This is a genomic window from Variovorax sp. 10N432 (assembly GCF_056394465.1).
The window spans coordinates 1-111274 of the sequence record NZ_JBFTHX010000013.1 but is presented as its reverse complement, the minus strand read 5'-3'; the positions used below and the strand labels follow the sequence as shown (position 1 = coordinate 111274).

The following is a 111274-nucleotide window of genomic DNA, read 5'->3' as shown; positions in this document are numbered from 1 at the left end:
GGTCGCGCATGATCGCCGGCAAGGCGGTCGAGGCGATCAAGCTCTACATCGTGGCCAGTCCCCGCTACGTCCCCTATGTCGGCGGCTGGCTGGCGCGGCGATCGACGGGGCTCTCCGACCCTGGATTCCTCGGCTTCGGCGGCTATGTGTCGGGGCGGGAACTGATCGAGGTGTCGCAGTTCGATGTTCCGAAATCGCTGGAAGGTTCGCTCTTCACGGTGACCGCCCAGGAAGGCGGCCAGTACACGCTGGCCTCCCCGATGCTGTCCAAGCCCTTGAGCGGCACGGTCGGCGCGCCGCTGAAGGCGCAGACGGCGGCCGGGCCGATCGAGCTCACGATCAGCCGGCTGGCCGGCAAGCCGGGCGCCGAGTTCAACCTGCAGCGCCTCGGCACGCTGCCGACCGCGCTGGGGTTGCAGGCCGGGCTCGGGCTGAGCGAACGCGGCAAGTCCTCGGGCATCATCAACGTGACGCTGCAGGACAGCAATCCCGACCGGGCGGCACAGGTCCTGAATGCCGTGGGTGAGCAGTACGTGCTGCAGAACGTCGAGCGCAAGGCGGCCGAAGCGCGCAAGACGCTCGCCTTCCTGGATGTCCAACTGCCCCAGTACAAGCGCCAGATGGAAGCGGCCGAAGAAACCTACAACCGCTTCCGCAACCAGAAGGGGATGGTCTCCTTCACCGAGGAGGCGTCGTCGGTCCTTGCCCAGGCGGTCGACCGCCAGAGCAAATTGCTGGACGCCGAGCAGCGTCGGCGGGAACTCGAAGCGCGCTTCACCGCCAATCACCCGCTGGTGCAGACGCTGGATGGCCAGATCGCGGCGCTGCGCTCGGACATCGCCAACGTCCAGATCCGCATCAAGGGGCTGCCGGCCCTCCAACAGGAAGCGGTGCGCATGGAGCGCGACGTCAAGGTGAACACCGAGCTCTACCAATCCCTGCTCAACAACGCCATGCAGCTGCGGCTGGTCAAGGAGGGCAAGGTGGGCAACGTCCGGGTGCTCGACGAGGCGATCCCGCCGTCGTACCCGATCAAGCCGAACCGCAAGGTCATCGTCGCCTCGGCGCTGGCACTGGGCCTGTTCCTCGGCATCTGCGCCGCCTTCCTGCGAAACGCCTTCATCGAGCAGCGCCTGCGGGATCCGCACGAGGTCGAGGCCGACATCGGCCTGCCCGTGTTCTCGACCATTCCCATGAGCCCGGCGCAGGAGGCGATCGCGGCGCGGCGCCTGAGCGGCGCGACCGGGGTGCGCCTGCTGACGATCGAGAAGGCCGACGATCCGGCCGTCGAAAGCCTGCGCAGCCTGCGAACCGCCATGCAGTTCGCGATGCTCGAATCGCCCAACAACCGGGTGCTCATCACCGGACCGACGCCGGGCGTGGGCAAGAGCTTCGTCGCCGCCAATTTCGCCGCGCTGATGGCCGCTGCCGGCCGCCGCACGCTGTTGATCGACGCCGACCTGCGGCGCGGCCACACGCATCAGTACTTCGGCCTGCAGCGCCATGGAGGCCTGTCCGAGCTGATCGCCGGCAGCTTGACGATTCAGCAGACCGTGCACCGCCAGGTGGTGCCCAGCCTGGACTTCCTGGCGACCGGCCAGTTGCCGCCCAACCCCGCCGAGCTGCTGGTGTCGGACTCGTTCAAGTCGAACCTCGAACGCCTCTCCGAGCAGTACGACCTGGTGGTCATCGACGCGCCGCCGGTGCTGGTCGCCGCCGACACCAGCACGGTGGCGACGCACGTGGGCACCGTGCTGCTGGTGGCGCGCGCCAACCTGTCGACGATGGGCGAGCTGAAGGAGAGCACCCGACGCCTGGCCATGGGCGGCAAGGCGGCGACCGGCGTGCTGCTGAACGGCATGAACGTCAATCGCAGGACCTACGCCGCCTACAAGTACGGCCGCTACCGCTACACCAGCTACAACTACGAGAGCATCCTGCCCGAAGAGCAATAGCTCGCCCCCAGGTTGCCCGGCACTTCGTGTCCGGGCGCCTCGAGTCGCTGCCAGAGGCAGCGGCCCTTCGGAGCAGTCCAAGCCTGCGCAGGCAGGCTTGGAGCCGCGGCTCCTCAGCCCCCTACCGGGGGCAACACCAGCGGCCCGGCAAAGCCGGTTCCGCGGTGTTTCACCAGCTAGAGCCGGGCTTCGCCGGCTCTTTTTGTTGTGGGGATGCCGATGCAGGCTTCGAGGTCCCTCTCGAAACGGGCGAGCACGGCGTCGCGGTCGAAGTTGGCTTCGGCGAAGGCGCGGGCGCGCAGGCTCAGTTCGCGGCGCAGATCGGGCTGGTAGGCCAGCGTCAGCACCGCATCCGCGAAGGCGCGGGCGTCGTCCGGGGCCACGGCGATGCCGCATTGCGAAGCGACTTTGCCGAGTTCGGTTTCGGGCCTCGCGCCGGCGACCACCGGGCGGCCGCTGCTGAGCATGCCGGTGAGCTTGGACGGCATCACGAGGTCGGCAGCATCCGCGCGCTGCGGCAGCAGATGGATGTCGGCAAGGCCCAGCAGGTCGCCCAGGCGCTCGACCGGCTGGAGGTCGAGGAAGCGCACGTTCGCGAGCTTCTCGCAGCGCTGCATCAGGTCGGCGCGGCCGGCGCCGTTGCCGCAGAACACAAACTCGAGACCAGGCCGCCCCTGCAGCAGCTGCGCCATCTCGGCCAGCAGCTCGAGGCCCTGCTTGGCGCCCATGTTGCCCGAATAGAGCGCCACCACGGCATCGTGCGCGATGCCCAGCTCGGCGCGATAGGGGCTGGCCGCCCGCAGTGGCTGCACCGCCGACACGTCGGCCCAGTTCGGCAGCGAGACCAGCCGCTCGGCGTCGGTGCCCTTGCTGCTGGCGCGCTCCATCATGTGCGACGAGATGGTCGAGATGCGGTCGAAGCGCCGCATCAGGCCGCGCTCCGTCGCGGCCACGATCGAACGCACGCGGTCGCCCTTGAGCAGGCCGAGCTCGAACGCCGCGTCGACCTCGTAGTCCTGGATGTGCAGCCACGCTTTCGCCGAGCGCAGCCGGGCGAAGGCCAGCGCCGCCGGCGAGCAGAACAGCGGCGGCTCGGTCACCCACACGACGTCGGGTTTCCAGCGCCATTGGGCAAGCAGCGCGGGCAGGCTCGACAGCGCAAAGCTCGCCAGGTGGACCAGCCGCTTCAACCCGGTCACCTTGCGCGGCACCCACAGCGGCGTGCGAAAGACGGTGGCGCCGTGCCAGTCCTCGCGGGCGTAGCGCGATCCGCTGTAGCCCGGCCGGACCGACCAATGCGGGTAGTAGGGCGGGGCTGTCACGACGCGGACCTCATGCCCCCTGGCCGCGAGCCAGGCCACCATCTCGCCTGTGTATTTGCCGATCCCGGTCAGTTCGGGTGCGAAGTTGATTCCGTAGACGAGAAGTTTCATTGACCCTCGGGCAGCATGGCAGCCTTGGCAGGGCGCGGATCGGGCGGCGGCGCAGCGCTGCCCGACCCCGGCGCTCGTTCACTCACGATCCGGACCAGCCCTTGCGCCACCTGCTCGACCTGGAAGCGATCGCGGAACGACTGCCGGGCCGCGAGCCGCATGGCCGCGGCCTCGGCCGGCGTCAGCGCCAGCCAGCGCTGCAGCGTGTCGACCGTGCCGGCCAATGTGTCCGGGGCCACCAGGCCGGCGCCGTCCTGCACGATCTCGCGCCAGATGTTCACCTTGTCGCTGATCAGGACGGGCTTGCCACAGGCCAGCGCCTCGACCACGGCGATGCCGAAGTTCTCCTGGTGCGAGGGCAGGCAGAATGCGTCCGCCGAATGGAAAGCGCCCCATTTGAGGTCGCCCTGCAGCATGCCGGTCCAGGTGATCCGCCCTGCCACGCCGAGTTCGGCGGCGCGGTTCTGAAGTTGCGCCACCAGGCGCTCGTCGCCTGGCCCGGCCATCACAAGTCGAAGTCCCGGCGAATCGGCAGCGACACGGGCGAATGCGTCGACCAGCAGGTCGCCGCCCTTCTTTTCGTGGATGCGCCCGAGATACAGCAGCGAGCGCTGGCCCCGAAGCTCGGGAAAGCGGGCCAGGAAGGCCTCGCTCAGGCCGGCGGCATCCGAAGGCGGCTCGGAGGTGCCGTACGAGCCGACCACTTCCCGGGCACGGTAGAGCCAGAAGGACTGGCGGGCGAGCAGGCGTTCTTCCTCGCAGGTGAAGATCACTGCCGCCGCATCCCGCAGCACGCGGTACTCCGCCCAGGGCCAGTACAACCACTTTTTCAGGTGCTTGAGCGGATAGCGTCGCTTGAACCACGGATCGAGCATGCCGTGGGTGTAGACGAAATAGGGCGTGGGCGCCGAACGCAAGGCCCGCCAGGCCGCGAAGCTGGCGTATTGCCAAAGGCCGTTGACGATCACCGCGTCGTAGCGGCCGGCGTGGGCGCGCAGCCACGCGACCGCATCGGGGTTGTACTGGTAAGCGCCGCGCGAGGGGCCCAGCGGGTGGAGCGGCGCCGGGCACTCGCGAACCCAGGGTGCCGATGGATCGTCGAGCGACACCAGCTCGCTCTCGTGGCCGAGCGCGACCAGCGCCTCATGGATGCGCAGCACGCCCTCGATCGCTCCGCCGGCGCGAGGATCGACCTTGGGAATCAGATGGAGGAACTTCACGCGGATGGACGGCGAGGAGCAAAGAACTCGACCGTCGGATGCCGGAACACGAGCAGGCCGAAAGCCAGCATGAGTCCCAGCAGGCCGTGGGCCGTCAGCTGGCCGATGGCCGACCAGGTCAACAGCGCGAGCGTGACGACCGCCCACAGCAGGATCGGGTAGGCCGAGTGCAGGCGCCTCGACAGTCGCCAGGCCTTGCGGACACCCATGACGATGACGCCCACCTTGAAGACGGTGAACACGTAGCCGATCAGGCCGCCCTCGAGCAGGATCCGGCTGGCCTCGACTTCGGCCAGCGCGAAGGCGCCGGTGCTGCCGGTGCGCACATAGTTGGCCAGGTTGGAGCCCAGTCCGATGCCGTAGCCGATCCAGGAGAAGTTGTCGAACGCCACGGATTGGCCGATGAAGATGGTGAAGATGCGGCCCCAGAACGTCTCGACCTCGGCAGCCTCCTGGAACCGTTGCTCGGTGATGGCGATCGCACCGCGGAAGGCGTAGAGCAGAACGGCGAGCAGCAGGATCCCGGCAATGACGCCCACGATCGCCCCGGTCCTGGACTTGCTCCGCGCCAGCAAGAGCCGGCCGATGAAGTAGGCGACGATCACCAGGCCGGACAGGATGACGGCGGCGCGCGAGCCGCTCACCATGCTCGAGACCACGAAGGCGGCGAACAGCGCCGCCGCGAACAGCGTCTGGCGCCCGGGCCGCTTGCGCGCCCCGACGACCGCGAACACAAGCGGCGCCATCAGCGCCAGGTAGGTCGTGAAGCCGGCCGTGAAGCTGAAGGTGCCGGTGGTCCGCACGACGTCGGCGATCACCAGAAAGATGTCGGACTCATCGCCGTCGATCTGGTTGTTGATGCGTGCGCCCGGAGGAGAGAAATGCTGCAGCACGGCCAGCGGGGCCATCAGCAGCAAGCTCCAGGCCGCGACCCTCAACGCAGCCCGGTAGTCGGCTTCGTTCATCGTGGCGGCGGCGGCCACCCCGAACCAGATGTACAGCAGCCAGAAGCGCAGCCCGATCAGCAGCACTGTCGGCGAACTCTCGCCGACGACGAGCTGCAGCAAGCCCCAGGCGATGACCAGGCATGACCATGCGAGCAGTGCCTGGGTGATGCCCTTCTGCCGCCGCAGGGCGCCGTTGCGCAGGGCATAGCCGATCACGTAGATGGCCAGCAGGTCGCGCACCAGCAACATCGGCAAGGTGGCCGACGAGGCCACCCATTTGCGCACCGCGCCCTCCAGCACGACGATCAGGAACACCGCGATGAAGGCCTTGCCCGCACGGGTTATCGACGCCGGCCGCGCCGCTGCGTGCGAGAAGGAGGCGGTCGTACTCATTGAACAAATTCCTCGAACAACTCTCCGGCCCGCTGTCGATAGCTGGCCCACGAAAAGGCATCGCCGGACTGGCGCGCCATGGACCGGGCCGCATGCAACTGCTCGGGCCTTTGCGCCAGTTGCCGCAACTGTGCGTGCAACGACTCCACCCCCGGCTCGACGATCCAGCCACTGCCCGGAAAGGCCTCGATCATCGCCTTGGCGCCGGTGTTCGTCGAGACCACGGCGGGTGTGCCGCATGCCATGGCCTCGGCGACCACCATGCCGAACGAATCGAAGCGCGAGGGCAGCAGCAGGCAGTCGGCGCGCGCGAGAATCGAGAACAGCTCGCCCTGCGGCACGTTCGGCGTATGGCGGGCATGGGGCGTGGCCAGGACCGCGCGCAGCAACTCGGCGTCGGCGACGCCGCCGACGAACTCCAGGTCATAGGCGATGCCTTCGGCATGCAGCCGCCGGAAGCTGGCGACGATGCTGTCGATCGACTTGAGCCGGCTCAGCGCGCCGGCGAAGACGAAGCGCGGCGGGCCGTCATGGGCCTGCCAGCCGGGCAGGCCGAGCGGCCGCTCGGCGCCGAGCATCATGGGCCGGACCTTGTCGGCCGGCACGCCATTCGCGGTGTAGCTCTCCGCGGCAAGTGGCGAGCAGGTCAGAATCAGGTCGGCCAACCGGATCTCCTCGTCCTTGCGGCGATTGATCTCAGGCGTGTAGGGGGTCGCCGGCGTGCCCAGCAGCCGGGCCGCGGTCTGGTGGTGGAAGGCGGCCGCATCCAGCACGCAGCGCGCGCCGATCGCCTTGGCTGCCTGGAAGGTGTGGAAGGCCGCGTTTTCGTAGGCGACGACGACCTTGGGCCTGAATTGCCGGATTTGCCGCGCGGCCCAGTGGTCGAACCAATGGAACACGCGGTGGACCACGTCGGAACCCGGTATGCCGAGATTCACCCGGTTCGACATCCGCAGGGCCAGCTGGAAGCGCGCCGGATGGCGCCGCAGCGCGCGCGGGATGTCGACGGTGCGGACCTTCGAGCGGTAGCCGGCGGGCAGCCACCATGGCAGCGTTTCGCCTTCGGCCACCACCGGCACGCCGGACCAGAACGACTGCAGCAGCGAACGCTCGTACAGCGCCAGGGCGAGCTGGTGCGAATGCTGCAACCCGGGATGGGTGACCAGGACCGGGGTCATGGCCGCGGCTCGACGCCGTGCACGGGCGAATTCGCCGGACCGGCCGGATCGGCACGGCGTCCGATCCAGGCCTCGAAAGGCGGGAGCAGGGCGACCGGGTCGTAGCAGAGGTCGGCGGGGCGTGCGTTCAGGCGGATGACCGCCGGATTGCCGGTGGCGACCGCCAGCGGCGGCACGTCCTTGGCGACCACGGCGCCCGCGCCCACCACCGCACCGTAGCCGATCGTGACGCCCGGGAGGATGGTTGCACCGACGGCGATCCAGGCGTAGTCGTCGATGCGTACCGGTTTCTTGAAAGACCGCCAGCCCGGATCCCCGACATGATGGCTGGCCGTGAGGATCGTGACCCGGTCGTTGATGACGACGCGCGATCCGATGCGGACCTGGTCGAGGGCGACGATTTCCGTCGAGCCCGAGATGAAGCAGTGCTCGCCGACGCTCAGATGGGAGGCCGGGCCCTTGAGCGCGAAGCGGTCGAGGATCGACAGCGCGCCCACCTGGACCCCGCGGGCGCGGAAACTGCGCCGCGCCATGACGATCTTGAGCAGCGCGACGGAATGCAGGGCCCGCTTGGCCCAGACGATGCACCAGCGCCGCGATCCGAGCGCCGGGCGTTCGCGCAAGCTCCACAAGTAGCTGATATCGCTCACGAGGAAACCTCCGTGCTGCGCACTGCGGTGCGAGCCCCCTTCGGAGCGGCCGGGCGGGGGCTCATCGCGTGGCCTCGCTGCGCATCGCCCTGAGGGCGGCGACATGGGCATCGACGCAATGCGGCTCGTACCATTGGCGCGCCTGGCGGCCGACGGTGCGTGCGTCGACGTTTTCGAGCGCGGCGAAGCCGGGCAAGTAATTGAAGTTGGCGACCAGCCCGTCGTGCGGCCGGTAGTCTTCCCAGAGCAGGATCGGGCACAGGCCGTGGGCGCTGTAGGCGGCCAGCACGCCGCTCTTCGAGGCGTAGTCCAGGGGATACGAGAGGGCGCCATAGCTGGCGCCTGAGAGGGCTTGGCTGACCGCCTGCGCCGACAACTTGCCGTGCACGACGGCCTTCTCCTGGACCAGGCGCTGCGCCAGTTGGGCATCCTGCAGCGGCGGTCCGATGTCGTGAATGACCAGGCCCCTGCGGCGAGCGCAGTCGAACACTTCGCCACCGGCCCATTGATAGACGTTGGCGCGCACGCCGGGACCGCCGAAGACGACCAGGTGCGGCGCCCTGTCGGCGTCGATCGATGCCGGCTCGCCCACGTTCGAAAACACGGGCAGCACCCGATGCGGTGCGGCGCCGCGCCGCGCCAGCAGCCAGCGGCCGGACTCCTCCCGGTTGGTCAGCCAGAAATCCGAGAGATCGAGCAGTTCGCGGGCAATCCGCTTCTGCCAGGCGCCGAGCCAGAAGGCGGAACCCCAGGGCGGACTGGAGGCGTACAGCTCGTGGAACACCACGCCGAAGGCCTGGAAGCGGCTGCGCAGGCGGCGCACCTGCTCGACCAGCCAGAGCGGCACGCCGCGCTTGTGGTAGCCGTAGCCGCTGAAATGCAGCAGCAGGCAGTCGCCCGAAAGCGACGAGATATCGGTCGTGCGGGTCATCTCGAACGGCGGCGCCTGCAGCGACTGGCCGATCACGCTCGCATAGTCCCGCACGCCGCCGGAGCCCGGCGGAACGAGGGATAGAAAGGAGGCGCCCATGGTGGGAATGCAGCCGCTACGGGCCGCCTCAGGCGACCAGTGCTTCGCTGCAGAAATCTTCGTAGGCGTGCTCGATGCCGGCGCGCAAAGTCACCTCGGGCGTCCAGCCGAGCCCGCGGATGCGGGAGACGTCCAGCAGCTTTCGCGGCGCGCCGTCGGGCTTGCTGGTGTCGTAGTGGATGCGGCCCTGATAGCCCACCACCTCGCTCACCAGCTGCGCGAGCTCGGCGATCGACAGGTCTTCCCCGCTGCCGACGTTGAGGTGGCTGGTCATCACTTCGGTCTGGGCGGCATAGGTCTCGCGCGGCAGGTCCATCACGTGCACGCAGGCGCGCGCCATGTCGTCGACGTGGAGGAACTCCCGCTTCGGCGAGCCGGTACCCCAGATCACGACGCTCGGCGCGCCGTGGGTCTTCGCTTCGTGGAAGCGCCGGATCATCGCCGGCAGCACGTGGCTGTTCTCCGGGTGATAGTTGTCGCCCGGCCCGTAGAGATTGGTCGGCATCACGCTGCGGAAGTCGCAGCCGTACTGGCGGTTGTAGCTTTCGCAGAGCTTGATGCCGGCGATCTTGGCGACCGCATAGGGCTCATTGGTCGGTTCGAGCTTGCCGGTCAGCAGGGCGTCTTCCGACATCGGCTGCTGCGCGAGCCGCGGGTAGATGCAGCTGGAGCCGAGGAACAGCAGCCTGGCGACGCCGCTGCGCCACGATTCGTGGACCAGGTTGGCTTCGACCATCAGGTTCGAATAGATGAACTCGGCCGGATAGCTGTTGTTGGCGTGGATGCCGCCGACCTTCGCGGCCGCGACATAGACCTCCTCGGGGCGCTCTTCGGCGAAGAAGGCGCGCACCTGCGCCTGCTCGGTGAGGTCGAGCTCGTCGCGGCTGCGGGTGATGATCCGGGTGTAGCCCCGCGCTTCGAGGCATCGCACGATGGCGCTGCCGACCATGCCGCGATGTCCAGCGACGAAAATCCGCTTGTTCAACTCATTCATTGAAATCTCGTCAGGGCGCTGTTGGAAAATTCAGGCGAGCTTCTTCGCGTCGCCGATGTCGACCGACTCTACATCGGCGAACCGCACGATGTCGTCCTCGCCCAGGTAGCCGCCGGTCTGGACCTCGACCACTTCGAGGGCCATCTTGCCGGCGTTCTCCAGCCGATAGACCGCGCCGACGGGGATGTAGATCGACTCGTTCTCCTTGACCAGCACCGTCTTGTCGTCGCACACCACGCGCGCCGTCCCCTTGACCACCACCCAGTGCTCGGCGCGATGGTGGTGCATCCGCAGCGCCAGCCGCGCACCCGGCTTGACCGTCAGCCGCTTGACCGCGAAGCGCTCGCCGTCGTCGATGCTGTCGTAGGCGCCCCAGGGTCTTGGAATGCGGCGGTGCCGGGTGGCCTGGCTGTGGCCGTGGGTGGTCAGCAGCGCGACCACGTCCTTGACCTGCTCGGCGCAGTCGCGGTGCACGACCAGCAGCGCGTCCGGCGTGTCGACCACCAGCAGCTCCTTGGTGCCGAGCGCCACCACCGGGCGGCTCGGCGCGTGAATGAAAGTGTTGGTCGCGCCCATGGCGAAGCCCTGGCCGCTGATCCGGTTGCCGTTGGCATCGGTGTCGTGGAGGTCGGCCACTGCGTTCCAGCTGCCGACATCGCTCCACCGTCCCTGGAAAGGGACGACCGCGACCCGATCGCATTTCTCGAGCACCGCGTAGTCGATGCTCTGGCTGCGGCAGCGCCCGAAGGCCGCGCTGTCCATGCGCAAGAAGTCGCCGTCGGTTTCGATCGCGACGGTGGCCAGCCTGCAGCTTTCCAGGATGTCCGGGGCATGCGCCTGGAGCGCCGCGATCAGGACCTTGGCCTGGACCAGCAGGATGCCCGCATTCCACAGGTGGCCGCCTTCGAGCAGCATTTGCTCGGCGCGCTCCGCCGCCGGCTTCTCGATGAAGGCGGCGACCGCATGGCCGGCCTCGTTGCCCAGTGCGGCCTCCAGCGGCTGGCCTTGGCGGATGTACCCGTAGGCCGTGCTGGGGAACGACGGATCGACGCCGAAGGTCACGAGGTATCCGGCCTGCGCCGCCGGGATGCCCTTCTGGATGGTGGCGACGAAGCGATCGGCCTCCGGGATGTGATGATCGGCCGGCGCGAACAGCAGCAGTTCCTCGGGGTCGGCCAGCAGCGCGATGGCCGCCATCGCCGCGGCGGTGTTGCGGGCCACCGGCTCGAGCAGCTGCTTGCCGCTCACCAGTGCGGCGTCGATCGCCTCCTGCACCAGGAACCGGTGCTCCTCCGCGGCCACGCAGGTCACTTCGGGATTGAGCCGGCGCAGACGCTCGAGCGTCAGCAGCAACAGGCTCTTGTCGCCGATCAGCGGCGCGAACTGCTTGGGCAGCGTCTTGCGCGACAGCGGCCAGAGCCGGGTGCCGCTGCCGCCGCACAGGATGACCGGCTGGATGCGGGTCACCGTGAACCTTCCCCGCTGACGACGGCGCGCACGGTCCGGAACAGAATCTTGATGTCGAGCCACAGCGACCAGTTGGTGACGTATTCCACGTCGAGCTCGACCCGGCGCGCATAGGAGAGCCGGTTTCGGCCGCTGACCTGCCAGAGGCCGGTGATCCCGGGGCGCATCGCGCAGTAGTGCGTCCAGCCGCGGCCGTAGAGGCTGCGCTGGCGCTCCATGCAGGGGCGCGGGCCGACCAGGCTCATGTCACCCTTGAGCACGTTCCAGAACTGCGGCAGCTCGTCCAGGCTCAGCTTGCGGATGAGCGCGCCGATCGGCGTGATGCGGGGGTCCTTTTCCAGCTTCTGGAAGGTGTCCCACTCGGTGCGCGCCATGTCACTGCGGCTCAGGAACTCGTCCAGGACATGGTCCGAATTGCGCACCATCGAGCGGAACTTGTAGAAGCGGAAGCGCTGGCCGCGTTCGCCGAGTCGTGTTTGCCAGAAGTGCACCGGCCGGCCCATGCTGATCAGCACGCCCAGGGCCACCATGAGGTAGAGCGGTCCGAAGAGGGTGAAGAAGACCAGCGCCCCGACGATGTCGATGGCGCGCTTGACGACGCGCTGAGCGAGCGAAAGCCGGGGCGGGCTGGACTCCAGCGGCGGCGCGGACGGGCCCCCGCCGTCCGGGGGAAAGCGTCGGACCACGTTGCCGGTGGTTGTCGAGTCGGAACGAAACATCTGAAATTCCCCCGTAACGGGTACTGCCTCAACCTAGAGCGGGGCAGTGTAACGCTTTACTACTATCGGCAAGAATTTGAACATATGTCGCGGCCTTCGTGGTGTCAGCAAAAGCCTTACATAGTCCTCCAAAAGGCGTAGGCTGGTCCCTCTTCTTCGGGTCTCAACAAGAGACAGGGGCCGGCTCAGCGATTTCGAAGTCAGTGTAGTCCTTTTGTATAACAAATTGTTAACGTGGACGAACATCCTGGTGTTGTTTCTGCACACCATTCGCGCTTTTGCGGATTAATACCGATGGTTTCGTTTGTGAAACGCCCCCTGGCGCCCCGGGTTGCCTACTAAACCAGCCGATGAACGGTCGAGAATCGGCGACGGGCGTAATTCAGAAACGAAAAAGGGAGGCCGAAAGGCCTCCCTTGAATGAGATGCGTCAGAGAGGAGACCGGCTCTYGCCGGCGCTCCGCCGCCGCCTCAGTGCGTCGCGCCGGCGCCGCGTGCTGCGTCCTCGAAGGGCAGCGTCATCGATCCCAGGTCGCGGCGGGTCTCCACCAGCACCAGCGGACCCTCGTCGATCACGATCGCCGGCGGGCGCTCGCGGGGCACATGCTGGGGCTTGGGCTCGGCGGCAATCGCAGCCCGCACCTCGGCCACGCGTTCGGCGTCCGAGTTGACCCAGTGCAGACCCGAGCCTTCCGCCACCTGGGCCAGTTCGTCGAGCGGCAGCTCGAAGGGCTGGACCTTCGGCAGGGCCCGCGAGGAGGGCGCCTTGGCCTCGACCACGATCGGTGCCGCGGGCGGCGCGACCGGGCGCTCCGTGCGCACCGGCGCCGGCGGCAGGCTCGACCGCACGACGACTTCTTCCGCTTCGACAGGGGCAGTGGCCGCGGGCGCGGTCTCAGCCTCGCCGGCTTCCTCGCGCGGGCCGCGCTCGCGCCGGTCACGACCGTAGCGGTCGCGCGAACGGCCGCGGCGTTCTTCGCCGTCACGGCGCGGTGCCGCCTCGCCCTGGTCTTCGCTGCCCGGGGCGTCGGAGGCGCCGACCGCGCCCGCTTCGGGCATTGCCGAATCGGCGGTGCCCGCTGCTTCCGGCAGGCGCGCCGGCGCGTCGCTGCGCCGCTCGCGCCGGCCGTCGCCTCGCTCACCGCGCGGCGGGCGGTCTTCGCCACGCCCGCTGCGTGCGCCGCGCTCGTTCGGAGCGCCGTCCGGGCTGGCTTCGCCCTGGGCGTCGCGGGCCGTGTCGCCACTGCGTTCGCGGCCGCCGTCGCCGTTGCGCTCGCTGCGTTCACGGCGCTCGCCGCGTCCGCTGCGCGGTGCGCGTTCGGCCGGGACGGCTGTTTCGCTGCCCTCGCCGGCATTCGGCACGAGCGCCTGGACGTCGAATTGCACGTCGGCGGCTTCGGCCGGCAACTGGCGGGCTTCGCCGTCGCGGCGTTCGCCGCGGCCGCGGCGCTCGCCTTCGCGCGGGGCGCGGGCCTCGCGCGGTTCACGCGCCTCGCGGGGCTCCCTCGGTTCACGGACCTGGCTGTCGGTGCGGGCCTCGCCGCGGGTTTCGCGGCCTTCGCGGCGCTCGCCATCACGGCGCTCGCCGCCGCGGCCGCCGCGGCGTTCGCCGCCACGGCCTTCGCCACCGCGGGCCTCGCCATCCCGGCCGCCGCGGCCTTCACCACGGCCGCCACGGCGTTGCTCGCCGTCGCGCGCGGTGCGCGCGCCTTCGCCATCGCGTCCGCCGCGTCCATCGCGGCCTTCGCGGCGCGGCTTCGGCGCCTCGACCGGAATCACGGCCGGTGCCGGCGCCGGCGCGGCGGCCGGGGTGCCGCCGAACAGGCTCTTGATCCAGCCGAACAGGCCGGATTCGGCCGATTTCGCAGGCACCGCCACCGGTGCGGGGGCTGCGACGGGCGCCGGTGCCGCCACCGGCGGACGCACCGCTTCGGGCTTCGGCACCGCGACCGGCGCCGGCGCGTCGGGCAGCACGCCCTTGATCACCGGCGTCTGCTTGTTGGTCGGCTCTTGCGATCGGCGCGTGACCGAGGTCGGGTCCTCGATCTCGTCGGCCATCTTGTAGCTGGCCTCGATGTGGTCGAGGCGCGGGTCGTCGTGCTTCAGGCGCTCGAGCTTGTAGTTGGGCGTCTCGAGCGTCTTGTTGGGCACCATCAGCACGGTCACGCGCTGCTTGAGTTCGATCTTGGCGATCTCGGGACGCTTCTCGTTCAGCAGGAACGACGCCACCTCGACCGGCACCTGGACATGCACGGCGGCCGTGTTGTCCTTCATCGACTCTTCCTGAATGATGCGCAGGATCTGCAGCGCGCTCGATTCGGTGTCGCGGATGTGGCCCGAACCGCCGCAGCGCGGGCAGGGGATCGACGAGCCTTCGCTGAGCGCCGGCTTCAGGCGCTGGCGGCTCATTTCCATCAGGCCGAACTTGCTGATCGAGCCGAACTGGACGCGGGCGCGGTCTTGCCGCAGCGCGTCGCGCAGGCGGCTTTCGACCTCGCGACGGTTCTTCGACTCGTCCATGTCGATGAAGTCGATCACGATCAGGCCGCCGAGGTCGCGCAGGCGCATCTGGCGCGCCACTTCGTCGGCCGCTTCGAGGTTGGTGCGGGTCGCGGTCTCCTCGATGTCGCCGCCCTTGATGGCGCGGGCCGAGTTGACGTCGACCGAGACCAGCGCCTCGGTGTGGTCGATCACGATCGCGCCGCCGCTCGGCAGCTGCACCGTGCGGGCATAGGCCGATTCGATCTGGTGCTCGATCTGGAAGCGGCTGAACAGGGCGGCGTCGTCGCGGTAGCGCTTCACCCGGGCGGCATGCTCGGGCATCACGTGCGCCATGAACTGCTGCGCCTGGTCGTAGATGTCGTCGGTGTCGATGAGGATGTCGCCGATGTCGTGATTGAAATAGTCACGGATCGCGCGGATCACCAGCGAGGATTCCTGGTAGATCAGGAAGGCGCCCTTGGCGCCCTTGGCGGCGCCGTCGATGGCGCTCCAGAGCTTGAGCAGGTAGTTCAGGTCCCATTGCAGCTCGGGCGCCGAGCGGCCGATGCCGGCGGTGCGGGCGATGATGCTGGCGCCCTTCGGGTACTCCAGCTGGTCCATCGCCTCCTTGAGCTCGGCCCGGTCGTCGCCCTCGATGCGCCGGCTGACGCCGCCGCCGCGCGGGTTGTTCGGCATCAGCACGACATAGCGGCCGGCCAGCGAGATGAAGGTCGTCAGGGCCGCGCCCTTGTTGCCGCGCTCTTCCTTCTCGACCTGCACCACCAGTTCCTGGCCTTCGCGGATCGCGTCCTGGATCCGGGCCTGGCTGGCCGAGACGCCCTCGGCGAAGTACTGCTTGGAGATTTCCTTGAACGGCAGGAAGCCGTGGCGGTCTTCGCCGTAGTCGACGAAGCAGGCTTCCAGCGAAGGCTCGACGCGCGTGACGACGGCCTTGTAGATGTTGCCCTTGCGCTGTTCGCGCCCTTCGATCTCGATTTCGTAGTCGAGGAGCTTTTGCCCGTCGACGATAGCCAGGCGGCGCTCTTCAGGCTGCGTGGCGTTGATCAGCATCCGTTTCATGATGCGTTGTCCTTATGTCTGTTCGTATCGCTCTTACCGGTCCATGACGGACCTAACGATGCACGGACGACGCTCGCGAAACGAAGGAATTGCCGCTAAACCCAGGCTGCTGGGGCCGACCGCGCGAACGCGGCCAACCACACCGAGAGTCAACTCGATGTCAGACGGGGTGGGGGCGCGTGGATGAGCGCAAGCCGCATGAGGTGTCGATCTGCTATTGGTTTAATAGCAGCTGGCGCAGGGGTGGCGCGCGCTGGCGGAGATTCAATGGCTGACGCTGCCGGCTTTTGCCAGCGCAGGATCAGTTGAATCAGCAGCATCAACACAAGGGACTCGCTTCGATCCGCCGGCAGATTGGGGCCTGCCGGCTGGGTATTCCGTATCGGTGTTTCGTGGGCGTCGGCTTGACTCGGGGACCGGGCCCGCCGCCTTGCGCTCTTGCGCGTGGCCTGCGGACGCTGCCCCAAAGCGGCATCGACCTCACAGCGCTCCCTGCAGTGCTCTAAACTTCTGATTAATCAAGCACTTACAAGACCGCGCTGGTGAAAAACATTATAGGTGCGAAGCCGGGCCCCGCGGCGGCAGAAGTTCGCTTTCTGACGGTCGACGAGGATTCCGCCGGCCAAAGGCTGGACAACTACCTGTTCCGCCATCTCAAGGGCGTGCCCAAGACCCACGTCTACCGGATCATCCGATCCGGCGAGGTGCGCATCAACAAGGGACGTGCCCAGGCCGAGTCGCGGCTGGCCGCGGGCGACGTGCTGCGGCTGCCGCCGGTGCGGGTGTCGGCGCGCGCGGAGGAGGGCGCCACGCCGGCGGCGCCGGCGCGCGAATTCCCGCTGCTGCTCGAGGACGAGTCGCTGCTGGCGATCGACAAGCCGGCCGGGGTCGCGGTGCACGGCGGCAGCGGCGTCAGCTTCGGTGTGATCGAGCAGCTGCGGCGGGCCCGGCCGGCGGCGCGCTTCCTCGAACTGGTGCACCGGCTGGACCGCGAGACTTCCGGCATCCTGCTGGTGGCCAAGAAGCGCAGCGCCCTGACCGCGCTGCAGGACCAGTTCCGCGAGCGCGAGACCGGCAAGACCTACCTGGCGCTGGTCGAGGGTGCCTGGCCGGCCAACAAGAAGGTGCTCGACGCGCCGCTGGCCAAGTACCTGCTGCCCACTGCCGCGGGCGCCGCCGAGGGGGAGCGGCGGGTCCGGGTGGTCGCCAAGGACCACCCGGACGCGATGCGCGCGGTCACGCTGGTCAGGGTGCTCGCCCGTTTCCCGCTCGCCGGCGATGCCGCCGGCTTCTCCCTGCTGGCCGTGACCATCAAGACCGGCCGCACCCACCAGATCCGCGTCCATCTCGCCTCGGCCGGGCATCCGATCGCCGGCGATGACAAATACGGCGTCTTCGAGCGCAACCGGGCCTTGCAGAAGCTGGGCCTCAAGCGCATGTTCCTTCATGCGTGGCGGCTCCAGTTCACCCATCCCGCGAGCGCCGAGCGGGTCGCGCTGCAAGCCGACCTGCCGCCCGAACTGCATGCACTGATGCCGCCCGCCGCGCTCGATGCACTCGCCACCCATCCTTTCGTCCAAGCCCATGACTGACACCCGACCCCGCCGCTTCGACCTGATCGCCTTCGACTGGGACGGCACCCTGTACGACTCCACGCGGCTGATCGCCCGCTGCATCCAGGCCGCCGTGGTCGACGTCGGCGGCGCCAGGCCGAGCGAGAGCGATGCCGCCTGGGTGATCGGCCTCGGCCTGGCCGAGGCGCTGGCCCGCGCCGCGCCGGACGTGCCGAAGGAGAAATACGCCGAGCTGGGCCACCGCTACCGCTTCCACTTCCTGCAGCACCAGGACGATCTGGTGCTGTTCGACGGCGTGCTGGAGATGCTCGATGCCCTTCGTGCGCGCGGCCACAAGCTGGCGGTCGCCACCGGCAAGTCGCGCCGCGGGCTGGACGAAGCCCTGTCCACCGTCGCGCTGCGCGATCGCTTCGACGCCTCCCGCACCGCCGACGAGACCTTCGGCAAGCCGCACCCGCGCATGCTGCTCGAACTGATGGAGGAGCTGGAAACCCCGGCCGACCGCACGCTCATGATCGGCGACACCACGCACGATCTGCAACTGGCGATCAATGCCGGATGCGCCGGTGTCGGCGTCAGCTACGGCGCCCATGCACCGGACAGCTTCGACGCCCTGGCGCCGCTGCACGTGGCGCACTCGGTCGCCGGGCTCTCGCAATGGCTGGCCGCGAACGCCTGAGGCTGCCATGAGCGAGCCGATTCCCCTGTGCAACTCGGCCGATCTGGTCGAGGGCGGCCGGGCGGTGCCCTTCGACGTCGTGCACGGCGGCGAGACCTGCCGGGCCTTCGCGGTGCGCTTCGAAGGCGCGCCGCATGCCTACCTGAACCGCTGCAGCCACGTGGCGATGGAAATGGACTTCCAGCCCGACCGCTTCTTCGACGACTCGGGCCAGTGGCTGCTGTGCGCGACCCATGGCGCGGTGTACAAGCCGGACACCGGTGAATGCGCCGGCGGGCCCTGCCGCGGCGGCCTCGTGAAGATCGCACTGAGCGAGCGGGACGGCGTGGTGCACTGGCATACTGCCTGGAACCTTCAAGCAGCCTTCTGACATGACCGATTCCAACCGCACGGAGCCCGAGGGTTTCGAGCCCTTCGAGCGCACGGCGCCCCCACTTTCCGCAGACGGCACGAGAACCATGGCAAAGAACGATCCGACCTCATCGCCGGGCTGGGAGCGCGCGACGCTCGAGAAGCTGGCTTTTGCCGCGCTGCGCGAGCAGCGCGCCACCCGCCGCTGGAAGACTTTTGTCCGGCTGAGCTGGCTTGCGTTCTTCGTCTTCCTGCTCTGGTTCGCGATGTCGCGCGGCACGCCCGCATCCGCCAAGGCCACGCCGCACACCGCGGTGATCGAGATCAAGGGCGAGATCGCCGCCGGTGCCGATGCCAGCGCCGAATTCGTGGTCGCTGCGATGAAGACGGCCTTCGAGGACGACGGCGCCAAGGGCGTCGTGCTGCTGATCAATTCACCAGGCGGCAGCCCTGTGCAGGCCGGCATCATCAACGACGAGATCAAGCGGATGCGCGCCAAGTACAACAAGCCGGTCTATGCGGTGGTCGAGGAAACCTGCGCCTCGGCGGCCTACTACATCGCCGCCGCGACCGACAAGATCTTCGTCGACAAGGCCAGCATCGTGGGCAGCATCGGCGTGCTGATGGACGGCTTCGGCTTCACCGGCCTGATGGACAAGGTGGGCGTCGAGCGCCGGCTGCTCACGGCGGGCGAAAACAAGGGCTTCATGGACCCGTTCAGCCCGATGAACGACGCCCAGAAGGCGCACGCGCAGCAGATGCTCGACCAGATCCACAACCAGTTCATAGAGGTGGTCAAGAGCGGCCGCGGCGATCGGCTCAAGACCGACACGCCGGGGCTCTTCAGCGGCCTGTTCTGGAGCGGCCAGCAGTCGATCGAACTGGGCCTCGCCGATCAGCTCGGCAATGTCGACTTCGTCGCCCGCGACGTCATCAAGGCCGAGGAAGTGATCGACTACACGCGGCGCGACAACGTCGCCGAGAAATTGGCCAAGAAGTTCGGCGCGGCGCTGGCGGATGCATCGGTCCGGGCCCTGCACGCGGCGCCGGCCCTGCGCTGAGCCGGCCGCCGGTCAGGTCGGATCTGCGTGGCGCGCCGAAAGGGCCAGCGCCGTGGCGAAGGCCACCACCAGATAGAGCGCATGGGTCAGTGAACTGACCTGGGCCAGGAAGCCGATCACCGGCGGGCCCGCCATGAAGCCGAGATAGGCCAGCGCCGACACGCCCGCGATGCCGCGAGTGGGCTCCACGCCCGGGACCCGCGCCGAAGCCGCGAACAGGATCGGCACCACGTTGGCGAAGCCGACGCCGACGCCGGCGAAGCCGACCAGTGCGAGCCAGGGCCGGTCGGTCAGCAGCACCAGGGCCATCGACCCCGCGGCCAGCAATGCGCTGGCGCGCAGCAGCACGGGCGGCGCGAAGCGGGCGCGAAGCGCATCGCCGCCGAATCGGGCCAGCGCCATCGCCGCCGAGAAGCTGGCGTAGGCCAGCGCCGCCTGCTGCTGCGGGCTGCCGAGTTCCTGCTGCAGGTAGAGCACGCTCCAGTCGTAGATCGCACCCTCGGCGATCAGTCCCAGTGCCGCCAGCAGGCCCAGCAGCGCCAGCGCGCCGCGCGGCAGCCGGAAACCGTGATCGGCGCTGGCAGAGGCCGTGGCCTCGCGCGGGAGCATCGAGCGGGCCGCCACGACGACGGTCAAGGCCATTGCGCCGGACACGAGCAGCAGGTGGAACTGGGGGCGCAGGCCGGCCGCGAGCGCGGCGCCGCCGGTCACGGCGCCGACCATGCCGCCCAGGCTGAACATGCCGTGCATCCCGCTCATCAGCGGCTGGCCGCAGCGAAGCTCCAGCTGTGCGGCTTCGGCGTTGATCGCGACGTCGAACACGCTGGTGACGATGCCGAACACCGCCAGCAGCCCGAGCAGGGCGGTGAAGGTCGGCATCGCCAGCAGGCCGGCGAGCAGCAGGGCGTAGGTCGCGCCGCAGACGGCGGCGGTTCGGCGGGCGCCCGCGCGGCCGATCCAGCGGCTGGCCTGGGTCAGGCCGATCAGGGCGCCGACGCCGGCGGCCAGCATCGCCAGGCCGAGTTCCGCCTCGTCGACGCCGTAGTGGGCCTTCACGGTCGGGATGTGCACGCCCCAGGTCGCGAAGACGAAGCCCGAACAGAAGAATTGCGCCCGCGCAGCCCAGCGCATGCGGTTGGAAATTTCCATCTGCGAGCGGGCCTCAGCGGCCGATCGCGAACACCGCCGGCGCGCGGGCGTCGGCCGCCGTCGGCTTGGCGCGCCATCCCTTCACCGTGTCGCTGCGCACGCTGCTGGAGGCGAGCGTCAGTCCGCGTGCCACGGCCAGCCGGGTGTTGTGCTGCAGCGTCTGGGTCAGCGCCTGCAGCAGGGCGGCGTTGCGGTAGGGTGTCTCGATGAAGAGCTGGGTCTGGCCGGTTCGCAGCGCGAGCGATTCGAGTTCGCGGATCCGCTGGGTGCGCGCGTCGGCTTCCTGCGGGAGGTAGCCGACGAAGGCGAAGTTCTGGCCGTTGAGGCCGCTGGCCGCCAGGGCGAGCAGCAGGGAGACCGGTCCTGTGAGCGGAATCACGACGATGCCGAGCTCGTGCGCAGCCCGGGCCACCGACGAGCCGGGATCGGCCACCGCCGGCATGCCGGCCTCGCTGAGCAGTCCGACATCGTGGCCGGCGAGGGCGGGCGCGAGCAGGGGCCGGGCGTCGAACTGGCCCGCATGATCGCCCTTCTTGTGGACTTCGCGTGGCAACTCCGTGATCTGCTGCGCCTGCAATGGTGCCGCAAGCGGGCAGACGGCATCGATGCGCTTGAGGTAGGCGCGCGCCGACTTGGCGTTCTCGCAGATCCAGTGGGTGATGCCGGCGGCCGTCGCCAGCGTGCCGCGCGGCAGCGCGTCTTCGAGCGGTGCCTGTTCGTCGCAGCCGAAATCGAGCGGCGCCGGCACCAGGTAGAGCTTTCCCAGGGCCGGGGTGCTCACAGCAGGTCGACTCCGGCGGCGCGCAGCATGCGCGCGGTGCGGATCAGCGGCAGGCCGACCAGCGCGGTCGGGTCGTCGCTGTCGATCGCCTCCAGCAGCGCGATGCCAAGGCCCTCGCTCTTGGCGCTGCCGGCACAGTCGTATGGCTCCTCGGCGCGCAGGTAGCGCTCGATCGCGGCGTCTTCCAGATCGCGAAAGACCACCCGGACCGGCGCCAGGTCGCGCTCGGAGAAGCCGCTGGCGTGACAGACCACGGCGACTGCGGTCTGGAAGATGAGGGTCTGGCCGCGCATGCGCCGCAGCTGTTCGGTGGCGCGGGCGTGGTCGCCGGGCTTGCCCAGGGGCTCTCCCGCGAGGTCGGCGACCTGGTCGGAGCCGATCACGACGGCCTGCGGAAAGTGGCGGGCGACCGCATTCGCCTTCTCGAGCGCCAGCCGCTCGGCCAGCGCTCGCGGCGCTTCGCCCGGCAGCGGGGTTTCGTCCACTTCCGGCGCCTGGACGTCGAAGGGCAGCCGCAGGCGCGTCAGCAGTTCGCGCCGGTAGCGGGAGGTCGAGGCAAGGATCACTTGGCGTTGCATGGTCCCGATTGTGCGTGAGCGGTTTAGACTGGCGTCGATGAGCAAAGAATTTGTCCCCGGCCGGCTCGACGTCAACGGTTTTGCCGACGCAGCCGCGACCCTGTCCGGCAACGACCCCGTGTCGGGCTTCGAGCGCCTGAGCGCCGAACTCGCCGACCCTTCCGCCGACGCCACGGTCCGCTGGGTCGCGACCGGGCAGTCGCGCAGCGGCGCCGACGGCGCCCCGGTGCCGTGGCTGCACCTCGACGCCCAGGCGAGCGCGCCCCTGATCTGCCAGCGCTGCCTGGCGCCGGTCGAACTCGCGTTGAAGGTCGATCGCTGGTTCCGGTTCGCGCCCGACGAGGCCACCGCGGCGGCCGAGGACGAGGTGGCCGACGAGGATGTGCTGGTCGCCAGCCGCGATTTCGACCTCCATGCGCTGATCGAGGACGAACTGCTGATGGAAATCCCCGTCACGCCGCGGCACGAGGTGTGTCCGCAGCCGACCCGCCTGTCGGCCGCCGACCCGGACTTCGACGGCGCCGAAGCGGCCCGGCCCAACCCGTTCGCCGTGCTCGGCGCCCTGCGTTCGGACAAGTCCGACAAGGGCTGAGCACACGCTGGTGGCCCGGTACTGGCCTTGACGCCATCGATGGGCTATAATCATGGGCTTCGCGCGCGCCGTCTGATGCATCAGTAGTATCAGTATTAGTATGAGTTTGCGCGCACACCGCCAACCCACCCAACATTTCCAGGAGCCATCATGGCCGTCCAGCAAAACAAGAAGTCGCCGTCGAAGCGCGGCATGCACCGCTCGCACAACGCGCTGGGCGTGCCCGGCATCGCCGTCGAGCCGACCACTGGCGAGACGCATCTGCGCCACCACATCAGCCCGAACGGTTTCTACCGTGGCCGCAAGGTCCTCAAGACCAAGTCCGAAGCCTGATTCTTGCTCCCAGGCCATGGCCCGAGGCTACTTTTCCTGTAGCGTCGGGCCTTTGTTTTGATGGCTACGTCCTTAGCATCCGCTCCAGTGCCGCCCGTGATCACGATTGCCGTTGATTGCATGGGCGGAGACCATGGGCCGCGCGTTACGCTTGCGGCCTGCCGGGCGTTTCTCGAGCGCCACGCCGAGGCGTCGCTGCTGCTGGTCGGCGCGCCGGCTGCCCTGGCGGGCTTCTCGCATCCTCGTGCCACGGTCATCGGGGCCAGCGAAGTGGTCGGCATGGACGACCCGATCGAGGTCGCGCTGCGCAAGAAAAAAGACTCCTCGATGCGGGTCGCGATCCAGCAAGTCAAGGACGGCGCGGCGCAAGCTGCGGTTTCTGCCGGCAACACGGGCGCATTGATGGCGATCGCACGCTATCTGCTCAAGACGCTCGACGGCATCGACCGGCCGGCCATCGCCCCGCAGCTGCCCAACAGCAAGGGTGGCGCGACCACGGTGCTCGACCTCGGCGCCAATGTCGATTGCGACGCCGAGGATCTGCTGCAGTTCGCGGTGCTGGGCTCGGCGCTGGTGTCGGCGCTGACGGGCAACGAATCGCCCAGCGTCGGCCTGCTCAATGTCGGTGAAGAAGCCATCAAAGGCAGCGAAACCATCAAAAAAGCGAGCCAACTGCTTCGAAAAGCGGCCAATTCGCAAGATTTGAACTTCTACGGCAACGTCGAGGGCAACGACATCTTCAAGGGCACGACCGACATCGTGGTGTGCGACGGTTTCGTTGGCAATGTGACCCTGAAGGCCACCGAGGGCGTGGCTTCGATGATCGTGGACTTCCTGCGGATCGAGTACTCCAGCGGCATCTTCAGCAAGTTTGCTGCGATCGTTTCTTATCCCGTATTAAAAGCGCTCAAAAAGCGGCTTGACCATCGGCGTTACAACGGCGCCGCGTTGCTGGGCCTGCGCGGCCTTGTCTTCAAGAGCCATGGCTCCGCGGACGAAGTGGCCTTCGGCCACGCCCTCGATCGCGCTTATGATGCCGCTCGCAACAACCTGCTCGACCGTGTGCGGGCCCGCATCGCCCACGCCGCGCCACTGCTCGCACGGCAAGACTCGGCGGCGCCGGCCGACACGCCGGCGCTCCACGTCTGATGACCCCTTTTTCCCGCATCACAGGCACCGGCAGCTTCCTGCCGCCCCGCCGCGTGACCAATGACGACCTGGCCCAGGAACTCGCCGCCCGCGGCATCGAGACCTCCGACCAGTGGATCATCGAGCGCACCGGCATTCGCGCTCGCCATTTCGCAGCCCCCGACGTGTCCAGCAGCGACCTCGGCCTGGAAGCCGCGAAGCACGCGCTCGAGGCCGCCGGCCGCAGCGCCGCCGACATCGACCTGATCATCGTCGCCACTTCCACTCCCGACATGGTGTTCCCGTCGTCGGCGGCGATCCTCCAGCACAAGCTCGGCATCGCGGGCTGCGCCGCCTTCGACGTCCAGGCGGTGTGCAGCGGCTTCGTCTACGCGCTGACGGTGGCCGACGCGATGATCCGCACCGGCAGCGCGAAGTGCGCGCTGGTGGTCGGTGCCGAAGTGTTCTCGCGCATCCTCGATTTCAACGATCGCACGACCTGCGTGCTGTTCGGCGATGGCGCTGGTGCCGTGATTCTCGAAGCCAGCAACGAGCCGGGCATCCTGGCGAGCGACCTGCATGCCGATGGCAAGCACGTCGGCATCCTCTGTGTGCCCGGCCATGTGGCGGGCGGCGAGGTGCTGGGCAAGCCGCTTCTGCACATGGATGGGCAGGCCGTCTTCAAGCTGGCGGTGCGCGTGCTCGAGGAAGCGGCCCGCGCCACGCTGACCAAGGCCGGCAAGACCGAGGCCGACATCGACTGGCTGATTCCGCACCAGGCCAACATCCGCATCATGGAAGGCACGGCCAAGAAGCTGAAGCTGGCGCGCGACAAGCTGATCGTGACGGTCGACGAGCACGGCAACACCTCGGCCGCCTCGATACCGCTCGCGCTCGATGCCGCGGTGCGCTCGGGCAAGGTCAAGAAGGGTGACACGCTGATGCTCGAAGGCGTCGGCGGCGGCTTCACCTGGGGTGCGGTGCTGCTGACCTATTAAGCAATGGAGCGCGTGGCCCCCGGCGGGCCGCGGCGTCCAGGAGACACAACATCATGAAGTCCTTTGCATTCGTCTTTCCGGGTCAGGGTTCGCAGGCGGTCGGCATGCTCGACGCCTGGGGCGACCACCCGGCCGTGGCCGAAACGCTGCGCGAAGCCTCCGATGCGCTCGATGAAGACATCGCTCGCCTGATCCACGAAGGCCCCAAGGAAGCCCTGGCCCTGACCACCAACACCCAGCCCGTGATGCTGGTCGCCGCGATCGCCGCCTGGCGCGCCTGGCGCGCCGAAGGCGGCGCCGAGCCGTCGGTGGTCGCCGGCCATTCGCTGGGCGAATATTCGGCCCTGGTCGCCTCGGGTGCCCTGACGCTGGCGCAGGCGGCGCCGCTGGTGCGCTTCCGGGCCCAGGCGATGCAGCAGGCGGTGCCGGTCGGCGTCGGCGCGATGGCCGCCGTGCTGGGCATGGACGCCGCCAAGGTGCTGGCCGGTTGCGCCGAGGTCACGGCCTCGTTCGGGCCCGACAGCGCCGAGGTGGTGGAAGCGGTGAACTTCAACGACCCGATGCAGACCGTGATCGCGGGCAGCAAGGCGGCGGTCGACAAGGCCTGCGAAGTGCTGAAGGCCAACGGGGCCAAGCGGGCGCTGCCGCTGCCGGTCTCCGCGCCTTTCCATTCGAGCCTGATGAAGCCGGCGGCCGAGGCGCTGCGCGAGCGGCTGGCCTCGGTCCAGCTGGCGGCGCCCCGGATTCCGGTCGTCAACAACATCGATGTCGCGGTCGAGACCGATCCCGAGCGCATCCGCGCCGCCCTTGTCCGCCAGGCGGCGGGTCCGGTGCGCTGGGTCGAGACCGTGCAGGCCCTGGAGGCGCGCGGGGTCGAGGCCATCGTCGAGTGCGGCCCGGGCAAGGTGCTGACCGGCATGGCCAAGCGGATCGCGCCGGCCGTGGCCGCGGCCTCGCTCTACGATCCGGCGACGCTCGCCGAAACCAGGCAACTGCTCGGCGCTTGAGCGCCATCCCACAGGTTCAGTCATGAGTATTCCCAAATTCGAAGGCCAGGTCGCCCTGGTCACGGGTGCCACCCGCGGCATCGGCGCCGCCATCGCGCTCGAACTCGCCCAGCGCGGCGTGAAGGTCATCGGCACCGGCACCTCCGCGGAGGGCGCCGCCAAGATCACGGCCGCGCTCGCTGCGCATGACGGCCGGGGCTGCGTGCTGGATGTCAACGACGGCGCCGCGGTCGATGCCCTGGTCGACGAGATCGTCAAGGTGTACGGCGCGGTCCATGTGCTGGTCAACAACGCCGGCATCACGCGCGACACGCTCGCCATGCGCCTCAAGGACGCCGACTGGGACGCGGTGCTCGACACCAACCTGAAGGCTGTCTTCCGGCTGTCGCGCGCCGTGATCCGCCCGATGATGAAGCAGCGCTACGGCCGCATCATCAGCATCACCAGCGTGGTGGGCGCCTCCGGCAATGCGGGCCAGGCCAACTACGCGGCGGCGAAGGCCGGCGTGGCGGGCATGACGCGGGCGCTGGCGCGCGAGCTCGGCAGCCGCAGCATCACCGTCAACTGCGTGGCGCCGGGCTTCATCGAGACCGACATGACGGCCAGCCTGCCCGAGGCGCAGCAGCAGGCGCTGCTGGCCCAGATCCCCCTCGGTCATCTCGGCAAACCCGCCGATATCGCCCACGCGGTCGCCTACCTGGCGTCGCCGCAGGCCGCCTATGTCACGGGGCAGGAACTGCACGTGAACGGCGGCATGCACATGTAGCCCCAGGAACGCAAGCGCTTTCACCCACGGCCGTGCGGCAAATGCCACAATGCGGCCGGCTAAAATCAACCGATTACCTACAACCCTCAGAGGGAACCAAATGAGCGATATCGAAGCACGTGTCAAGAAAATCATTGCCGAACAACTCGGCGTTGAAGAGTCCCAGGTCACCAACGAGAAGGCTTTCGTGGCCGACCTCGGCGCGGACTCGCTCGACACGGTCGAACTCGTGATGGCGCTCGAAGACGAATTCGGCATCGAGATCCCCGACGAAGACGCCGAAAAGATCACGACGGTCCAGAATGCCGTCGACTACGCCACCAAGAATCAAAAGGCCTGACACGGCCGCGCTGAATCGCCGTCGCCCCGGTCCGCGGTTTCAACGCCTGCGCGCACCGGCCAGCGGCCTCAGCTTCCAGAAAGGTATGCCGGCATGACCAAACGCCGCGTCGTCGTGACCGGACTCGGTTGCCTCGCTCCTGTCGGAAATTCCGTCGCCGAGTCCTGGGCCAACCTGTTGGCCGGGAATTCGGGCATCGACACCATCACCAAGTTCGATGTGAGCGCCTTCTCCTGCAGGTTCGCAGGGGAGGTCAAGGGTTTCGACATCAAGGACTACATCCCCGAGAAAGAAGCGCGCCACATGGACCGCTTCATCCATCTCGGGCTCGCCGCCGCCATCCAGGCGGTGCAGGACAGCGGTTTGCCCACCGGCGACGCGCTGACCGAAGAAGATGCGGTGCGCATCGGCTGCAACATCGGCTCCGGGATCGGCGGCCTGCCGCTGATCGAGGACACGCACGCCGAACTGGTCAACCGCGGCCCGCGCCGCGTGTCGCCGTTCTTCGTGCCGGCGTCGATCATCAACATGATCTCGGGCCATGTTTCCATCAAGTATGGATTCAAGGGTCCGAACATCGCGGTGGTGACGGCCTGTACCACCGGCCTGCATGCGATCGGCACTTCGGCCCGCATGATCGAATACGGCGACGCCGACGTGATGATCGCCGGCGGCGCCGAATCGACCGTCTCGCCGCTGGGCCTGGGCGGCTTCTGCGCCGCTCGCGCCGTGTCGACGCGCAACGACGACCCCAAGACCGCCTCGCGGCCCTGGGACAAGGACCGCGACGGCTTCGTGCTCGGCGAGGGTGCCGGCGTGGTCGTGCTCGAGGAGTACGAACGGGCCAAGGCGCGCGGCGCCAAGATCTACGCCGAGGTCTCCGGCTTCGGCATGAGCGGCGATGCCTTCCACATGACGGCGCCCAACGTCGACGGCCCGCGCCGCTCGATGCAGATGGCGCTGGCCAATGCGGGCGTCAATGCCGACGAGGTGCAGTACGTCAATGCGCACGGCACGTCGACGCCGCTGGGCGACCTGAACGAGACCAACGCGATCAAGAACGCCTTCGGCGATCACGCCCGCAAGCTGGTCGTGAACTCGACCAAGTCGATGACCGGCCACCTGCTGGGCGGTGCCGGCGGCATCGAGTCGGTGTTCACGATCCTCGCGCTGCATCACCAGAAGAGCCCGCCGACGATCAACATCTTCCATCAGGATCCGGAGTGCGATCTCGACTACTGCGCCAACGAGGCGCGCGACATGAAGATCGACGTCGCGGTCAAGAACAACTTCGGTTTCGGCGGCACCAACGGCACGCTGGTGTTCAAGCGCGTTTGATACTTTCCAACCCATGCACAGCGCCCCGTCGGTGAACTATCCGGTGGGGCGTTCGCGCTATGCGCGACGCCTTCTGGTCTCGCTCTGGGCGCTCGGCGTCGCCAGCGCCACGCTCGCGTCCCTGCAGGCCGACGGTTTCGACTGGCGCCAGGCGATGCTGGCGCTGAGCGCCGTCGTGGCCGGCGCGGCCGCCTGGACCGGCCTGCTGCAGAGCTCGGCGCCTGGCGAACTGGCTTTCGATGGCCGGCACTGGTCGATGTCGGGCGGCGTCCCGCTGCGCTCGGCCCGCGCCAGCGTGACCCTCGACCTGCAATCCTTGCTGCTGGTGCGCCTGGAAGCGCCTGCCCGGTCGCGGCGCTGGGTCTGGGTCGACCGCCAGGCCTTGCCCGAGCGCTGGCTGGATCTGCGGCGCGCCCTCCATGCACGCGTGGCACCGGCCGATGCGAGCCCGGCGCCGGCGCCGGTGCATCATCCCCGCGTATGACAGTGTCCCCGCCTCCCGTGCCGCCCGGCACCGGTCCGACCGATGCGCCCGCCGGGGCTCAAAGCCCGGGCGAGGTCGATTTCCAGCTGGTTCAGCGCACCGTCGCGGGCGACCAGAAGGCCTTCGAGCTGCTGGTCATCAAGTACCAGCGGCGGATCGAACGGCTGATCGGCCGCATGGTGCGCGACGTCAACCTGGTCGAGGATATCGCCCAGGAGACCTTCATCCGTGCCTACCGCGCGCTGCACCAGTTTCGCGGCGACGCCCAGTTCTATACCTGGCTCTACCGGATCGCGGTCAACACGGCGAAGAAGGCGCTGGTCGACATGAAGCGCGATCCGACCATCTCCGAAAGCGCCCTGCGATCGTCTTCTGACGACGACGATGAAACTTACCGGCCCGGAAACGAACCAATCAGCGACGAGACCCCCGAAACCGTGCTGGCGGCCAATGAAATCGCGGCAGCCGTCGAGGCGGCGATGGAAGCGCTGCCGGCCGAACTGCGGCAGGCGGTGACGCTGCGCGAGATCGAGGGCATGAGTTACGAAGAGATCGCCGAGGTCATGAATTGTCCGATCGGCACGGTGCGGTCGCGGATTTTCCGCGCCCGCGAGGCTATTTCGACCCGGGTCAAGCCCTTGCTGGACAACCAGTCGGGCAAGCGCTGGTAAGCAGGTGAATGAGATGAACCAAACAAAGACAGTCCAAGAGCAGGTTTCCGCGCTCGTCGACGGCCATTTGCGCGACGGCGAATTTGCCGACGTGGTGGGCAGGCTGGGTGACGACCCCGAACTGCGGGCGACCTGGCAGACCTATCACCTGGTGGGCGACGTCCTGCGCTCGGGTGGCCATGCCGCCTGCAGCGACACGTCGGCCTTCCTGTCCCGATTCCAGAGCCGCCTGGCGACCGAGCCCCCGGTGCCGTTGCGGGCGCCTGTGGCGGCCGAGCCCCCGCCGGCGCGCCTCAGGGTCGAAGCGGCCAACGAGCCGGTGTTCCGCTGGAAGCTGGTGGCCGGCGCCGCCTCGCTGGCCGCGGCGGCAGCGATCGGCTGGAACTGGGTCGGCGTTGCGGATTCCCGTGCGGCCGGCGCTCAATTGGCGCTGCAGCAGGCTGCACCGGCCGTGGTCGCCACGGCCGAGGCGCCGAAGGCGGCTGCGCCGAGCCTCGCGGCGAGCCGGGTCATGATCGGCAACGGCAATCCGCAGGTCATGCTGCGCGATCCGCGTCTCGACCAACTGCTCGAAGCCCACCAGCAAGCCGGAGGCGCCTCGCAAATGCCTTCTGGCTTCCTGCGCAACGCCACCTTCGACCGGCCGTCGCGCTGACGCCAGCGCCATCAGCTTCTGCAATGACTCATTCGATGCCGATCTCCGCACGCGGATTCCTGGTTCTGGTGGCGGCGTTGTGCATGGCGCAGGTGTCGCTCGCCCAGAGCCGTCCTGCCCCGGCCGCCGCGAAAAGCCCGCCCGCCGCCGCCGGCGGCGACCTGCCTGCCATGGGGGTCGTCGAGTGGCTCGAGCGCATGCATGCGGCCGCCCGGCAGCGCAGTTATGTCGGCACCTTCGTGGTGTCGGCGCCGGCCGGCAACCTGTCGAGCGCGCGCATCTGGCATGTCTGCGAGGGCGATCTCCAGATGGAGCGCATCGAGGCCCTGTCGGGGCCGCCGCGCTCGACCTTCCGGCGCAACGACCAGGTCGTCACCTTCCTGCCCGACTCGAAGGTCGTCAAGCGCGAGAAGCGCGAGAACCTGGAGATCTTCCCCAGCCTGTCGGGCGCGCCCGATTCGTCGATCGCCGACTCGTACGGCGTGCGCGCGATCGGCAAGGACCGGGTCGCCGGATTCGACGCCGACGTGGTCCAGATCGAGCCGCGCGACAGCTTGCGCTTCGGCTACCGGGTCTGGAGCGAGCGGCGCTCGGGCCTGGTGGTCAAGCTGCAGACCCTCGACCGCGACAACAAGGTGATCGAGCAGTCGGCGTTCTCCGAACTCCAGCTCGATGCGCCGGTCAAGGTCCACGCGCTGGCGCAGATGATGGGCAGCACGGCCGGCTACCGGGTCGAGAAGTCCGAACTCGAGCGCACCACGGCCGAGCGCGAGGGCTGGGCGCTCGGCAAGCCGGTCGCCGGCTTCCGGCCGGTCAGTTCTTTCCGGCGTCCGATGGGCGGCGACGGGCTGGGCCATACCATGCAATGGACCTTCACGGATGGCCTGGCCACCGTGTCGCTGTTCATCGAGCCTTACGATGCGCAGCGCAAGCCCGAGGAAGTGCTGCTCGCGCTCGGCGCCACCTACACGCTCACCCGTCGCCTGACCGGCAAGGACGGCGACTGGTGGCTGACCGCGGTCGGCGAAGTACCCCCGCAGACTTTGGATGCGTTCGCGCAAAACCTGGTCCGCGCCCGCTAAGCGCGTCCCTGGCAGTTTTTGTCTCTCTTCAACGAAAGAAACCGATGATGCTCAAGATCGAGGCGAACACCTTCCGTTCGACCCTGATGGCCTGCGCGCTCGCGCTCGCTTCGACCACCGCGCTGCTGCCAGCGACCCCTGTCCATGCGCAGGCGCGCGCGCTGCCTGATTTCACCGACCTGGTGGACCAGGTGGGCCCGTCCGTGGTCAACATCCGCACCATCGAGAAGGTCGCACAGGGCGGCGCCAGCGGGGAGCCCGACGAGGAAATGCAGGAGTTCTTCCGCCGTTTCTTCGGCCAGCCGATGCCCGGTGTCCCGCGCCAGGGGCCGCGCCCGAATCGGCCGCAGGCGCCCGACGAGGAGCGGCCGCGCGGCGTCGGCTCGGGCTTCATCCTGTCGTCCGACGGTTACGTGATGACCAACGCGCACGTGGTCGACGGCGCCTCCGAGGTGCTGGTCACGTTGCCGGACAAGCGCGAGTTCAAGGCCCGGCTCGTCGGCGCCGACAAGCGCACCGACGTCGCGGTCGTCAAGATCGACGCCACCGGATTGCCGGCGGTCAAGGTCGGCGACGTGTCGAAGCTGCGCGTGGGCGAGTGGGTCATGGCGATCGGCTCGCCCTTCGGCCTCGAGAACACCGTCACCGCCGGCATCGTGAGCGCCAAGCAGCGCGACACCGGCGACTACCTGCCCTTCATCCAGACCGACGTCGCCATCAACCCCGGCAATTCGGGCGGTCCGCTGATCAACATGCGCGGCGAGGTGGTGGGCATCAACAGCCAGATCTACTCGCGTTCGGGCGGCTTCATGGGCATCTCGTTCTCGATCCCGATCGACGAGGCGAGCCGGGTCGCTGACCAGCTCCGTGCCTCGGGCCGCGTGTCGCGCGGGCGCATCGGCGTGCAGATCGACCAGGTCACCAAGGACGTGGCCGAATCGATCGGCCTGGGCAAGGCGCAGGGCGCGCTGGTGCGCGGCGTCGAGGCCGGTTCGCCGGGCGAGAAGGCCGGCATCGAGCCGGGCGACATCATCACCAAGTTCGACGGCAAGTCGATCGAGAAGCCGAGCGATCTGCCGCGCCTGGTGGGCAACACCAAGCCCGGCACCAAGAGCTCGATCACGGTGTTCCGCCGCGGCAGCTCGCGCGACATCAACGTGACCATCGCCGAGATCGAGCCCGACAAGCCGACCAAGGTGGCCGCCGATCGCGACGAGCCGGCGGCCAAGCCCTCAGCCTCCGCGGCCGCCAAGTCGATGGGGTTGGCGCTGAGCGACCTCACCGATGCGCAGAAGAAGGAACTCAAGCTCAAGGGTGGCGTGCGGATCGATTCCGCCACCGATGCGGCCGCGCGCGCCGGCCTGCGCGAAGGCGACGTGGTGCTGGCGGTGAGCAACACCGAGGTGGCGAACCTGAAGGAATTCGACGCCGCCCTGGCCAGGGCCGACAAGAGCAAGCCGGTCAGCCTGCTGTTCCGCCGGGGCGACTGGGCGCAGTACGCGCTGCTGCGGCCGGCCCGCTGATCGCACGATGGGCGTCAAGTGGCCCCACCCGGCAGTCGGGTTTGGGGTCATTTTTCGGCCAGTGTCGCGTGCCCACCGCAGGCTTCAAGAAATTTTTTTGACAGGCCGAACGACGTATTTTGGTTGGTGTCCACTAACTTAAAAGGTGTCTAACGATGAATTTCGGTAGAATAGGGCCCCCCTGATCGCCGCTCGTCGCATAAGCAGTCCGAGGTGCTTCACGATGCGAGATTCCCGCAGCCCGTCCACCGGCGCTCCACAGTTCGCCCACAAGTTGTTAAGCGATTGCTCCACCGACCCTGTTGATAAGTTGTTAATAAGTGGCATGTTGCTGACCTGCAACGACCCCTCCCGGGCTTTGGCCCGGCTGTACGCGCCCCCCTTTTTGCCTACAATGAAGTTCCAACTACTGCAGTTGCCATTGCTTGTTGGTTCAGGGCGCGTCTCTAGGGGACGCGCCCTTTTTTCTTGCCTGACGCCTTCTGCGCCCGAGCCAATTCAAGTACTTAAGCGTTCCCGTTGATGAATCACATCAGAAATTTTTCGATCATTGCGCACATCGATCACGGCAAGTCGACGCTTGCCGATCGCTTGATTCAACGTTGTGGCGGTCTCGCCGAACGCGAGATGGAAGCGCAGGTGCTCGACTCGATGGACATCGAGAAAGAGCGTGGGATAACCATCAAGGCACAGACCGCCGCACTGCACTACAAGGCCAAGGACGGGCAGGTCTACAACCTCAATCTGATCGACACGCCGGGCCATGTCGACTTCTCGTATGAAGTCAGTCGCTCGCTGTCGGCATGCGAAGGCGCGTTGCTCGTCGTCGATGCGAGCCAGGGCGTCGAAGCGCAGACGGTAGCCAACTGCTACACCGCGCTCGACCTCGGCGTCGAGGTGGTGCCGGTGCTCAACAAGATGGACCTGCCCAACGCGGACCCCGACAACGCGCGCACCGAAATCGAGGACGTGATCGGCATCGATGCGACCGACGCGATCCCGTGCTCCGCGAAGACCGGCATGGGCATCGAGGAAATCCTCGAGGCCGTGGTCGCGCGGATGCCGGCGCCGCGCGGCAATCCCGACGGCCCGCTGCGCGCGATGATCATCGACAGCTGGTTCGATCCCTATGTCGGCGTGGTGATGCTGGTGCGCGTGGTCGACGGCCGGCTGGTCAAGGGCGAGCGCATCAAGATGATGGCCTCGGGCGCGATGTACAACGCCGACAACATCGGCGTCTTCACGCCCGCCAACGAGCCGCGCGCCACGCTCGAGGCCGGCGAGGTCGGCTACATCATCGCCGGCATCAAGGAATTGCAGGCGGCCAAGGTCGGCGACACCGTGACCTTGATCAAGCCCGGCACCGGCGGCGCCGCGGCCACCGCGACCGAGGCGCTGCCCGGCTTCAAGGAGATCCAGCCGCAGGTGTTCGCCGGCCTCTACCCGACCGAGGCCAGCGAGTACGACTCGCTGCGCGACGCGCTCGAGAAGCTCAAGCTCAACGATTCGTCGCTGCGCTACGAGCCCGAGGTGAGCCAGGCGCTGGGCTTCGGCTTCCGCTGCGGCTTCCTGGGCCTGCTGCACATGGAGATCGTGCAGGAGCGCCTCGAGCGCGAGTTCGACCAGGACCTGATCACGACCGCGCCGAGCGTGATCTACCAGGTCATGAAGAACGACGGCGAAGTCATCATGGTGGAGAACCCGTCGAAGATGCCCGACGTCGGCAAGATGGCCGAGATCCGGGAGCCGATCGTGACGGTGCATCTCTACATGCCGCAGGAATACGTCGGCGTCGTGATGACGCTGGCCAACCAGAAGCGCGGCGTGCAGATGAACATGGCCTACCACGGCCGCCAGGTCATGCTGACCTACGAGATGCCGCTCGGCGAGATCGTGCTCGACTTCTTCGACAAGCTGAAGTCGGTCAGCCGCGGCTATGCCTCGATGGACTACGAGTTCAAGGAGTACCGGGCCTCGGACGTGGTCAAGGTCGACATCCTGCTGAATGGCGAAAAGGTCGATGCGCTGTCGATCATCGTCCACCGCAGCCAGAGCCAGTACCGCGGCCGGGCGGTGGTCTCCAAGATGCGCGAGATCATCTCGCGCCAGATGTTCGACGTCGCGATCCAGGCCGCGATCGGGGTCAACATCATCGCGCGTGAGACAATCAAGGCCCTGCGCAAGAACGTGCTCGCCAAGTGCTACGGCGGCGACATCACCCGCAAGAAGAAGCTGCTCGAGAAGCAGAAGGCGGGCAAAAAAAGAATGAAGCAGATCGGCTCGGTCGAGGTCCCGCAAGAGGCCTTCCTCGCCATCCTGCAAGTCGAAGACTAAAGATGGCATTCCTCACTTCCCTGATCCTCGCCGCTTTCGTCGGCTACATCGGCGCCTGGTATTTCRGCGCGGTCGAAGGCAACTTCGCGCTGCTGCTGTTCCTGGCCACGGTGGTCACCGGCCTCTACTGGCTGGCCGAACGCTTCTATTTCCTGCCGAAGCGCCGGCGCGCGGCCGACGCGCTCGACGCCTCGCTGGCCCAGCGGCGCGAAGAACTGGCCCGCCAGGGCATCACGCAGGTCGATACGGTCGACACCAAGGCACGCGAGCGGCTGGTCATGCAGCCCTGGTGGCTGGACTGGACCGCCGGCCTGTTCCCGGTGATCCTGGCCGTGTTCCTGCTGCGCTCCTTTTTGTTCGAGCCCTTCAAGATCCCGTCGGGCTCGATGATGCCGACCTTGCTGACCGGCGACCTGATCCTGGTCAACAAGTTCGTCTACGGGCTGCGGCTGCCGGTCATCAACACCAAGATCACCGAGGGCCGGGCGCCGGAACGCGGCGAGGTCATGGTGTTCCGCTATCCGCCCAAGCCGAGCATGGACTACATCAAGCGGGTGGTCGGCGTGCCGGGCGACGAGGTGTCCTACCTCAACAAGAAGCTCACGATCAACGGCCAGCCGGTCCCCAAGGTCGCGATCCCGGAGTATTTCGACGAGGAGACGATGCGCTACCTCAAGCAGTACAACGAGGATCTGGGCGGCAAGGAGCATCGTCTGCTCAACGACGACAACCGCCGCGCGGGGCTGTCCGAAGCCGAGATCATGCCGTTCCCGAACCAGGAAAATTGTCGTTACAGTGTCGAGGGCGTTGTGTGCAAAGTGCCGCCGGGTCACTATTTCATGATGGGCGACAACCGCGACAACTCGCTCGATTCGCGCTACTGGGGTTTCGTTCCGGACCAGAACATCGTGGGCAAGGCCTTCCTGGTGTGGATGAACTTCGGCAATCTCAAGCGCATCGGCACATTCCAATAAGCATCCGGTTCTTGATGGAGGGGTAGAGGGCATGAGAGCAAGGCAGACAGGACAAAAACAGCGCGGCATCTCGTTCATCGGGTTGCTTTTCGTCGCGATCGTGCTGGCGTGCGTCGGCGTGGTGGTGGCGCAGGTGATTCCGACGCTGATCGAATACCAGGCGATCACCAAGGCCGCCGGCAAGGCCACGGCGGGCTCGACCGTGCCCGAAGTGCGGGCCATCTTCGATCGGGCCCAGGCCATCGACGACTTCCAGTCGGTCAGCGGCAAGGACCTCGACATCAAGAAGGACGGCGACAAGGTGGTGGTGTCGTTCGCCTACGACCGGGAGATCCATCTGTTCGGCCCGGCCTACCTGCTCCTGAAGTACCGGGGCCAATCGCGTTGACGTCTTTTTCCCCGTGACCGACGGCGGCCTCGTCGCGCTGCAGGCGCGCCTCCAGCATTCCTTCGCCGATGCACGGCTGCTGCAGCAGGCGCTGACGCACCGCAGTTTTTCGGCCGACCACAACGAGCGGCTGGAGTTTCTCGGCGACTCGGTGCTGAACCTGGCGGTGTCGCACCTGCTCTACGCGCGGTTGGCGACCCTGCCGGAGGGCGACCTGTCGCGGGTGCGCGCCAACCTGGTCAAGCAGGACACGCTGCACCAGCTGGCGCTCAAGCTGGCGCTGTCGCCCTTGCTGCGGCTGGGCGAGGGCGAATCGCGCTCGGGCGGCCAGAACCGGCCGTCGATCCTGGCCGATGCGCTGGAGGCGGTGATCGGCGCCGTCTACCTCGATGCCGGCTACGCGGCGGCGCAGGCGCTGGTGCACCGGCTCTACGAGTCGGTGGCGATCAGCCCGCGCATGGAGGCGGCCTCCAAGGACCCCAAGACCGAATTGCAGGAATGGCTGCAGGGTCACAAAATGAAGCTGCCCGCCTACCGCGTCGTCGGAACGCTGGGGGCGGCACACAAGCAGACTTTCGATGTCGAATGCGAGGTGCCCGATCTGGGCCTGCGCGAACGCGGCATCGGCGGCTCGCGCCGCGCCGGCGAGCAGGCCGCCGCGGCGGCCATGTTGATCCGGCTCAAGGCGCGTGGCGCGAAGGCAACCCCATGAACGAAGTGAACGAATCCATCCTCCCCCCGGCCGGCGACGGCGCGGAGGGCGCCCGCCGCTGTGGCCTGGTGGCGATCGTCGGCAAGCCCAACGTGGGCAAGTCGACCTTGCTCAACGCCTTGGTCGGGCAGAAGATCAGCATCACCTCGCGCAAGGCGCAGACCACGCGGCACCGCATCACCGGCATGCGCACGCTGGGCGCGACCCAGTTCGTCTTCGTCGACACACCGGGCTTCCAGACCCTGCACGCCAATGCGCTCAACAAGTCGCTCAACAAGACCGTGCAGGGCGCGGTGGGCGATGTCGACCTGATCCTCTTCGTGGTCGAGGCCGGCAGTTTCACGCCGGCCGACGAGCGCGTGCTCAAGCTGCTCGGCAAGGGCATCCCGACCGTGCTGCTGGCCAACAAGCTCGACAACGTGCACCGCCGCGGCGACATCGCCCCCTGGCTGCAGACCATGCAGCAGAAGCACGAGTTCGCCGAATTCGTGCCGATGTCGGCCAAGAACGCGAAGGATGTCGAGCGCCTGTTCGGCATCTGCGAAAAGTACTTGCCCGAGCAGGACTGGTTCTATGCCGAGGACGAACTCACCGACCGGAGCGAGAAATTCCTGGCCGGGGAACTGGTGCGCGAGAAGCTGTTCCGCCTGACCGGCGACGAACTGCCCTACACCTCGACAGTCGTGATCGACAAGTTCGAGGAAGAACCGCCCCAGAAGAAGGGCCAGAAGCGGCTGCTGCGCATCGCCGCCACGATCGTGGTCGAGCGCGACGGCCACAAGGCGATGGTCATCGGCGACAAGGGCGAGCGCATTAAGCGCATCGGCATGGAAACGCGCGTCGAGCTCGAGAAGCTGGCCGACGCCAAGGTGTTCCTCGAGCTCTGGGTCAAGGTGCGCTCGGGCTGGGCCGACGACGAAGCACGGGTCCGCTCCTTCGGATACGAGTGAGTGGCCGTCAAGCGCGTCTCGCATGAACCGGCCTATGTGCTCCACCGCTATGACTGGAGCGAGACCAGCCTGATCCTCGAGGTCTTCACGCGTCACCTGGGGCGGATCGCGCTGGTGGCCAAGGGGGCCAAGCGGCCGAGCTCCAACTTCCGGCCGGTGCTGCTGCCGCTGCAGCCGCTGCAGCTCAATTTCACCGGCGAGGCCGAGATCCGGACGCTCAAGGCGGCCGAATGGATGGGCGGCCACGTGATGCCGACCGGCGAGTCGCTGCTGTCGGGCTACTACGTCAACGAACTGCTGATGCGGCTGCTGGCCCGCGACGATCCGCACGAGCTGCTGTTCGACGCCTACGCGGCGGTGGTCCAGGTGCTGGCGAGCGACCATGGGTCGGCGCAGGCGGCGACCCAGGCGGCCGGGCTGCGGGCCTTCGAGCTGCTGCTGCTGCGCGCGGTCGGGCTGCTGCCGTCGCTGGACGCCCAGACCGCCACCCTGACGCCGCTGGCGCCGTCGGCGCGCTATGCGCTGGTGCCCGAGGCCGGGCTGCGCCAGGCAGACGATGCCGAGCCGGCGCTGCGGGCCGCCGAATGGGAGGCCCTGCAGGCGGCGCTGGACGATCGGGCGCCTTTCGCCTCGACCTTGCGCGTCTGCGCCGGCATCAACGGTGCGCTGCGTACCCAATTGCGGGTGCTGCTCAACTACCATTGCGGCGTCGCAACGCTGCACACGCGGCAGATGATGCGGGATCTGCAAGCCCTATGAGCACTCCTATGTCCACAGCCCTGTCCGTCAACCTCAACAAGGTCGCGCTGGTGCGCAACACGCGCCCGCTCGGCATCCCTAGCGTGCTGTTCGCGGCCGCGCTGTGCCTGGACGCCGGCGCGCACGGGATCACCGTCCACCCGCGCCCCGACGAGCGCCACATCCGGCCGCAGGACGTGCGCGACCTGGCGGGGCTGCTCAAGAAGGACTGGCCGGCGGCGGAGTTCAACATCGAGGGCAATCCGTTCCACAACCTGATGGAGTTCGTGCGCGAGCTGCGTCCGCACCAGGCGACCTTCGTCCCGGACAGCCAGACCCAGGCCACCAGCGACCATGGCTGGAGCTTCCCCGAGGACGCCGAGCGGCTGCGCCCGCTGATCGCCGAGACCCGGGCGCTGGGCGTGCGCGTGAGCCTGTTCATGGACCCGGCGCCCGAGATGATGGCGGCCGCCAAGGCGGTCGGCGCCGATCGCGTCGAGCTCTACACCGAGGGCTACGCCGCCTCGCGCGACACCTCCAAGGCGAGCCAGGTGCTGCAGCTCTACGTGGAGGCGGCGCGCGCCGCGCAGGCGGCCGGGCTCGAAGTCAATGCCGGCCACGACCTGAGCCGCGACAACCTGAGCGAATTCCTGCGCGCGGTGCCGGGCGTGCGCGAAGTCTCGATCGGCCATGCCTTCGTTTCCGATGCGCTCGAACTGGGCTACGCCGCGGCGACCCGCGAGTACCTGCGCCGGATCGAAGAAGCGCGATAGACAGAAAGACGACGCTGGCGTGATCTACGGCATCGGCACCGACATCTGCGACATCCGGCGCATTGCCGCCACCTTCGAGCGCCAGGGCGAGCGCTTCGCCCACAAGGTGCTCGGCGAGGCCGAGTTCGCGATCTGGCAGGCCCGCAGCGCGCGCTGGCCGAAGCGCGGTCTGCGCTACCTGGCGACCCGCTTTTCGGCCAAGGAGGCCTTCAGCAAGGCGGTCGGCATGGGCATGCGGATGCCGATGAGCTGGCGGCTGTGCGAAATCCTCAACGAGAAGAGCGGCAAGCCCGTGATCGTGCTGCACGGGGGCCTCAAGGACTGGTTCGAGGCCCAGGGCCTGACCGCCCATGTGACCGTGACCGACGAAACCGACTATGCGGCGAGCTTCGTCGTGGTCGAACGCAAAGAATGACCGACAAGACCTTGCATGCGCCCCTGATCATCGATGTGGCGGGGACCGAACTGAACGCGGCCGACCGCCGCCGGCTGGCCGATCCCCTGGTGGGGGGCGTGATCCATTTCGCCCGCAATTGGAACGACCGGGCACAGATGACGGCGCTCAATGCCGAGATCAAGGCGATCCGACCCGACATGCTGGTCTGTGTCGACCATGAAGGCGGGCGGGTCCAACGCTTCCGAACCGACGGCTTCACGCGCCTGCCGCCGATGCGCACGCTGGGCGAGCTCTGGATGCGCGACCCGCTGCGCGCGACGCAGGCGGCCGTCGCCTGCGGCCGGGTGCTGGGGGGCGAGCTGCGGGCCTGCGGGGTCGATTTCAGTTTTGCGCCGGTGCTCGACCTGGACTACGGCGAGAGCAGCGTGATCGGCGACCGCAGCTTCCATCGCGATCCGCGCGTGGTGGCGCTGCTGGCGCGCAGCCTGATGCACGGGCTGCTGCAGGCCGGCATGGCGAATTGCGGCAAGCACTTTCCGGGACACGGCTTCGTCAAGGCCGATTCGCATGTCGCGATTCCGGTCGACCGGCGCAGCCTCAAGGCGATCCTCGCGGACGACGCGCGGCCCTACGAATGGCTCCAGGGCACGCTCGCGGCCGTGATGCCGGCGCATGTGATCTATCCGAAGGTCGATGTCCGTCCGGCTGGTTTCTCGGCGAAATGGCTGCAGCAGGTGCTGCGCGGCAAGCTCGGCTTCGACGGCGCCGTGTTCAGCGACGACCTCAGCATGGAGGCGGCGCGTCGGATCGACGGCCAGGTCTTGAGCTACACCGACGCGGCGCTGGCGGCGCTCGATGCCGGCTGCGACCTGGCGCTGCTGTGCAACCAGAGCGTGGGGGAGGGGGCGGCGCTCGACGCGCTGCTCGACGGCATGGCCGCGGCCCGGCACGGCGGGCGCTGGCGGCCGGACCCGGCCAGCGAGCGGCGTCGCCGCGGCCTGCTGCCGCGCGGCCCGGCGTTCGACTGGGCAGCGCTCCAGGCCTCTTCCGACTACCTCCAGGCCGTGGGCTTGCTGCCCTGAGCCTTCAGACGGACGGCGTCCACAGCCGTTCGCCGCCGCCGTCGAGGTGCGTCAGGTACAGCCGGAGATCGAACTCGTGCTGGTGGTAGTCGGGCTCCATGTGCATGCAGAGCTTGTAGAAGGCCTTGTCGTGCTCGCGCTCCTTCATGTGCGCCAGCTCGTGCACGACGATCATCCGCAGCCACTCGATCGGCACTTCCTTGAACAGGCTGGCCACCCGGATCTCGCGCTTGGCCTTGAGCTTGCCGCCCTGCACGCGCGAGACCGTGGTGTGGGTGCCGAGGGCGTTGCGGATCACGTGCAGCTTGTTGTCGAACACCACTTTCGAGAGCGGCTCGGCGTTGCGCAGGAATTCGCTTTTCAGGTCGCTCACGTAGTCGTAGAGCGCGCGGTCGGTGCGGATCTCGTGCGGGGCGCCGTAGCGCTTCTGCAGCCAGTCGCCGAGCCTGCCTTCGGCGACGAGTTTCTCGACCTGGGCGCGCAGCGCCGCGGGGTACGCGGCGAGGTACTTCATGCGGGTTGCGGCGTCCGCTTGCCGGGGGTGGCCGAAGGGGCCGCGGCCGCATAGGCCAGGCCGGCCGCCACGCCGCCGAACAGGTCGCCTTCGACCAGGTCGACGCCGGGGAAGGCGGCGCGCAGCGCGCTCTGGAAAGGGCGCAGCGCCGAGGAGCCCCCGGTCAGGTAGATGGCGTCGAGGTCGCTGGCCTGGAGGCCGGCGCGCTGCACGCAGTCGCGGGCGCAGGCGACCACGCTGTCGAGCAAGGCCGACAGGTGTTGCGCCATGTCGGCCGCGCTCAAGGCGGCCTGCAGGCCGCGCTCCGCGCACGACAAGTCGATCGATACCTCGCCGTTGGTCATCGAGGAGCGGATCTTGGCCTCCTCGACCTCGCTGGCGACGCGGTGGCCCTCGCGGTTCACGAGCACGTTCATGAGGCGGTCGTGCAGCCGCGTGTCGAGGTAGCTGCTGCGCAGTTCCTGCACCTGGCGAACCGACTTCGGCGCTTGCAGCCAGTTGATCAGGTGCCAGGTCGAGAGGTCGAAGAAGGTGCGGCTCGGCACTTCGCGGCCCTGTGGCCCGTGGTGGCGGAAGCCCAGCAGCGGCATGGCGCAGGCGAGGCTGAGCCGCTGGTCGTAGTCGGTGCCGCCGATGTGCACGCCGGTGGTGGCCAGGACGTCGCCGGCGCGATCGGGGTGGCCCATGCGCTCGGGGCCGAGCCGAACCACCGTGAAGTCAGAGGTGCCGCCGCCGATGTCGACGATCAGCACCAGCGATTCGCGCGTCACGCGGCGCTCGAAGTCGAAGGCGGCCGCGATCGGTTCGTACTGGAACGACACCTCGCCGAGTCCGGCGTTTTCGGCCGCCTGGCGCAGCGAGGCCTCGGCCTGCGCGTCGCGCTTGTCGTCGTCGTCGACGAAGCGGATCGGGCGGCCGATGACGACCCGGCCCGGATGCGCGCCGAGCTGCTCGCGCGCCCGGCTGCCCAGCTCGGACAGGAACAGCGTGATGATGTCCTCGAAGCTGACCAGCTGGTTGTCGATCTCGGTCGGTTCCTGCATCAGCGCGCTGCCCAGGATGCTCTTGAGCGAACGCATCAGCCGGCCTTCGGTGCCGGCCAGGTAGAGCGCCATCGCCTCGCGGCCGAAATGCGTGCTCCGGTCTTCGGAATTGAAGAAGATCGCGGTCGGGATCGCGATCGCCGGGCCTTCGAGCAGCAGCGGACGGGCGCGGCCGTCCTCGCCCACGAAGGCGGCGGCGGAATTCGACGTCCCGAAGTCGATCCCGATCGCGGGTGCGGGCCGGCTCAAGACTCGCGCCGCAGGGCCGGGAACAGGATCACGTCGCGGATGCTCGGCGAGTCGGTCAGGAGCATCATCAGGCGGTCGATGCCGATGCCGCAGCCGCCGGTGGGCGGCATGCCGTATTCGAGCGCGCGCACGAAGTCGTGGTCGTAGAACATGGCCTCGTCGTCGCCGCTGTCCTTGGCCGCCACCTGGGCGTTGAAGCGCGCGGCCTGGTCCTCGGCGTCGTTGAGCTCGCTGAAGCCGTTGCCGAACTCGCGGCCCGTGATGTAGAGCTCGAAGCGCTCGGTGACCTCGGGACGCTCGTCGTTGGCGCGCGCCAGCGGCGAGATCTCGGTCGGGTGCTCCATGATGAAGGTCGGCTGCCAGAGCTTTTCTTCGACGGTTTCCTCGAAGTACATGACCTGCAGGCTCGCCAGGCTGCGCTGCGATAGCTTGTCCTTTTCTTCGCTGAGGCCGAGCTTGCGCAGGGCATTGACCAGCCAGGCGGCGTCGTCGACATTGGCGCCGGCGTCGGTGTGCTTCAGGATCGCCTCGCGGATCGTCAGCCGCTCGAAGGGCTGGGCGAGGTCGACCGGCTTGCCCTGGTATTCGAGCTGCTGGCTGCCCACCGCCTTGTCGGCGATGGTGCGGATCAGCGTCTCGGTGAAGTCCATCAGGTCGCGGTAGTTCCAGTAGGCCGCATAGAACTCCATCATCGTGAATTCCGGGTTGTGCCGGACCGAGATGCCTTCGTTGCGGTAGCTGCGGTTGATCTCGAACACGCGCTCGAAGCCGCCGACGATCAGCCGCTTGAGGTACAGCTCGGGCGCGATGCGCAGGAACATTTCCTGGTCGAGCGCGTTGTGGTGCGTCTTGAAGGGCTTGGCGTTGGCGCCGCCCGGGATCGGATGCAGCATCGGCGTCTCGACCTCGAGGAAGTCGTTGGCCACCATGAACTCGCGCAGCGCGCTGACGGCCTTGCTGCGGGCCGCGAAGCGCTCGCGCGCGGCGCCGTCGGTGATCAGGTCGACATAGCGCTGGCGGTACTTCTGCTCCTGGTCGGCCATCCCGTGGAACTTGTCGGGCAGCGGCCGCAGGCTCTTGGTCAGCAGGCGCAGCTGCGTGACCTTGACCGACAGCTCGCCGGTCTTGGTCTTCATGAGCGTGCCGACGGCGCCGATGATGTCGCCGAGGTCCCAGCGCTTGAAATCGGCGTAGGCCTCTTCGCCGATCGCGTCGCGCTGGACATAGAGCTGGATGCGGCCGGTGGCGTCCTGCAGGGTGGCGAAGCTGGCCTTGCCCATCACCCGCTTGAGCATCATGCGGCCGGCCACGCTGACCTCGATCGGCGTCGCCTCCAGCACTTCGGCCTCGGTCTCGCCGTGGGCGGCGACGAGCGCCACCGCGCGGTGGCCGGGCTTGAAGTCGTTCGGGAACGCGACGCCCTTGCCTTCCGCCTGCGCGCTGCGCAGCGCCTTGAGCTTCTCGCGCCGTTCGGCGATGAGCTGGTTGTCGTCGACGGCGGGCGCCGATGCGGGGGCCGCGGCGGGCGCGGGAACGGAGGGAATCAGGTGGTCGGACATGGGCGCTGGAGTGGGGGCGCGGCAAAAAGCGCGCAACCCGCCATTTTAACGGGCGAAGGCCGAGCGCGATCGCATGCAGGGGCCCCAGGCCGGCGCCGGGCCGCCCCAAGGCGGCCTGCGGCCCCCTCGGGGGGCAGCGACCCACACGAAGTGGGGGAGCGTGGGGGCCACGGCCGGCGCCGGGCCGCCCCAAGGCGGCCTGCGGCCACCTCGGGGGGCAGCGACCCACACGAAGTGGGTGAGCGTGGGGGCCAGCTACTTCGAGATGCCGGCCCGCGCAAGGAGGTCGCTGACGAGTTCGAGGCGCATCAGCGGGCTGTCGAGCGCCATCAGCCTCTGCTTGAGCTCGGTTTTCATCGGCAGCAATTCGCACCAGCGGTTCGCGACCCAGCCGCAATCCTCGAACCGGTACGGCTCGCCGATCGGCAGCCGCACGCCATCGCCGCCTTCCATGCGGCGCCGCTCCTCGAGGGTGTCGACCAGGCGCCGGAGGGCGTCGGCCGTGTGCTGGAGATCGTCTGGCAGGGCCAGTGGAACGTCGTCGGGGACGGCGTCGACCTCGGCGGTCCAGAGGCCGTGCTTCTGCAGTTCGCTCGAGCGCAGCCGGAAGCGTTGCGTGCCGACGCATTCGATCTGCATCAGGCCGGCCTGCGGGGCGTCGAATTCGCGGATCACGGCCAGCGTGCCGACCTCGGCGAAGGATTCGGCTTCGGCACCGGGCCGGCGAACCTCCTGGCCCTGCGTCAGCGAGACGACGCCGAAAGGGGCGCCATTGCGGTGGCAGCGGCCGATCATGTCGAGGTAGCGGACCTCGAAGATGCGCAGCGGCAGCAGCCCGTCGGGAAACAGCACCGTGCCGAGCGGGAACAAAGGAAGGGCGCGCAGAAGGGGTTGTGTCGTCATCGATGAACCTTGGCGTGGCTATCATCGCATTCCTTCACGACCAAGCGCCATGTTCTATCAGATCCCCTCGTTCCTGCTCGACGTGATCGTCGGCCTCCTGGGCGGCGCCTGCCTGCTGCGTCTCTACATGCAATACCACCGGGTGCCCTTCGGCAATCCGCTCGGGCGCTTCGTGTTCGCGGTCAGCGACTGGATCGTGCTGCCGCTGCGCCGCGTGATTCCGTCGGTGAAGCGCTGGGACCTGGCCAGCGGGGTGGCCGCCTGGCTGCTGGTGCTGGCCAAGTTCCTGCTGCTGTGGCTGCTGCTGGGCGGCATCGGACGCTGGGCCGTGCTGCCGCTGGTGTCCCTGATCGGGCTGCTTCAGCTCGCGGTGTCCGGGCTGACCGCGCTGCTGATCGTCCACGCGGTGCTGTCCTGGGTGCCCAACGCATCGTCGATGCTGCACGACCTGATCGCGCGCCTGGCCGAACCGTTGGTACGGCCGCTGCGCCGCTTCATTCCGCTGGTCGGCGGCGTCGACCTGTCGGTGCTGGCCGCGATCGTGCTGCTGCAGGTGGTCGCGATCGTCCTCGGCAACCTGATGCAAGGCGCCTTCACGCTCGGGTGAAGGCGCGCGGCGCGGCTAGTCCACCGCGTCGGCGGGCTGGCGCAGCAACATGGCCAGGGTGCTGGCGATGGTCTTGCGCAGTTCGCGGCGGTCGCAGATGAAGTCGACCGCGCCCTTGGTCTGCAGGAACTCGGCGCGCTGGAAGCCCTCGGGCAGGGTCACGCGCACGGTAGATTCGATCACGCGCGGGCCGGCGAAGCCGATCAGCGCCTTGGGCTCGGCGATGACGACGTCGCCGACGAAGGCGAAGCCGGCGCTCACGCCCCCCATCGTCGGGTCGGTCAGCACGCTGATGTAGGGCAGGCCCTTCTTGGCCAGGCGGGTGAGCGACGCATTGGTCTTGGCCATCTGCATCAGCGACAGCAGGCCTTCCTGCATGCGCGCGCCGCCGGTGGCGGTGAAGCACACGAAAGGCACCTTCTGCTCGATGGCTGTCTCGACGCCGCGCACGAAGCGCTCGCCGACCACGCTGCCCATGCTGCCGCCCATGAAGTCGAACTCGAAGCAGGCGACCACCAGGTTGATGCTGTGCACCGAGCCGCCGATCACGACCAGGGCATCGGTCTCGCCGGTGTTCTCGAGCGCTTCCTTGAGCCGCTCGGGGTACTTGCGGCTGTCCTTGAATTTCAGGGCGTCGACCGGCAGCACTTCCTGGCCGATTTCGTAGCGGCCCTCGGGGTCGAGGAAGGCGTCGAGACGCGCCCGCGCACCGATGCGGTGGTGGTGGCCGCAGCTCGGGCAGACGTTCTGGTTGTGCTCCAGGTCGGTCTTGTAGAGCACGGTTTCGCAGCTCGGGCACTTGATCCAGAGGCCCTCGGGCATCTGGCGCCGCTCGCTCGGGTCGGTCGGCGTGATCTTGGGGGGAAGCAGTTTTTCAAGCCAGCTCATGGTGCTCCTTCGTTGGCATGGATTATCCGCCAGTCGCGGACCGGGGCAGGGCGTCGAGCGCCTGGCGGATCCCGGCCAGGAAGTCGCGCACCGCCGGCACCACCGCGTCGCGCGGCTGGCCGTCGATCAGCTGGATGATGCGGGTGCCGATCACGACCGCGTCGGCGGCCGCGCCGACCGCCTGGGCGGTGCCGGCGTCGCGGATGCCGAAGCCCACGCCGACCGGCACGCCCACGTGCCGGCGGATGCGCGGCAGCATGCGGCCGACGGCGTCGGTGTCGAGATGGCCGGCGCCGGTCACGCCCTTGAGCGAGACGTAGTAGACGTAGCCGCTGGCGATCCGGCCGACCTGCGCCATGCGCTCGTCGGTGCTGGTCGGTGCCAGCAGGAAGATCAGGTCGATGCCATGGGCCTTCAGGGCGGCGGCGAAGTCCTCGCATTCCTCGGGCGGGTAGTCGACCACCAGCAGGCCGTCGACGCCGGCCGCCGCGGCGTCGCGGATGAAGGCACCCTTGCCGTGCACGCCGTCGTAGCGCTCGACCGGGTTGGCATAGCCCATCAGCACCACCGGCGTGGCCTGGTCCTGCTCGCGGAAGGCGGCGACCATGGCCAGCACCTGCTTCATGCCGACGCCGAGCGCCAGCGCGGCCTCGCCGGCCTGCTGGATCACCGGGCCGTCGGCCATCGGGTCGGAAAACGGCACGCCGAGCTCGATCACGTCGGCACCGGCGGCGACCATGCCGTGCATCAGGGCGGGCGTGATGTCGGCATAGGGGAAGCCGGCCGTCACGTAGGGAATCAATGCCTTGCGGCCCTGTTTCTGCAGGGCGTCGAAGGTGGCGGCGATCCGGCTCATCACTTGCCTCCCTTCACTTGCAGGCCGCGCATCGACGGCCGGTCGTAGAAGTCGACCCCCGACAGGTCGGCCACGGTGCCGATGTCCTTGTCGCCGCGGCCCGAAAGGTTGACCAGGATCGACTGGTCCGGCCGCATGGTCTTCGCCAGCTTCATGGCGTAGGCGAAGGCGTGGCTCGATTCGAGCGCCGGGATGATGCCCTCGGTGCGGCACAGGTAGTGGAAGGCCTCCAGCGCCTCTGTGTCGGTGATGCCGACGTACTCGGCGCGGCCGATGTCGGCCAGGTAGGCATGCTCGGGGCCGACGCCGGGATAGTCGAGGCCGGCGCTGATGCTGTGGGTCTCGGTGACCTGGCCGTCGTCGTTCTGCAGCAGGTAGGTGCGGTTGCCGTGCAGCACGCCCGGGCTGCCGCGCAGGATCGAGGCCGAATGCTTGCCGCTGTCCAGGCCTTCGCCGGCGGCCTCGACCCCGATCAGCCGTGTGCGCTCGAACGGGATGTACGGGTGGAAGATGCCCATCGCATTGCTGCCGCCGCCGACGCAGGCCACGACCACGTCGGGCTGGCGGCCTTCGGCCTCGCCCGTGATGCCCTGCGCCGCCAGCATGGCCGGCATCTGCGCGATGCACTCGGTGCCGATCACGCTCTGGAAGTCGCGCACCATCATCGGGTAGGGGTGCGGGCCGGCCACCGTGCCGATGATGTAGAAGGTGTTCTCGACATTGGTGACCCAGTCGCGCATGGCTTCGTTGAGCGCGTCCTTCAGGGTCTTGCTGCCCGATTCGACCGGCACCACGGTGGCGCCGAGCAGGTTCATGCGGTAGACGTTCGGGCTCTGGCGCTTGACGTCCTGGCTGCCCATGTAGACCACGCATTCGAGGCCGTAGCGGGCGCAGATGGTGGCCGTGGCCACGCCATGCTGGCCGGCGCCGGTCTCGGCGATCACGCGCGGCTTGCCCATGCGCTTGGCGAGCATGGCCTGGCCGATCGTGTTGTTGACCTTGTGGGCGCCGGTGTGGTTCAGGTCCTCGCGCTTCAGGTAGATCTGGGCGCCGCCGATCTCGCGGCTGGTGCGCGCCGCATGGTAGATCGGCGAGGGGCGGCCGACGAAATGCGCCAGCTCGTAGTGGAATTCGGCGAGGAATTCGGGGTCGTCCTTGTAGCGGGCGTAGGCGTCGCGCAGTTCGCTGATCGCGTGGGTCAGCGTCTCGCTGGCGAAGGTGCCGCCGTAGATGCCGAAATGGCCGCTGGCGTCGGGTTGCTGGTAGGTGTCCATGGTCTCGATTCGTTGGGCCGGCGCCCGCGGATCGAGGCGGGGCAGCCAGCTAGGGAAGGGCATCGGCCGCACGCACGGCGGCCACGAATGCGTGAATCTTCTCGGCGTCCTTCAGGCCCTTGGCGGCCTCGACGCCCGAACTCACGTCAACGGACAGCGACTTGCAGCGCGTCCGCAGCTGACGAATGCCATCGCCCACGTTTGCAGGTGCGAGCCCACCACTCAAGACGAGGTGAGCGTCGACGGCGGGTGGAAGAAGTGACCAATCGAATGCCTTGCCGCCACCGCCATAGGCTTCGACATGGGCGTCGAGCAGGATGGCGTGGGCGCGGGAGTAATCGGACGCGTATTTTACGAGGTCGAAGGAAGCCCCGGCGGCGCCGAGCGGAATCCGGGCCGCGCGCATGAAGCGGTGGCGGCCGCGGCCGCTGGCTTCCCAGCAAAGTTCTGGCGATTCGTCACCGTGGAACTGGGCCATGGCACCGGCCACGCGCGCCAGTGCATCGAGGGTCGCCGGCACCGATTCGTTGACGAACAGCAGCACCGGCGTCACGAAGGGCGGCAGCCGCGCGGCCAGCTCGGCGGCGCGCTCGACGCTCACCGCGCGCGGACTGGCGGGATAGAGCACGAAGCCGATCGCATCGGCGCCGGCCGCGATGGCGGCGTCGACGTCGGCCTCACGCGTCAGGCCGCAGATCTTGATCCGGGTGCGGGCGAGCGGGGCGTTCATGGCGGACCATCATACGCAGCACCTCCGGCCTGCAGCGTCGCCTCCGGCGGCAGGCCCCAGCCGGCGTCGTACAACGGGCCGAGGAAATACAGGCCGGCCGGCGAGAAAGTCGGCGCCGCCACCACCCGGCTGCGCGCGGCCAGCACGTCGGCCATCCAGTCGGGCGGCGCGTCGCCGCGGCCGATGCGCACCAGGCAGCCCATGATGTTGCGAATCATGTGGTGCAGGAACGCGTCGGCCTCGAATTCGAAATGCCAGCGGCAGCGCTCGCCCTCGCCGTGGCGCGTGATCTCGATGCGGCGCAGGTCCTTGACCGGCGAGCGCGCCTGGCAGGCCGAGGCGCGGAAGGAGCTGAAATCGTGCTGCCCGACCAGGATGGCGGCGGCGGTCCGCATCGCATCGCCGTCGAGCGGATGCATCGTCCAGCCGACCCGGCCGGCGTCCAGGCTCGGGCGCACCGGCGATTGGGACAGCACGTACAGGTAGCGGCGGGTCAGCGCGCTGGCGCGGCAGTGGAACTGGTCGGGCACCGGCTGCGCCCATTGGACCGCGATGTCGGGCGGCAGGAACCGGTTGGTGCCGCGGACCCAGGAGAAGGGCGTGCGGACGACCGAGGTATCGAAATGCACCACCTGCATCAGGCCGTGGACGCCGGTGTCGGTGCGGCCGGCGCACAGCGTCGAGATCGGCTGGGCGGCAAACTGGGCCAGGGCCGCCTCGAGCTTGTCCTGCACCGTGAGGCCCGAGAGCTGGCTTTGCCAGCCCTGGTAGGCCTGTCCGTTGTAGCGGATACCGAGGGCCAGCCTCACAGCGGAATCGGCGGCCGCATGGCCGCTCAGCGCAATTGGCCGAGCAGTTGCTTGGCTTCGGCCTTGATGTCGCCGGCGCTCTCGGCGGCGACTTCCTCGACCAGCGAGCGGGCGCCTTCGACGTCGCCCAGCGCCTTCAGTTCGCGCGCCAGCGACAGCTTGATCGCGTGCGGGTTCTCGCTGCTGTCGTCGATCGTCTCGAGGCGGCCGCGCTCGGTGTCGGGCGGGTTGCGGTTCGACAGGCCGGCCAGCGAACTCATGTCGAATTCGATGAAGCCGGAGTCGGCGGGCAGGCCGGAACGCAGCGGTGCCGGCTGGGTGCGTTCCTCGTCGGCGTGGGCCGAGGAACGCGCCATCGGCTCCAGCGCGCCGGGCGCTGTATCGAAGTCGTTCTCGAGGTCGAGGCGGCTGATGGCCGGGGCGGCCGGCCGGTGGCCGTTGAGCGGCGCCGTGACGGTGCTCGGCAGTTCGGCGGCGGCCGGGACCGGCTTGTGCACCGGGGCCGGCGTGATCGGCAGGCTGGCCGTGATGGGTGCCGGGGCGGTCGCGGCCGGTGGCGTGCTCAGTTCGAGATCGAAGTCCAGCGGTGCCACCGAGGGCACGAAGGCCGGCGGCGGCGCTTCGACTTCCGGCGCGGGCGCGAGCGGGGCGGGGGCGCTGGCAGCGGCCAGCGTGCCGGCGAAGGCGGCGGCTTCGGCGGCGGACACGCCACCCCGGCTGCCGGTCTCGTAGAGCGGATTGCCCGGATCGAGCTCCTTGCCGAGCTCGACCACGCGATTCCAGTCGCTGCCGGTGCCGCCGGTGAGCTTGTGGACGTCGGCCGCGAGCGCTTCGTAGGCGCGCAGGTCGCGGCGCTTGGCGTGGATCTCGAGCAGCTTGAGGTGGATGGCGGTGCGTTCCGGATTGACCCGCAGGGCCTCACGCAGGATTTCCTCGGCCTGCAGGTCGCGGCCATAGGCGAGGTAGACGTCGGCTTCGGCCACCGGATCGACGTCGCCGGCGTCCAGCTGGCTCGGCGAGTACGACAGCGACGACACCACGGAGTTGCCGCGGTTCTTGGTGTCGACCGATTCGCCGCCGCTGGCGCCGAAGAAGGAGTCCTTGGGGATGCGGCTTTCGATGAAGACGCTGTCGCCGGCATCGCGGCGCTTGCGGCCGAGCACGCGGTAGAGCAGGAAGCCGATCAGCAGGGCGATCAGGGCGGCCGCTCCGGCCATCAGCGGGTTGTCGAGCAGTTCGGAGAAGAAGCTCTGCTGCGCGGGCGGCGGCGGAGGCGGCGCCTTGACGACCGGCTTGGCGGCAGCGGCGGGCGGCGCCGCCGCGGGTGCGACGGCGGCCGGCGCGGCGGCTGCAGCCACCGTCGGCGCGACCACGGCCGGCGTTGTCGCCGCGGCCGGGGTTGCGGGCGCAGGGCTGGCGGCCGGCGCAGGTGCGGCAGCGGCCGGCACAGGCGTCGCAGCGGCCGGCGCCGTCGAGGCCGTGGGTGCCACCGACGCGGGAGCCGCCGCTGGGGCTGGAGCCGCTGCCGCGGGCGCCGGCGCGGCACCGGTGGCGGCCTGGATCTTGTTCAGCTCGGAGATGTTCTTGGACAGCTCGGCCACGCGCGCATTGCTGGCCTGCGCCTGCTTCGCCTGGGCGATCTGCTCTTCGGTCGGGCGGCCCGGGGCGAGGCCCTGGGAGATCTTGAGCTTGTCGCTGGATGCGTTCGCCGCATTGCGATCCTCGACATTGGCTTGCAGCTTGCCGGAGGTCTGGCGATCGGCGTCGGCGACTTTCGAGGTCGGCGCATTGTCGGCCAGGCGGCGGCGGTATTCGCCGAAGTCCTGGCTCTGGGCCGTCACGGTGCGGCGGGCCTCGGCCGCCGGGACGGCCTCCGCCTGGGGTGCGCCGGGCAGTTCGAGCACCGCGCCGGCCTTGATCCGGTTGACGTTGCCGCCGATGAAGGCGTTCGGATTGGCGCGCAGCAGCGCCACCAGCATCTGGTCGAGCGAGACCTCGGCCGGCTTGTAGGCGGCCGCGATCTTGCTGGCGGTGTCGCCCGGCTGGACCTTGACCTGCTCGCCGCCGTTCGAGGTGCGGACCGTGCCGCTGTCCGCAGCGGCGGGCGCGGGTGCGGGCGCCGCCGCGGCGACCGGGCGTTCGCGCCGCACGGGAGGTGCCTGCACTTCGGCCGGCAGGACGCGCTGCGGGGGTGCGGCGGAGATCTGCGGTGCCACCGGGGCCACCGGCGCGGCTGCCTGCCGGCTGGTCGGCGGGTCGAGCAGGACGGTGTAGTCGCGCACGACGCGTCCCGAACCCCAGTTGGCTTCGAGCAGCAGGTCGACGAAGGGCTCGCTCAGCAGGCGGTTGCTGGTGAGGCGGACCACGTAGCGGCCGTCGGCGCGCTTCTGGACGCCGACGCGGACGTCCGACAGCGCCGCGTTGTAGGGCACGCCGGCGGCACGGAAGGCCTCGGACGAGGCGATGTTGACCTTGAGGCTGTCGGCTTCGGCGGCCGTGATCTCGGTGACCTCGATCTCCGCCCGCAGGGGTTCGCCCAGCGCCGACTGAACATTCAGCCGTCCCAGCGCGAGTGCGCTGGCGTCAGCGGCCAGGCCGCCGCCCAGAGTCAGGGCGACCGCCGCGCTCAGCAGCGTGAGCTGACTCCGGCCAGGGGTCGTCGAACTCGAGGGGGTGGCCGAAAGGCGGGCCGCAGGCAACGGTTGTCGTGTCATGCTGGTAGGGGCAGCTCGGCCCAAAAGTGTAAGGGGACGTTAACATCAACACCCTGCACTGACAAGGCGACAAGGCTTATCTACCCAGTGCGTGCAAACTTCGTCATGCATTTGCCGTTGCTGTTGAGCAACGGCGCGGGCACCTGAAGGTGCCCGCAAGCCGGTTCAGGCCTCCAGCAGGATGCGCAGCATGCGGCGCAGCGGCTCGGCCGCGCCCCACAGCAGCTGGTCGCCGATCGTGAAGGCGCCGACGTATTCGGGGCCCATGGCGAGCTTGCGCACGCGGCCGACGGGGATCGACATGGTGCCGGTGACGGCCACCGGCGTCAGGTCCTTGACGGTCGCCTCGCGGGTGTTCGGCACCACCTTGACCCATTCGTTGTCAGCAGCGATCAGGGCCTCGATGTCGGCCACGGGCACGTCCTTCTTGAGCTTGAAGGTCAGCGCCTGGCTGTGGCAGCGCATCGCGCCGATGCGCACGCAGAAGCCGTCGACCGGCGTCGCCGCGGTGCCGAACTGCGCGCCCTGGCCGAGGATCTTGTTGGTCTCGGCGCCGCCCTTCCACTCTTCCTTGCTCATGCCGTCGCCCAGGTCCTTGTCGATCCAGGGGATCAGGCTGCCGCCCAGCGGGGCGCCGAAATTGGCCGTTTCGGCGGCGCTCAGCGACTGTTGCTTGGCCAGCACCTTGCGGTCGATCTCGAGGATGGCCGACTTCGGGTCGTCGAGCAGCGAGCGCACCTCGGCGTTGATCGTGCCGAACTGGGTCAGCAACTCGCGCATGTGCTGCGCGCCGCCGCCCGAGGCCGCCTGGTAGGTCATGCTGGTCATCCACTCGACCAGGCCGGCCTTGTAGAGCGCGCCGACGCCCATCAGCATGCAGCTGACGGTGCAGTTGCCGCCGATCCAGTTCTTGCCGCCCTTGGCGAGCGCGTTCTGGATCACGGGCAGGTTGACCGGGTCGAGCACGATGATCGCGTCGTCGTTCATGCGCAGCGTGGACGCGGCGTCGATCCAGTGGCCCTTCCAGCCGGCGGCGCGCAGCTTGGGGAACACCTCGGTCGTGTAGTCGCCGCCCTGGGCGGTGATGACGATGTCGCACTTCTGGAGCGCGGCGATGTCGTGGGCGTCCTTGAGCGTGGTCTCGTTCTTGGCCATCGCCGGGGCCTTGCCACCGGCGTTGGAGGTCGAGAAGAAGACCGGCTCGATGAGTCCGAAGTCGCCTTCGGCCTGCATCCGGTCCATCAGGACCGAGCCGACCATGCCGCGCCAGCCCACCAGGCCGACCAGAGGTTGATTTGCGTTCGCCATTTCAATTTGCCCTTGTGAAAAAAGAAAAAACTTCTCTTTGCGCCCGGCTCGTCAGAGCCGGGGAGGGCGTGACGAAGCGGGCTGGTTTAGCCGGTAATCGTCTTTTTGGTGATGGCAGCCACCACGGCGTCGCCCATTTCGCGGGTGCCGACCTTGGTGGTGCCCGCGGACCAGATGTCTGCCGTGCGCAACCCCTGGGCCAGCACGGACTGGACCGCCGACTCGATCCGGTCGGCAGCCTCGGGCTGGTTGAGGGAGAAACGAAGCATCATGGCAGCGGACAGGATTGTAGCCAAAGGATTGGCAACCCCTTTGCCGGCAATGTCGGGCGCACTGCCGTGGCTGGGCTCGTAGAGGCCCTGGTTGCTGGCGTTCAGCGAGGCCGAGGGCAGCATGCCGATCGAGCCGGTGAGCATCGCGGCCTCGTCCGAGAGGATGTCGCCGAACATGTTGCCGGTGACCACGACGTCGAATTTCTTCGGCGCCTTGACCAGCTGCATGGCGGCGTTGTCGACGTACATGTGGTCGAGCTCGACGTCCGGGTACTCCTTGCCGACCTCGGTCACGATGTCCTTCCAGAACTGGAAGGTCTCGAGCACGTTGGCCTTGTCGACGCTGGTCACGCGCTTGCTGCGCTTGCGCGCCGCCTGGAAGGCGACGTGGGCGATGCGCTCGACCTCGGGGCGCGAGTAGCGCATGGTGTCGAAGGCTTCCTCGGCGCCTGGGAAGTGGCCGTCGACCGCGGTCCGGCGGCCGCGCGGCTGGCCGAAGTAGATGTCGCCGGTCAGCTCGCGGATGATGAGGATGTCGAGGCCCGAGATCAGCTCGGGCTTGAGGCTGGAGGCGCCGACCAGCTGCTCGTAGCAGATCGCCGGGCGGAAATTGGCGAACAGGCCAAGGTTCTTGCGCAGGCCCAGAATGGCCTGCTCGGGACGCAGCGAGCGCTCGAGCTTGTCGTACTTCCAGTCGCCGACGGCGCCGAACAGCACGGCATCGGCTTCCTTCGCCAGCTTGAGGGTGGCGTCGGGCAGCGGATGGCCGTGGGCCTCGTAGGCGGCGCCGCCGACCAGGGCCGATTCCATCTCGAACTTGAGGTCGAGCGTTTCGAGCACGCGGATGGCTTCGGCGACGATCTCGGTGCCGATGCCGTCACCGGGGAGGACTGCGATTTTCATGGTGTCTGGGGTGGCTTGGAAAAAAGATGAAAGGGTTTCAGGCGTCGAGCATGGTGTGGGCCAGCCAGGGCTTCTGCGCCAGGCGGGCCGCCTCGAAAGCCTTGATCTTGTCCTTGTGGCGCAGCGTGAGGCCGATGTCGTCGAGTCCGTTGACCAGGCAGTACTTGCGGAAGGCCTGGACGTCGAAGGCGAATTCGCCGCCGTCCGGCTTGATGACCACCTGGCGCTCGAGGTCGATCGTCAGGCTGTAGCCCGGGAAGGCGAAGGTCTGGTCGAACAGCTCGGCGACCTGCGCTTCAGGCAGCACGATCGGCAGCAGGCCGTTCTTGAAGCTGTTGTTGAAGAAGATGTCGGCATAGCTCGGCGCGATGATCGCGCGGAAGCCGTACTGGTCGAGTGCCCAGGGCGCATGTTCGCGCGACGAGCCGCAGCCGAAGTTCTGGCGCGCCAGCAGGATCGATGCGCCGGCGTAGCGCGGCTGGTTCAGCACGAAGTCGGGGTTCGGCTTGCGCGATGCCGGATCCTGGCCCGGCTCGCCCGGATCGAGGTAGCGCCAGGCGTCGAACAGGTTCTGGCCGAATCCGGTCTTGCGGATCGATTTCAGGAACTGCTTCGGGATGATCGCGTCGGTGTCGACGTTCTCGCGGTCCATCGGTGCCACGAGGCCCTTGTGTACGGTGAATTTCTGCATGGTGATCCAATCAGTTGAGGACAGAGCAAGATTGCTTCGCAATTCTTGGTCTGTCCCGCAAGGTCTCAGGAGAACTGTCGAACATCGACGAAGTGGCCGTGCACCGCGGCGGCGGCGGCCATCGCGGGGCTCACGAGGTGGGTGCGCCCGCCCGCGCCCTGGCGGCCTTCGAAGTTGCGGTTGCTGGTCGAGGCGCAGCGCTCGCCCGGCTCGAGGCGGTCGGCGTTCATGGCCAGGCACATCGAGCAGCCGGGCTCGCGCCACTCGAAGCCCGCGGCCTTGAAGATCTGGTCGAGCCCTTCGCGCTCGGCCTGCGCCTTCACCACGCCGGAGCCCGGCACGACCATCGCGAGCTTGACGTTCTTGGCGACCTTCTGGCCGAGCTTCTTGACCACGGCCGCGGCCTCGCGCATGTCCTCGATGCGGCTGTTGGTGCAGGAGCCGATGAACACCTTGTCGATGAAGATGTCGTTCATGGGCTTGTTGGGCTCCAGTCCCATGTAGACCAGGGCGCGTTCGATCGCGCCGCGCTTGTTGGGATCCTTCTCCTTGTCGGGATCGGGCACGCGGCCATCGACCGGCACCACCATCTCGGGCGAGGTGCCCCAGGTGACCTGCGGCTTGATCTGCGCGGCGTCGAGCTCGACCACGAGGTCGAAGTGCGCGCCGGGGTCGGAGTGCAGGGTCTTCCAGTACGCGACCGCCAGGTCCCATTCGATGCCGGTCGGCGCCAGCGGACGGCCCTTGACGTAGGCGATGGTCTTTTCGTCGACCGCCACCAGGCCGGCGCGCGCGCCGGCCTCGATCGCCATGTTGCAGACCGTCATGCGGCCTTCCATGCTGAGGTCGCGGATCGCCGAACCGGCGAATTCGATCGTGTAGCCGGTGCCGCCGGCGGTGCCGATCCGGCCGATGATCGCCAGCACGATGTCCTTGGCGGTGCAGCCGAGCGGCAGCTTGCCCTCGACCTTCACGAGCAGGTTCTTCGCCTTCTTGCCGAGCAGCGTCTGGGTCGCCATGACGTGCTCGACCTCGCTGGTGCCGATGCCGTGCGCCAGCGCGCCGAAGGCGCCGTGCGTGGAGGTGTGCGAGTCGCCGCAGACCACGGTCATGCCGGGCAGGGTGGCGCCCGACTCGGGCCCGATCACGTGCACGATGCCCTGGCGCTTGCTCAGGAACGGAAAGAACGCGGCGGCGCCGAATTCCTTGATGTTGCTGTCGAGGGTCGTGACCTGTTCCTTGCTGGTCGGGTCGGCGATGCCGTCGTAGCCGCGCTCCCAGCCGGTGGTCGGCGTGTTGTGGTCGGCCGTGGCCACCACCGAGCTGATGCGCCACAGTTTGCGGCCGGCCTCGCGCAGTCCTTCGAAGGCTTGCGGGCTGGTTACTTCGTGCACCAGGTGGCGATCGATGTAGAGGATCGCGGTGCCGTCTTCCTCGGTGTGGACGACGTGTTCGTCCCAGAGTTTGTCGTAGAGCGTGCGTGCCATGGGTCTCTTTCGTGGGGAGGTGATTGTCTTATGCGGCCAGCTGCGCGGGCGTCGCGGCAGCGGGCGTGTGCAGGTGCTTGACCAGCATGCGGGCGGCGACCGGCAAGGTCGAGAAGTCGCGGGCGATGAGCCGGATCTGGCGTGCCGCCCAGGCGTCCTGGAGCGCCACGGAGGTCAGGCCGCGGCCGATGCCGCCCTGCATCAGCTCGAAGGCCCGCAGCGGCATCACGCCGACGCCGAGGCCGTTCTCGATCATCCGGCACATCGCGTCGAGGCCGGTCACGTGGATTCGCAGGCGGATGCTGCGGTTGGCGGCCAGGGCGGCCTGATGCATCGCGACGTAGATCGAACTGTTGCTGTGCAGGCCGACATGGTCGTAGTCGAGCGAATCGACGAAGGCGATCGAGCGCCTGGACGCCAGCATGTGGCCGGCCGGCACGATCAGCGCGAGCGCGTCATCGCGGTAGGGCAGGCTCTGGAGTTCGTTGCTGCCTTCGGCGACATGGCAGACGCCGAGGTCGGCAGCCCCTTCATGGACGGCCCGCACGACTTCGCTGCTCAGGTGCTCCTCGAGGTCGATCTTGATCGCGTCGTGCTCGCGCGTGAAGGCACCGAGGTCCTCGGGCAGGAACTGGACGATCGCCGAGATGTTGGCGTGGACCCGGACATGCCCGCGCACGCCGTCGGCGTATTCGCTCAGTTCGCCCTGCATCTTCTCGAGGCTGTAGAGCACCGAGCGGGCATGGTGCAGCAGGCTTTCGCCGGCCGGCGTCAGGTCGACGCCGCGCGCATGGCGGTAGAGCAGGGGCGTTCCGAGCGTGGCTTCGAGGTCGGACAGGCGCTTGCTGATCGCCGACGCCGCGATGAATTCGCGCTCGGCGGCGCGGCCGATGCTGCCGAGCTCGCAGACGGCCACGAACAACTGCAGCGACGTGAGGTCGATGCGGCGGGCAAAACTGCGTTCGGATGAGGTCATCGGGGCTTGGCATCTCGTTCAGAGATGGAAGCCCGCATTTTCCCCCTGTTTCGAGGCTTTGGCCATCGTGATACGAGATGGCCAAGATGCCGCGGCGCGATGGCGCCGCGGCTCGCTTCGCTACTGCTTCTTGGTGGCGGCGTCTTCCATCTTTTGACCGCCCTTCTGGATGTCCTGGCCGGCACCCTTCATGGTGTTGCAGCCGGCGAGCGGCACGGCGAAGGCAAAGGCGACGGCGATCATGGCGGCAAGCTTCTTCATGGCGGAACTCCTTCTCGGTTGGTTGACGCGCCCAAGTTATTCGCCTGCCGTGTGCGCGCTTGTCAGCCAAGACGCAAAAAAGCTGCCCGTGGGCAGCTTTCCTGGATGAGGGCCTGACGGCAATCAGCGCTGGGCGATCGGCTTGACGTCGCGCTTGACCGAGCCTTCGAAGAGCTGGCGCGGACGGCCGATCTTGTAGTCCGGGTCGCCGATCATTTCGTTCAGCTGGGCGATCCAGCCCACGGTGCGGGCCAGCGCGAAGATCGCGGTGAACAGCGGCACCGGGATGCCGATCGCGCGCTGCACGATGCCCGAGTAGAAGTCGACGTTCGGGTAGAGCTTGCGGGAGACGAAGTATTCGTCTTCGAGTGCGATCTTCTCGAGCGCCATCGCGAGCTTGAACAGCGGGTCGTTCTCGAGGCCCAGTTCGCCCAGCACTTCCTTGCAGGTTTCCTGCATCAGCTTGGCGCGCGGGTCGTAGTTCTTGTAGACGCGGTGCCCGAAGCCCATCAGCTTGACGTTGGAGTTCTTGTCCTTGACCTGCTTGATGAACTCGCCGATCTTCTCGACGCCGCCAGCCTTCTGGATGTCGTAGAGCATGTTGAGCGCCGCCTCGTTGGCGCCGCCGTGGGCCGGGCCCCAGAGGCAGGCCACGCCGGCCGCGATCGCCGCGAAGGGGTTGGTGCCCGACGAGCCGCACAGGCGCACGGTCGAGGTCGATGCGTTCTGCTCGTGGTCGGCGTGCAGGATGAAGATGCGGTCGAGCGCGCGCTCGAGCACCGGGCTCACCTTGTACTCCTCGCACGGCGTCGCGAACATCATGTGCAGGAAGTTGCCCGCGTAGCTGAGTTCGTTCTTCGGGTACATGTAGGGCTGGCCCACGGTGTACTTGTAGGCCATGGCGACCAGGGTCGGCATCTTGGCGATCAGGCGGATCGCGGCGATCTCGCGGTGCTTCGGATTGTTGATGTCCGTGCTGTCGTGATAGAAGGCCGACAGGGCGCCGACCAGGCCGGTCATGATGGCCATCGGGTGGGCGTCGCGGCGGAAGCCGCGCAGGAAGAACTGCATCTGCTCGTTGACCATCGTGTGGTTGGTCACGAGCTTGGTGAAGTTGGTCTTCTTGGCTTCGTCGGGCAGTTCACCGTACAGCAGCAGGTGGCAGGTCTCGAGGAAGTCGCAGTTGGTCGCGAGCTGCTCGATCGGGTAGCCGCGGTACAGCAGTTCGCCCTTGTCGCCATCGATGTAGGTGATGGCCGATTCGCACGAGGCCGTCGACATGAAGCCCGGGTCGTAGGTGAACATGCCCGTCTGGGCGTAGAGCTTGCGGATGTCGATCACGTCAGGGCCCAGGGTGCCCTTGTAGATCGGCAGCTCGACGTTCTGTCCGCCGTTGCTGAACGACAGAGTGGCCTTGTTCTCGGATGCTTTCATTTCGAGTGTCTTTCAAAGAATGGATCAGGAAGATAGGGATTTCGCACCGTCGCTGCGCATCAGCCGCAGCAGTTCGACCACCTCGGCCCCGGCCCATCCGGGCTCGGGCTCCTTTCGCGCGAGCAGGAGGTCGAGCAGGTCGTTGTCCGACAGGTCCATCAATGTCTCCAGTGCCTGTGCCTGCCCGCAGGTCAGGCTTGCCTCGTGCCGTTCGAAAAAGCGGGCAATGAACAGGTCGTTTTCAAGCAAGCCGCGCCGGCAGCGCCACTTGAGCTTGCTCAGCGCGCGCTCGCTGATCGGCTCGGAAGGGTTGTCGGTGGCTGGCATCGGGGCTCTCGTCAGGACTAGATGGCGCGGCGCACCATCAGTTCCTTGATCTTGCCGATCGCCCGGGTCGGATTCAGGTTCTTCGGGCAGACGTCGACGCAATTCATGATCGAGTGGCAGCGGAACAGGCGGTACGGGTCCTCGAGGTTGTCCAGGCGCTCGGCGGTGGCTTCGTCGCGGCTGTCGGCGATGAAGCGGTAGGCCTGCAGCAGGCCGGCCGGACCGACGAACTTGTCGGGGTTCCACCAGAAGCTCGGGCAGCTGGTCGAGCAGCTGGCGCACAGGATGCACTCGTACAGGCCGTTCAGCTCGTCGCGCTCCTCGGGCGACTGCAGGCGTTCCTTTTCGGGCGGCACGGTGTCGTTCTGCAGGTACGGCTTGATCGAGTTGTACTGCTTGAAGAACTGCGTCATGTCGACGATCAGGTCGCGGATCACCGGCAGGCCGGGCAGCGGCTTGAGCACGATCGTGCCCTTGAGCGTCAGCATGTTGGTCAGGCAGGCCAGGCCGTTCTTGCCGTTGATGTTCATCGCGTCGGAGCCGCAGACGCCTTCGCGGCAGGAGCGGCGGAACGACAAGGTCGGGTCCTGCGCCTTGAGCTTCATGAGGGCGTCGAGCAGCATGCGCTCGTGGCCGTCGAGTTCGATCTCGACGGTCTGCATGTAGGGCTTGGCGTCCTTGTCCGGGTCGTAACGGTAGATTTGAAAAGTGCGCTTCATCGTGGGATACCTCTAGTCAGTCTCAGAATGTCCGAACCTTGGGCGGCACCGACGCCACCGTCAGCGGCTGCAGCTTGACCGGCTTGTACGAGAGGCGGTTGTCCTGGCTGTACCAGAGCGTGTGCTTCATCCAGTTGGCGTCGTCGCGGCCCAGCGGCGCGACCGGGTCGTCGGCCGGACGCTCGTAGTCTTCCACCGTGTGGGCGCCGCGGCATTCCTTGCGGGCGGCGGCCGACACCATCGTGGCCTGTGCGACTTCGATCAGGTTGTCGACTTCGAGGGCTTCGATGCGGGCGGTGTTGAACACCCGCGACTTGTCCTTCAGCGTGACCGCGGCGACGCGCTGGCGCACGGCGGCGATCTTCTGCACGCCTTCGTCCATCGAGGCCTGCTTGCGGAACACGGCCGCGTGCTGCTGCATGACCGAGCGGATCTCGTTGGCCACGTCCTGCGCGTATTCGCCCGCGGTCGAGGCCTCGAGCTGGTTCAGGCGCTCCAGCGTGCGGTCGGCCGCATCGGCCGGCAGGTCCTTGTGTTCCTTCAGCTTGTCGTTGAACTGGACGATGTGATTGCCGGCCGCGCGGCCGAACACCAGCAGGTCGAGCAGCGAGTTGGTGCCCAGGCGGTTGGCGCCGTGCACGCTCACGCAGGAGCATTCGCCGACCGCGTAGAGGCCGTTGACCACGGCGCTGTTGTCTTCGCCCTTCTGGATCACGACCTGGCCGTTGATGTTGGTCGGGATGCCGCCCATCTGGTAGTGGATGGTGGGCACCACCGGGATCGGCTCCTTGGTGATGTCGACGTTGGCGAAGTTGACGCCGATCTCGTACACCGAGGGCAGCCGCTTGTGGATGGTCTCGGCACCGAGGTGGTCGAGTTTCAGCAGCACGTAGTCCTTGTTGGGACCGCAGCCACGGCCTTCCTTGATCTCCTGGTCCATCGAGCGCGAGACGAAGTCGCGCGGCGCCAGGTCCTTGAGCGTCGGCGCGTAGCGTTCCATGAAGCGCTCGCCGTTGCTGTTGAGCAGGATCGCGCCTTCGCCGCGGCAGCCTTCGGTCAGCAGCACGCCGGCGCCGGCCACGCCGGTCGGGTGGAACTGCCAGAACTCCATGTCCTGCAGCGGGATGCCGGCGCGGGCCGCCATGCCGAGGCCGTCGCCGGTGTTGATGAAGGCATTGGTCGAGGCCGCGAAGATGCGGCCGGCACCGCCGGTCGCCAGCAGCACGGTCTTGGCCTGCAGGATGTGCAGGTCGCCGGTTTCCATCTCGAGCGCGGTCACGCCGACCACGTCGCCTTCGGCGTCGCGGATCAGGTCGAGGGCCATCCACTCGACGAAGAACTGGGTCCGGGCCTCGACGTTCTTCTGGTAGAGCGTGTGCAGCATCGCGTGGCCGGTGCGGTCGGCGGCGGCGCAGGCGCGCTGCACCGGCTTCTCGCCGTAGTTCGCGGTGTGGCCGCCGAACGGACGCTGGTAGATCGTGCCGTCGGGATTGCGGTCGAAAGGCATGCCGAAGTGCTCGAGCTCGTAGACGACCTTCGGCGCTTCGCGGCACATGAACTCGATCGCGTCCTGGTCGCCGAGCCAGTCGGAGCCCTTGATCGTGTCGTAGAAGTGGTAGTGCCAGTTGTCCTCGCTCATGTTGCCGAGCGAGGCGCCGACGCCGCCCTGGGCAGCGACGGTGTGCGAGCGGGTCGGGAACACCTTGGAGAGCACGGCGACGTTGAGGCCGGCGCGTGCCAGTTGCAGCGAGGCGCGCATGCCGGAGCCGCCGGCGCCGATGATGACGACGTCGAACTTCCGCTTGGTGATTTGTTCTTTTGTGTATGACATGGGGTTACAGCCTCCAGAGCACTTGAATGGCCCAACCCGCGCAACCCACAAGCCAGACGATGGTGAAAACTTGGCACAGCAGGCGGATGCCGACCGGCTGGACGTAGTCCATCCAGACATCGCGCATGCCGACCCAGACGTGATAGAGAAGCGAAGAGATCACCACGAAGGTGAGCACCTTCATCCATTGAGCGGCGAAGATGCCGGCCCAGAGGTCGTAGCCGATCGGGCCGCGCTTGAAGATCACCTGCGCCAGCAGGATGACGGTGAAGAGCGCCATCAGGGCGCCGGTGATGCGCTGGCTGAGCCAGTCGCGCAATCCGTAGTGCGCGCCGACGACGATGCGCTTGGAGCCGTAGTTCACAGACATTTCAGTTTCCTTGCGCAATCAGTAGAGACCGAACAGCTTGGCGCCGAGGACGACGGTCAGCAGGATGCTCAGGAAGAGAGTGGCGAGCGCGGTGCTGTTGCCGGACTTCTTGTCGACCGCGTGATGGTTCACGTCCATGTAGAGGTGGCGCAGGCCGGCGATGAAGTGGTGCAGGTAGGCCCAGATCAGCGCCAGGGCGACGAGCTTGATGAACCAGCCCGGGACGAAGCCGAGCCCGACATTGAAGGCGGCCGTGAAGCGGGCGAACGAGATCTCGGAGGACACCGAGGTGTCGAACATCCAGATGATGAACGGCAGCAGCAGGAACATCAGCACCCCGCTCACGCGGTGCAGGATCGACACGATGCCGGCCGGCGGCAGCCGGTAGGTGGTCAGGTCGGAAAGGGGGTTGATATTGCGGAACTCTCGCCGCGGCTGTCGGGGTGGGGTGGCCAACTCTGTCATGGGGGCTTTCGGGTTTTACGAGGGGCTACTTGTTCTTTGGCGAAAAGCAAACAACTCAAAATTCTATTGCAACGCACCATCTCGCGGCTTTCGCCGCTCCGGTCATCGCACCGCGATGGTCGGATGATGGCGCACCAGGCCGCTGTCAGCCGAGGTCGTTTCGATAGTGATGGGTGTCGGTGCGATAGAGGCCGCGGCGCAGTTCCATGGGCGTGTCGTGGTAGGTGTAGGCCACGCGCTCCACGCTCAGCAGCGGGGTCGAGGTGACGACCTGCAACAGCGCCGCCTGCGCAGGATCGGGCAGCACCGCCCGGATCTTTTCCTCGGCGCGCACCATGCGGACGCCGAATTCGGTCTCGAACAGCGCGTACATCGGCCCGTGCCAGGCGGTGAGGCGCTCGGCGGTCAGGCCCCTGAACGGGGTTCCGGGCAGCCAGAGTTCCTCGAGGATGGTCGGCGTGCCGCGGTAGGCCAGCACCCGCCGCACCTGCAGCACGGCGTCGCCGGTGCGCAGGGCCAGGGCGCGGGCGACGTCGGCGCTGGCGCGCTGGCGCTTGCAGTCGACGATCTCGCGCTCGGCCGGGCCTTCGCTGTCGACGTCGCCGCTGTCGGGCACCAGCTTCAGGAAGCGGTACTGCACATGCTGCTCGGCGTGGGTCGCGACGAAGGTGCCCTTGCCCTGGCGGCGCACCACCAGGTTTTCGGCCGACAGCTCGTCGATCGCCTTGCGCACGGTGCCCTGGCTGACCCGGAAGCGGGCGGCCAGGTCGATCTCGCTCGGGATCGGCTCGCCGGGCTTCCATTCGCCGGCATGGAGGCTCTGCAGGATCAGCGACTTGATCTGCTGGTAGAGCGGACTGAACGACGGCGTGGAGGGCTCGGCGACAGTGGTGGGAGAGGTGGCCATGGGGTTTCGTGGGTGCACCGCGAGGGTGCTTCGGGCCCACATCTTATATAAGACATAAGACAGGCGCCACCGAAAGCTCAAATCGGCATAAAATCGAAGACGGCCTGAAGGCCGGGCTTGGTGTCCCGGCCCGACCTCGTGGCCGCGCTCCGCGGCCGTGCCCCGTTTTCATCATTTCCTGGAGTATTCCCATGAGCAAGAAGCCTGTTCGCGTTGCCGTCACCGGTGCCGCTGGCCAAATCGGTTACGCCCTGCTGTTCCGCATCGCCTCCGGCGAAATGCTGGGCAAGGACCAGCCGGTCATCCTGCAACTGCTCGAGATCCCCGACGAAAAGGCCCAGAAGGCGCTCAAGGGCGTGATGATGGAGCTCGACGACTGCGCCTTCCCGCTGCTGGCCGGCATGGAAGCCCACGGCGACCCGATGACCGCCTTCAAGGACGCCGACTACGCGCTGCTGGTCGGCTCGCGTCCGCGCGGCCCGGGCATGGAACGTGCCGAGCTGCTGGCCGTCAATGGCGCCATCTTCACTGCCCAGGGCAAGGCGCTCAATGCCGTCGCCAGCCGCAACGTCAAGGTGCTGGTGGTCGGCAACCCGGCCAACACCAACGCCTACATCGCGATGAAGAGCGCCCCCGACCTGCCGCGCAAGAACTTCACCGCCATGCTGCGCCTTGACCACAACCGCGCTGCCAGCCAACTGGCCGCCAAGACCGGCAAGGCCGTGGCCGACATCGAGAAGCTGACCGTCTGGGGCAACCACTCGCCCACGATGTACGCCGACTACCGCTTCGCCACCATCAACGGCGAAAGCGTCGCCAAGATGATCAACGACCAGGACTGGAACGCCAACACCTTCCTGCCGACCGTCGGCAAGCGCGGCGCCGCGATCATCGAGGCCCGTGGCCTGTCGTCGGCCGCCTCGGCCGCCAACGCCGCCATCGACCACATGCGCGACTGGGCCCTGGGCACCAACGGCAAGTGGGTCACGATGGGCATCCCGTCGGACGGCCAGTACGGCATTCCGAAGGACGTGATGTTCGGCTTCCCGGTCACCTGCGAAAACGGCGAATACAAGGTCGTCGACGGCCTGGCGATCGACGCCTTCAGCCAGGAACGCATCGACAAGACGCTCAAGGAACTGACCGACGAGCAAGCCGGCGTCGCCCACCTGCTGTAAGCCGCGACCCGGCATGCTCGACTGGAACCCCGCGCTCTACAGCCGCTACGAGGACGAGCGCACCCGTCCGGCCCGGGACCTGCTGGCCCGGGTGCCGCTGGCCCAGGCCACGCGGGTGTTCGATCTCGGCTGCGGGCCGGGCAACTCCACCGAGCTGCTGGTGCAGCGTTTCCCGGCTGCCTCGGTGGTCGGCACCGACAATTCCGAGCCGATGCTCGCCAGTGCCAGGCAGCGCCTGCCGCAGGCCCGCTTCGAGCTCGGCGACATCGCCACCTGGGCGCCCGAGGCGGCGCCCGACCTCATCTATGCCAATGCCGCCCTGCAATGGGTGCCCGACCACGAGACCCTGATCCCCAGGCTCTTCGCGTTGCTGGCACCCGGGGGCGTGCTGGCGATCCAGATGCCCGACAACCGCCAGGAGCCCACGCATCGGTTGATGCGCGAGGTGGCGGCCGAGGCACCCTGGGCGCAGGCCATCGGAAACCCCGACCGGCTGCGCACCGAATTGCTGGGCATCGACGGCTACTACGACCTGCTGGCCGGCGAGGCCGCGGCGGTCGACGCCTGGCGCACCGCCTACCAGCATCCGATGGCCTCCGCGGCGGCCATCGTCGAATGGGTCAGCGGCACCGGGCTGAAGCCCTTCGTCGATCCCTTGCCCAGCGAGCTGAAGACCAGCTACCTGGCCGAATACGAACGCCGCATCGCCCGCGCCTACCCGGCGCGCACCGACGGCCGGCTGCTGCTGGCCTTCCCGCGCATGTTCATCGTGGCGCAGAAGAAAGCATGAGCACCGACAACGCCGTTCCCCATCCGCGCGAGGTGCTGCTCGGCGCCCAGGCCGGCGCCGTCGCGCTGCCGGTCTGCGACCACTACAGCGGTGTCGAGGCGCGCATGCGCAAGAGCCTGGCGCTGCAAGCCGAGATGGCCCAGGAGTTCGGCGCCTGCGTGTTCGACGTCACGCTCGATTGCGAGGACGGCGCGCCGGTGGGCGGCGAGGCCGAGCATGCGGCGCTGGTGACCGAGCTCGCGCTGTCGGCGGCGCCCGGCATGCGTGTCGGCGCCCGGGTCCATCCGGTCGACCATGCCGCGTTCCCGGCCGATGTGATGACGATCGCCGGCCGCGCCGGCCATCGCCTGAGCCACCTGATGGTGCCCAAGGTGGAGTCGATCGACGATGTGCGCGAGGCCGCGCTGGCGCTCGATGCCGTCGGCGCCGAGGCGCTGCCGCTGCACGTGCTGATCGAATCGCCGCTGGCGGTGCACCATGCCTTCGAGATCGCTGCCCATCCGAGGGTGCAGTCTCTGAGCTTCGGGCTGATGGATTTCGTCTCTTCGCACGGCGGTGCCATTCCGGCCGACGGCATGGCCGCCGCCGGGCAGTTCACGCACCCGCTGGTGGTACGCGCCAAGCTCGAGATCGCCTCCGCCGCGCATGCGCATGGCAAGGTGCCCTCGCATTGCGTCGTGACCGAGTTCAAGGACATCGACGCGATGCGCGCCTCGGCCCGCCGCGCCGCCACCGAGTTCGGCTACACGCGGATGTGGAGCATCCATCCGAACCAGATCCGCCCGATCCTCGAGGCCTTCGCGCCCGACGAGCGGCAGATTCAAATCGCTACAAAAATCATTGCCGCGGCCGCCCTTGCCGCGTGGGCGCCGATCAGCATCGATGGCACATTGCATGATCGTGCCAGCTATCGCCATTTCTGGCAGGTGCTCGAACGGGCGCACGCCACCGGCCGCAGCCTGCCTTCCGAGGCGCAGCCGTGGTTCGCACCCGCTTCATCCTGAAATCCAACCCCCCCGAAAGACCATTCCCATGAAGACAATTGCTCTGATTGCCGCCGCTGCCCTGGCCCTGCCGATGGCCGCCATGGCCCAGACCAGCTCCACCGGCTCGACCGGCTCCGCAGCGAAGCCGGCCGCCAACACGACCGGCAAGAAGGTCGTCCAGAAGGTGGTGCCCAAGCGCATCATCAAGCGGGTCGAAGAAGCCAAGCCCATCAGCGAAGAAACCGACGTCACCCTGTCGGAGCAGGACCTGAAGGTGGCCGAGACCATCCTGACCGGCACCATCAAGTGCGAACTCGGTGCCAGCGTGAACATCGAGGCGGATCCCAAGAAGCCCGGCTTCTTCACCCTGACGCACGCCGGCGTCAAGTACCGCCTGCACCCGGTCAGCAGCCGCACCGGCGCGGTGCGGCTCGAGGACCCGGTGCGCGAGGCCATGTGGCTGCAGCTCGGCAACAAATCGATGCTCATGAGCCAGAAGCAGGGCCTGCGGCTGGCCGACGAATGCCAGGCGGCCAAGCAGCTCGAGGTGGCCGAGGACATGAAGAAGAACCCGCCCAAGAGCCTGTTCGAAAGCGGCGACGCGGCACCGACCGCCAAGACGCAGTAATCCCGCCAAGGCGCGGCTCTTGCTTCCGAGCGGGAGCCGCCCGCCCATTTGTGTTTCCGGAGAAAAGAAGATGTTGCAAGCCTACGTTGACCATGTCGCCGAGCGCGCCGCGCTCGGCATCCCGCCGCTGCCGCTCACTGCCAAGCAGACCGCCGAGCTGATCGAGCTCATGAAGTCGCCGGCCGTCGCCGACGCCGAGTTCCTGCTCAACCTGCTGACGCACCGCGTGCCCGCGGGCGTGGACGATGCGGCCAAGGTCAAGGCGAGCTACCTCGCGGCCGTCGCGCACGGCACCGAAAAGAGCCTGCTGCTGACGCGCGCCAGGGCGACCGAGCTGCTCGGCACCATGCTCGGCGGCTACAACATCGGCCCGCTGGTCGACCTGCTCGACGATGCCGAAGTCGGCGGCGTCGCAGCCGAAGGCCTCAAGAAGACGCTGCTGATGTTCGACCAGTTCCACGACGTCAAGGAAAAGGCYGACAAGGGCAATGCCAACGCCCGTGCCGTGCTGCAAAGCTGGGCCGATGCCGAGTGGTTCACCAGCCGTCCCGAAGTGCCGCAAAGCATCACCGTCAGCATCTTCAAGGTGGCCGGCGAAATCAACACCGACGACCTGTCGCCCGCGCCCGACGCGACCACCCGTCCGGACATCCCGATGCACGCGCTCGCGATGCACAAGAACGCCCGCCCCGGCATCGTGCCCGAGGAAGACGGCAAGCGCGGCCCGGTGAAGTTCATCGAGGACCTGCGCGCCCGCGGCCACCTGGTGGCCTACGCCGGCGACGTGGTCGGCACGGGCTCGTCGCGCAAGAGCGCGACCAATTCGGTGCTGTGGTTCACCGGCGAAGACATTCCCTACGTGCCGAACAAGCGCTTCGGCGGCGTCTGCCTGGGCGGCAAGATCGCCCCGATCTTCTACAACACGATGGAAGACTCCGGCGCGCTGCCGATCGAGCTCGACGTCAGCCAGATGAACATGGGCGACGTGGTCGAACTGCGTCCCTACGACGGCAAGGCGCTGAAGGACGGCAAGGTGATTGCCGAGTTCTCGGTCAAGAGCGATGTGCTGTTCGACGAAGTGCGCGCCGGCGGCCGCATTCCGCTGATCATCGGGCGTGGTCTGACGGCCAAGGCACGTGAGGCCCTCGGTCTGCCCGCCTCGACGCTGTTCCGCCTGCCGGTCAGCCCGGTCGACACCAAGAAGGGCTTCTCGCTGGCTCAGAAGATGGTCGGCCGCGCCTGCGGCCTGCCCGAAGGACAGGGCGTTCGCCCCGGCACCTACTGCGAGCCGAAGATGACCTCGGTCGGCAGCCAGGACACCACCGGCCCGATGACCCGCGACGAACTCAAGGACCTGGCCTGCCTCGGCTTCAGTGCCGACCTGGTCATGCAGTCGTTCTGCCACACGGCGGCCTACCCCAAGAAGGTCGACGTCAAGATGCACCACGAGCTGCCGGACTTCATGGCGACCCGCGGCGGCGTGTCGCTGCGTCCGGGCGACGGCGTGATCCACAGCTGGCTCAACCGCCTGCTGACGCCCGACACGGTCGGCACCGGCGGCGACAGCCACACCCGCTTCCCGATCGGCATCAGCTTCCCGGCCGGCTCCGGCCTGGTGGCCTTCGCGGCGGCCACCGGCGTGATGCCGCTGGACATGCCCGAATCGGTGCTGGTGCGCTTCAAGGGCAAGATGCAGCCCGGCGTGACCCTGCGCGACCTGGTCAACGCGATTCCGCTCTACGCCATCAAGTCGGGCCTGCTGACGGTCGAGAAGAAGGGCAAGAAGAACATCTTCTCGGGCCGCATCCTCGAGATCGAAGGCTTGCCTGACCTCAAGGTCGAACAGGCGTTCGAGCTCAGCGACGCCTCGGCCGAGCGCTCGGCCGCCGGTTGCACGGTGCACCTGAACAAGGAACCGATCATCGAGTACATCAACAGCAACATCACGCTGATGCGCTGGATGATCGCCGAGGGTTATGCCGACGGCCGCACGCTGGCGCGCCGTATCGCCGCCCAGGAAGCCTGGCTCAAGGACCCGCAGCTGCTCAAGGGCGACGACGATGCCGAGTACGCGGCCGTCATCGAGATCGACCTGGCCGACATCCACGAGCCGATCGTGGCCTGCCCGAACGACCCCGACGACGTCAAGACGCTGTCGGACGTGGCCGGCGCGGCCATCGACGAAGTGTTCATCGGTTCGTGCATGACCAACATCGGCCACTTCCGTGCGGCGTCCAAGCTGCTCGAAGGCAAGCGCGACATCCCGGTCAAGCTGTGGATCGCACCGCCGACCAAGATGGACGCGCAGCAGCTCACCGAGGAAGGCCACTACGGCGTCTTCGGCAATGCCGGCGCGCGCACCGAGATGCCGGGCTGTTCGCTCTGCATGGGCAACCAGGCACAGGTGCGCGAGGGCGCGACCGTGATGTCGACCAGCACGCGCAACTTCCCGAACCGCCTCGGCAAGAACACCAACGTGTACCTTGGCAGCGCCGAGCTGGCCGCGATCTGCTCGCGCCTCGGCCGCATTCCGACGAAGGAGGAATACATGACCAACGTCGGCGTGATCGACGCCTCCAGCGAACAGATCTACCAGTACCTCAACTTCGACAAGATCGACGAGTACAAGGAGATCGCCGACAAGGTCGCTGCCTGAGCTCCCTGTCGCGTCCGACCCCAGCAAAGCCCCGCTCGCGCGGGGCTTTTTTCATGGGCGGCCTGCTCAGGTGACGTTGAGTTTCTTGTGCTCGGCCATGTCGGTGGGCGGGTTGCCGGTGATGGCGGCCTTGGCCATCTTGAACAGCTGCACCATCTTGCTGTCGTCGACGTCCCAGTATTCGGCGTCGACGATGCGCACCGCCAGCAGGCCCAGGTTCGGGTCGCCGGCGCCCTTCGGAAACCAGGACTTGGCCATGGTGTTGAAGAGCTCCTCCTTCTTCGCCGCATCTTCCTGCAGCGTGGCCTGGCCCGAGACCGAGACGTAGCTGTCGGCGTCGGTGTCGGCGTAGGCGACGTTGACGCTCGGATCGGTTGCGACGTGGCGCGCGATCTCCCCGTCCTTCGGAATGAAGAAGTACAGGGTCGCGCCCTCGTCGAGCTTCTTGTTCTGCGTCGTCAGCGGATGGCTGTGAAGCTGGCCGTCGCCGTGGCGGTGGGTCAGCATGCCGAAGCGGGTGTCCTTGATCAGTTCCCACAGCTTGGCTTGTTCGTCGGTCTGGCTCATTCGCGGTTCTCCGGTGTGTCGGTGGATCGAAGCCCCGACGCTAGGGCCGTCCCGGGCGCCGGCATGCGCTGGGCGGGCGCATTTGCGTGTCGTCCAGGACCGACGTGCGTGCGACGCGCTGCCGCCGGTCTTTCAGCGGGCGGCGAGCCTGCTCAGTGCATTCGCGGTCTGCGCATCGGCCGGAAAGAAGGATTCGACCGCGAGTTCCTGCAAGGTGACGTCGACCGGCGTGCCGAAGATCGTCGTGGTGCTGATGAAGCTCAAGACGCCCTGCGGCGTCACGAGCTGGAAGGGCACGACCACGTTGGAGAGTTCGCCGCCGGCGGCCGGCGCGTCGTGGCTCACCTGGGGTTGCGGGTAGGCGGCCAGCTCGTCGTGCAGCTCGGCCAGCGTGGCGTCGCCGGTGGCGGCGATCTGCTGCTGCAGCCGTTCGAGCAGGTGCGCCCGCCATTGCGCCAGGTTGGCGATCCGCGGCGCCAGGCCGTCGGGATGCAGGCTCAGGCGCAACACGTTGACCGGCGCCTCGACCAGGTGCGGGGCCGCGCCGGCCATCAGCATCGGCACCAGCGCGTTGTGCGCCACCAGGTTCCAGTGGCGATCGACCGCCAGCGCGGGATAGGGTTCGTGGCCCTTGAGCACCAGGTCGACGGCCCGCCGCGCCGCCGCCAGCGCCGGGTCGTCGAGGGAGCGCTGCCGGTACATGGGTGCGTAGCCGGCCGCCACCAGCAGCGCGTTGCGCTCGCGCAGCGGCACGTCGAGCCGTTCCGCCAGCCGCAGCACCATCTCGCGGCTGGGTTCGGCGCGGCCGGTCTCGACATAGCTCAAGTGCCGGGTCGACACCTGCGCCTCGTGGGCCAGGTCGAGCTGGCTCAGGCGCCGATGCTGGCGCCAGTGGCGGAGGTGGGCGCCGAAGGGGTCGGCCGCGGTCGGGGGGGCGCTGCTCGGGGTGTTCATGGCCGCCATCCTAGTGAAGCGGCGCAGGACGGCCATGACCTGCGAGGTCATCGACCTGGCGCCGCGGGCCGTGGGGCGACTGCAGCCGAGGTCATCGAACCCTGCTATCTTTGAGGAGCTTCCACGAAAACACAGGAGTTTCCACATGGCCAAAGCCCCGGCACACGCCTTCGCCCCCACGCTCAAGACCTTCAAGACCGCATCGGGCAAGGCCGGTAAGTACTGGTCGCTCAAGGAACTCGCGAAGCAATATCCCAACGTCGCCAAGCTGCCGGTCTCGATCCGCATCGTGCTCGAGTCGGTGCTGCGCAACTGCGACGGCCAGAAGGTGACCGCCGAACACGTCGAGCAGCTGGCCAACTGGGCGCCCAATGCCGAGCGCACCGACGAGGTGCCCTTCGTCGTCACCCGTGTGGTGCTGCAGGACTTCACCGGCGTGCCACTGCTGGCCGACCTGGCCGCCATGCGCAGCGTCGCGCAGTCGCTCGGCAAGTCGCCCAAGACCATCGAGCCGCTGGTGCCGGTCGACCTGGTGGTCGACCACTCGGTGATGGTCGACTACTACGGCACGCCCAAGGCGCTCGACCTCAACATGAAGCTCGAGTTCCAGCGCAACAACGAGCGCTACCAGTTCATGAAGTGGGGCATGCAGGCCTTCGACACCTTCGGCGTCGTGCCGCCGGGCTTCGGCATCGTGCACCAGGTCAACCTCGAGTACTTCGCGCGCGGCGTCTACAAGAGCCCCAACGACAAGGGCGATCCGCCGGTGTACTACCCCGACTCGCTGGTCGGCACCGACAGCCATACGACCATGATCAACGGCATCGGCGTGGTCGGCTGGGGCGTGGGCGGCATCGAGGCCGAGGCCGCCATGCTGGGCCAGCCGGTCTACATGCTGACGCCCGACGTGGTCGGCTTCGAGCTCACCGGCAAGCTGCGCGAAGGCGTCACCGCCACCGACCTTGTGCTCTACGTCACGGCGATCCTGCGCGGCGAGAAGGTGGTCGGCAAGTTCGTCGAGTTCTTCGGCCCCGGCGCCGCCTCGATCGCGGTGCCCGACCGCGCCACCATTGGCAACATGGCGCCCGAGTACGGCGCCACCATGGGCTTCTTCCCGGTCGACGAGATGACCGTGGCCTACTTCAAGGGCACCGGCCGCACCGACGCCGAGGTCGAGCGCTTCGAGGCCTACTACAAGGCCCAGGGGCTGTTCGGCATGCCGGCGCCCGGCGAGCTGGAATACACCAAGGTCGTCAAGCTGGACCTCGGCACCGTGTCGCCGAGCCTGGCCGGCCCGAAGCGGCCGCAGGACCGCATCGACCTCGGCCACCTGGCGACCAAGTTCTCCGAGCTCTATAGCAAGCCGAACGAGGCCAACGGCTTCAACCAGCCGGCCGACACGCTGAAGGTGCGTCATCCGCTGCCGAAGAGCGAGGTCACGATCGGCAATGGCGACGTGCTGATCGCCGCCATCACCTCCTGCACCAACACCTCGAACCCGAGCGTGATGCTGGCGGCCGGCCTGCTGGCCAAGAAGGCGGTCGAGGCGGGCCTGACGGTCAAGCCGCACGTGAAGACTTCGCTGGCGCCCGGCTCCCGCATCGTGACCGAGTACCTCGAGAAGGCGGGCCTCTTGCCTTACCTCGAGAAGCTGGGCTTCTACCTGGCCGGCTACGGCTGCACCACCTGCATCGGCAATGCCGGCGACCTCACGCCCGAGATCAACGAGGCCATCACCCAGAACAACTTGATCGGCGCCGCCGTGCTGTCGGGCAACCGCAATTTCGAAGCCCGCATCCATCCGAACCTCAAGGCCAACTTCCTGGCGTCGCCGCCGCTCGTGGTGGCCTTCGCGATCGCCGGCAACGTGATGGTCGACCTGATGACCGAGCCGGTGGGCAAGGGCAAGAAGGGCCAGGATGTCTACCTTGGCGACATCTGGCCGACGCCGAAGGAGATCGACGACAACCTGCGCTTCGCGATGAACGCCAAGGCATTCCGCCAGAACTACGAGCAGATCAAGGCCAACCCGGGCAAGCTCTGGAGCAGCATCAAGGGCACCCAGGGCCAGGTCTACGACTGGCCCAAGTCGACCTACATCGCCGAGCCGCCGTTCTTCGAGGGCTTCAAGATGAAGCCGCACGCGAGCGACGCCGGCTTTGCCGGGGCACGCATCATGGCGCTGTTCGGCGACTCGATCACCACCGACCACATCTCGCCGGCCGGCTCGATCAAGGAAAGCTCGCCGGCGGGCATCTGGCTGAAGGCGCACGGTGTCTCGAAGGCCGACTTCAACAGCTACGGCTCGCGCCGGGGCAACCACGACGTGATGATGCGCGGCACCTTCGCCAACGTGCGCATCAAGAACCTCATGATCCCGGCCGATGCCGAGGGTTCGCGCGAGGAGGGCGGTCTGACGCTGTTCCAGCCCGGCAACGAGAAGATGTTCATCTACGACGCCGCGATGAAGTACATCGAGCAGGGCGTGCCGACCGTGATCTTCGGCGGCGAGGAATACGGCACCGGCTCGTCGCGCGACTGGGCCGCCAAGGGCACCCAGCTGCTCGGCATCAAGGCCGTGGTGGCGCGCAGCTTCGAGCGCATCCACCGCGCCAACCTGGTCGGCATGGGCGTGCTGCCGCTGCAGTTCCGCGGCGCCGATTCATGGGAGAGCCTGGGCCTGACCGGTGACGAGAAGATCGACGTCGTGATCGGCGGTGAGCTCAAGCCCCAGATGGACGTCAAGATCGTGGTCCACCGGCCGGACGGCAGCCATCAGGAAGTCACGGTGCGCCTGCGCATCGACACGCCGATCGAGGTCGACTACTACAAGCACGGGGGCATCCTGCCGTTCGTGCTGCGGCAGTTGCTGGCCGCCTGACGAGGACCTGACTTCCGAGGCGTTCGCGCGGTCGGACCGCGCGTTCCCGAGGGATTCTTGGGCTCATCGCCCCAAACGCCAGAGTTTTCGAGAATAATTCTCATTTTGCAATCTCTGGATTCTGCGGGTGACCACAATGACCGGCGCGGCCTCGGCCGCCATCAGCCTCGATCAGCTTCCCAACCATCAATGGGCCACGGTGCTCGACGTGCTGCGTCCCGACGAGAAGGAGGGGCGGGAGCTGGTGCTGCGCCTGACCGAGATCGGTTTCGTTCCGGGCGAAGCGGTGCGCATCGTCGCCACCGGCGTGCCCGGCCGGGAGCCGCTGGCGGTGCGGCTGGGCCACACCACCTTCGCGCTGCGCCGCCATGAGGCGTCGCTGATCCGCGTGACCCCGGGAGCGGTCGGCCGTGGTTGAAGCGACCCTGAACTTCCAGCCCGGCGCCGCCGTCTCGCTGAGCCCGCCGGAGCGCGTCGCGCTGCTCGGCAATCCGAACTGCGGCAAGACGGCGCTGTTCAACCTGCTCACGGGAAGCCGCCAGAAGGTCGCCAACTATGCCGGCGTGACGGTCGAGCGCAAGGAAGGCATCTCGCGCACGGCGGGCGGTCGGCGCGTCTTCGTGCTCGACCTGCCGGGCGCCTACAGCCTCAATGCGCTGTCGGCCGACGAGGCCGTGACGCGCGACGTCGTCACCGGCAAGAGCAGCGAGGCGCTGCCCGACCTGCTGGTCTGCGTGACCGACGCCACCAACCTGCGCCTCAACCTGCGGCTGGTGCTCGAGGCCCGGCGGCTGGGCCTGCCGATGGTGGTGGCGCTCAACATGACCGACATGGCGAAGAAGCAGGGCATCACGGTCGATGCGGCCGTGCTGTCGCGCGAACTCGGGGTGCCGGTGATCGAGACCGTCGGCGTCCACAGCGGCGGGGCCCAGGGCCTGCTCGAAGCCCTCGACGCGCCGGTGGCCGCCGCCATGCCGCAGTCCTGGCATGCGCCCGGCCTCGACGAGGTGCTCGACACCCAGCGCGAGGTGCGCCGCATCCTGGGGCTGGCGGTGCGCGAGCCGACGGGCAGCCTGGCCACCAGCGATCGCATCGACCGCGTCGTGATGCATCCGGTGTGGGGCATGCTGGTGCTCGCGGTCACGATGTTCCTGATGTTCCAGGCCGTGTTCAGCTGGGCCGCGGTGCCGATGGACGCGATCAAGGACGCCACCGCCGCCTTCGGCGAACTGATCAAGCACGTCGTGCCCGAAGGCATGCTCCAGAGCCTGCTGGTCGACGGCATCATCGCCGGCGTCGGCGGGGTCATCGTGTTCCTGCCGCAGATCCTGATCCTGTTCCTGTTCATCCTGGCGCTGGAAGATTCCGGCTACCTGCCGCGGGCCGCGTTCTTGCTCGACCGCGTGATGGGCACTGTCGGACTGTCGGGCCGCTCGTTCATCCCGCTGCTGTCGAGCTTCGCCTGCGCCATCCCGGGCGTGATGGCGACCCGCACCATCAGCAACTGGCGCGACCGCATCACGACCATCATGATCGCGCCGCTGATGACCTGCTCGGCCCGGCTGCCGGTCTATGCCCTGCTGATCGCCGCCTTCATTCCGGCGCGCACGGTCGGCGGCGTCTTCAACCTGCAGGGCGTGGTGCTGTTCGCCCTTTATGTGTTCGGCATCGTCTCGGCGATGGCGGTGGCCTGGGTCATGAAGCGCTTCCGCGACAGCCAGCAGCGCTCGCCGCTGATGATGGAGCTGCCGGCCTACCGCTGGCCCAACCTGCGCAACCTGGCGCTGGGCCTCTACGAACGGGCCTGGATCTTCATCCAGCGCGTCGGCACGATCATCCTGACGCTGACCATCCTGCTGTGGTTCCTGTCGACCTTTCCGTCGCCGCCCGAAGGCGCCACCGGACCGGCCATCCAGTACAGCCTGGCGGGCATCATCGGCCGCGGACTCGAGCACATCTTTGCGCCGATCGGCTTCAACTGGCAGATCTCGATCGCGCTGGTGCCGGGCATGGCGGCGCGCGAGGTGGCGGTGGGGGCGCTCGGCACGGTGTATGCGCTGTCCGCCACCGGCGACGACGTCGCCGGCCAGCTGCAGCCCCTGATCGCCGGCAGCTGGTCGCTGGCCACGGCGCTGTCGCTGCTGGTCTGGTATGTGTTTGCGCCCCAATGCATCTCGACCTTGGCCGCGGTCAAACGCGAGACCGGCTCCTGGCGCTATGTTTGGATCATGGCTGGCTATTTGTTCGCGCTCGCCTACATTGCGTGCTGGATCACCTATCGGGTGGCACTGGCGCTCACAGGAGGATGAGATGACGCAGGAAATCATTGTCGGATTGATCGTCGCGCTGGCCGCGTTCTATGCGCTGTGGCGCTGGATGCCTGCCAACTGGCGCCGCGCGGCCGCGGGCAAGGTGGCCGCTGGAACGCAGCGCGCCGGCCTGGTCGATGCCCAGCGGGCGCAGCAGCTGGCGGCTTCGCTCGGCAAGGCTTCGGGTTGCGGCGCCTGCGACAGCTGCGGCAGTTGCGGCAGCGCCGGCCGGAAGGCCCAAGCCGACGTCCAGACCGCTGCCACGCACTCCCGCTGAGCGCGGCCCATGCCAGCCCATGTCCTGATTGCGGGCGGTGGCATCGCGGGCCTCGCCAGCGCGCTGGCGCTGGCCCGGCGGCGCCACCGGGTCGACCTGCTCGAGCAGGCGGTGGCCTTCGGCGAGGTCGGCGCCGGCATCCAGCTCGGTCCCAACGTGACGCGCCGGCTGCAGCAGCTGGAGGTCTGGGAGCCGCTGGTGCGGATCGCCGCGCGGCCCGATGCGCTGGTGGTTCGCAGCGCCACCGACGGCCGCGAGATCGCCCGCATGCCGCTCGGCAACGCGATGCTGCACAACTACGCCGCCCCCTATTTCTGCGTCCATCGCGCCGACCTGCACGGGGTGCTGCTGGCGGCGGCGCGCGGCACCGGGGCCGTCACGCTGACCACCGCGGCCCGGGTCACCGGCGTGGTCGCGCGCGACCATGCGGTCTGTGTGTCCAGCACCGAGCGCCGGGCCTGGGAGGGCGATGCGCTGATCGGCGCCGACGGCCTCTGGAGCACGGTGCGGCCGTTCGTGCTGGAAGATTCGCCGCCCCGGGCCACCGGCCACACGGCGTGGCGAGCGCTGGTCGATCAGTCGGCCTTGCCGGCCGCGCTGCGCAGCACGCAGGTCACGGTCTGGCTCGGGCCGCGGCTGCACGCGGTGGCCTATCCGGTGCGCCGCGGCGATGCGCTCAACGTGGTGGTGCTGGCCGAATCGGCGCCCGCTGGCGATGCGCGCGACTGGGACCAGTCCTCCAGCCTGGCGGCGTTGCAGGCCGCGACCGGGCGCACCAGCGGCGCGCTCCAGGCCCTGTTGGAGGCAGTGCCCGATTGGCGGGCCTGGACCCTCAACGACCGGCCGCCCCTCGCCAGTCCGTCGCAGATGGCGGGCGAACGCATCGCCCTGGTTGGCGATGCGGCGCATCCGATGCTGCCCTACCTCGCCCAGGGGGCGGGCATGGCGATCGAGGACGCCGTGGCGCTGGCGGAGGCCCTGGACGGCGGCGACGCGGCGGCGGTGCCGGCGGCGTTGATGCGCTTTGCCGAGACGCGCTGGCAGCGCAATGCCCTGGTGCAGGCCCGGGCCCGGCGCAATGGCGGGATCTTCCATGCCACCGGACTGGTGCGCTTCGGGCGCGACGCCGCCCTGCGGCTGCTGGGGGCGCGATTGCTCGACGTGCCGTGGCTCTACGAGGGTTGATCAGAGGCTGAAGCTCTGCAGATGGTCGACCCGCTTGGCCAGGCCCGCCGGGCCCAGGTAGTGGGTGAGACGGCCCGCATGCACTTCGACCAGGGCGGATTCGAGCTCGGCGAGCATGCCGTCCCGGGCGGCGGCATAGCGGCCCGCCAGGTCGTCGTGCGAGCGCCCGTAGGCTTCGGCGATCAAGCGTGCGGCCGCCGGCGCGCCGCAGGCCACGCATTCGGCGATCGCGGTGGCGCTGGGCTCGGCCCCGCGCTCCAGCAGCAGGCCGACCAGCTCGGGCGAGACCGCGCTGTCGATGTAGTCGAGCGCATCGTGCGCCACCGGTGCGCCCGCCTGCACCAGCGCCTGCGCGGCCTGGTGGGCGCCGTGGCTCAGGGCCAGGTCGGTGGCGATCGCGCTGCCCAGCAGCGGGCCGTCGAGCGTCACCTCGGCGGCCGCCAGGCGCGCGACCAGTTCGGCGTCGTCGGTGGCGATGGCATGCCGCAGCGCGACGCGTGCCAGCGGGGCGTCCTGTGCCAGCGTGCCGGCCGCCAGCGGCGTGCGCCAGTCGACCATGGCGCGCCGGTAGAAGGCGATCAGCCGGTCCATCAGCTCCAGCGACAGGCCGTGCTCCTGGTGGCGCTGGTCGAGGTATTCGAGCAGCGCCTGGCCGGTGAAGTAGTCGCCCGCCGGCGCCAGCGGGTCCTCGTCGAGCTGCAGCGCCTCGAAGGCGGCGCACAGGTCGTGGGCGACGGTGGTCATGCCGTCCTCGTGCATCTCGTGCGCCCAGGGCGCCGGCAGACCCTGCTTCCAGGCCAGCACGTGGCCGTAGTCGGGGCCGGGCTCGACCACGGCGTAGACCCGGTCGCAGTCCTCGAAGCCGCCGAAGGGCAGCAGCGTGAGCTTGCCGTCCCAGGCCTCGCCGCTGTCCGCGGCGGCTTCCTGCGCGCCCTGGCGCTCGTGCTCGATCCACCCCTGCAGGTCGCGCGGGCCATCGCCGCCGTTGTAGAAGAGCTCGCTCCAGACCACCGACTCCTCGTTGCCGTTCATGTGCAGGTGGAGGTCGTAGTCGATGCGCCCGCCGGCCGTCAGGCGCCAGAGCGACAGCAGCTCCGGCGGCAGCGGCCCGGCGCACTGGGCCTGCAGCGCCGCGACCTGGGCTTCGTCCATCGGCGGGCGGGCGTCGAAGATCACGCGGCGCGCGAACAGCGCGATGCCGTGCGAGCGCAGCTGCGCGAGTTCGTCATCCCCGAAGAAATCGTTGTCCATCGTTGTCTCCTCTCTTTGTTGTCGATGCGAAGCTGCGAAGGACGTCGCGCGGTCTGCCTAGAGGTCGGTCCGCAGCTTCCAGATTTCCGGAAACAGCACCACGTCGAGCATCTTGCGCAGATAGCTTACGCCGCCGGTGCCGCCGGTGCCACGCTTGAAGCCGATCACGCGCTCGACCGTGGTCACGTGCCGGAAGCGCCAGAGGCGGAAGGCGTCTTCGAGGTCGGTGAGTTCTTCGCCGAGCTGGTAGAGCTCCCAGTGCTTCTTGGGCTCCCGGTAGGCGACCAGCCAGGCTTGCTCGACACCGTCGCTGGCCTCGTAGGGTTTCGACCAGTCACGCTCCAGGTGGTCGGCCGGCACGTCGAGGCCGCGGCGCGCCAGCAGCCGCAGCGCCTCGTCGTACAGCGAGGGCGCGCGCCAGGCGGCCTCGACCTCGGCCAGCAGCTCGGGGCGGTGCGCGTGGGGCTTGAGCATCGCGGCGTTCTTGTTGCCGAGCGCGAATTCGATGCAGCGGTACTGCCAGCTCTGGAAGCCGCTGGAGGCGCCGAGGTAGGGCCGCATGGCGCTGTATTCGGGCGGTGTCATGGTCGCCAGCACGTCCCAGGCATGCACCAGCTGCTCCATGATCCGCGACACGCGCGCCAGCATCTTGAAGGCGCTGGAGAGGTCGTCCTCGGCGATGGCGCGGATAGCGGCGCGCAGTTCGTGCAGCATGAGCTTCATCCAGAGCTCGCTGGTCTGGTGCTGGACGATGAACAGCAGCTCGTCGTGCGCCGGCGAGCGCGGATGCTGTGCGGTCAGGATCTGGTCGAGGCTCAGGTAGTCGCTGTAGCTCATCGAGGCGCTGAAGTCGAGCTGCGCCTTTTCGTCGTGGACGATTTGTTCGGTACTCATGACAGTCCTTGGCCTCAGGTCACCGCGAGCTTCTGGTTGAACTCGGGTCGTTTCCATTCTTCGCGGTCGAGCACCTGCACCAGGTGCTCGACCGCGTTCCATACATCTTCGAAGCCGAGGTAGAGCGGCGTGAAGCCGAAGCGCAGGATGTCGGGCATCTGCGCATCGCCGGCCCTGAAGTCGCCGATCACGCCGCGGGCGATCAGCGCCTGCATCATCGCATAGGCGCCCGGCCCGCCGTCGTTCAGGGCCAGGCAGACCTGCGAGCCGCGCCGCGCATGCTCGCGCGGCGTCACCAGCGCGAAGCGCCCGGCGCAGCGCTGCTCGACCAGCGTGATGAAGGTGTCGGTCAGCGCCAGCGACTTGGCGCGCAGCGCCGCCATCGGGCCCTGACCGGCGTCGAAGGGCTCGGCGGCCAGCACGCTGTCGAGCCCGCATTCGAGCCCGGCCAAGGCGATGATCGGCTGGGTGCCGCACAGGTAGCGGGCGACGCCCGGCGCCGGCCGGTAGTGCGGCGTGAACTCGAACGGCGCCGCATGGCCCCACCAGCCCGAAAGCGGCTGCGTGAACTGGCCGGCGTGGCGCGTGTGCACCCAGACGAAGGCCGGCGCGCCGGGGCCGCCGTTCAGGTACTTGTAGCCGCAGCCGATCGCGAAGTCGGCCTCGCTGTCGTTGAGCGCCACCGGCACCGCGCCGGCACTGTGGGCGAGGTCCCACACCGTCAGCGCGCCCACCGCGTGGGCCGCGGCCGTGACGGCCTTCATGTCGTGCATGGCGCCGGTGCGGTAGTTGACGTGGGTCAGCATCAGCACCGCGACCTGCTGGTCGAGCGCCGCGGGCAGCTCGTCGGCCTCGATCAGCCGGAGCGTGAATCCGCGTTCGCGGCAGATCGACTCGGCGATGTAGAGGTCGGTCGGGAAGTTGCTGCGCTCGCTGAGCACGACGCGGCGCTGCGGGCTGGCGTCGGGTGTCGCCAGCAGCACCTGGCTCAGGGCCGCGAACAGCACCTTGTAGAGGTTGATCGAGGTGCTGTCGGTGCAGACCACCTCGCCCGGCGCGGCGCCGACCAGCCGCGCGACCTTGTCGCCCAGCCGCTGCGGCAGGTCGAACCAGCCGGCGCTGTTCCAGGAACGGATCAGGCCTTCGCCCCATTCCTTGGCGACCACCTCGGCGATGCGGGCCGGCGCGGTCTTCGGCAGCACGCCGAGCGAGTTGCCGTCGAGGTAGATCACGCCCTCGGGCAGCAGGAAGCGGTCGCGCAGCGCGGCCAGCGGGTCTTCGGCGTCGAGGCGCCGGCAATCATCGAGTGTCATGGGGATTCCGGATTGAGTTCGCGCAGGACCGCGCGCACCGGCGAGGCATCGGCGCTCACCAGTTTCAGGGGCAGGGCGATCAGTTCATAGTCGCCCTCGGGCACCTCGTCGAGCACCAGGTTCTCGAGCACGCGCAGGCCGAGCCGGCGGATCACCTGGTGGCTGTCGAGGGTCTTGCTGTCGGCCGGATCGATGCTGGCGGTGTCGATGCCGACCAGCGTCACGCCGAGGGCCGCCAGGCGCTCGATGGTGGCCGGCGCGTAGGCGGCGAGGGCGCCGTCCCAGCGCTCGACCGGCGCCCGCCGATAGGTGCGCACCAGCACCCGCGGCGGCAGGTCGTCGAGGGCGTGGGCGATGTGCGCCCACTCGATCAGCGGGCCGCGCTCGATCGCATGGATCACGCGGCAGCGGCCGAGGAAGGGCGCGAGATCGACCTCGCCGATGGGCGCGCCGGCGGGGTCGTAGTGCAGCGGTGCGTCGGCATGGGCGCCGACGTGCGGCGACAGGCTGATCTCGCTGACGTTGACCGGGCAGCCGGGCGCGATCGTCGCGGCCCAGCGCTGCCGGTAGGGCGTGTCGCCGGGGAAGACCGGCGCGCCTTCATGCACCGGCGGCGAGATATCCCAGAGGCGTTGATTCGACATGGCGCAAAGTTAGCGCCATGCGAAGGGTCGTGGTGTCGGTTATTTCCAACAGGCTTTGAAACGAAGATGCAGCGGGCTCAGGCGACCGGCCCCAGCAGCAGGAACTCCATCAGCGCCTTCTGCACGTGCATCCGGTTCTCGGCCTCGTCCCAGACCACCGACTGCGGGCCGTCGATCACGTCGGCCTCGACCTCCTCGCCGCGGTGCGCCGGCAGGCAATGCATGAAGAGCGCATCGGACTGGGCCACGCGCATCATCTCGGTGTCGACGCACCAGTCGGCGAAGGCGGCGCGGCGGGTCTCGTTCTCGGCCTCGTAGCCCATGCTGGTCCAGACGTCGGTGGTCACCAGGTCGGCGCCGCGGCAGGCTTCCATCGGGTCCTTGAAGACCTGGTAGCTGGCGCTCGAGCGCAGCCCGGCGACCGACTGGTCGACCTCGTAGCCGCTCGGCGTGCTGACGTGCACCTTGAAGCCCAGGATCTCGCTCGCCTGCAGCCAGGTGTTGGCCATGTTGTTGCCGTCGCCGACCCAGGCCACGGTCTTGCCCGCGATCGAGCCGCGGTGCTCGATGAAGGTGAAGATGTCGGCCAGGATCTGGCAGGGGTGGAACTCGTTGGTCAGGCCGTTGATGACCGGCACCCGCGAATGGGCGGCGAAGGCCTCGATCTTGGTCTGCTCGTAGGTGCGGATCATCACCAGGTCGACCATCCGGCTGATGACCTTGGCGCTGTCCTCGATCGGCTCGGCGCGGCCCAGCTGGCTGTCGCCGGTGGTGAGGTGCACCACGCTGCCGCCGAGCTGGTACATGCCGGCCTCGAAGCTCACGCGGGTGCGCGTGGAGGCCTTCTCGAAGATCATCGCCAGCGTGCGGTCGACCAGCGGCTGGTGGCGCTCGTAGGCCTTGAACTTCTTCTTGATCAGCGCCGCGCGCGCGAACAGGTGGGCGTAGTCGCCGGCATCGAAATCCGAGAATTGCAGGTAGTGCCGGATCGCGGTGGTGTTCATGGTTGAGGCTCCGCGAGGAAGGCCTTCACCAGCGGCGCCAGGATCGCCACGATCTCGTCGGCTTCGGCGATGCTGAGGATCAGCGGCGGCACCAGCCGGATCACGCTGTCGGCCGTGACACTCAGCAGCAGGCCGGCGTCGCAGGCGCGGCCGAGGATCACGCCGCAGGGACGGTCGAGCTCGATGCCCAGCATCAGGCCCTGGCCGCGGATTTCCTTCACGCCGGCCAGGCCCGCGAATTCGCGCTCCAGCGCCGCCTTCAGGTGGGCGCCGACGGTGGCGGCGTTCTCGAGCAGGTTCTGCTCTTCCATGATCCGGATGGTCTCGATGCCGGCGCGCATGGCCAGCGGGTTGCCGCCGAAGGTGGTGCCATGGTTGCCCGGGCCGAAGATGTGGGCGGCGCGCGGGCCGGCGACCACCGCGCCGATCGGCACGCCCGAGCCCAGGCCCTTGGCCAGCGGCATCACATCCGGCTTGATGCCAGCCCACTGGTGGGCGAACCACTTGCCGGTGCGGCCCATGCCGCATTGCACTTCGTCGATCATCATGAGCCAGTCGCGCTGGTCGCAGAGCGCACGCACCTGGCGCAGGTATTCCCAGCGCATCGGATGGATGCCGCCTTCGCCCTGGATGGTCTCGAAGAACACGGCGACCACGTTCGGATTGCCCTCGGTGGCCTTCTTGAGCGCGTCGATGTCGTTCAGCGGCACCCGGATGAAGCCCTCGACCAGCGGGCCGAAGCCCTGCTGCACCTTGGGATTGCCGGTGGCCGACAGCGTGGCGATGCTGCGGCCATGGAACGCGGCCTCGTAGACCACGATCTCGGGCCGCTCGATGCCCTTGTCATGGCCGAACTTGCGCGCCAGCTTGAGCGCGGCTTCGTTGGCCTCCAGGCCGGTGCAGCAGAAGAAGGCGTTGGTCAGGCCCGACAGCTCGGTCAGCTTCGTCGCGAGCTGCTCCTGGCCCGGCACGTGGTAGTAGTTGGAGCTGTGGATCAGCTTCGAGATCTGGTCCTGCAGCGCGGGCACCAGTTCGGGGTGGTTGTGGCCCAGAGTGTTGACCGCGATGCCGCCCAGGCCGTCGAGGTAGGCGCGACCGTTGGTGTCCCAGACTCGGCAGCCCTGGCCGTGCGACAGCGCGATCGGCAGGCGACCGTAGGTGTTCATGACGTGGGGCGACGAGGGGACAACATTGGCGCTCATGCGGATCTCCGGAAAAGGGAACGCGGATTCTAGGCGGCCGGTCGCGACAGTTCAGTGAGGATTGCGCATCACAGCAATGCCCCCAGGCGTGTCGCCCGGGGGACCCCCGGATAGAATCTTGTGCGGCGCAGCAACTGCTCGCGCTTTTCTCTCGCCAACAGATGGTCTCTCCAAACGCCAAAGAAATCTTCATTCAGGGAATCACCCAGGATGGCCGCACTTTTCGTCCCAGCGACTGGGCCGAGCGACTGGCGGGCGTGATGTGCTCTTTCCGCCCCGGCGGCCCGCAGCCCGGCAGCCACCTGAACTATTCGCCCTGGTGCGTGCCGACCGTGATCAACGGCATCAAGTGCGTGGTGGTGAACCGCGAATTGCGCGATTTCGAGCCGATGGCCTGGGATTTCTGCGTCAACTTCGCCAAGGACAACGGCTTGCAGGTGGCCGAGGCCTGCCTGGTGCCCGACGCGCCGACCCTGCCCAAGACCTCCGCCTGAATCGAACGCCCATGAAAAAACCGCCCGAAGGCGGTTTTTCACTTTGCTGCAGCGCACCCCGATCAAACGGCGGATCGGTGAACCAATCCGGGCTGTTTGCCTGATAGCGTCAGGYGGCGACTGCCTTTTCAGGGGCGAGGGCCAGGGCCTTGACCTTGGCCGACAGGCGGCTCTTGTCGCGAGCGGCCTTGTTCTTGTGGAAGATGCCCTTGTCGGCGACGGTGTCGACGATGCTCTGGGCCTTCGCGAAGGCTTCTGCCGCCTTGGTCTTGTCGCCGGCCAGCACGGCCTTCTCGACATTTTTCACGGCGGTGCGGTATTTGGAGCGCAGCGAGGTGTTCGCGGCGTTGAGCTTGACGTCCTGGCGGACGCGTTTACGGCCCGACGCGAGGCGCGGGTTCTTCTTCTTGGGCTTGGCGGATGCCATATTCAGTGTTCCTTGAGGGTCTGGGGATGATGCAGCAAAGCCCTCCATTATAGGCGAGTTGCGGCAAACCGTCGCCAGACGCCGGGAGAGCACGCGCGGGCGCCTACACTTCTGCTCCGTGTCCCTGTTCAAATCCGCCTCCACCGTCTCGCTCCTGACGCTCGCCTCCCGGGTGACCGGCCTCATCCGCGACGTCCTCATGACCTCGGTGTTCGGCGTCAGCGCGATGACCGACGCCTTCTACGTCGCCTTCCGCATCCCGAACCTGTTCCGGCGGGTGTTCGGCGAGGGCGCCTTCAGCCAGGCCTTCGTGCCGGTGCTGGCGGCCTCCCGGACCGAACACGGCGACGCCGGCGCCAAGGCGCTGGTCGATCACGTGGCGACCCTGCTGACCTGGACCCTGGTGGTGGTCTGCGCGCTGGGCGTCGTCGGCGCACCGCTGATGGTCTGGGCCATGGCCAGCGGCCTGCAGAAGAACCCGCAGGGCTTCGACGCCGCGGTGGTCATGACGCGCTGGATGTTCCCCTACATCGGCTTCATGTCGCTGGTGGCCCTGGCCGGCGGCGTGCTCAACACCTGGCGCAAGTTCGCGGTGCCGGCGGCCTCGCCGGTGCTGCTGAACCTGGCGCTGATCGCGGCGATCGTGGGAGGGGCGCCGCTGTTCAGGCGCCTGGGCATCGAGCCGATCTATGCCCAGTGCGTGGGCGTGATGGTGGGCGGCATGCTGCAGCTGGCGATCCAGGTCCCGGCCCTGCGCGGCCTGGGAATGATGCCGCGCATCGGCGCCAGCTTCGGCGCGCTGCGCGACGCCTGGCGCGACCCGACCACCCGCCGCGTGATGCGGCTCATGCTGCCGGCGCTGATCGGCGTCAGCGTGGCCCAGATCTCGTTGCTGATCAACACCCAGATCGCCTCCCACTTGGCGACCGGCAGCGTCAGCTGGATCACCAACGCCGACCGGCTGATGGAGTTCCCGACCGCGATGCTGGGCGTTGCGCTCGGCGTGGTGTTGATGCCGCAGCTGGCCAGCGCCCGCGCCGCCAAGGACGACGCCCGCTATTCGGCGATGCTGGACTGGGGCCTGCGCCTGGTGGTGCTGCTGGCGGTGCCCTGCGCCCTGGCGCTGCTGGTGTTCGCACGCCCGCTGGTGGCGGTGCTCTTCCACAACGGCGAATTCAGCGCGCTGCATGTGCAGCGCACCAGCGTGGCGCTGATGGGCTACGGCGTCGGCCTGGTCGGCCTGGTGGCGATCAAGGTGCTCGCGCCCGGCTACTACGCGAAGCAGGACACCCGCACGCCGATGCTGATCGCGGTCGGGGTGCTGGTGCTGACCCAGATTCTCAACGTCTTCCTGGTGCCGCTGCTGCAGCACGCGGCGCTGACACTCACGATCAGCATCGGGGCGCTGGTCAACGCGCTGTGGCTGCTGGTCGGGCTGATCCGGCGCGGCAGCTACCGGCCGCTGCCGGGCTGGGGAAAATTCGTGCTCCAGGTGCTTTTCGCCAGCCTGGTGCTCGGCGCGCTGCTGGTCTGGGGCGATCGCCATTTCGACTGGATCGGCCTGCAGGCGCATCGGCTGCAGCGCATCGGCCTGCTGGCCGCGCTGGTCGCGGGCGGGGCGCTGCTCTATTTCGCGGTGCTGGCGCTGACCGGGCTCAAGCTGCGCAGCTTCGTGCGCCGCTGATCGACGCGTTTTCGCTCGCGCCTTGACGGTCTCCGTCCGCTCCTCTACAAAGACACATGACGTTCCGCTTCTCGACGCCCACCGCTCTCGAATACTTCGAATCGCTCGTCAAGAGCGACGAGCAGTTCCCGCTGCTGGAGGCGGCCGCCAGCCTGGCGCAGGACGAATACCCCGAACTCGACGTCCAGCAGGTGCTGGGCGATGTCGACCAGCTGCTCGCGCGCCTCAAGCGGCGCCTGCCGGCCGACGCGGCGCCGCTGCACCGGCTGCGCTCTCTCAACCAGTTCTTCTTCCATGACCTGAGCTTCGGCGGCAACGTCAACGACTACTACGACCCCGACAACAGCTACCTCAACGCGGTGCTGCGCACCCGCCGCGGCATCCCGATCTCGCTCGCGGTGCTCTGGATGGAGCTGGCGCAGGGGCTGGGCCTGCAGGCCCGCGGCGTCGGCTTTCCGGGCCATTTCATGCTCAAGGTCACGCTGCCGAAGGGGCAGGTGGTGATCGATCCCTTCACCGGCAAGTCGCTCTCGCGCGAAGAGCTCAGCGAGCGCCTCGAGCCCTACAAGCGCAGCAACGGCCTGGTCGGCGATTTCGACGTTCCGCTCGGCCTGTACCTGCAGCCGGCGACGCCGCGCGAGATCATCGGGCGAATGCTGCGCAACCTGAAGGAAATCCACCAGGCCCAGGAAGACTGGCAGCGTGCCATCGCGGTCCAGGACCGACTGGTGGCGCTGCTGCCCGAAGCCTGGGGCGAGCACCGCGACCGCGGGCTGGCCCACGCCGAACAGGGCAATGCCGCGTTGGCGGTGCGCGACCTCGAGACCTACCTCGCGCATGCCGAGGACGCGCTCGACCTCGACGCGATCGCCGAGCGGGTGGCCGCGCTGCGCCGGGCGGAGTTCTGATGGAATCCGCCAAGGCGCCGCTGGCCGACCTTGGTACCCGGCACCAGTTCCACGGCGTCCAGCCGGTGCTGCCTGTGGCCGATGCGGCGCGCGCGGCGCGCTATTTCTGCGACGTGCTGGGCTTCGACCTGGACTTCATCGCCGGCGAGCCGCCGAGCTATGCGCGAGTCAAGAAGGGCGACCGAAGCTATGGCGACCCGGTCTACCTGCGCCTCTGGCAGTGCGGTCGGCGCGAGGCCAGCCCGTGGCGCGGCGAGATCGTGATCCATGTCGGGCAGGACATCGACGGCCTGCATGCGGCCTACGTGAAACGCGGGGTCGACGTGGTCGAAGCGCCCACCTCCCAGCCCTGGGGCCTGCGCGAATTCGCCATCCGGGAGCCCGACGGGCACATCCTCCGCTTCTGCGGCTATCTGTAGCTCGCCCCCAGGTTGGGCTCACTGCGTGTAGCCCGCCCACCCCCTACCGGGGGCAACACCAGAGGCCCGGCAAAGCCGGTTCCTCGGTGTTTCCCGAACACGGCCGGGCTGCGCCGGCCGCATTCAGGTTGGCGTCGAGGGTGAGCCTGGAAGTCCGAACTGGCGCCAGGCGCGGCGCAGTTGCGTGTCGGACCCGAAGCCCGACATTTCTGCCGCCTGCGTGACGTTGGCGCCCGAATGCAGCGCCAGCTGCGCCGTGGCCAGCCGTAGCCGGCGCAGGTAGGCCAGCGGCGCGACGCCGGCGTGCTCGACGAACAGCCGCGTCAGGTGGCGCGGCGAGGTGTGGGCGACCTCGGCCATGCGCGGCACCGTCCAGTCGGTCTGCGGCGCCTCGCTGACCGCATCCTGGACCCGGTGCAGTGCCGCATGGAGGTGGTTGCGATAGGCCAGGAAGGGCGAGAGCTCGGGGTCCTGCGGGCCGCGCCGGATCGCCACCACCATGGTCTGGGCCACCCGGGCCGCCAGTGTCTCGCCGCAGGTCTGGCCGATGCGGTGCAGCATCAGGTCGATGCAGGTGGTGACGCCGGCGCTGCTGTAGAGCGGCGCATCGAGCACGAAGACGCGGTTGGCGACCACGTCGCAGCGCGGTTCGACCTGCTTCAGTTCGTCCAGGTGGTGGTGGTGGGTGGTCGCGCGCCGGCCCGCGAGCAGGCCGGCGTGGGCGGCGAGCAGCGTGCCGGCGCAGACCGTGACGAGTTCGAGCCGGCCGGGCTCGAGCCGCAGGCCGCGCAGCCAGTGCAGCAGGGCCCGCGCCGGCGGGTTGTCGACCGCGATGGCATCGCCCGGCAGTCCGACCAGCACCACCCAGGTCGGCATGCGCCAGTCCGACGGCAGCGGCTGCAGGCCGGCCAGCCGGACGCCGACCGAGCTGGCGGATTCGGGCTCCGGGCTCGCGAACACCAGTTCGAAACGGGGCGGCAGCCCGGCGGCGGCCCGAAGCTGGTTGGCGATGCGCAGCGCCTCTGCCGGGCCGGCCCAGTCGAGCACCAGGCTGTGCGGCAGCAGCGCGAAGACGACGCGAATCAGGGTGGGGTTCGGGTCCACGCGAAGTCCATCTGCCGCGCGGTGCGCAGCGCCAGCGGCTCGCCCGCCAGGCGGGCGACCAGGTGCAGGCTCATGTCGATGCCGGCCGTGATGCCGGCCGAGGTGACGATGCGGCCCTGGTCGACCCAGCGCACGCCTTCGCGGACGTCCAGAGCCGGAAAGCCGCGGCGCAGGTCGTCGATGTCTTCCCAATGGGTGGTCACGGATGCCCCGGCTTGCAGCACGCCGCTGGCGGCCAGCAGGAAGGCGCCGGTGCAGACCGAGGCCGTGAGGCGGGCCTCCAGGCTGGCGCGGGCGATCCAGTCGCGGGTCGCCCCGCAGGCCATCGCGGCATCGACCACCCCGCCCGGCACGATCAGCACGTCGGCCGCATGCGGGTCGTCGAAGCTGCGGTCCGGCAGCACCTGGAGGCCGGCCCGCATGCGCACCGGCGCCGTGGTGCGGGCGACGCATTTCACCTCGAAAGGCGGCGCCGTGCCGGCCGCGTCGCGCTGGTGCATGCGGGACGCGGTCGTGAAGACCTCGTAGGGACCCGCCAGGTCCAGGGCCTCGACGTCATCGAAGGCGAGGATCGCGACCTGCAGCGTCCGGGCGCTCATGGCCTTGATTCCGCGAGGCGGGCCAGCGCTTCTTCGGCGCTGCACACCTTGGCGAAGCGGCCGTCGAGCACGGTGGCGGTGCGGGCCTGGATGTCCGCCGCCGTCAGCGGCCGGCCGTCGGGCTGCACCATGTCGAAGGTCAGCGTCGCCTCGGTCACGTAGTCGACCTGCCAGCCCAGGTCGGAGGCATGGCGCGTGGTGGTCTCGCAGCATTGCTCGGTGCGGATGCCGCTGACCACCAGCCGCTCGATGCGGTTCTGGGTCAGCCAGACGTCGAGTCCGGTGCCGACCAGCGCGCTGTGGCGGCGCTTGGTGAAGGTGGCGGCGGCCTCGAAGGGCGCGAGCCCTTCGAGCGGGCGCACATGGCCCGATTCGATCGCGAAGGCGTTGCTGGCGACGGCCGGCCCGTCGGTGTGGAAGACCCGGACGATCGGCGCACCGGCGGCGGCGAAGCCCTGGATCAGCGCGTTCTGCGCCGCCAGGTAGGCCGGCAGGCCGCGCGCGTCGAAATAAGGGCGGTGGCGGAACGACTCCTGCGCGTCGATCACTATCAGACAGCTGGTCATGGGGGCATCTCCGGAAACGAAAGTGGATGATGCGCCCAATTTTTCAGGATATGCGGCTTGTCGTCCCGGCCGCGGCGGACCGGAATCGATCACTTTCGGACATCAGACCAGGCCCGCCGTCTTCAGTTCTTTCTTGAGGTATGCGTAGAACAGGGGTGCCGCCACCAGCCCGGCCGGCCCGAACACCGCTTCGGCGACGAACATCACGGCCAGCAGCTCCCAGACCGACATCTGCGTGCGGCTGCCGACCACCTTGGCGTTGATCAGGTATTCGGCCTTGTGGATCAGGATCAGGAAGCCCAGGCAGACCAGCGCGGTGAGCGGCGACACCGACAGCCCGACCAGCGTGATGACCGTGTTGCAGATCAGGTTGCCCACGATCGGCACCAGGCCGGCGACGAAGGTGAGGGTGATCAGCGCCGGCGTGTAGGGGAGTTCCATCTGCCACAGCGGCAGCAGGAACAGCAGGAAGAGGGCGGTCAGGAAGGTATTGAAGGCCGCGATCCAGAACTGTGCCGCGACGATCTGGCCGAAGGCCTCGCCGAACAGCACGATGCGCGCGCGCAGCTCGCGCGCCAGCGGCCGGCGCGAGGGTGGCTGGATGGCCACCGCGGCCAGCGAGCCGACGATCAGGCCGACATAGGCGAAGAGCAGCCCGCCGAGCCAGGCGCGGCCGGTCAGCGCCAGCGAACCGGCCTGCCCGCGCAGGTAGTTGGCGATCATGCGCTGCACCTCGCCCGAGCCCTCCGGCAGGTAGGCGCCGATGTCCGGCGGCAGCTTGAGCCGCAGTTCGAGCACCGTGCGGGCGATGTAGTCGAGCAGTTCCTTGTACTGATCGGGCGCGTTCAGCACGAACTCGCGGGCCTCGGAGAAGCCCAGGATCAGGAGGCCGATCGGCGCCAGCATCACCAGCGTCGCCGCCGTCACCCGCGGCAGCGCCGGTGCCGCGCTCCAGGCCGGGTCGTTGGCGCTGATCTTGCGGCGCCGGCGCAGCGCCAGATCGAAAGCCCGCGTCAGCCAGCGCGTGCCGAGGTAGCCGATGCAGGCGGACAGCAAACCCGGCAGCAGCCCCTGCCACATGATCAGCAGCAGCCCCGCCGCCATGAGCAGGTAGCTCGCCGTGACGACGTAACGCGAAGGGGCAGCGGTGGGGTCGCTCACGCGGGCGGGGCGCTTCAGGCGACGACCACGGCGGCACCGGTGCCGCGCTCGGCGATCACGCCGATGGTGTGCACGGTCTCGCCGGCAGCCTGCAGCGTCGCGGCGCAGGCGGCGGCCTGGGCGGCCTCGATCACCACCACCATGCCGATGCCGTTGTTGAAGGTCCGGTTCATCTCGATGTCGTCGATGCCGGCCACCTTCTGCAGCCAGGCGAAGAGCTCGGTCTGCGGCCAGCTGCCCTTCCGGAGGTGGGCGGCCGTGCCTTCGGGCAGCACGCGCGGGATGTTCTCGAGCAGGCCGCCGCCGGTGATGTGGGCCAGCGCCTTGATCGGGTGCTTGCCCAGCGCCTCGAGCACCGGCTTGACGTAGAGATGCGTGGGTTCCATCACAGCCTCGCGGAAGGGCTTGCCGTCGAGCGTGGCGGGCAGGTCGGCGCCGGCGCGCTCGATCACCTTGCGGACCAGGCTGAAGCCGTTGGAATGGACGCCGGCCGAGGCCAGGCCGAGCACCACGTCGCCGGGCTTGACGTCCTTGCCCGTGAGGATCAGCGACTTCTCGACCGCGCCGACCGCGAAGCCGGCCAGGTCGTATTCGCCGGCCGGGTACATGCCGGGCATTTCGGCGGTTTCGCCGCCGATCAGCGCGCAGCCGCTCAGTTCGCAGCCGCGGGCGATGCCGCCGACCACCGCCGCGGCGGTGTCGACGTCGAGCTTGCCGCAGGCGAAGTAGTCGAGGAAGAACAGCGGCTCGGCGCCCTGCACCAGCACGTCGTTGACGCTCATGGCCACCAGGTCGATGCCGACGGTGTCGTGCATGTTCCATTCGAAGGCCAGCTTGAGCTTGGTGCCGACGCCGTCGGTGCCGCTCACCAGCACCGGTTCCTTGTAGCGCTTGGGCACCTCGAACAGGGCCCCGAAGCCGCCGATGCCGGCCAGCACGCCCTCGCGCATCGTCTTTTTCGCCAGCGGCTTGATGCGGTCGACCAGCGCGTCGCCGGCATCGATGTCGACGCCGGCGTCCTTGTAGCTGAGCGGGGTGGTGGAGTTGGAGTTCATGGTCGGGCCGGGCAGAAGAAGGGAGGGCGGAAGGAGGAGGACAATGAGGGCCGGCAACCGATCTGGGCGGGCCGATAGAATTCGCCACGATTTTAAGGGCGCCGGTCGACCCGGCCCCCGCTTGCCACTTCGTGTCCTGCGCCAATCCCTCATGAACCCTTCCTTCGCGTCGTCCGCGCCCTTCCAGCCGCCCCCGGCGGCCCTGGCATGAAGCAGCTCGCGCTCGATATCGGCATCGCCACCGGTCCGACCCTGGCGGGCTTCTTCGCCGGTCCGAACGAGCCGGCCCTGCGCCACCTGCAGCTGTGGGTCGGCGACGCGCGCGCGCCCACCCTTCATTCGCCGGTGCCGACCTACCTCTGGGGCGAAGGCGCCAGCGGCAAGACGCACCTGCTTGAGGCGGTCCGTGGCGCGCTGCGCGAGCAGGGCGCCAGCGTCGGCTGGCTCGACCCCGCGGCCGTCAACCCGCCCGAGTTCGACGAACGCTGGGGCGCGGTGCTGCTCGACGACGTCCATCTCTACACCGCGGTGCAGCAGCACGCGGCCTTCAACTGGTTCATCAACGCCCAGAGCCTGCAGCGCGGCGTGGTCGCCGCCGGCGCCCTGCCGCCGGCCGACCTGCCGCTGCGCGAGGACCTGCGCACCCGGCTGGGCTGGGGCCATGTGTTCCACTTGCAGGTGTTGAGCGAAGCCGAGCGGCGCGCTGTGCTGCGCCAGGCGGCCGACGACCGCGGCGTTGCGCTGTCCGACGAAGTCCTCGACTACATGCTGCACCGCTTCAGCCGCGACCTCGGCAGCCTGATGGAGTTGCTCGCGCAGCTCGACGGCTATGCCTTGCAGACCCAGCGCGCGATCACCATCCCGCTGATCCGGTCGATGCTCGAAAACGAATAGGGCTCAACCCCTCTCTCCAATGATCAAGAAATTCATCGACAAACTCCTCGGCAAATCCGGCGCTCCCGGTTCCGGCGGCAAGGCCCGCTTCGGCAAGCGCCAGGAGGTGGACGCCTCGGTCCACGGCATCGACCCGGCGCTGGTCGACGAGCGCGCCAGGAACGTGGTGACCACCTTGCAGCAGGCCGGCTACGAGGCCTACGTGGTCGGCGGCGCGGTGCGCGACCTGCTGCTGGGGCTGCGTCCCAAGGATTTCGACGTCGCCACCAACGCGACGCCGGAGCAGGTCAAGGGCCTGTTCCGCCGCGCCTTCATCATCGGCCGGCGCTTTCGCATCGTGCACGTGGTGTACGGCCGCGGACGCGAGCACGAGGTGATCGAGGTGTCGACCTTCCGCGCCTACATGGACAACGCCGGCGCCGAGCAGGTGGCCGGCAACGAGCGCACCAGCAAGGGCGAGCTGGCGGGCATGAAGCACGCCGTGGACGCCAGCGGGCGGGTGCTGCGCGACAACGTCTGGGGCCCGCAGGAAGAAGACGCCGCACGCCGCGACTTCACGGTCAACGCGATGTACTACGACCCGGCGAGCCAGATCGTGGTCGACTATCACAACGGCATCAAGGACGCGAAGAAGCTCACGCTGCGCATGATCGGCGACCCGATCACGCGCTACCGCGAGGACCCGGTGCGCATCATCCGCGCCATCCGCTTCTCGGCCAAGCTGGCGCAGCTGGGCTTCAAGCTCGAGCCCAAGACCGCGGCGCCGCTGGTCGAATCGAGCCGGCTGCTGGCCGACGTGCCGCAAAGCCGGCTGTTCGACGAGATGCTCAAGCTGCTGCAGACCGGTCACGCGGTCGCGACGGTGGCGCAGCTGCGCAAGCTCGGCCTCGCGACCGGCATCTATCCGCTGCTCGACGTCGTGGTCGAGCGCGCCGACACGCCCTTCGTCCAGGCCGCGCTGCAGGACACCGACCGCCGGGTCGGCGAGGGCAAGCCGGTGGCGCCGAGCTTCCTGCTGGCCTGCGTGCTGTGGGCCGACGTGCGCGACGGCTGGGCCCAGCGGCTCGAAGGCCGGCACGGCCAGCGCCCGCAGGCGCCGTTCCCGGCCCTGCAGGACGCGATCGACGATGTCTTCAATGCCCGCATCGGCGATGTGTCGGGCCGCGGCAAGCTGGCCGCCGACATGCGCGAGATCTGGATGATGCAGCCGCGCTTCGACAAGCGCAGCGGCAGCACGCCGCACAGCCTGGTCGAGCAGGCGCGCTTCCGTGCCGCCTTCGACTTCATGCGCCTGCGCGCCGACGTCGGCGAAGTCGGCGAGGCGATCGCCGAGTGGTGGCAGGAGTTCAGCACCGCCGACGACCTGCGCCGCCAGGACCTGATGGACCAGGTGCGCGACGAACAGCACAAGAAGACCCGCCAGCGGGTGCCCGCGCGCACGCCGGCCCCGGCGTCCGCCGAGCGCCGCGCCAGCGGCCCGGACGAGGGCGAGCGCGAGGACGCCGAGACTGCGCCGCGCCCCGACGGCGAGGCCTCGGATGCGCCGCGCAAGCGCCGCCGCCGGCGCAAGCCGCGCAGCGGCGGTGCCGGCGAGGCCGGCGGCGTGGCGGCGGCCGAGTGAATGGACAGTAGGGCCTTCGTCGCGATCGGCGCCAATCTCGGCGACGCACGCGCCACGGTGCTCCGGGCCATGGACGACCTGGACCGGCTGCCGCGCACCCGCGTCAGCGCCCGCTCGTCGCTCTATCGGAGCGCACCGGTGGATGCGGGAGGCCCCGACTTCGTCAACGCGGTGGTGGCGCTCCAGACCGGGCTCGATCCGCACGCGCTGCTGGCCGAGCTGCATCGCCTCGAAGCCGGCGCCGGCCGCGAGCGGCCCTATCGCAACGCCCCGCGCACCCTCGATCTCGACCTGCTGCGCCATGGCGACGCGGTGCTCGAAACCCCGCAGCTCAGCCTGCCGCATCCGCGGCTGGCCGAGCGCGCCTTCGTCCTGCTGCCATTGGCGGAAATCGCCCCGGAGCAGGTCACGTCCCAGCAACTCGCACAGGTGGCGGACCAGCGGATCGAGCGGCTCTGAGAGCCGTTTCGGGCCCGCCCATTACACTTGCGCGGTTTTTCACGATGGCGTCACAGGCATGTGCCTGCGACGACCCATGAACCCAGGAGAGCGCCATGTTCGGCAAGCTGCTGCCCCGCGAGGGGAATTTTTTCGAGATGTTCAATCAGCACGCCGACCGCATCGTCGAAGCCGCGCGCGCGTTCGAGCAGCTCGTGGCCAACTACAACGACCTGCACCTTCGGGAGCAGTACAACCGCGATGTCGACAACGCCGAGCGGGCCGCCGATCGCGTGACGCATGACGTCAACCGGCTGATCCACAAGACCTTCATCACGCCGATCGACCGCGAGCAGATCCACAAGCTGATCAACACCATGGACGACGTCGCCGACCTGATCCAGGACTCGGCCGAGACCATGGCGCTCTACGACGTGCGCCACATGACCGAGGAGATCACGCGCCTCACCACGCTGAGCGTGAAGTGCTGCGAGCGGGTCAAGGACGCGGTCAAGTTCCTCTCGAAGATCACCGACCCGGCCACGGCCGAGGCGACGCTGAAGACCTGCGAGGAGATCGACCGGCTCGAATCCGATGCCGACCGCGTGATGCGCAGCGCCATGAGCAAGCTGTTCCGCGAGGAGCCCGACGTGCGCGAGGTGATCAAGCTCAAGGCGATCTACGAGCTGCTCGAAACCATCACCGACAAGTGCGAGGACGTCGCCAACGTCATCGAGGGCATCGTCCTCGAGAACTCCTGAAGCAACGGATCTTTCGAATGGCAACGGTTCAGGTCGCCCTCTGGGTGGTGGTGGGATTGGTCGTACTGGCCATCGCCTTCGATTTCATGAACGGCTTCCACGACGCGGCGAACTCGATCGCCACCGTGGTCTCGACCGGGGTGCTCAAGCCCGGCCAGGCCGTGGTGTTCGCGGCCTTCTTCAACCTGGTGGCGATCTTCGTCTTCCACCTGAGCGTGGCGGCGACGATCGGCAAGGGCATCGTGCAGCCGGGCATCGTCGACGTGCACGTGGTGTTCGGCGCACTGGTGGGCGCCATCAGCTGGAACCTGGTCACCTGGTACTACGGCATTCCGAGCAGTTCCTCGCATGCGCTGATCGGCGGCATCGTGGGCGCGGTGATCGCCAAGGCCGGCTCGAGCTCGCTGATCGCGGCCGGCATCTGGAAGACCGTGGCCTTCATCTTCGTCTCGCCGCTGCTCGGTTTCCTGCTCGGCTCGTTCATGATGATCCTGGTGGCCTGGGTGTTCCGGCGCTCGACGCCGTCGCGCGTGGACCGGTGGTTCCGCACGCTGCAGCTGATCTCGGCCGGCGCCTACAGCCTCGGGCATGGCGGCAACGATGCCCAGAAGACCATCGGCATCATCTGGATGCTGCTGATCGCCACCGGCTACGCGGCCGCCGATGCGGCGCTGCCGCCGACCTGGACCATCGTCGTCTGCTATGCCGCGATCTCGCTCGGCACCATGTTCGGCGGCTGGCGCATCGTCAAGACGATGGGCCAGAAGATCACCAAGCTCAAGCCGGTCGGCGGCTTCTGCGCCGAGACCGGGGGGGCGCTGACCTTGTTCCTGGCGACCGCGCTGGGCATCCCGGTGTCGACCACCCACACCATCACCGGCGCGATCGTCGGCGTCGGCTCGGTGCAGCGCGCCAGCGCGGTGCGCTGGGGTGTGGCCGGCAACATCGTCTGGGCCTGGGTGCTGACGATCCCGGCCTCGGCTTTCGTGGCGGCGATTGCATACTGGATCGGGATCCAGGTTTTTTGAGAGATTTTTGGGGGCCGTTCGGGGTGTTTCATCCGGGGGCCTGCAGGGGTGCGTACCGAGGGCACCGGGTGGCCCCCTCCGCGAATGTCCCCCGCCTTCGGCTCCTCCTTTATTTCGCTGCGGGGGCCACCCGGTCCCCTCGGCACGGGTAGCGCCGCGGGGTGCTGGCCGAGGATGAACCACCGACTTGACGGCTCGCGCCGATGGTGTGCTCTGCGCAGCGAAATAAAGGAGGAGCCCGAAGGGCGGGGGACATTCGCGGAGCAGAGCACACCGTCGGCGTGAGCCCGCCCCTTGCCTGAGCTACTGCGACATCTTCCGCCCGGCTTCGATCTCGTGCTCGAAGTAGCGCTGGAAGCTGAAGGCGATGCTGGCCATCAGGATCGTGCTGCCGAAGAACAGTGCCAGCACCACGGCGCCGATGGTCAGCCAGCTGGTGTTGCCGGCCGTGGCGTCGCCGGTGCGGCCGGCGTTGTAGCGTGCATTCCACTTCTCGGGCGTCATGAGCCCGTACACGATGGCGGTCAGGGCGCAGCCCGCGATCGTGAAGCCCAGCAGCGGAAGCAAGGCCCAGCTCAGGCCGTCGTCGCTGCCATAGAGGCGCACCCGTTCGAGGCCGTAGAGGCCGAGTGCGGTCGGGATCGGCAGCAGCCAGCCGAGCGTGCTCGAAAAGCCGCGCAGATAGAAGCAATGCAGGCCCAGCGGCCCGCCGAGGAAGGCCAGCCATGCGGCCACGGTCTTGTTTTTCATTCGGGGCGGGTGGTGCTGCCTTCGCCCAGCACCTTCTCCATCAGCACCACGTCGCGCCACTCGCCGAACTTCCAGCCGCAGTCCTTCAGCACACCGACGTGGCTGAAGCCCTGGCCGCGGTGCACGCCGATCGAGCCGGCGTTGGCCGAGTCCCCGATCACCGCGATCAGCTTGCGCACGCCCACCGCTTCGGCGGCCTGGGACAGCGCCGCCAGCAGCTGGGCGCCGAGGCCCTGGCCGCGGGCGCCATCGGCCAGGTAGATCGAGTCCTCGGCCGAGAAGCGGTAGGCCGGGCGCGGCTTGAACCAGTTGCAGTAGGCGAAGCCGAGCAGTTCGCCGTCGCGTTCGGCCACCAGGTAGGGCAGGTTCTTCGACAGCACGTCGGCGCGGCGCGCGGCCATGTCGGCGGCGCTCGGCGGTTCGGTCTCGAAGGTGCCGGTGCCGTGCAGCACGTGGTGGGCGTAGATGGTGGTGATGGCAGCGACGTCTTCGTCACGGCTGGGTCGGATCTGTGTCATTCGGGGGACTCGGCGCGGCCGAGAATTGGAGAATCGGGAGAGCGGGCTATAATCATGGGCTTTTCAGCGTGTCGCTGGCCGGGTGGCCATGTCGCGTGTCTCGACGCTGAAAGAACACTGTGGGCGAACCTTGCGGGTTTGCTGCACCACCCCAAGGATAAATCATGGTCGTCATTCGACTCTCCCGCGGCGGTTCCAAAGGCCGTCCGTTCTTCAATATCGTCGTGTCGGACAAGCGCGTTCGCCGCGATGGCCGTTTCATCGAGCGCCTGGGTTTCTACAACCCGACCGCCAAGGAAAACGAGGAAAGCATCCGTATCGCCCAGGACCGCCTGACCTACTGGAAGAGCGTCGGCGCGCAAGCCTCGCCCACGGTCACCCGCCTGATCAAGCAAGCCGCTGCCGCGGCTCCCAAGGCAGCAGCCTAAGCTGTAGCTGACTGAGGCGATGCTGCCATCACTCGAAGCCGCCGAATTGCCGGCGGATGCGATCGAAGTAGGGCGCATCGCCGATGCCTGGGGCATCAAGGGCTGGTTCAAGGTCCTGCCCCACAGCGCCGAACCCGAGGCGCTGTTCTCTTCCAAGCGATGGTTGCTCCAGCCCCCGGGCGCCGCGGGCAGCCAGGCGTTCAAGCTCGCGATCCGCGAAGCCAAGGAACATTCCGACGTCATCGTCGCCTCGTCCGAGGACGTGCCCGACCGCAATGCGGCCGAGGCACTGCGCGGCGCGCGCGTGTTCGTGCCGCGCTCGAGCTTCCCGACCGCCGGCGACGACGAGTACTACTGGGTCGACCTGATCGGCCTGGCGGTGGTCAACCGCGAAGGCGTGGCGCTCGGCAAGGTGCGCGAGCTGCTGGCCACCGGCCCGCAGACCACGCTGGTGCTCGATGCGATCGAGGACGGCAAGCCGGTCGAGCGCATGGTGCCCTTCGTCTCGGCCTTCGTCGACAAGGTCGACCTGGCAGGTCGGCTGATCACGGTCGACTGGCAGCCCGACTACTGAGCCGTCCGGGCCCGGCACCGGTGCCGCCATGCGCTTCGACGTCATCACTCTCTTCCCCGAGCTGTTCGCGCCTTTTCTCGCGAGCGGCGTGACGCGCCGCGCCTACGAATCGAAGCAGGTCGAGGTGGTGCTGTGGAATCCGCGCGACTTCGCCGAGGGCAACTACCGGCGCGTCGACGACCGGCCCTTCGGCGGCGGCCCTGGCATGGTCATGATGGCCGAGCCGCTGTCGGCCTGCCTCGACGCCGCACTGGCCGCCCGCGGCGCCGCGGCGCCGGTGCTGCTGTTCTCGCCGATCGGCGAGACCTTGCGCCACCAGGCGGTCGAGCAATGGGCGGCCGGCGAGGGCGCGGTGCTGGTCTGCGGCCGCTACGAGGGCATCGACCAGCGCTTCATCGACGCCCGCGTCACGCTCCAGCTGAGCCTGGGCGACTTCGTTCTCTCCGGCGGCGAGATCCCGGCCATGGCCCTGCTCGATGCGGTCGCGCGGCTGCAGCCGGGCGTGCTCGGCGACCAGGCCAGCCACGTGCAGGACAGCTTCAATCCGGCGCTCGACGGCCTGCTCGACTGCCCTCACTACACCCGCCCCGAGCAATGGCGGGGCGAGGGCGTGCCGGCGCCGCTGATGTCGGGACACCACGTCCAGATCGAGCGCTGGCGCCGCGACCAGCGGCTCGCCGTCACCCGCGACAAGCGTCCCGATCTGATCGACGCGGCCAGGGTCGCCGGACGCCTCAGCGCGATCGACGAGAAGACGCTCAAAAAAAAGCTATAATCTCGGGTTCCCCGATCCTCTGGCCGGCCGCGCCGGGTTCAGTGAAGCGACCCAAGGGTCACTCCAGAGAACCCACAGCGCCTTTTGTGTAGCGCGGACAAGATCGAATCCAGGACAACATGAACCTCATCCAGACCCTCGAGCAGGAAGAAATCGCCCGGCTCAACAAGCAGATTCCCGATTTCATGCCCGGTGACACGGTCATCGTCAGCGTGAACGTCGTCGAAGGCTCGCGCAAGCGCCTGCAAGCCTACGAAGGCGTCGTGATCGCCAAGCGCAACCGCGGCCTCAACAGCGGCTTCATCGTGCGCAAGATCTCCAGCGGCGAAGGCGTGGAACGCACCTTCCAGACCTACAGCCCGCTGATCGCCAAGATCGAAGTCAAGCGCCGCGGCGACGTCCGCCGCGCCAAGCTGTACTACCTGCGCGAGCGCAGCGGCCGTTCGGCACGTATCAAGGAAAAGCTGCCGGGCAAGGCCCCGTCCGCTGCGGCCGCTCAGTAAGCAGAGAGCGCCCTTGCCGTGCAGAAAGCCGCCGTCCGAGGCGGCTTTTTGCATTGGCGCCGCGTGCGGGCGGGCGGTTCGTGATTTAGTTGTGTGCCCTGGGTCGTCGCGCCGGGGCCTTTTGCGTTTTATTTGTAGAGATCTATTTTTTTGACCACCTCACCGCCGGCCATGCGCGCCTCTCCCGTCGAAGTCATCAACGCCGTCGTCCCGACGGCCTTGCAGTCCTTCGATCCGCGCGAGGTGCCACCGATCGGTGTCGACAGCGGCCTGCCCGCTGTCGATCCGGCGCAGCTCGGGGCCCGGGCCTTGCGCGCGCGCTTCGCCACGCCGCCGGCCTGGACGCCCGAGGTGCGGCGCGAGCCGCGCATGTTCGACCGCGCGCCGGCGCAGGCCGCGGTGCTGGTGCCGATCGTGATGCGGGAGCAGCCGACGGTGCTGCTGACCGAGCGCAGCTCGCACCTCAAGAATCACTCGGGGCAGGTCGCCTTCCCCGGCGGTCGGGTCGACCCCGAGGACGCCAACATCGCCGCCGCTGCGCTGCGCGAGGCCTGGGAGGAAGTCGGCCTGTCGGCGGACTACATCGAGATTCTCGGCAGCCTCCCGACCTACACCACGGTCACCTCGTTCATCGTCACGCCGGTGGTGGCCCTGGTGCGTCCGGGCTTCGAACTGAACCTCAATCCCTACGAGGTCGAAGAGGCCTTCGAGGTGCCGTTCGCCTTCCTGATGGATCCCGCCAACCATCGCCGCCATGCCATGGTCGGCGCGGACGCGACCGCGCGCGAGTGGCTGTCGATGCCCTACCAGGATGGCCCGCACGAGCGCTTCGTCTGGGGCGCGACCGCCGGCATGCTGCGCAACCTCTACCGCTTCCTCAGCGCTTGACGGCGGACGCGGGGGCGTCCGAACCGCCCCTGGGCAGTCGCTATCATCGAGCAATGAGCTTCTTTGCGATCCTCTGCGCATTGCTGATCGAGCAGGTGCGCCCGCTGGCGTACCACAACCCCGTCTACGGCGGCGTGCTGGCGTGGACGCGCTGGACCAGCCGCAATTTCGATGCCGGCAAGCCGCACCACGGCTGGGTCGCGTGGTCGCTCGCGGTGGGCGTGCCGACCTTGCTGGCGCTGGCGGTCCACTGGGCGCTGATCCTTACGCTGGGGCTGCCGTTCGCGGTCCTGTGGAGCATCGCGCTGCTCTATGTCACGCTGGGTTTTCGCCAGTTCAGCCACCATTTCACCGGCATCCGCGATGCCCTCGACGAAGGCGACGAGCCGCTGGCCCGGTCGCTGCTGGCCCACTGGCAGCAGGTCGATGCGGCCAACCTGCCGCGCAGCGAGATCGTGCGCCATGTGATCGAGCACTCGGTGATCGCGGCGCATCGGCACGTGTTCGGCGTGCTGGCGTGGTTCTCGATCCTTGCGGCGATCGGGCTCGGTCCGGCCGGCGCGGTCTTCTATCGGATGAGCGAGTTCGTCTCGCGCTACTGGGCCCACAAGAACGGCGCCTCGATGCAGCCGTCCAGCATCTGGGTCCAGCAGGCCGCGGCGCGCGCCTGGGGCGTCATCGACTGGTTGCCGGCGCGGATCACGGCGCTGGGCTTCGCGGTGGTCGGCAGCTTCGAGGAGGCGATCGACTGCTGGCGCAATGACGCCCGCCGCTTCCCGAACGGCAACGACGGCGTGATCCTCGCGGCCACCTCCGGCGCAGTCAACGTGAGCCTCGGCGGCGGCACGCTGAGCACGGTGCCGGTCAACGATCCGCTGTCGCGCGCACAAGCCGGGGAATCGTTCGGCGGCGGGGCCTTGCCCGATGGCGGCAGCACACCCGGGCGCGAGCCCGAGCCCGGCCACCTGCGCAGCGTCGTCGGCCTGGTCTGGCGTTCGGTCGTGATGTGGATGGTGCTGCTGGCGCTGCTGACGCTCGCCCGCCTGCTCGGATGACGCCGACGTTCTGGAGCCCGCGCATCGCGGCACTCGAGCCCTACGTGCCGGGCGAACAGCCGCGCATCGCCAACCTGGTCAAGCTCAACACCAACGAGAACCCGTATCCGCCATCGCCGCGCACGATCGATGCGATCCAGCGCGCCGCCGAAGAGGGGCTGGAGCGCTACCCGGACCCTGAATCGACCGTGCTGCGCGAGGCGATCGCCGCCCGCCACGGGCTCGACATCCGGCAGGTGTTCGTCGGCAACGGCTCGGACGAAGTGCTGGCCCATGCCTTCTTCGCCTTCTTCCAGCAGGACGCGCCGCTGCTGCTGCCCGACATCACCTACAGCTTCTACCGCGTCTACGCGCAGCTCTACGGCATCGATTGCGCGCTGCAGCCGGTCGACGAAGCCCTGCGCATCGACGCCGACGCGCTGGCCGCGCGTGCCAAGGCGGGCTGCGGCGGCATCGTGGTCGCCAACCCGAACGCACCGACCGGCAGGGGATTGCCGCTGGCGCAGATCGAGACGCTGCTGTCGGCCTGCCCGGAGCGCGTGGTGCTGGTCGACGAGGCCTACGTCGATTTCGGCGGCCAGAGCGCGCTGCCCCTGATCGCCCGGCATCCCAACCTGCTGGTGGTGCAGACGCTGTCGAAGTCGCGCTCGCTGGCCGGCCTGCGGGTCGGCTTCGCCTGCGGGCAAGCGCCGCTGATCGATGGGCTGCAGCGGGTCAAGAACAGCTTCAACTCCTACCCGATCGACCGGCTCGCCAGCGCCGGCGCCGTGGCCGCGCTCGAGGACGAGGCCTGGTTCGCGAAGACCCGCGATGCGGTGGTCGACACCCGCGAGGGCCTGGCGCTGCAGCTCGAGGACCTGGGCTTCGAGGTGCTGCCTTCGCAAGCCAACTTTCTTTTCGTGCGCCATCCCGAGCACGACGCGGCGGCATTGGCCGCGGCGCTGCGCGCCCGCGCGGTGCTGGTGCGCCATTTCGCCCAGCCGCGCATCGCGCAGTACCTGCGCATCAGCGTCGGCAGCAGGGAGCAGTGCAGTGCGCTGGTTGGCGCGCTGGGCGAGATCCTGAGCGATCCCGCAACGTCTCAATAGCGGGTCTGGCTCAGCTCGGCGAACAGCTCGCCGTAGATGCGGTAGCGCGAGGCGCTGATCGTCCCGGCCTGCGTCGCCGACTCGACCTGCGCGATGACGCCGCAGCCCGGCTCGTGCAGGTGGCTGCAGTTGTAGAACTTGCAGGCCGTGGCTTCCTGGGCGATGTCGGGCATCAGGTGCGCCAGCTGCATCGGCTCGATATGGTGCAGCCCGAATTCCTGGAAGCCCGGCGAGTCGATCAGCGCGGTCGAGCGCTCGGCGTCGACCCAGTACCAGGTGGTGCTGGTGGTGGTGTGCTTGCCCGAATTCAGCGCTTGGGAGATTTCGCCGGTCAGCGCGCTGGCGCCGGGCACCAGCAGGTTGATCAGCGTGCTTTTGCCCGCGCCCGAGGGGCCCAGCACCAGGGTCACCTTGCCCGCCAGCAGCTCGGTCAGTTCGCCATGGCCGGCGCCGCCGTCGGCCCTGAGCGACATCGGCAGCACGCGATAGCCCATGCGGCGGTAGGGCTCCAGCCGCTTCGAGGCGCGCTCGAAGGGCACGGCCAGGTCGCTCTTGTTCAGCGCGATGACCGGTGTGATGCGCTCGGCGCCGGCTGCGATCAGGGCGCGGGTCAGCTGGGTTTCCGAGAACTCGGGCTCGGCCGCGATCAGGATCAGCACCTGGTCGAGGTTGGCCGCGAAGGACTTGGTGCGGATCTCGTCCTGGCGATAGAACAGGTTCTTGCGCGGCAGCACGCGCTCGATCGTGCCCTCGTCCTCGCTGGCCTGCCATTGCACGCGGTCGCCGACCAGGGCCTGGCTTTTCTTGCCGCGCGGATGGCAGATCAGGCGCGTGCCGTCGGGGGTCTCGACCATGCAATGGCGGCCATGGCTGGCGACCACCAGGCCGTCGTGGAGGGCAGCGCCGGTGTTGCCGCCGCGCTGCTGCTTAGCCAAGGGTGCTTTCCATTCGGAGATCAGGCGAGCAGGGCATCGGCCAGGCCCGCGCACTCGAAGTCGGTCGCCGAGAGGCCGCCGACGTCGTGCGTGTTGAAGCGCACCACACAGCGGTTGTAATGCACCGAGAGGTCGGGATGGTGGTCGTGCCGGTGCGCCACCAGCGCCAGCGCGTTGACGAAGGCGATGGTCTCGAAGTAGTTGGCGAAGGAGAAGCTCTTCTCGATCGCGACGTCCTTGCCGTCGCCGGTGAGCTTCCAGCCCTCGAGCCGCGCCAGTGCGGCGACGATCTCGGTGGCGCTCAGCGCGCGGCGCGCCTGGGTCTTCCAGTCCTTGGTTTTCAGCATGCTGCTCATGATCGGCTTTCGGTTCAGGCAGCGGCCATGCGCGCGAGGCGCTCGGAAGCCGGCGGATGCGAGTAATAGAACTTCACGAACAGCGGGTCGGGCGTCAAGGTGGACGCGTTGTCCTGGTAGAGCTTGAGCAGGGCCGCCGACAGGTCGGCGCCGCTGGTCTGTGCGATGGCATAGGCGTCGGCTTCGAACTCGTGCTTGCGTGACACCAGCACCGGCAGCGGCGCCACGAAGAAGCCGAACACCGGCATCGCGAGCATGAACAGCAGGATCGCCAGCGCGTCGTTGGGCGCCATCAGGTTGGGCTGCACCCCCAGGCCGGTGTAGAACCAGCTGTGGGCCGACAGCCAGCCGAGCAAGGCGAAGCCGGCCAGGCTCAGGGCGAACATCGCGACCATGCGCTTCATCACGTGCTTGTGGCGGAAGTGCCCCAGTTCGTGCGCGAGCACGGCCTCGACCTCGCCGGCACTGAGCTGGCGCAGCAGCGTGTCGTAGAAGACCACCCGCTTGCTGGCGCCGAAGCCGGTGAAGTAGGCGTTGGCGTGGGCGCTGCGGGTGCTGCCGTCCATCACGAACAGGCCCTTGGCCGCGAAGCCGCAACGCTGCATCAGTGCGTTGACGCGCTCCTTCAAGGCGAGGTCGTCGAGCGGCTTGAACTTGTTGAAGATCGGCGCGATGAAGGTCGGATAGACCAGCATCAGCAGCAGGTTGAAGCCCATCCACGCGGCCCAGGCCCACAGCCACCACAGCTTGCCGGCGGCGCCCATGAGCCAGAGGATCAGCGCCGCGATCGGCAGGCCGATCAGCGCCCCGAGCAGCACGCCCTTGACCGCGTCCGTGAGCCACAGGCGCCAGGTCATCTTGTTGAATCCGAAGCGCTCCTCGAGCCTGAAGGTCTGCCACAGCGTGAAGGGCAGTTCGGCCAGGCCGCCGATCAGCGCGAAGGCGGCCAGCAGTGCCAGCTGCTGCCACATGCCTCCGCCCAGGAGGTCGAGCAGCAGGCGGTTCAGCAGGTCGAGCCCGCCGAACAGGGTCCAGGCCAGCAGCACGGCCGCGCCCCAGGCCAGTTCGAGCAGGCCGAAGCGGGTCTTGGCGACCGTGTAGTCGGCGGCCTTCTGGTGGGCGTCGAGCGTGATGGCTTGCCGGAAGGCGGCGGGCACCGCACCGCGGTGGCGAGCGACGTGTCGCACCTGGCGACTGGCGAGCCAGAACTTCACGACCAGGCCCGCGACCAGCGCGAGCGCGAAGGCCATCGTGAGGATGAGGGAGGCGGGCAGGGGGGTGGGCATGGCGGTCGAGTTTAGCCCCCCGCCTGCCGGGCCTCCAGCCGGGCGGGCCGGTCGGCCTGCTGGCAACAGGGGCGTCCGGCGCGCGGGCGGCGCCGGGGCATCGACGACAATCGCCCGATGCCCGAAACCACCGAACCGACCGCCCCCGCCACACTCAAGAAGAGCGACCAGAACCTCGTCTGGCTCGATTGCGAGATGAGCGGCCTGGACCCCGAGAAAGAGCGCCTGCTGGAAATTGCGGTGGTCGTCACCGGACCCGACCTGACGCCGCGGATCGAGGGGCCGGTGCTGGTGATCCACCAGAGCGACGAGTTGCTCGACGCCATGGACGCCTGGAACAAGGGCACGCACGGCCGCAGCGGCCTGATCGACAAGGTCAAGGCCTCGACGCTGGACGAGGCGGCGGCCGAAAAAGAGCTGATGCATTTCATCTCGCGCTACATCCCCAAGAGCGGCTCGCCGATGTGCGGCAACACGATCGGCCAGGACCGGCGCTTCCTGGTCAAGTACATGCCCAAGCTGGAGGCCTATTTCCACTACCGGAACCTGGACGTGAGCACGCTGAAGGAGCTGGCCAAGCGCTGGAAGCCCGCGGCCTACAACGGCTTCAAGAAGCAGCAGGCCCATACGGCGCTGGCCGATGTGCACGAGTCGATCGACGAACTGGCGCACTACCGGGAGACTTTTCTGAGGCTTGTGGACTAAGGATTAGGTGAAAACCCGAGTTCATGCGATAATTGCGGGCTTCGCTGAAAGAGCTTTCAGCGTTTTCTTGCATCTCCCTATCTTGCACATCGCGCCCGAGCCACTGAGTGACTGAGTCATTCGAGTGACTGAATCACGGGCCGCAGCCCCGACGAGAGTCGACGGCTGAACGTCGTTGGATGGTTGATGTTTTTCACCACCCGACGGGGCGCCGCCTACGGCAGCGCTCGCGTTTGAGATTGAATAAATGACCGACGCTTTTGAAGCGCAGGGCGAGTTCGCGCCTGTGCAATCCGATGATTTCGCTGTTTCCCCCGTGGTCAGCGAGTCGCTTTCCGTTGCCGCCGAAGTGCCCGAGCTCGAGGCGCTCGACGCAGTCGAGACCGCCGCCGAACCCAAGCTGCCGAATGGCTTCGTCAAGCTGGGCCTGGCGCCCGAGCTGATCGCCGCGGTCGAAGACCTGGGCTTCACCCAGCCGACCACCGTGCAGGAGCAGGTGATCCCGCGCGCCATGACCGCCAGCGGCGGTGCCGACGGCGCCACCCGCTTCGTCGACCTGATGGTCTCGAGCCAGACCGGCAGCGGCAAGACCGCGGCCTTCCTGCTGCCCGTGCTGCACACGCTGCTGCAGCGGCAGGCCGAAGCCGAAGCCGCCAGCAAGGCCGAGTTCCAGCGCCTGGCCGCCGAAGCCGCCGCACGCGGCGAAGCACCGCCCAAGAAGCCGAAGCGCAAGGACCCGACCAACTCGCGTCACTTCAAGGCCGCCACGCCCGGCGCCCTGATCCTCTGCCCGACGCGCGAACTCGCCCAGCAGGTGGCACATGACGCCATCGACCTGGTCAAGCATTGCCGCGGCCTGCGCATCGCCAACGTGGTGGGCGGCATGCCCTACCAGTTGCAGATCGCCAAGCTGCAGAACGCCGACCTCGTGGTCGCCACGCCCGGCCGCCTGCTCGACCTGCAGCGCTCGATGCAGATCAAGCTCGACCAGGTCAAGTTCCTGGTGGTCGACGAAGCCGACCGCATGCTCGACCTCGGCTTCTCGGACGACCTGGCCGAAGTCAACCAGCTGACCATCGAACGCCAGCAGACCATGATGTTCAGCGCCACCTTCGCGCCGCGCATCCAGCAGCTGGCCCAGCGCGTGATGCGCGAGCCGCAGCGGGTCACCATCGACAGCCCGCAGGAAAAGCACGCCAACATCAAGCAGAGCCTGTTCTGGGCCGACAACATGCAGCACAAGCGCAAGCTGCTCGACCACTGGCTGCGCGACACGACCATCAACCAGGCGATCGTCTTCGCCAGCACGCAAGTCGAATGCGACGGCCTCGCCAACGACCTGCAGCAAGACGGCTTCAGCGCCGTGGCGCTGCACGGTGCCCTGAGCCAGGGCCTGCGCAACCGCCGCCTGATGGCGCTGCGCCAGGGCCAGGTGCAGATCCTGGTGGCGACCGACGTGGCCGCGCGCGGCATCGACGTGCCGACCATCACGCACGTCTTCAACTACGGCCTGCCGATGAAGGCCGAGGACTACACCCACCGCATCGGCCGCACCGGCCGTGCCGGCCGCGACGGCCTGGCGATCACCTTCGCCGAGCAGCGTGACCGCCGCCGGATCTTCGACATCGAGGGCTACACGCGCCAGCAGTTCAAGTCCGAAGTCATCCCCGGCCTCGAGCCGCAGCAGCGTGCGCCGCAATCGCGTGCGCCGCAGGGCGACTTCCGCGGCCGCGACAGCCGTGACAGCCATTCGCGCGACCGCAAGTTCGGCGGCGGCGGTGGTGGCCATCGCGGCGGCAATGGCGGTGGTTTCGGTGGCGGCGGCAGCAACTATGCCGGTGCCAGCGGCTTCAACGACCGCAATGCACGCGGCCCGGGCGCCGGTGCGCCGCGCGGCTTCCAGAATGCGGGCAATGCCGGTTTCGGCGGTGGCCGCGATGAAGGCGGCGGCGGCTACGGCCGCAAGCCGGGCTGGGGCGACAGCGCTCCGCGCGGCGGGGGCTTCGGTGGTGGCGGCGCCGGTCGCGGCGAGGGCTTCGCGCCGCGCGGCCATGCCGGCGGCGGTGGCGGCAAGGTGTTCGTGCCGCGCGATGCGCAAAAGCCGCGCGGGTTCAAGCCGACGCGTTGAGGTCGGTGCCGAGCGGCGCTGGTTGCCGCTCGCTGCCATGAAAGAAGCCCGCCTTGTGCGGGCTTTTTTGTTTTTGACGGTTCCGCATCTGATCAGTTGAGGACAGAGCAAAAACTGCTGCGCAGTTTCTTGGTCTGTCCCGCAAGGTCTCAGGTAACCGGCGCCGGATTGAAMARCACCAGCGCGTTGTGCAGCTTCCACTGCTCCGCCCAGGTCTTCCTGCGGCCGCTGGCCACATCGAGCATCAGCTTGAACAGCTCCCAGCCCACCTCCTCGATGCTGGCCTCGCCGTCGGCGATGCGCCCGGCGTTGACGTCCATCAGGT

The 111274-nt window shown here is 68.2% G+C and carries 111 protein-coding genes and 1 pseudogene (1 of these 112 cut by a window edge); 56 read left to right on the top strand and 56 right to left on the bottom strand.

All coding sequences use genetic code 11. The features are described 5' to 3' along the window. On the top strand, window positions 1-1955 hold the 3' portion of the coding sequence (locus AC1DF3_RS17185; protein WP_286536939.1) for a polysaccharide biosynthesis tyrosine autokinase. The gene continues 298 nt to the left of window position 1, outside the view; the window shows 1955 of its 2253 coding nt (coding positions 299-2253); the start codon falls outside the window, past its left edge; it ends in the stop codon at window positions 1953-1955. 176 nt (window positions 1956-2131) lie between these two features. Here the strand turns inward: AC1DF3_RS17185 and AC1DF3_RS17180 are convergent, their stop codons facing one another. From AC1DF3_RS17180 to AC1DF3_RS17135, 10 genes are all read right to left on the bottom strand, one after another. Next, window positions 2132-3388, bottom strand: a complete 1257-nt coding sequence (locus AC1DF3_RS17180; RefSeq protein ID WP_478140290.1) for a WcaI family glycosyltransferase — start codon at window positions 3386-3388, stop codon at window positions 2132-2134. Further along, complete coding sequence (locus tag AC1DF3_RS17175) at window positions 3385-4608, bottom strand: glycosyltransferase (protein ID WP_286536941.1); 1224 nt, start codon at window positions 4606-4608, stop codon at window positions 3385-3387. Before AC1DF3_RS17175 ends, AC1DF3_RS17180 begins: the two co-directional genes overlap by 4 nt. Further along, complete coding sequence (locus AC1DF3_RS17170; RefSeq protein ID WP_478140289.1) at window positions 4605-5948, bottom strand: hypothetical protein; 1344 nt, start codon at window positions 5946-5948, stop codon at window positions 4605-4607. Before AC1DF3_RS17170 ends, AC1DF3_RS17175 begins: the two co-directional genes overlap by 4 nt. Beyond that, window positions 5945-7126: a glycosyltransferase family 4 protein gene (locus AC1DF3_RS17165; RefSeq protein WP_478140288.1), complete on the bottom strand. Its 1182-nt coding sequence runs from the start codon at window positions 7124-7126 to the stop codon at window positions 5945-5947. Before AC1DF3_RS17165 ends, AC1DF3_RS17170 begins: the two co-directional genes overlap by 4 nt. After that, window positions 7123-7776 carry an acyltransferase gene (locus AC1DF3_RS17160; RefSeq protein WP_478140287.1) on the bottom strand — a complete coding sequence of 218 codons (654 nt, stop codon included), beginning with the start codon at window positions 7774-7776 and terminating at the stop codon, window positions 7123-7125. The genes AC1DF3_RS17165 and AC1DF3_RS17160 overlap by 4 nt, the downstream gene beginning before the upstream one ends. Before the next feature lie 61 nt (window positions 7777-7837). After that, window positions 7838-8806, bottom strand: a complete 969-nt coding sequence (locus tag AC1DF3_RS17155) for a hypothetical protein (RefSeq protein ID WP_286536945.1) — start codon at window positions 8804-8806, stop codon at window positions 7838-7840. 28 nt (window positions 8807-8834) lie between these two features. After that, window positions 8835-9800, bottom strand: coding sequence for a GDP-L-fucose synthase (gene fcl / locus AC1DF3_RS17150; RefSeq protein ID WP_286536946.1), 966 nt, complete (start codon window positions 9798-9800; stop codon window positions 8835-8837). A 30-nt stretch (window positions 9801-9830) separates the two neighbouring features. Further along, the gene (locus AC1DF3_RS17145) at window positions 9831-11267 is read right to left on the bottom strand and encodes a mannose-1-phosphate guanylyltransferase/mannose-6-phosphate isomerase (RefSeq protein WP_478140286.1); all 1437 of its coding nucleotides are present in this window, start codon (window positions 11265-11267) and stop codon (window positions 9831-9833) included. Beyond that, a complete protein-coding gene (locus AC1DF3_RS17140; protein WP_286536948.1) occupies window positions 11264-11986 on the bottom strand; it encodes a sugar transferase in 723 nt (240 codons plus the stop codon). Before AC1DF3_RS17140 ends, AC1DF3_RS17145 begins: the two co-directional genes overlap by 4 nt. A 471-nt stretch (window positions 11987-12457) precedes the next feature. After that, window positions 12458-15547, bottom strand: a complete 3090-nt coding sequence (locus AC1DF3_RS17135) for an Rne/Rng family ribonuclease (RefSeq protein ID WP_478140285.1) — start codon at window positions 15545-15547, stop codon at window positions 12458-12460. 542 nt (window positions 15548-16089) lie between these two features. On the opposite strand from AC1DF3_RS17135, the gene AC1DF3_RS17130 reads away from it, so the two are divergent. The 4 genes from AC1DF3_RS17130 to AC1DF3_RS17115 are packed head-to-tail and all read left to right on the top strand — an operon-like array spanning window position 16090 to window position 19212. Then, a complete protein-coding gene (locus AC1DF3_RS17130) occupies window positions 16090-17139 on the top strand; it encodes an RluA family pseudouridine synthase (RefSeq protein ID WP_478140284.1) in 1050 nt (349 codons plus the stop codon). Continuing rightward, on the top strand, window positions 17132-17800 hold the full coding sequence (locus AC1DF3_RS17125; RefSeq protein WP_286536951.1) for an HAD-IA family hydrolase: 669 nt from the start codon (window positions 17132-17134) through the stop codon (window positions 17798-17800). Before AC1DF3_RS17130 ends, AC1DF3_RS17125 begins: the two co-directional genes overlap by 8 nt. 7 nt (window positions 17801-17807) lie before the next feature. Then, on the top strand, window positions 17808-18170 hold the full coding sequence (locus tag AC1DF3_RS17120) for a Rieske (2Fe-2S) protein (RefSeq protein ID WP_286526873.1): 363 nt from the start codon (window positions 17808-17810) through the stop codon (window positions 18168-18170). Window position 18171: 1 nt separating this feature from the next. Further along, window positions 18172-19212 carry a S49 family peptidase gene (locus AC1DF3_RS17115; protein ID WP_286536952.1) on the top strand — a complete coding sequence of 347 codons (1041 nt, stop codon included), beginning with the start codon at window positions 18172-18174 and terminating at the stop codon, window positions 19210-19212. A 12-nt stretch (window positions 19213-19224) separates the two neighbouring features. On the opposite strand, the gene AC1DF3_RS17110 is transcribed toward AC1DF3_RS17115, so the two are convergent. From AC1DF3_RS17110 to AC1DF3_RS17100, 3 genes are read right to left on the bottom strand one after another with little or no spacing between them, the layout of a single operon-like run. Then, window positions 19225-20361, bottom strand: a complete 1137-nt coding sequence (locus AC1DF3_RS17110) for an MFS transporter (protein WP_478140283.1) — start codon at window positions 20359-20361, stop codon at window positions 19225-19227. Between the two features lie 13 nt (window positions 20362-20374). After that, complete coding sequence (locus tag AC1DF3_RS17105) at window positions 20375-21142, bottom strand: SAM-dependent methyltransferase (RefSeq protein WP_286536954.1); 768 nt, start codon at window positions 21140-21142, stop codon at window positions 20375-20377. Next, complete coding sequence (locus tag AC1DF3_RS17100; RefSeq protein WP_478140282.1) at window positions 21139-21720, bottom strand: Maf family protein; 582 nt, start codon at window positions 21718-21720, stop codon at window positions 21139-21141. The genes AC1DF3_RS17105 and AC1DF3_RS17100 overlap by 4 nt, the downstream gene beginning before the upstream one ends. Before the next feature lie 37 nt (window positions 21721-21757). Between AC1DF3_RS17100 and AC1DF3_RS17095 the strand changes: the two genes are divergently transcribed. The 22 genes from AC1DF3_RS17095 to nagZ all read left to right on the top strand — a co-directional run bounded on the left by AC1DF3_RS17095 (window position 21758) and on the right by nagZ (window position 40985). Then, a complete protein-coding gene (locus AC1DF3_RS17095) occupies window positions 21758-22312 on the top strand; it encodes a YceD family protein (protein ID WP_286536956.1) in 555 nt (184 codons plus the stop codon). A 150-nt stretch (window positions 22313-22462) separates the two neighbouring features. Beyond that, complete coding sequence (gene rpmF / locus AC1DF3_RS17090; RefSeq protein WP_028248601.1) at window positions 22463-22645, top strand: 50S ribosomal protein L32; 183 nt, start codon at window positions 22463-22465, stop codon at window positions 22643-22645. Window positions 22646-22741: 96 nt separating this feature from the next. Beyond that, complete coding sequence (plsX, locus tag AC1DF3_RS17085; protein WP_286536957.1) at window positions 22742-23794, top strand: phosphate acyltransferase PlsX; 1053 nt, start codon at window positions 22742-22744, stop codon at window positions 23792-23794. Continuing rightward, window positions 23794-24771, top strand: coding sequence for a beta-ketoacyl-ACP synthase III (locus tag AC1DF3_RS17080; RefSeq protein WP_478140281.1), 978 nt, complete (start codon window positions 23794-23796; stop codon window positions 24769-24771). The genes plsX and AC1DF3_RS17080 overlap by 1 nt, the downstream gene beginning before the upstream one ends. 53 nt (window positions 24772-24824) lie before the next feature. Further along, window positions 24825-25778 carry an ACP S-malonyltransferase gene (gene fabD / locus AC1DF3_RS17075; protein ID WP_286536959.1) on the top strand — a complete coding sequence of 318 codons (954 nt, stop codon included), beginning with the start codon at window positions 24825-24827 and terminating at the stop codon, window positions 25776-25778. A gap of 22 nt (window positions 25779-25800) precedes the next feature. Beyond that, complete coding sequence (gene fabG / locus AC1DF3_RS17070) at window positions 25801-26544, top strand: 3-oxoacyl-ACP reductase FabG (RefSeq protein WP_286536960.1); 744 nt, start codon at window positions 25801-25803, stop codon at window positions 26542-26544. 100 nt (window positions 26545-26644) lie between these two features. Next, window positions 26645-26884 (top strand): acyl carrier protein, encoded by a 240-nt coding sequence (gene acpP / locus AC1DF3_RS17065; protein WP_007830471.1) that lies wholly within the window; start codon window positions 26645-26647, stop codon window positions 26882-26884. Window positions 26885-26977: 93 nt separating this feature from the next. Continuing rightward, a complete protein-coding gene (gene fabF / locus AC1DF3_RS17060) occupies window positions 26978-28222 on the top strand; it encodes a beta-ketoacyl-ACP synthase II (RefSeq protein WP_286536961.1) in 1245 nt (414 codons plus the stop codon). A 13-nt stretch (window positions 28223-28235) separates the two neighbouring features. Beyond that, complete coding sequence (locus tag AC1DF3_RS17055) at window positions 28236-28706, top strand: hypothetical protein (RefSeq protein WP_301804954.1); 471 nt, start codon at window positions 28236-28238, stop codon at window positions 28704-28706. Further along, a complete protein-coding gene (rpoE, locus tag AC1DF3_RS17050) occupies window positions 28703-29377 on the top strand; it encodes an RNA polymerase sigma factor RpoE (RefSeq protein ID WP_286526860.1) in 675 nt (224 codons plus the stop codon). Before AC1DF3_RS17055 ends, rpoE begins: the two co-directional genes overlap by 4 nt. A gap of 13 nt (window positions 29378-29390) precedes the next feature. Then, complete coding sequence (locus AC1DF3_RS17045; protein ID WP_478140280.1) at window positions 29391-30032, top strand: sigma-E factor negative regulatory protein; 642 nt, start codon at window positions 29391-29393, stop codon at window positions 30030-30032. Between the two features lie 23 nt (window positions 30033-30055). After that, on the top strand, window positions 30056-31114 hold the full coding sequence (locus tag AC1DF3_RS17040) for a MucB/RseB C-terminal domain-containing protein (RefSeq protein WP_478140279.1): 1059 nt from the start codon (window positions 30056-30058) through the stop codon (window positions 31112-31114). Between the two features lie 44 nt (window positions 31115-31158). After that, entirely contained in the window at window positions 31159-32637 is a 1479-nt protein-coding gene (locus AC1DF3_RS17035) for a DegQ family serine endoprotease (RefSeq protein ID WP_286536965.1), read from the top strand. Between the two features lie 522 nt (window positions 32638-33159). After that, on the top strand, window positions 33160-34971 hold the full coding sequence (gene lepA, locus AC1DF3_RS17030; protein ID WP_286526855.1) for a translation elongation factor 4: 1812 nt from the start codon (window positions 33160-33162) through the stop codon (window positions 34969-34971). Window positions 34972-34973: 2 nt separating this feature from the next. Beyond that, window positions 34974-35945 (top strand): signal peptidase I, encoded by a 972-nt coding sequence (lepB, locus tag AC1DF3_RS17025; protein WP_478140278.1) that lies wholly within the window; start codon window positions 34974-34976, stop codon window positions 35943-35945. A 31-nt stretch (window positions 35946-35976) separates the two neighbouring features. Further along, window positions 35977-36333: a DUF4845 domain-containing protein gene (locus AC1DF3_RS17020; protein WP_286526853.1), complete on the top strand. Its 357-nt coding sequence runs from the start codon at window positions 35977-35979 to the stop codon at window positions 36331-36333. Window positions 36334-36346: 13 nt separating this feature from the next. Further along, complete coding sequence (rnc, locus tag AC1DF3_RS17015; protein ID WP_286510148.1) at window positions 36347-37045, top strand: ribonuclease III; 699 nt, start codon at window positions 36347-36349, stop codon at window positions 37043-37045. After that, a complete protein-coding gene (era, locus tag AC1DF3_RS17010; RefSeq protein ID WP_286536967.1) occupies window positions 37042-37995 on the top strand; it encodes a GTPase Era in 954 nt (317 codons plus the stop codon). Before rnc ends, era begins: the two co-directional genes overlap by 4 nt. After that, window positions 37996-38754, top strand: coding sequence for a DNA repair protein RecO (recO, locus tag AC1DF3_RS17005; protein ID WP_301804981.1), 759 nt, complete (start codon window positions 37996-37998; stop codon window positions 38752-38754). 8 nt (window positions 38755-38762) lie between these two features. Then, complete coding sequence (locus AC1DF3_RS17000) at window positions 38763-39506, top strand: pyridoxine 5'-phosphate synthase (protein ID WP_436411540.1); 744 nt, start codon at window positions 38763-38765, stop codon at window positions 39504-39506. 19 nt (window positions 39507-39525) lie between these two features. Beyond that, entirely contained in the window at window positions 39526-39921 is a 396-nt protein-coding gene (gene acpS / locus AC1DF3_RS16995) for a holo-ACP synthase (protein ID WP_286536970.1), read from the top strand. After that, window positions 39918-40985, top strand: coding sequence for a beta-N-acetylhexosaminidase (gene nagZ / locus AC1DF3_RS16990; RefSeq protein WP_478140277.1), 1068 nt, complete (start codon window positions 39918-39920; stop codon window positions 40983-40985). The genes acpS and nagZ overlap by 4 nt, the downstream gene beginning before the upstream one ends. Before the next feature lie 4 nt (window positions 40986-40989). Here nagZ and AC1DF3_RS16985 read toward each other — a convergent pair whose 3' ends face one another. The 4 genes from AC1DF3_RS16985 to AC1DF3_RS16970 form a co-directional block, all read right to left on the bottom strand. Next, on the bottom strand, window positions 40990-41499 hold the full coding sequence (locus AC1DF3_RS16985; protein WP_286536972.1) for a YgjP-like metallopeptidase domain-containing protein: 510 nt from the start codon (window positions 41497-41499) through the stop codon (window positions 40990-40992). Next, a complete protein-coding gene (locus AC1DF3_RS16980) occupies window positions 41496-42791 on the bottom strand; it encodes an Hsp70 family protein (protein WP_478140276.1) in 1296 nt (431 codons plus the stop codon). Before AC1DF3_RS16980 ends, AC1DF3_RS16985 begins: the two co-directional genes overlap by 4 nt. Next, window positions 42788-44350, bottom strand: coding sequence for a lysine--tRNA ligase (gene lysS, locus AC1DF3_RS16975; protein ID WP_478140275.1), 1563 nt, complete (start codon window positions 44348-44350; stop codon window positions 42788-42790). The genes AC1DF3_RS16980 and lysS overlap by 4 nt, the downstream gene beginning before the upstream one ends. Before the next feature lie 255 nt (window positions 44351-44605). Then, entirely contained in the window at window positions 44606-45253 is a 648-nt protein-coding gene (locus AC1DF3_RS16970; RefSeq protein WP_478140274.1) for an LON peptidase substrate-binding domain-containing protein, read from the bottom strand. 49 nt (window positions 45254-45302) lie between these two features. Here AC1DF3_RS16970 and AC1DF3_RS16965 point away from each other — a divergent pair, with 49 nt between their 5' ends. Beyond that, window positions 45303-45860, top strand: a complete 558-nt coding sequence (locus AC1DF3_RS16965) for a YggT family protein (protein ID WP_286526842.1) — start codon at window positions 45303-45305, stop codon at window positions 45858-45860. A gap of 15 nt (window positions 45861-45875) precedes the next feature. On the opposite strand, the gene accD is transcribed toward AC1DF3_RS16965, so the two are convergent. The 19 genes from accD to AC1DF3_RS16870 form a co-directional block, all read right to left on the bottom strand. Continuing rightward, window positions 45876-46748, bottom strand: coding sequence for an acetyl-CoA carboxylase, carboxyltransferase subunit beta (gene accD / locus AC1DF3_RS16960; protein ID WP_478140273.1), 873 nt, complete (start codon window positions 46746-46748; stop codon window positions 45876-45878). 22 nt (window positions 46749-46770) lie between these two features. Then, on the bottom strand, window positions 46771-47604 hold the full coding sequence (gene trpA, locus AC1DF3_RS16955) for a tryptophan synthase subunit alpha (RefSeq protein ID WP_478140272.1): 834 nt from the start codon (window positions 47602-47604) through the stop codon (window positions 46771-46773). Further along, the gene (trpB, locus tag AC1DF3_RS16950) at window positions 47604-48878 is read right to left on the bottom strand and encodes a tryptophan synthase subunit beta (protein ID WP_286536977.1); all 1275 of its coding nucleotides are present in this window, start codon (window positions 48876-48878) and stop codon (window positions 47604-47606) included. The genes trpA and trpB overlap by 1 nt, the downstream gene beginning before the upstream one ends. Window positions 48879-48927: 49 nt before the next feature. Beyond that, window positions 48928-49608, bottom strand: coding sequence for a phosphoribosylanthranilate isomerase (locus AC1DF3_RS16945; RefSeq protein ID WP_286536978.1), 681 nt, complete (start codon window positions 49606-49608; stop codon window positions 48928-48930). Further along, on the bottom strand, window positions 49605-50417 hold the full coding sequence (truA, locus tag AC1DF3_RS16940) for a tRNA pseudouridine(38-40) synthase TruA (protein WP_286536979.1): 813 nt from the start codon (window positions 50415-50417) through the stop codon (window positions 49605-49607). Before truA ends, AC1DF3_RS16945 begins: the two co-directional genes overlap by 4 nt. A 26-nt stretch (window positions 50418-50443) precedes the next feature. Beyond that, window positions 50444-53131, bottom strand: coding sequence for a FimV/HubP family polar landmark protein (locus AC1DF3_RS16935; protein ID WP_478140271.1), 2688 nt, complete (start codon window positions 53129-53131; stop codon window positions 50444-50446). A 165-nt stretch (window positions 53132-53296) separates the two neighbouring features. Next, window positions 53297-54439 carry an aspartate-semialdehyde dehydrogenase gene (asd, locus tag AC1DF3_RS16930; RefSeq protein ID WP_286368400.1) on the bottom strand — a complete coding sequence of 381 codons (1143 nt, stop codon included), beginning with the start codon at window positions 54437-54439 and terminating at the stop codon, window positions 53297-53299. Between the two features lie 86 nt (window positions 54440-54525). Further along, window positions 54526-55614: a 3-isopropylmalate dehydrogenase gene (gene leuB, locus AC1DF3_RS16925; RefSeq protein WP_286536981.1), complete on the bottom strand. Its 1089-nt coding sequence runs from the start codon at window positions 55612-55614 to the stop codon at window positions 54526-54528. A 37-nt stretch (window positions 55615-55651) separates the two neighbouring features. Continuing rightward, complete coding sequence (gene leuD / locus AC1DF3_RS16920; RefSeq protein ID WP_478140270.1) at window positions 55652-56305, bottom strand: 3-isopropylmalate dehydratase small subunit; 654 nt, start codon at window positions 56303-56305, stop codon at window positions 55652-55654. 65 nt (window positions 56306-56370) lie between these two features. Continuing rightward, complete coding sequence (gene leuC, locus AC1DF3_RS16915) at window positions 56371-57792, bottom strand: 3-isopropylmalate dehydratase large subunit (RefSeq protein WP_478140269.1); 1422 nt, start codon at window positions 57790-57792, stop codon at window positions 56371-56373. 28 nt (window positions 57793-57820) lie between these two features. After that, the gene (locus AC1DF3_RS16910) at window positions 57821-58768 is read right to left on the bottom strand and encodes a LysR substrate-binding domain-containing protein (protein ID WP_478140268.1); all 948 of its coding nucleotides are present in this window, start codon (window positions 58766-58768) and stop codon (window positions 57821-57823) included. A 120-nt stretch (window positions 58769-58888) separates the two neighbouring features. Next, a complete protein-coding gene (locus AC1DF3_RS16905) occupies window positions 58889-59029 on the bottom strand; it encodes an entericidin A/B family lipoprotein (RefSeq protein ID WP_286526830.1) in 141 nt (46 codons plus the stop codon). A gap of 123 nt (window positions 59030-59152) precedes the next feature. After that, entirely contained in the window at window positions 59153-60463 is a 1311-nt protein-coding gene (gene gltA / locus AC1DF3_RS16900) for a citrate synthase (protein ID WP_286526829.1), read from the bottom strand. Window positions 60464-60487: 24 nt separating this feature from the next. After that, window positions 60488-60790: an FAD assembly factor SdhE gene (locus AC1DF3_RS16895; protein ID WP_286536985.1), complete on the bottom strand. Its 303-nt coding sequence runs from the start codon at window positions 60788-60790 to the stop codon at window positions 60488-60490. Window positions 60791-60807: 17 nt separating this feature from the next. Then, complete coding sequence (locus AC1DF3_RS16890; protein ID WP_286526827.1) at window positions 60808-61509, bottom strand: succinate dehydrogenase iron-sulfur subunit; 702 nt, start codon at window positions 61507-61509, stop codon at window positions 60808-60810. A gap of 22 nt (window positions 61510-61531) precedes the next feature. Beyond that, window positions 61532-63340: a succinate dehydrogenase flavoprotein subunit gene (sdhA, locus tag AC1DF3_RS16885; RefSeq protein WP_286536986.1), complete on the bottom strand. Its 1809-nt coding sequence runs from the start codon at window positions 63338-63340 to the stop codon at window positions 61532-61534. A 4-nt stretch (window positions 63341-63344) separates the two neighbouring features. Next, window positions 63345-63710: a succinate dehydrogenase, hydrophobic membrane anchor protein gene (sdhD, locus tag AC1DF3_RS16880; RefSeq protein WP_478140267.1), complete on the bottom strand. Its 366-nt coding sequence runs from the start codon at window positions 63708-63710 to the stop codon at window positions 63345-63347. Between the two features lie 18 nt (window positions 63711-63728). Further along, a complete protein-coding gene (gene sdhC, locus AC1DF3_RS16875; protein ID WP_286536988.1) occupies window positions 63729-64175 on the bottom strand; it encodes a succinate dehydrogenase, cytochrome b556 subunit in 447 nt (148 codons plus the stop codon). Between the two features lie 145 nt (window positions 64176-64320). Then, a complete protein-coding gene (locus AC1DF3_RS16870; protein WP_286536989.1) occupies window positions 64321-65082 on the bottom strand; it encodes a GntR family transcriptional regulator in 762 nt (253 codons plus the stop codon). 191 nt (window positions 65083-65273) lie between these two features. On the opposite strand from AC1DF3_RS16870, the gene AC1DF3_RS16865 reads away from it, so the two are divergent. The 5 genes from AC1DF3_RS16865 (at window position 65274) to AC1DF3_RS16845 (ending at window position 71320) form a co-directional block, all read left to right on the top strand. Further along, entirely contained in the window at window positions 65274-66260 is a 987-nt protein-coding gene (locus AC1DF3_RS16865) for a malate dehydrogenase (RefSeq protein ID WP_286510110.1), read from the top strand. Between the two features lie 13 nt (window positions 66261-66273). After that, window positions 66274-67050 (top strand): trans-aconitate 2-methyltransferase, encoded by a 777-nt coding sequence (tam, locus tag AC1DF3_RS16860; RefSeq protein ID WP_286536990.1) that lies wholly within the window; start codon window positions 66274-66276, stop codon window positions 67048-67050. Continuing rightward, window positions 67047-68054: an HpcH/HpaI aldolase/citrate lyase family protein gene (locus AC1DF3_RS16855; protein WP_478140266.1), complete on the top strand. Its 1008-nt coding sequence runs from the start codon at window positions 67047-67049 to the stop codon at window positions 68052-68054. The genes tam and AC1DF3_RS16855 overlap by 4 nt, the downstream gene beginning before the upstream one ends. A 28-nt stretch (window positions 68055-68082) precedes the next feature. Further along, complete coding sequence (locus AC1DF3_RS16850; RefSeq protein ID WP_286536992.1) at window positions 68083-68664, top strand: hypothetical protein; 582 nt, start codon at window positions 68083-68085, stop codon at window positions 68662-68664. Window positions 68665-68734: 70 nt separating this feature from the next. Then, window positions 68735-71320, top strand: coding sequence for a bifunctional aconitate hydratase 2/2-methylisocitrate dehydratase (locus AC1DF3_RS16845; protein WP_286536993.1), 2586 nt, complete (start codon window positions 68735-68737; stop codon window positions 71318-71320). A 66-nt stretch (window positions 71321-71386) separates the two neighbouring features. Here AC1DF3_RS16845 and AC1DF3_RS16840 read toward each other — a convergent pair whose 3' ends face one another. After that, window positions 71387-71887, bottom strand: coding sequence for a pyridoxamine 5'-phosphate oxidase family protein (locus tag AC1DF3_RS16840; protein WP_286536994.1), 501 nt, complete (start codon window positions 71885-71887; stop codon window positions 71387-71389). Between the two features lie 132 nt (window positions 71888-72019). Then, window positions 72020-72841, bottom strand: coding sequence for a helix-turn-helix domain-containing protein (locus AC1DF3_RS16835; RefSeq protein WP_478140265.1), 822 nt, complete (start codon window positions 72839-72841; stop codon window positions 72020-72022). A gap of 145 nt (window positions 72842-72986) precedes the next feature. Between AC1DF3_RS16835 and acnA the strand changes: the two genes are divergently transcribed. The 5 genes from acnA (at window position 72987) to AC1DF3_RS16810 (ending at window position 79493) form a co-directional block, all read left to right on the top strand. After that, window positions 72987-75722, top strand: coding sequence for an aconitate hydratase AcnA (acnA, locus tag AC1DF3_RS16830; protein ID WP_286536996.1), 2736 nt, complete (start codon window positions 72987-72989; stop codon window positions 75720-75722). A gap of 136 nt (window positions 75723-75858) precedes the next feature. Continuing rightward, window positions 75859-76140, top strand: a complete 282-nt coding sequence (locus AC1DF3_RS16825) for a FeoA family protein (RefSeq protein WP_286537041.1) — start codon at window positions 75859-75861, stop codon at window positions 76138-76140. Continuing rightward, window positions 76133-78031: a ferrous iron transporter B gene (gene feoB / locus AC1DF3_RS16820; protein ID WP_478140264.1), complete on the top strand. Its 1899-nt coding sequence runs from the start codon at window positions 76133-76135 to the stop codon at window positions 78029-78031. Before AC1DF3_RS16825 ends, feoB begins: the two co-directional genes overlap by 8 nt. 1 nt (window position 78032) lies before the next feature. After that, window positions 78033-78308, top strand: coding sequence for a DUF6587 family protein (locus AC1DF3_RS16815; protein WP_286536997.1), 276 nt, complete (start codon window positions 78033-78035; stop codon window positions 78306-78308). Between the two features lie 9 nt (window positions 78309-78317). Continuing rightward, entirely contained in the window at window positions 78318-79493 is a 1176-nt protein-coding gene (locus tag AC1DF3_RS16810; RefSeq protein ID WP_286536998.1) for an FAD-dependent monooxygenase, read from the top strand. Here the strand turns inward: AC1DF3_RS16810 and AC1DF3_RS16805 are convergent, their stop codons facing one another. The 6 genes from AC1DF3_RS16805 to AC1DF3_RS16780 form a co-directional block, all read right to left on the bottom strand. Further along, complete coding sequence (locus AC1DF3_RS16805) at window positions 79494-80744, bottom strand: SMI1/KNR4 family protein (RefSeq protein ID WP_478140263.1); 1251 nt, start codon at window positions 80742-80744, stop codon at window positions 79494-79496. It lies immediately after the preceding gene. A gap of 57 nt (window positions 80745-80801) precedes the next feature. Then, window positions 80802-81638 carry a tryptophan 2,3-dioxygenase gene (kynA, locus tag AC1DF3_RS16800; protein WP_286526809.1) on the bottom strand — a complete coding sequence of 279 codons (837 nt, stop codon included), beginning with the start codon at window positions 81636-81638 and terminating at the stop codon, window positions 80802-80804. Between the two features lie 14 nt (window positions 81639-81652). After that, entirely contained in the window at window positions 81653-82951 is a 1299-nt protein-coding gene (kynU, locus tag AC1DF3_RS16795) for a kynureninase (RefSeq protein ID WP_478140262.1), read from the bottom strand. Further along, window positions 82948-83595, bottom strand: coding sequence for an arylformamidase (gene kynB / locus AC1DF3_RS16790; RefSeq protein ID WP_286537001.1), 648 nt, complete (start codon window positions 83593-83595; stop codon window positions 82948-82950). Before kynB ends, kynU begins: the two co-directional genes overlap by 4 nt. Before the next feature lie 77 nt (window positions 83596-83672). Beyond that, window positions 83673-84599, bottom strand: coding sequence for an ornithine carbamoyltransferase (argF, locus tag AC1DF3_RS16785; protein ID WP_301805074.1), 927 nt, complete (start codon window positions 84597-84599; stop codon window positions 83673-83675). Continuing rightward, window positions 84596-85801, bottom strand: a complete 1206-nt coding sequence (locus AC1DF3_RS16780) for an aspartate aminotransferase family protein (protein WP_286537004.1) — start codon at window positions 85799-85801, stop codon at window positions 84596-84598. Before AC1DF3_RS16780 ends, argF begins: the two co-directional genes overlap by 4 nt. A 161-nt stretch (window positions 85802-85962) precedes the next feature. On the opposite strand from AC1DF3_RS16780, the gene AC1DF3_RS16775 reads away from it, so the two are divergent. Then, window positions 85963-86295 (top strand): DUF3579 domain-containing protein, encoded by a 333-nt coding sequence (locus AC1DF3_RS16775; RefSeq protein ID WP_286526800.1) that lies wholly within the window; start codon window positions 85963-85965, stop codon window positions 86293-86295. A 109-nt stretch (window positions 86296-86404) separates the two neighbouring features. Here the strand turns inward: AC1DF3_RS16775 and rpsT are convergent, their stop codons facing one another. Next, window positions 86405-86722 carry a 30S ribosomal protein S20 gene (gene rpsT / locus AC1DF3_RS16770; protein ID WP_478140261.1) on the bottom strand — a complete coding sequence of 106 codons (318 nt, stop codon included), beginning with the start codon at window positions 86720-86722 and terminating at the stop codon, window positions 86405-86407. Window positions 86723-86840: 118 nt separating this feature from the next. Here rpsT and murJ point away from each other — a divergent pair, with 118 nt between their 5' ends. Genes murJ through AC1DF3_RS16755 form a run of 3 tightly spaced genes read left to right on the top strand, consistent with a single transcriptional unit; the run spans window position 86841 to window position 89733 of the window. Beyond that, window positions 86841-88406, top strand: coding sequence for a murein biosynthesis integral membrane protein MurJ (gene murJ / locus AC1DF3_RS16765; RefSeq protein ID WP_286537005.1), 1566 nt, complete (start codon window positions 86841-86843; stop codon window positions 88404-88406). A 56-nt stretch (window positions 88407-88462) separates the two neighbouring features. Continuing rightward, on the top strand, window positions 88463-89314 hold the full coding sequence (locus AC1DF3_RS16760) for a SirB1 family protein (RefSeq protein ID WP_286537007.1): 852 nt from the start codon (window positions 88463-88465) through the stop codon (window positions 89312-89314). Next, window positions 89314-89733 carry a bleomycin resistance protein gene (locus AC1DF3_RS16755; RefSeq protein WP_286537008.1) on the top strand — a complete coding sequence of 140 codons (420 nt, stop codon included), beginning with the start codon at window positions 89314-89316 and terminating at the stop codon, window positions 89731-89733. The genes AC1DF3_RS16760 and AC1DF3_RS16755 overlap by 1 nt, the downstream gene beginning before the upstream one ends. A gap of 123 nt (window positions 89734-89856) precedes the next feature. Here AC1DF3_RS16755 and AC1DF3_RS16750 read toward each other — a convergent pair whose 3' ends face one another. The 5 genes from AC1DF3_RS16750 to purM all read right to left on the bottom strand — a co-directional run bounded on the left by AC1DF3_RS16750 (window position 89857) and on the right by purM (window position 94218). Then, complete coding sequence (locus tag AC1DF3_RS16750; RefSeq protein WP_478140260.1) at window positions 89857-90837, bottom strand: GlxA family transcriptional regulator; 981 nt, start codon at window positions 90835-90837, stop codon at window positions 89857-89859. Further along, window positions 90816-91436 carry a DJ-1/PfpI family protein gene (locus AC1DF3_RS16745; protein WP_478140259.1) on the bottom strand — a complete coding sequence of 207 codons (621 nt, stop codon included), beginning with the start codon at window positions 91434-91436 and terminating at the stop codon, window positions 90816-90818. The genes AC1DF3_RS16750 and AC1DF3_RS16745 overlap by 22 nt, the downstream gene beginning before the upstream one ends. Continuing rightward, window positions 91433-92002, bottom strand: a complete 570-nt coding sequence (locus tag AC1DF3_RS16740; protein WP_478140258.1) for an isochorismatase family protein — start codon at window positions 92000-92002, stop codon at window positions 91433-91435. The genes AC1DF3_RS16745 and AC1DF3_RS16740 overlap by 4 nt, the downstream gene beginning before the upstream one ends. Window positions 92003-92104: 102 nt before the next feature. Further along, on the bottom strand, window positions 92105-93106 hold the full coding sequence (locus AC1DF3_RS16735) for an AI-2E family transporter (protein ID WP_301805756.1): 1002 nt from the start codon (window positions 93104-93106) through the stop codon (window positions 92105-92107). Window positions 93107-93177: 71 nt separating this feature from the next. Further along, window positions 93178-94218: a phosphoribosylformylglycinamidine cyclo-ligase gene (purM, locus tag AC1DF3_RS16730; RefSeq protein ID WP_286537012.1), complete on the bottom strand. Its 1041-nt coding sequence runs from the start codon at window positions 94216-94218 to the stop codon at window positions 93178-93180. Window positions 94219-94425: 207 nt separating this feature from the next. Between purM and hda the strand changes: the two genes are divergently transcribed. The 5 genes from hda to AC1DF3_RS16705 all read left to right on the top strand — a co-directional run bounded on the left by hda (window position 94426) and on the right by AC1DF3_RS16705 (window position 98960). Continuing rightward, the gene (gene hda, locus AC1DF3_RS16725) at window positions 94426-95112 is read left to right on the top strand and encodes a DnaA regulatory inactivator Hda (RefSeq protein WP_301805102.1); all 687 of its coding nucleotides are present in this window, start codon (window positions 94426-94428) and stop codon (window positions 95110-95112) included. A 19-nt stretch (window positions 95113-95131) separates the two neighbouring features. Further along, window positions 95132-96733, top strand: coding sequence for a polynucleotide adenylyltransferase PcnB (gene pcnB / locus AC1DF3_RS16720; protein WP_478140257.1), 1602 nt, complete (start codon window positions 95132-95134; stop codon window positions 96731-96733). Further along, a complete protein-coding gene (gene folK, locus AC1DF3_RS16715; protein ID WP_286537016.1) occupies window positions 96734-97192 on the top strand; it encodes a 2-amino-4-hydroxy-6-hydroxymethyldihydropteridine diphosphokinase in 459 nt (152 codons plus the stop codon). Between the two features lie 95 nt (window positions 97193-97287). After that, window positions 97288-97932, top strand: coding sequence for a DUF47 domain-containing protein (locus tag AC1DF3_RS16710; RefSeq protein ID WP_286510057.1), 645 nt, complete (start codon window positions 97288-97290; stop codon window positions 97930-97932). 17 nt (window positions 97933-97949) lie between these two features. After that, the gene (locus AC1DF3_RS16705) at window positions 97950-98960 is read left to right on the top strand and encodes an inorganic phosphate transporter (RefSeq protein WP_286537017.1); all 1011 of its coding nucleotides are present in this window, start codon (window positions 97950-97952) and stop codon (window positions 98958-98960) included. A 303-nt stretch (window positions 98961-99263) separates the two neighbouring features. On the opposite strand, the gene AC1DF3_RS16700 is transcribed toward AC1DF3_RS16705, so the two are convergent. Together AC1DF3_RS16700 and AC1DF3_RS16695 are read right to left on the bottom strand one after the other, a co-directional pair. Beyond that, window positions 99264-99710: a TM2 domain-containing protein gene (locus AC1DF3_RS16700; protein ID WP_286537018.1), complete on the bottom strand. Its 447-nt coding sequence runs from the start codon at window positions 99708-99710 to the stop codon at window positions 99264-99266. After that, on the bottom strand, window positions 99707-100228 hold the full coding sequence (locus AC1DF3_RS16695; RefSeq protein ID WP_478140256.1) for an N-acetyltransferase family protein: 522 nt from the start codon (window positions 100226-100228) through the stop codon (window positions 99707-99709). The genes AC1DF3_RS16700 and AC1DF3_RS16695 overlap by 4 nt, the downstream gene beginning before the upstream one ends. Window positions 100229-100392: 164 nt before the next feature. Between AC1DF3_RS16695 and rpsP the strand changes: the two genes are divergently transcribed. The 7 genes from rpsP (at window position 100393) to hisC (ending at window position 105539) form a co-directional block, all read left to right on the top strand. Next, on the top strand, window positions 100393-100656 hold the full coding sequence (gene rpsP / locus AC1DF3_RS16690; protein ID WP_028248676.1) for a 30S ribosomal protein S16: 264 nt from the start codon (window positions 100393-100395) through the stop codon (window positions 100654-100656). A gap of 19 nt (window positions 100657-100675) precedes the next feature. Continuing rightward, window positions 100676-101230, top strand: coding sequence for a ribosome maturation factor RimM (gene rimM, locus AC1DF3_RS16685; protein WP_286526785.1), 555 nt, complete (start codon window positions 100676-100678; stop codon window positions 101228-101230). A gap of 28 nt (window positions 101231-101258) precedes the next feature. Beyond that, window positions 101259-102005: a tRNA (guanosine(37)-N1)-methyltransferase TrmD gene (gene trmD / locus AC1DF3_RS16680; RefSeq protein WP_478140255.1), complete on the top strand. Its 747-nt coding sequence runs from the start codon at window positions 101259-101261 to the stop codon at window positions 102003-102005. A 119-nt stretch (window positions 102006-102124) separates the two neighbouring features. Beyond that, window positions 102125-102508 (top strand): 50S ribosomal protein L19, encoded by a 384-nt coding sequence (rplS, locus tag AC1DF3_RS16675; RefSeq protein WP_286526782.1) that lies wholly within the window; start codon window positions 102125-102127, stop codon window positions 102506-102508. 171 nt (window positions 102509-102679) lie between these two features. After that, window positions 102680-103396 carry a CoA pyrophosphatase gene (locus AC1DF3_RS16670; protein WP_286537023.1) on the top strand — a complete coding sequence of 239 codons (717 nt, stop codon included), beginning with the start codon at window positions 102680-102682 and terminating at the stop codon, window positions 103394-103396. Between the two features lie 53 nt (window positions 103397-103449). Next, the gene (locus AC1DF3_RS16665; RefSeq protein ID WP_478140254.1) at window positions 103450-104451 is read left to right on the top strand and encodes a CobD/CbiB family protein; all 1002 of its coding nucleotides are present in this window, start codon (window positions 103450-103452) and stop codon (window positions 104449-104451) included. Next, window positions 104448-105539: a histidinol-phosphate transaminase gene (gene hisC, locus AC1DF3_RS16660; protein WP_478140253.1), complete on the top strand. Its 1092-nt coding sequence runs from the start codon at window positions 104448-104450 to the stop codon at window positions 105537-105539. Before AC1DF3_RS16665 ends, hisC begins: the two co-directional genes overlap by 4 nt. On the opposite strand, the gene rsgA is transcribed toward hisC, so the two are convergent. Genes rsgA through AC1DF3_RS16645 form a run of 3 tightly spaced genes read right to left on the bottom strand, consistent with a single transcriptional unit; the run spans window position 105533 to window position 108116 of the window. Beyond that, the gene (gene rsgA, locus AC1DF3_RS16655) at window positions 105533-106528 is read right to left on the bottom strand and encodes a ribosome small subunit-dependent GTPase A (RefSeq protein WP_436411543.1); all 996 of its coding nucleotides are present in this window, start codon (window positions 106526-106528) and stop codon (window positions 105533-105535) included. The genes hisC and rsgA overlap by 7 nt on opposite strands. Next, on the bottom strand, window positions 106495-106830 hold the full coding sequence (locus AC1DF3_RS16650) for a 4a-hydroxytetrahydrobiopterin dehydratase (RefSeq protein WP_478140252.1): 336 nt from the start codon (window positions 106828-106830) through the stop codon (window positions 106495-106497). The genes rsgA and AC1DF3_RS16650 overlap by 34 nt, the downstream gene beginning before the upstream one ends. A 14-nt stretch (window positions 106831-106844) precedes the next feature. Then, the gene (locus tag AC1DF3_RS16645) at window positions 106845-108116 is read right to left on the bottom strand and encodes a M48 family metallopeptidase (protein ID WP_301805144.1); all 1272 of its coding nucleotides are present in this window, start codon (window positions 108114-108116) and stop codon (window positions 106845-106847) included. Between the two features lie 117 nt (window positions 108117-108233). Here AC1DF3_RS16645 and orn point away from each other — a divergent pair, with 117 nt between their 5' ends. Together orn and AC1DF3_RS16635 are read left to right on the top strand one after the other, a co-directional pair. Next, on the top strand, window positions 108234-108821 hold the full coding sequence (orn, locus tag AC1DF3_RS16640; protein WP_286537029.1) for an oligoribonuclease: 588 nt from the start codon (window positions 108234-108236) through the stop codon (window positions 108819-108821). A 247-nt stretch (window positions 108822-109068) separates the two neighbouring features. Further along, window positions 109069-110949, top strand: coding sequence for a DEAD/DEAH box helicase (locus AC1DF3_RS16635; protein ID WP_286537031.1), 1881 nt, complete (start codon window positions 109069-109071; stop codon window positions 110947-110949). 149 nt (window positions 110950-111098) lie between these two features. On the opposite strand, the pseudogene garD reads toward AC1DF3_RS16635, so the two are convergent. After that, window positions 111099-111274: pseudogene (garD, locus tag AC1DF3_RS16630) on the bottom strand (galactarate dehydratase); the annotation flags it as partial.

Coding starts and splice junctions, on each gene's coding strand:
- AC1DF3_RS16735 (WP_301805756.1), bottom strand. CDS start 93,106: ATGGCGGCGGGGCTGCTGCTGATCATGTGGCAGGGGCTGCTGCCGGGT.
- era (WP_286536967.1), top strand. CDS start 37,042: ATGAACGAAGTGAACGAATCCATCCTCCCCCCGGCCGGCGACGGCGCG.
- fabD (WP_286536959.1), top strand. CDS start 24,825: ATGAAGTCCTTTGCATTCGTCTTTCCGGGTCAGGGTTCGCAGGCGGTC.
- AC1DF3_RS16835 (WP_478140265.1), bottom strand. CDS start 72,841: ATGAACACCCCGAGCAGCGCCCCCCCGACCGCGGCCGACCCCTTCGGC.
- AC1DF3_RS16760 (WP_286537007.1), top strand. CDS start 88,463: ATGACGTTCCGCTTCTCGACGCCCACCGCTCTCGAATACTTCGAATCG.
- AC1DF3_RS16710 (WP_286510057.1), top strand. CDS start 97,288: ATGTTCGGCAAGCTGCTGCCCCGCGAGGGGAATTTTTTCGAGATGTTC.
- sdhD (WP_478140267.1), bottom strand. CDS start 63,710: ATGTCTGTGAACTACGGCTCCAAGCGCATCGTCGTCGGCGCGCACTAC.
- AC1DF3_RS16985 (WP_286536972.1), bottom strand. CDS start 41,499: ATGAAGTACCTCGCCGCGTACCCCGCGGCGCTGCGCGCCCAGGTCGAG.
- AC1DF3_RS16810 (WP_286536998.1), top strand. CDS start 78,318: ATGCCAGCCCATGTCCTGATTGCGGGCGGTGGCATCGCGGGCCTCGCC.
- AC1DF3_RS16935 (WP_478140271.1), bottom strand. CDS start 53,131: ATGACACGACAACCGTTGCCTGCGGCCCGCCTTTCGGCCACCCCCTCG.
- asd (WP_286368400.1), bottom strand. CDS start 54,439: ATGGCGAACGCAAATCAACCTCTGGTCGGCCTGGTGGGCTGGCGCGGC.
- lysS (WP_478140275.1), bottom strand. CDS start 44,350: ATGTCCGACCACCTGATTCCCTCCGTTCCCGCGCCCGCCGCGGCCCCC.
- AC1DF3_RS17035 (WP_286536965.1), top strand. CDS start 31,159: ATGATGCTCAAGATCGAGGCGAACACCTTCCGTTCGACCCTGATGGCC.
- AC1DF3_RS16705 (WP_286537017.1), top strand. CDS start 97,950: ATGGCAACGGTTCAGGTCGCCCTCTGGGTGGTGGTGGGATTGGTCGTA.
- AC1DF3_RS17000 (WP_436411540.1), top strand. CDS start 38,763: ATGTCCACAGCCCTGTCCGTCAACCTCAACAAGGTCGCGCTGGTGCGC.
- AC1DF3_RS16890 (WP_286526827.1), bottom strand. CDS start 61,509: ATGAAGCGCACTTTTCAAATCTACCGTTACGACCCGGACAAGGACGCC.
- trpA (WP_478140272.1), bottom strand. CDS start 47,604: ATGAGCCGGATCGCCGCCACCTTCGACGCCCTGCAGAAACAGGGCCGC.
- AC1DF3_RS17115 (WP_286536952.1), top strand. CDS start 18,172: ATGACCGATTCCAACCGCACGGAGCCCGAGGGTTTCGAGCCCTTCGAG.
- rplS (WP_286526782.1), top strand. CDS start 102,125: ATGAACCTCATCCAGACCCTCGAGCAGGAAGAAATCGCCCGGCTCAAC.
- AC1DF3_RS17040 (WP_478140279.1), top strand. CDS start 30,056: ATGACTCATTCGATGCCGATCTCCGCACGCGGATTCCTGGTTCTGGTG.
- rimM (WP_286526785.1), top strand. CDS start 100,676: ATGCTGCCATCACTCGAAGCCGCCGAATTGCCGGCGGATGCGATCGAA.
- trmD (WP_478140255.1), top strand. CDS start 101,259: ATGCGCTTCGACGTCATCACTCTCTTCCCCGAGCTGTTCGCGCCTTTT.
- AC1DF3_RS16905 (WP_286526830.1), bottom strand. CDS start 59,029: ATGAAGAAGCTTGCCGCCATGATCGCCGTCGCCTTTGCCTTCGCCGTG.
- acnA (WP_286536996.1), top strand. CDS start 72,987: ATGGCCAAAGCCCCGGCACACGCCTTCGCCCCCACGCTCAAGACCTTC.
- trpB (WP_286536977.1), bottom strand. CDS start 48,878: ATGGACACCTACCAGCAACCCGACGCCAGCGGCCATTTCGGCATCTAC.
- AC1DF3_RS16865 (WP_286510110.1), top strand. CDS start 65,274: ATGAGCAAGAAGCCTGTTCGCGTTGCCGTCACCGGTGCCGCTGGCCAA.
- fabG (WP_286536960.1), top strand. CDS start 25,801: ATGAGTATTCCCAAATTCGAAGGCCAGGTCGCCCTGGTCACGGGTGCC.
- AC1DF3_RS16805 (WP_478140263.1), bottom strand. CDS start 80,744: ATGGACAACGATTTCTTCGGGGATGACGAACTCGCGCAGCTGCGCTCG.
- leuC (WP_478140269.1), bottom strand. CDS start 57,792: ATGGCACGCACGCTCTACGACAAACTCTGGGACGAACACGTCGTCCAC.
- kynU (WP_478140262.1), bottom strand. CDS start 82,951: ATGACACTCGATGATTGCCGGCGCCTCGACGCCGAAGACCCGCTGGCC.
- AC1DF3_RS17110 (WP_478140283.1), bottom strand. CDS start 20,361: ATGGAAATTTCCAACCGCATGCGCTGGGCTGCGCGGGCGCAATTCTTC.
- AC1DF3_RS16670 (WP_286537023.1), top strand. CDS start 102,680: ATGCGCGCCTCTCCCGTCGAAGTCATCAACGCCGTCGTCCCGACGGCC.
- AC1DF3_RS16780 (WP_286537004.1), bottom strand. CDS start 85,801: ATGAGCGCCAATGTTGTCCCCTCGTCGCCCCACGTCATGAACACCTAC.
- tam (WP_286536990.1), top strand. CDS start 66,274: ATGCTCGACTGGAACCCCGCGCTCTACAGCCGCTACGAGGACGAGCGC.
- AC1DF3_RS16895 (WP_286536985.1), bottom strand. CDS start 60,790: ATGCCAGCCACCGACAACCCTTCCGAGCCGATCAGCGAGCGCGCGCTG.
- orn (WP_286537029.1), top strand. CDS start 108,234: ATGCCCGAAACCACCGAACCGACCGCCCCCGCCACACTCAAGAAGAGC.
- AC1DF3_RS17120 (WP_286526873.1), top strand. CDS start 17,808: ATGAGCGAGCCGATTCCCCTGTGCAACTCGGCCGATCTGGTCGAGGGC.
- AC1DF3_RS17165 (WP_478140288.1), bottom strand. CDS start 7,126: ATGACCCCGGTCCTGGTCACCCATCCCGGGTTGCAGCATTCGCACCAG.
- sdhC (WP_286536988.1), bottom strand. CDS start 64,175: ATGACAGAGTTGGCCACCCCACCCCGACAGCCGCGGCGAGAGTTCCGC.
- fabF (WP_286536961.1), top strand. CDS start 26,978: ATGACCAAACGCCGCGTCGTCGTGACCGGACTCGGTTGCCTCGCTCCT.
- AC1DF3_RS16645 (WP_301805144.1), bottom strand. CDS start 108,116: ATGCCCACCCCCCTGCCCGCCTCCCTCATCCTCACGATGGCCTTCGCG.
- AC1DF3_RS17135 (WP_478140285.1), bottom strand. CDS start 15,547: ATGAAACGGATGCTGATCAACGCCACGCAGCCTGAAGAGCGCCGCCTG.
- AC1DF3_RS16755 (WP_286537008.1), top strand. CDS start 89,314: ATGGAATCCGCCAAGGCGCCGCTGGCCGACCTTGGTACCCGGCACCAG.
- leuB (WP_286536981.1), bottom strand. CDS start 55,614: ATGAAAATCGCAGTCCTCCCCGGTGACGGCATCGGCACCGAGATCGTC.
- hisC (WP_478140253.1), top strand. CDS start 104,448: ATGACGCCGACGTTCTGGAGCCCGCGCATCGCGGCACTCGAGCCCTAC.
- AC1DF3_RS16910 (WP_478140268.1), bottom strand. CDS start 58,768: ATGACCTCATCCGAACGCAGTTTTGCCCGCCGCATCGACCTCACGTCG.
- AC1DF3_RS17020 (WP_286526853.1), top strand. CDS start 35,977: ATGAGAGCAAGGCAGACAGGACAAAAACAGCGCGGCATCTCGTTCATC.
- AC1DF3_RS16700 (WP_286537018.1), bottom strand. CDS start 99,710: ATGAAAAACAAGACCGTGGCCGCATGGCTGGCCTTCCTCGGCGGGCCG.
- fcl (WP_286536946.1), bottom strand. CDS start 9,800: ATGAATGAGTTGAACAAGCGGATTTTCGTCGCTGGACATCGCGGCATG.
- AC1DF3_RS16665 (WP_478140254.1), top strand. CDS start 103,450: ATGAGCTTCTTTGCGATCCTCTGCGCATTGCTGATCGAGCAGGTGCGC.
- AC1DF3_RS16635 (WP_286537031.1), top strand. CDS start 109,069: ATGACCGACGCTTTTGAAGCGCAGGGCGAGTTCGCGCCTGTGCAATCC.
- AC1DF3_RS17055 (WP_301804954.1), top strand. CDS start 28,236: ATGCACAGCGCCCCGTCGGTGAACTATCCGGTGGGGCGTTCGCGCTAT.
- AC1DF3_RS16870 (WP_286536989.1), bottom strand. CDS start 65,082: ATGGCCACCTCTCCCACCACTGTCGCCGAGCCCTCCACGCCGTCGTTC.
- kynB (WP_286537001.1), bottom strand. CDS start 83,595: ATGTCGAATCAACGCCTCTGGGATATCTCGCCGCCGGTGCATGAAGGC.
- acpP (WP_007830471.1), top strand. CDS start 26,645: ATGAGCGATATCGAAGCACGTGTCAAGAAAATCATTGCCGAACAACTC.
- AC1DF3_RS16650 (WP_478140252.1), bottom strand. CDS start 106,830: ATGAGCAGCATGCTGAAAACCAAGGACTGGAAGACCCAGGCGCGCCGC.
- AC1DF3_RS16850 (WP_286536992.1), top strand. CDS start 68,083: ATGAAGACAATTGCTCTGATTGCCGCCGCTGCCCTGGCCCTGCCGATG.
- AC1DF3_RS16825 (WP_286537041.1), top strand. CDS start 75,859: ATGACCGGCGCGGCCTCGGCCGCCATCAGCCTCGATCAGCTTCCCAAC.
- AC1DF3_RS16945 (WP_286536978.1), bottom strand. CDS start 49,608: ATGAACGCCCCGCTCGCCCGCACCCGGATCAAGATCTGCGGCCTGACG.
- lepA (WP_286526855.1), top strand. CDS start 33,160: ATGAATCACATCAGAAATTTTTCGATCATTGCGCACATCGATCACGGC.
- nagZ (WP_478140277.1), top strand. CDS start 39,918: ATGACCGACAAGACCTTGCATGCGCCCCTGATCATCGATGTGGCGGGG.
- AC1DF3_RS17180 (WP_478140290.1), bottom strand. CDS start 3,388: ATGAAACTTCTCGTCTACGGAATCAACTTCGCACCCGAACTGACCGGG.
- hda (WP_301805102.1), top strand. CDS start 94,426: ATGAAGCAGCTCGCGCTCGATATCGGCATCGCCACCGGTCCGACCCTG.
- leuD (WP_478140270.1), bottom strand. CDS start 56,305: ATGCAGAAATTCACCGTACACAAGGGCCTCGTGGCACCGATGGACCGC.
- AC1DF3_RS16695 (WP_478140256.1), bottom strand. CDS start 100,228: ATGACACAGATCCGACCCAGCCGTGACGAAGACGTCGCTGCCATCACC.
- pcnB (WP_478140257.1), top strand. CDS start 95,132: ATGATCAAGAAATTCATCGACAAACTCCTCGGCAAATCCGGCGCTCCC.
- AC1DF3_RS16740 (WP_478140258.1), bottom strand. CDS start 92,002: ATGACCAGCTGTCTGATAGTGATCGACGCGCAGGAGTCGTTCCGCCAC.
- rpoE (WP_286526860.1), top strand. CDS start 28,703: ATGACAGTGTCCCCGCCTCCCGTGCCGCCCGGCACCGGTCCGACCGAT.
- AC1DF3_RS17080 (WP_478140281.1), top strand. CDS start 23,794: ATGACCCCTTTTTCCCGCATCACAGGCACCGGCAGCTTCCTGCCGCCC.
- AC1DF3_RS17095 (WP_286536956.1), top strand. CDS start 21,758: ATGAGCAAAGAATTTGTCCCCGGCCGGCTCGACGTCAACGGTTTTGCC.
- AC1DF3_RS17100 (WP_478140282.1), bottom strand. CDS start 21,720: ATGCAACGCCAAGTGATCCTTGCCTCGACCTCCCGCTACCGGCGCGAA.
- AC1DF3_RS16775 (WP_286526800.1), top strand. CDS start 85,963: ATGGTCTCTCCAAACGCCAAAGAAATCTTCATTCAGGGAATCACCCAG.
- argF (WP_301805074.1), bottom strand. CDS start 84,599: ATGAACACCACCGCGATCCGGCACTACCTGCAATTCTCGGATTTCGAT.
- rpsP (WP_028248676.1), top strand. CDS start 100,393: ATGGTCGTCATTCGACTCTCCCGCGGCGGTTCCAAAGGCCGTCCGTTC.
- AC1DF3_RS17125 (WP_286536951.1), top strand. CDS start 17,132: ATGACTGACACCCGACCCCGCCGCTTCGACCTGATCGCCTTCGACTGG.
- rpmF (WP_028248601.1), top strand. CDS start 22,463: ATGGCCGTCCAGCAAAACAAGAAGTCGCCGTCGAAGCGCGGCATGCAC.
- accD (WP_478140273.1), bottom strand. CDS start 46,748: ATGAGCTGGCTTGAAAAACTGCTTCCCCCCAAGATCACGCCGACCGAC.
- AC1DF3_RS16855 (WP_478140266.1), top strand. CDS start 67,047: ATGAGCACCGACAACGCCGTTCCCCATCCGCGCGAGGTGCTGCTCGGC.
- AC1DF3_RS17155 (WP_286536945.1), bottom strand. CDS start 8,806: ATGGGCGCCTCCTTTCTATCCCTCGTTCCGCCGGGCTCCGGCGGCGTG.
- purM (WP_286537012.1), bottom strand. CDS start 94,218: ATGAACTCCAACTCCACCACCCCGCTCAGCTACAAGGACGCCGGCGTC.
- AC1DF3_RS16970 (WP_478140274.1), bottom strand. CDS start 45,253: ATGACGACACAACCCCTTCTGCGCGCCCTTCCTTTGTTCCCGCTCGGC.
- AC1DF3_RS16840 (WP_286536994.1), bottom strand. CDS start 71,887: ATGAGCCAGACCGACGAACAAGCCAAGCTGTGGGAACTGATCAAGGAC.
- gltA (WP_286526829.1), bottom strand. CDS start 60,463: ATGAAAGCATCCGAGAACAAGGCCACTCTGTCGTTCAGCAACGGCGGA.
- sdhA (WP_286536986.1), bottom strand. CDS start 63,340: ATGTCATACACAAAAGAACAAATCACCAAGCGGAAGTTCGACGTCGTC.
- AC1DF3_RS16965 (WP_286526842.1), top strand. CDS start 45,303: ATGTTCTATCAGATCCCCTCGTTCCTGCTCGACGTGATCGTCGGCCTC.
- AC1DF3_RS16815 (WP_286536997.1), top strand. CDS start 78,033: ATGACGCAGGAAATCATTGTCGGATTGATCGTCGCGCTGGCCGCGTTC.
- AC1DF3_RS17170 (WP_478140289.1), bottom strand. CDS start 5,948: ATGAGTACGACCGCCTCCTTCTCGCACGCAGCGGCGCGGCCGGCGTCG.
- kynA (WP_286526809.1), bottom strand. CDS start 81,638: ATGAGTACCGAACAAATCGTCCACGACGAAAAGGCGCAGCTCGACTTC.
- AC1DF3_RS17140 (WP_286536948.1), bottom strand. CDS start 11,986: ATGTTTCGTTCCGACTCGACAACCACCGGCAACGTGGTCCGACGCTTT.
- AC1DF3_RS16745 (WP_478140259.1), bottom strand. CDS start 91,436: ATGAGCGCCCGGACGCTGCAGGTCGCGATCCTCGCCTTCGATGACGTC.
- folK (WP_286537016.1), top strand. CDS start 96,734: ATGGACAGTAGGGCCTTCGTCGCGATCGGCGCCAATCTCGGCGACGCA.
- AC1DF3_RS17045 (WP_478140280.1), top strand. CDS start 29,391: ATGAACCAAACAAAGACAGTCCAAGAGCAGGTTTCCGCGCTCGTCGAC.